This window comes from Gemmatimonadaceae bacterium (assembly GCA_020852815.1).
In the GTDB taxonomy this organism is placed as follows: domain Bacteria; phylum Gemmatimonadota; class Gemmatimonadetes; order Gemmatimonadales; family Gemmatimonadaceae; genus SCN-70-22.
Genome location: JADZAN010000019.1, coordinates 57,672 through 173,014 on the forward strand (window position 1 = coordinate 57,672; position 115,343 = coordinate 173,014).

The window sequence follows — 115,343 nt, forward strand, 5'->3', positions numbered from 1 at the left end:
CTCGCCAATCGTCGTCGCCGGTCCGTGCCCGGGATAGACGACGGTAGAGGGCGGGAGCGTGGAGACGCGCTCGAGCGTGCGCTGGAACGCCGCGCCGTCGGACATCGGGAGGTCGGTGCGCCCGACGGAGCCGGCGAACAGGACGTCGCCGCCGAAGGCGACGCCGTGCCCGTGCAGCACCACGTGCCCAGGCGCGTGCCCCGGCATGTGCCACACCGTGAAGGTGAGCGCACCGACGGAGACCGTGTCGCCCTCGGTGAAGGTGCGGTCGGGGAGCGGGCCGAGTTCGAACGGAACGCCGTACATCGCGGCCGCCTGGGGGGCGTAGCTGTACATCACCCGGTCGTCGGCGTGGAGATAGACGGGGACATCGATGCGTCGCTTGATGGCCGCGATCCCGCCGATGTGATCGAGGTGCGCGTGCGTGAGCCAGATGGCTTCCAGCGAGACGCCGGCGCGCTCCACGGCGTCGAGCAATCGGTCGCCGTCGTCGCCCGGATCGACGAGCACCCCCTTCCCCGCCGCCTCGTCGGCGACGAGGTAGCAGTTCTCCTGGAAGGGGCCGACGACGAACGACGCGATCTTCACGCGAGTGTTCCTGCCTGCGCTCCCGCCTACGCTCCCGCCTGCGCTCCCGCCTGCGCTCCCGCCTGCGCTCACGCCTTCTCTCCCGCCTTCCCGCGGTCGCGCAGCGCGGTGAGGTACTTCTCGGCGGCGACCGCCGCGGTGGTTGCATCGCCGACCGCGGTGGTGACCTGTCGCGTGAGCTGCACGCGCACGTCGCCAGCCGCAAAGAGCCCGGGGACGTTCGTCTCCATGTGCCATCCCGTGCGCAGGTATCCCGACTCGTCGTGGTCCACGTGATCGGCGATGATCGTCGTGTTGGGCTGGAAGCCAATGAAGACGAAGAAGCCGGTCACCGCGAGGTCACGCGTGGCGCCGCTGTTCACGTCACGCAGCGCGACGTGATCCACCAGGCCGTTGGCATCGGCGAAGACCTGGTCGACGACGGTGTTCCAGATGACCTCGATTTTCGGGTTCTCGAAGACGCGCTTCTGCACGATCTTCGACGCGCGGAAGGTGTCACGGCGATGGATCAGGTACACCTTGCTGGCAAAGCGCGTGAGGTAGTCGGCCTCCTCGCATGCCGCGTCGCCGCCGCCCACCACGGCGATCGTGTGCCCCTTGAAGAAGGCCCCATCGCAGACGGCGCAATACGAGACGCCTTTCCCCGCGTACTCCGCCTCGCCGGGGATGTTGAGCTTGATGGGAGTGCCCCCCGCCGTGACGATCACCGTGGGCGAGACATACACCTCGCCGTCGTCACACGTGGTGTGGAAGGACCCGTCGTCCTGGCGCTTCACGCTCGCGACGTTGCGCGTGTGGAACTCCGCGCCGAACTTCGCGGCGTGGCTGGCGAACTTCTGCGCCAGCTCCCACCCCTCTACATGTTCGAAGCCGGGATAGTCCTCGATCATCTCGGTATTGAGCAGCTCGCCGCCAGGTGCACCGCGCTCGAGCACGACCGTCTTCAGCATCGAGCGTCCGGCGTAGAGTCCCGCCGTCATCCCCGATGGCCCTCCCCCGATGATCACGACTTCGTAGTGCTGGATCCCCACGTGCTTGCTCCCGATAGGTGGTGCGCGGCCGGGCCGCGCGGTTGCAACGGTTCAGGAAGCGGTTCATCGCTCGCCGCGTATCCCGAACGCCAGCGGTAATCTCGCGCGTCTCCGCGCACGGTGGTACCGGCGATTGCCCGTCTCGTCGCGCGGAGGCGCGCGGAGGCGCGGGGAGGCGCGCGGAGGCGCGGGGAGGCGCGCGGTGCTCTTCCTCACCAGTCCGTTTCGGGGAACCGACGTTCCCGCCCGCCCTCGGGAATCGCCGCGGCGCGCCGCGGGCGCCGGGTGCTACCGCCGCACGTGCCGCCCGCCGTCGACCAGGAGGACCTCGCCGGTAACGAAGGTCGCGTCGAGGAGATAGTCGAAGGCGCGCACCACATCCTCGGGTGAGCCGTGGTGCTTGAGCGGAGTGGTCTCGGCGAGGTGCTCGACGGCGCCGGCGTCGAGCCATTCGGGGAGGAGGACCACTCCGGGGGCGATCGCGTTGACCCGGATCTTCGGCGCCAGGACGCGGGCCAGCGCGCGCGTCATCTGCACGATCGCCGCCTTGGACATGGCGTGCGGCACGTAGCCACCCCACGTCTCGAACGCCGCCAGGTCGGCCATGTTGACGATCGAACTCCCCTCGCCCAAATGACGCGCTGCCGCTTGCGCGAGGAAGAACGGGGCGCGCGTGTTGAGGGCGAAGATCTCGTCCCACTGCGCCGGCGTGGTGCGCCCCACCGGGGTGCGCAGCATGTTGGCCGCCGAATTGACGAGGAGGTCCAACCGCCCGCAGCGCGCGACGACGTCGGAGACCAGTTGTTCGGGGGCATCGGCGTCGAGGAGGTCGGCGACCACGGCGTGTGCCGATCCGCCGCTCGACTCGATCTCGCGCACGAGCGCCGCTGCCTCGTCTGGCGACTGCCGATGGTGAATGGCGACGTGGTAGCCGCGGCGCGCCGACGCGCGCGACAGGGCGGCGCCGATGCGCCGCGCCCCGCCGGTCACGAGCGCCACCGGGCGCACGGTCACCGCTCCCCCGTTAGGCAGCGACACCGGCGCGCCGCGACTCGACGCGCGCGTCCTGCCGCTCCAGCCATTCCACCGGGACGGCCAACGCGCCAATGACGCGCGACCCGCCGGTGGCGCCGTGCGAGTCGGAGCCGCCCGACGGGACGAGGTCGAGGTGCTCGGTGACAGCCAGGAGGCGCTTGCGGTCCTCGGCGCCATGCGACGGGTGCAACACCTCGACGCCGTCGAGCCCCATCGCCTTGAGCGCGGTGAGGCGCGTCAGCGTCCCCTCGCCGCCGGGGTGGGCCAGCACCGCGATCCCGCCGCAGTCGTGCACCATCGCGATCGCGTCGAGGAGCGAGAGGCGTCGCTTGTCGAGGTACGCGGGGCGCCCTGCCCCCAGGTAGCGATCGAAGGCGTCGCGGTTGTCGCGCGCCCACCCGTTCTCGACGAGTGCCTTGGCCACGTGCGGGCGCCCGATGGCGCCGCTCCCCGCGGCGTCCAGCACGTCCTGGAAGGTGATCTTCACCCCGATCGCGTTGAGGCGCGCCACCATCTGCGCCCCGCGATCGCGGCGCGCCTCGCGAAACGCCTCGAGGGCCCGTTCCATGCTCGCGAGATCCGCCAGGTGCAAGCCGAGGAGGTGTGTTTCCTCGTCGCCCTGGTATGCGGACAGCTCGACGCCGGCAATCACGCGCAACGCCGTTCCCGCCGCCGCCTCGCGCGCCAGCGGGACCCCCGCCACAGTATCGTGGTCGGTGAGCGCGATGGCGTGGACGCCGGCGGCCAGCGCCGCCGCCACAACCGCATCCGGGGTCTGCGAGCCGTCGGACGCGGTCGAGTGCATGTGCAAGTCGACGCGCGCCACCGTTCCCTCGCCCGGTGCCGTCATGGCGGCCGGATCACTCACGAGGCGTAGCCCGCCTCAGGCGACATCGCTCCCGGCTGCGACTCCGCGAACAGGCGGCGCAGGTCACTCTCGGGGAGCTCGGCCAGCGACTGCTCGCGCGAGCGCGACCCGTGCGGCGAGTAGCGCGTGACGCGGACCTCGCGTCCAGCCCCCGTGCCGTGCACGAAGACCAGGCCGAACTCGTCGTGCTCGTACTGCGTGACGTATCCGCTGGGATAGACGCGCCAGGACTTCTCGTCGATCGTCAGGCTGCGAGTGGGCATCAGAATCCGGTGTCGGGGATGGTCTCGAGCTGCTTCTTGAGGAACGCCATGAAGGCATCGGCGTCGGAACCGTCGACGATGCGATGGTCGAACGAGAGCGAGAAGTACGCGCAGGTGCGGATGGCAATCGTGTCTTCGCCATCGGCGCCGGCAATGACCTTGGGACGCTTCTCGATGGCGCCGAGGCAAAGGATCGCCACCGTGGGCTGGGGGATCACCGGTGTCCCCACCACCGAGCCAAAGACGCCCGGGTTGGTGATGGTGAACGATGCGTCCTGCACGTCCTCGGGCTTGAGCTTCTTGTTGCGCGCGCGTCCCGCCAGGTCGTTGATGTTGCGCGTGAGCCCAACGAGCGACAGCGAGTCGGCCTGCTTCACGACCGGGACGATGAGCCCCCAGTCCAGCGCCACGGCAATCCCGATGTTGTACTGCTTGCGGAAGACGATGTCGGTCCCGCGCACCGCGGCGTTGATGACCGGGAACTTGCGCAGCCCCTGCACCACCGCCTGCGTGATGAAGGGGAGGAAGGTGAGCTTCTCCCCGTACTGCGCCTCGAAGTCGGCGCGCATGCGCTGGCGGATGCGCGCCACGCGCGTGAGGTCCATCTCGAAGAACGTCGTGACGTGGGCCGACGTCTGCTTGGAGTAGACCATGTGGCCGGCGGTGAGGCGCCGGATCTTGGACATCGGCTCGACCACGTCGCCCGGCCACGGCTGCACGACCGGGGGCTCGAAACCGAAGCCGCCCGGGGCATACATCGACGCCATCGGCGCCGGCGCCGCCCCTGGTCGCAACCCCGGCGCGCTGGCCGCACTCGGCGTCGTCACTCCGGCCTCGATGGCCTGGAGGATGTCCTTCTTGGTGACGCGCCCGGCGATCCCGCTTCCCTGGAGGCCAGCGATCTGGATCCCATGCTCGGCGGCGATCTTCCGCACGAGCGGCGACGACTTGGTGCGGAGGCGATCCTCGAACGAGCCGGACGATGCGCCTGGCGCCGTCGAGGCGCCGAGTGGTGCCGTGGCGCCGGCTGCCGCTGGAAGGATGGGGTGCGCGGTGGAATGGTTGGGTACCGACGCGCGCTCGGCGACAGATTCGATAGCGGGGGGGGCCCCCCCGCCGGCTGCCGCCGCCGGCCCGCTCGCCGCCGGCTCGCTCGGCGCCTGCGCCGGCATCGCCGCCGCGGCACTCGCATCAGTCTCCAGGCGCGCCACCACCGCCTGCACCGGGACCGTCTGTCCGTCCGTCACCAGGATCTCGACGAGGATCCCTGCCGACGGCGCCGGGATCTCCGCGTCGACCTTGTCCGTGGAGATCTCGAACAGCGGTTCGTCGCGCTTGATGGTGTCGCCGACCTTCTTGAGCCAGCGGGACATCGTCCCCTCGGCGATCGATTCCCCCATCTGGGGCATGACCACGTCGATGCGAGCCAAAGGATCTCCCTCTCGTCTATCCGGTTCGCGGCGCGAGCGCCGACTGGTTCAGGGCGTGAACGCCGACTGGTACACGGCGCCCGGTGATGCGCGGCGCCCGAGCGTCGGCGCCGGACGCGCAAGCGGCGCCCCCTCTCCCGGGCAGGTCCCGTCGAGGCGCGCCGCTCTCAACTTATGCCGCCGCGCGCTGCCGCTGTAGCAGCGCGCGCCCCATCGATCCCGTCTACTTCCGCTCCTTCTGGGTCAACCGGCGAAGTACCAGCGTGGGCAACGAGACCGCGCCGAGCACGCCGCCCACGCCGACGTACAGGAGCCAGTTGCAGATCGGGAGCCCCTCACACGACGGCGCCTTGGTGAAGAACGCCACGATGCGCCCGATGAGGACCGCCACCATCCCGCCGCTGAAGAAGCCGACGATGAAGGTGAAGCACCCCAAGCCGAACTTGCGCCCGAAGGCGATCGCGTCCTCGTTCTCCGCCGCGGTCGGGGCCCGCTCCTTCCCGGACGACCACCCTCCATCATCGGCACCCCCGTTCCCCGTCCGCACCTAGAACGCCGCCTGCAGCGAGTAGCGCGGATCGTCCTGGCCCTTCAGCTGCACGAAGAACTTCTTCACGTTGCGATCCAGCCGACTCTCGCCCATCTGGTCAGTGTGGACCTCGACGAAGGTGTAGTGCCCTCCCTCGGGTTTGGCGCTCAGCTTGAGGCGGGCCGGCACCTCGGGGGTCCCGACCGCGCCCTGAAAGAGGCGGCTGCGCGCCGTCGACGACAGCGTCTTGAGCCCTAACGAGGAAAAGAAGACATCGGCCGAGTCCATCACCTCGGCCGGCGTGAGGTGCGTGCGAAAGAAGTGGCGCATGTGGCTATCGTTTGCAGTTCTGCCCGGGCGGGGCCTCCGCCATGATTTCCTGCATCCAGTCGTTGGCCCGCTGCAGACGCTGGGTGGAGTCGCGGCGGAACTGGAAGCCGATGGCCCAGGTTCCGGCGTTGACGAACATCAGCTTGCTGTAGTACGTCCCCAGTTCCTTCCCGGGGGTGAGGCCGTTGTCGGTGCTCTTGCGGTCCTCGTTGGTGGCGAAGAGGCGTCCCTCGCCCCCCTCGATCGGTTCGCCGGTCTTGGCGTCGCGCACCACGATCCTGAACTCCACCGGCTCCAGCGCGCACGGCGGCGCAGGGTCGAACGAGATGGCGATGGAGTAGTCGTCCGTGTACAACCGGACCTGCGGCTGCGGCCCGGTAGGGGCACACGCCGTCTCTCCCATGACCACCGCCGCCACTGCGAGCGCCGCCAGGGCGCGCCGGAGCCGTTGCGTCATGATGCGTAGTATTCGAGGCCAAGGTGCGTGATCTGCTCTTCACCCATGAGGTGACGCAGCGTGTTCTTGAGCTTTGTCTGCTGGATGAACAGGTCGTGCTCCGGCTGCAACCCGGGCGCCGCCATGGGACTCTTGTAGTAGAACGAGAGCCACTCCTGGATCCCCTTCATCCCCGCGCGATGCGCAAAGTCGGACAGGAGCGCCAGGTCGAGGACGAGCGGCGCCGCCAGGATCGAATCGCGGCACAGGAAGTTCACCTTGATCTGCATCGGGTAGCCCATCCACCCGACGATGTCGATGTTGTCCCACCCTTCCTTGTTGTCGCCGCGCGGCGGGTAGTAGTTGATGCGCACGACGTGCGAGAAGTCCTTGTACAGCGCCGGGTACTGCTCGGGCTGCAGGATGGTGTGCAGCACCGACAGCTTGGACTCCTCCTTGGTCTTGAACGACGCGGGATCGTCCAGCACCTCACCGTCGCGGTTGCCGAGGATGTTGGTCGAGTACCACCCGGCCAGGCCGAGCATGCGTGCCTTGAGCCCCGGCGCGATGACGGTCTTCATCCACGTCTGCCCGGTCTTGAAGTCCTTCCCCGAAATGGGGACCCCGCGCTGGTTGGCGAGCTCGATGAGCGCCGGTGTGTCGACGGCGAGGTTGGGGGCCCCGTTGCAGTAGGGGACATCCTCCATGATGCAGGCCCACGCATACAGCATCGACGGTGCGATGGCATCGTCGTTCGCTTCCATCGCGCGCTCGAACTGCTCGACAGTCGCGTGCTGCGGCCCCGGCTTGATGAACGTCTCGGTCGACGCACACCACACGGCGACGACGCGCTCGCAATCGTTCTTCGCCTTGAAGTCGCGAATGTCCTGGCGCAACTGCTCCGCCAGGTCGCGCTTGGTCTTCCCCGACTTCACGTTCGTCGTGTTCGTGAGGCGCGTGACGTAGCGCGACTCGAACACCGCCGGCATGGGGACGATCGACGAGAGGAAGTCCTTCAGCGGTTCGAGGTCGCGATCCTCGAGGACGCCGGCCTTGCGCGCGGCGGTGTAGGCGTCGTCGGCGATGGGATCCCAGGCGCCGAAGACGATGTCCTTCAAATCGGTGAGGGGGACAAAGTCCTTGATGAGCGGCGCGCGATGTTCCGTGCGCTTGCCAAGGCGAATGGTCGCCATCTGCGTGAGCGAGCCGATGGGCTGGCTCATGCCGCGGCGTACGCTCTCCACCCCAGCCATGAACGTGGTCGCAACGGCCCCGAGCCCCGGGGTCAGAATGCCGAGCTTGCCGGTGGCCGGACGAACGGCGACACGGGGCGTGGTAGCGGACGAACCCTGCACGGACAGTTCTCCTGGAAAGTCGAATTAGCGCGCGGCGTGCCCCGCCGAGGCGGGGTGCTGCGCGTGGGCGCCGGTGGCCGGCGCGCTGGGGGCGCTCGAAGCCTGGTCGGCGTCGATAGCCGGCTTCGTCACGCGGTAAACGTAGAGGATGCGCTGCACCGCGGTGATCCACGCCGTCACCGACAGCAGCACGCAGATGGTGATGAGCACCCACCCGTTGAGGGCGAGTCCGAAGAATGCCTGCGGCGCCGAGAGCAGGGTGATACGCTCCGGACGCTGCAGCATCCCGACCTTCGCGTCGATCCCGAGGCTTTCCGCACGCGCCCGCGTGTACGACGTGAGGAACGTCCCGATGCCGCCGAGAATGAGCACCGCCACCATCGGCGTCCCCATCAACGGCGGAATGCTCTGGTGAACGTTGTTGCGCGCGAAGAAGATCGTGAGGCCGCCCAGCAGCGCGCCGTCAGCTACACGATCGAGCGTGGAGTCGTAGAACGCCCCGAACACGGTGGAGCGCCCCGTGCGCCGAGCCACAGTCCCATCCAGCACGTCGAACAGTGCCGTGAGCCCCAGGACCCACCCCGCGGTGCGGATGTGTCCGGCGGCAAAGATCGCCCCTGCCGCCATCGAGCAAAGGGTGCCGACCGTGGTGATTGTGTTGGGATTGATGCGATGCCGAACCATCCAGTCCGCCACGGGGGCGATCACCTTCAGGTACCCGCGTATGATCGCTTCCCAGAGACTCTTCATGCGTGGCGTGAGGAGATGGCGAGCGGTTCGGTCACTGTGGGAACGCGGCGGCGCAACAAGAAGGGCTCGGCAGTCTCCGAGCCCCTGAAAGTACCGCTGTCGGCTGGCACGTACAACCCTCTCAGGCTACGGCACTTGCCACTCGAAAACGCCCGTGAGGACGACGCCATCGCGGGTGTACGAACGCGAGCCATCGGCGAGTGCGGCACGCAACCGCACCGTGCTTCCCGCGCTCACGCCGCGTACCGGAATGAGCTCCGTCGAGTTGGCGGCGACGACCTTGAGCTGCTGTTCCGCCCCGCCGGCGGTCAGGAAGACGGTCACCGCCTGCGACGTCGTGTTGGTCACCTTGAGCGAGACCTCGGCCGCCGCACTTGGCGCGGACTGGACCACGACCTGGCGCGAGCAGGCGGCGAGCGGCGTCAATGAGAGCAGAGCCACGAAGATGAATCGGCGCATGATGAAGTGGGGTATGTGGAATGGGCGCGCCCTCTCGCGCCACGCCTGCCGATTGCACAGACTTGCGGGCGAAGCTGGACAGGCACGCCACGTCGCGCAACACCCCACATCACACTCCCCGCGCACCACGATGTTCCATTCGCCGTCGTCCCGGACACTCCGCGCCGACCACGTCTCCGGCCTCGCTCGCGCACGCGCGGGCGGGCTCACGCGTACGTTCGCGGGCACCGTCGCGCTCGCGCTTCGTGGGGCGCTGCTCGCCGTGCTCCTCACCGCGTGCCGCGTAGGTGGACAGGGGCCCTCCCCCGCCCCGCTCCCCCGCATCTCGGCCGAGGCAGCCAGCGCACGCGGCGTCGACCTCGCCACGCTGCAGTCGCGCCTGGATGGCGCGGTGCGGGACGCAGTGCGGGATGGCGCATTTCCCGGCGCGATTGCCGTGGTGGGGAGCAAGGACGGGATCCTGGCCATGTCGAGCGGCGGCCAGCTCGACGCCAACGATCCCAGCGTGCCTAACGAACGCACCATCTGGGACCTGGCCTCGCTCACCAAGGTGATCGGGATGACGTCGGCCATGGAGCGCCTGGTGCAAGGCGGCAAGGTCGACCTCGAGGCACCGGTGCAACGCTACCTCCCGGACTGGACCGGTCCGGGCAAGGACCAGGTGCGCGTGCGCCACCTCCTCACGCACTCGGCGGGACTCCCGTCGTGGCGTCCGCTGTACAAGGAGGCCACGACGCCGGCGCAGGCCATGGCGCTCGTCCTCGCCACGCAGCTCGACACCATCCCCGGTGCGCGCATGGTCTACAGCGACCTGGGGGCGATCCTGCTGGGCGAGATCGTTCGCCGTGTGTCCGGCGCGCCGCTGGATGTCTTCGTCACGCGCGAGGTCTTTGCGCCGTTAGGCATGCGCGAGACGGGGTGGCGCCCAGCGCCCTCGCTCAAGCCGCGCATTGCCCCCACCGAGATCGACCCATGGCGCCAGCGTCACCTGCGCGGCGAGGTCCACGACGAGAATGCCTATGCACTGGGCGGGATGACCGGGCACGCCGGGCTCTTCTCCACCGCCGCTGACCTCACACGCCTGGCGCGCATGTACCTGGGCTACGGACAGTTGGACGGCGTGCGCGTGCTCGACTCCACGACGATCGCGCGCTTCACGTCACGCCCCGAGTCGTCGCTCTCCAACCGGGCGCTGGGGTGGGAGAAGCCCAACGGGTCGAACTCGGCCGGTCACCGCATGTCGCCGGCCGCGTTTGGTCACACCGGCTTCACCGGGACGTCGGTCTGGATCGATCCCGGGAACGATATCTTCGTCATCCTGCTAACCAATCGTGTGAATCCGACGCGCGAGAACCGGAAGATCGGGCAGGTCCGGATCGCCGTTGCCGACGCCGTGATGGGGGCGCTTCAAGGGTGCGCCGCGGGCGCGTCATTGCTTGAATGCCCCGCTGGCGGGCGATAGATTATCGACTATTCAAGTCGCATTTGCGACCATACGTAACCGGAGGCAATCGTGAGCACCAACGTCTCGCCCGAAATCGTCGTCACCGTGACCCCGGTCGCCGCTGTCGAGGTCAAGCGTTTCATGGACGCGGAGGGCGTGTCGCCAGACGTCGGCGGTCTTCGCGTGAGCGTCCAGCCCGGTGGCTGCAGCGGCTTCAAGTACGGCCTGCTGATCGAGGACCAGGCGGCGGAGGACGACTACATCCTGTCGCAGGAAGGGTTCCGCATGTTCGTCGACCCGTTCTCGGCGCAGTACATCAACCAGGTCACCATCGACTACGTCTCGTCGATGCAGGGTTCCGGGTTTACCTTCAAGAACCCCAACGCCACCGGTGGCTGTGGCTGTGGTAGTTCCTTCACTGCCTAACGAACCATGACCCCACCGGCCCCCGACGTGATGCACACGCCGGGTGCCGCCGCGAAGTCCGAGGCCCGCGAGTCGTTGTCGACGAATCGCGGGCCTTCGTATTCCCCGGCTCTCCCCATGAGCGACGCCCACTCCAAAGAGCGCATCCCCACCATCGTCGTCGACGAACACGAGGACATCGCCCGTGTCGTCGCGGCCCGCATGGCCACCCTCATCCGCGAACGCGCGGCCGCCGGACGCCCCCTGGTGCTCGGCCTCGCCACCGGCTCCACCCCCATCGGCGTCTATCGGGAACTCATCCGCATGCACCGCGACGAGGGGCTCTCGTTTCGTCACGTGGTGACGTTCAACCTGGACGAGTACTATCCGATGGCGCCGGACAGCGTGCACTCCTACCACCGCTTCATGTGGGAGAACCTGTTCTCGCAGATCGACATCGTGCGCGAGAACGTGCACATCCCGCGCGGCGACGTTCCCCGCGACGAGGTCGACGCGCACGTGCGCGCCTACGAGGCGGCGATCCGTGCCGCCGGCGGGATCGACTTTCAGATCCTCGGCATCGGCAAGACGGGGCACATCGGCTTCAACGAGCCGGGGTCGGGCGCCGAGAGTCGCACGCGGCTCGTGACGTTGGACATGATCACGCGCCGCGATGCGGCGGCGGACTTCTTTGGCGAGGACAACGTCCCGCGCGAAGCGCTCACGATGGGCGTGGCGTCGATCCTCGACGCGCGCGAAATCGCCATCCTCGCCACGGGCGAGCACAAGTCGGCGATCGTGCGCCGCGCAGTGGAAGGCGCCATCGCGACCGATGTCGCGGCGACGTTCCTGCAGCGCCACCCGGCCACCACGTTCTACATCGATCGTGCCGCCGCCGCCGACCTTACGCGCATTTCCACCCCGTGGCTGCTGGACGAGGTCACGTGGAGCGAGGAGCTGACGATTCGCGCCGTGGTCTGGCTCTCGCTCACGGAGCGGAAGGCGATCCTCAAGCTCACGCAGCGCGACTACGCCGAGCATCACCTGTCGTCGCTGGTGGCGCGGTTCGGGAGCGCGGGGGAGGTGAACGGTCACGTCTTCAACGCGTTAGGCGCGAAGATCCGCGGGCGGTCCAAGCTTCCGGTGAAAAAGCGGATCCTCTGCTTCTCGCCGCACCCCGACGACGACGTGATCTCGATGGGCGGGATCCTGCGCAAGCTGGTGCTCAACGAGAACGACATCACCGTGGCGTACATGACGAGCGGGAACATCGCCGTCTTCGACCATGACGTGCGCCGCTACGTCGATTTCCTGGCGCGCCTGGCCAACGATCGACAGCTGGACGTGGAGGCCATCGAGGCGATGCGCGACCGCGTGTACGGCTTCCTTGCCGCCAAGCATCCGGGCGACGTGGACACGGCCGAGGTGCAGGACATCAAGCGCATCATTCGCGAATCGGAAGCGATCTCGGGGATCGAGACGATGGGGCTCGACGCCACGGCGGCGCGCTTCCTCAACCTCCCCTTCTACCAGACGGGGAAGGTGCGCAAGGACCCGATTGGCCCGGCCGACGTGGCGATCGTGAAGGCGATCCTCCTCGAGAAGCAGCCGGACATCATCTACGTGGCGGGCGACCTGTCGGACCCGCACGGGACGCACCGGATGTGCAAGGAGGCCATCGAGGGAGCGCTCGCGCAGTTGGCAGAAGACGAGAGGACGAGAAGACGAGAAGACGAGGGGGCTCCACCTTCCTCGTTGCTGCCTGAGGTTTGGCTGTATCGGGGGGCGTGGCAGGAGTGGCCGATCACGGAGGCGACGTACCTCGTGCCCATCTCGCAGGACGAGCTCAAGCTCAAGATCCAGGCGATCTTCAAGCACCAGTCGCAGAAGGACTCGGCGCCCTTTCCCGGGCAGGACGATCGCGAGTTCTGGCAGCGCGTCGAGGCGCGCAACAAGGACACGGCCGCGCTCCTGGACCAGCTCGGCCTGGCCGAGTACTTCGCGATGGAGGCCTATGTCGTCATGTAAGGAGGAGTGCGCATGAGTGCACGGTTCACGGCGCTCGACGCCATCGTCCTCCTTGCCTACCTGGCCGGGACCACCGCGTTAGGCATGTGGGTGGGACGGCGGCAGAACGACGCGCGCGACTACTTCGTCGCCGATCGCGCGATTCCGTGGTGGGCGGTGATGTTCTCCATCGTTGCCACCGAGACCAGCGCCCTCACCTTCATCTCCATCCCGGGGCTGGCCTACACGGGGAACCTGGGCTTCTTGCAGGTGGCGGCCGGGTACATTCTTGGGCGCATCGTCGTGGCGTACGCCCTCCTCCCGCGCTACTACCAGGGGGAGCTGGTCACCGCCTACGCGCTGCTGGAGAAGCGCTTTGGAAGTGCCACGCGCCGCCTGACGTCCATCGTCTTCATGATCACGCGCGCCATGGCCGACGCCGTGCGCGTCTTCGCCACCGCGATCCCGGTCGCCCTCATCCTGGGCGACCGCGTCCCCAAGTCGGCGCTCATGCCGTCGGCCATCCTCATCCTCGGCGTCCTCACCATCATCTACACGTACCGCGGCGGGATGAAGGCGGTGGTGTGGACGGAGCTGGTGCAGGCCGGCGTCTACATCTTTGGCGGCGCGTCGGCCATCGTCCTCCTCGGACAGTCGGTCGAGGGGGGATGGTCGGCGATCCTGGCGCAGGCCGGGGCGCAGGGCAAGCTCACCGTCCTCGACTGGTACACCGGGATCGATCGCGCGCACACCGTGTTCGCGGGGCTCATTGGCGGGGCGTTCCTGGCCATGGCATCGCACGGCGCCGACCAACTCATCGTGCAGCGCCTCCTCTCGTCGCGGTCGCTCAAGGACGCACAACGGGCCATCATCGGGAGCGGGATCGCCGTCTTCTTCCAGTTCACGCTCTTCCTGTTCATCGGCGTCGGATTGTTTGTCTTCTACGGCGGCAAGCCGTTCGGCGCACCCGACGCCGTCTTCCCCACCTTCATCGTGGAGCGAATGCCGCCGGGGCTGGTGGGGCTCCTCATAGCCGCGATCGTGGCGGCCACGATGAGCACGCACTCCGGGGCCATCAACTCGCTCGCGGCCGCCACCACGCACGACATCTATCTCCCCCTCACGGGGCGCAAGCCTGACGAGGAGCGCACGCTCAAGGCCGGGAAGCTCTTTGCCCTGGGGTGGGGCATCGTCCTCACCGGCGGCGCACTCCTCTTCAAGGAGCAGGGGACGCCGGTCGTGGTCGTCGCACTCGGCATTGCGTCGTTCACGTATGGCGGGCTGCTGGGGACCTTCTTCCTGGGGAACTTCTGGGCGCGCGCCAACCAGCGCGACGCCATCACCGGGCTCGTGCTCGGGATCGCGGCGATGTCGTTCGTGGTCTTCGCGAAGCAGCTGTCGACCGCCTATCCTTCCCTGGCCGACACGCTCGGTCCGCTCTCGCGCGTCGCGTGGCCCTGGTACGTACTCATCGGAACTTCCATCACCTTCGTCATCGGCATGCTGTCGTCGCTCACTCATCCTGCCCCGCCTTCGCTCCCCGCCACCTCCACCGCCAAGGGCGCATGAGCGCGATCGTGGTCGGCGTCGACGCCGGCGGCTCGCGCACGCGCGTGATGGTCGCCGACGAAAGCGGCAAGGAGATCGTGACGGCCGAGGGGGGGCCGAGTGCGGCACGCCCCGGCGAGATCGAACGCGCCGCCGACACCATTGCGGCGACCATCAGGGACGCGCTGGCCGCCTGCGACATGAGCCACATCGTCCCCAAGGTCCTGTGCGTGGGCGCCGCGGGCGCTGGGCGCGAACCGGAGCGCGAAGGGCTGTGGCAGGCGCTGATGGGGCGCGACGTGGCAGAGGATATCGTCGTGCATCCCGACGCGATGATTGCCCTGGACGATGCGTTTGGCGAAGGGGCCGGCCTCATGGTCATCAGCGGAACGGGATCGGTCGGCTTCGGGCGCGGCCCCGCCGGCGCCTTCGCGCGCTGCGGCGGCTGGGGCCCGGTGTGTGGCGACGAGGGGAGCGGGGCGTGGATCGGTCGCAAGGCGCTGAGCATCGTCACCGCGTCGCACGACGGGCGCGAGCCCGAGACGCAGCTCGTGGGTGCCGTGCTCACCGCGGCGGAAGTGAACGAGGTTGCCGACCTCGTCGCCTGGGGAGCGCAGGCCACGCCGGCGACGCTGGCGACGCTGGCCCCGGTGGTCCTGAGCGTAGCCCAGGGGGGCGACCTGCGCGCCAACTCGCTGGTGACCATCGCGGTGGAGGAACTCGTCCTGCACGCCCGCACCCTCGCCCGGCAGCTCTTTGGCGACGAGCGCGCGGCCGTCCCGTTGGCGCTGGGTGGTGGGCTCCTGGCCAAGGGGTCGCTCCTGCGCAAGCGCATGGTGAGTCGGCTCAAGACGGCGGTTCCCGGAGCCCAGCTCCGTGAGGAAGACGTGGTCCCGGTGCGCGGTGCCGTTCGCGGTGCACTGCGCCTGCTGGGCGCCGAAACCCCGTAGGCTTTCCGTCGCCCCCGTCGATCGCCAGACGGCGGTCGTGGGCGCGGGTCGCCACGTTGGCGGCCCGCGCCTTGCACTTCCCCCTGCGACCCCCTCTCCCTCCGTCATGGACCTGATCCACACCTTCATCGACTACGTCCTGCACCTGGACCAGCACCTCACCGCACTCGTGGCGTGGGCGGGGGTGTGGACCTACGTAGTGCTGGCGCTGATCATCTTCGCCGAGACCGGGCTGGTTGTGACGCCGTTCCTGCCCGGCGATTCGCTCCTCTTTGCGGTGGGGGCGCTCGCCGCCGCGACCGGGACGCTCAGCGTCACGCTGATGTTCATCCTGCTCGCCGTCTGCGCGATTGTCGGCGACGCGGTGAACTACTGGCTGGGGAGCAAGTTCGGCGCGCAGGCCGCGGCGGGGAAACTCCCGCTCGTAAAGGCCGCGCACATCCAGCGCACGCACGAGTTCTACGAGCGGCACGGCGGGAAGACGATCATCCTGGCGCGCTTCATCCCCATCATCCGCACCTTTGCCCCGTTTGTCGCCGGCGCGGGCTCGATGTCGTACCAGCGCTTTGCGCTTTACAACGTCGCCGGAGGGACGGCGTGGGTGGGCATCATGCTGTTCGCGGGATACTTCTTCGGCAACATCCCGGTGGTGAAGAGCAACTTCTCGCTGGTGGTGCTGGGAATCATCATCGTCTCGATCATCCCCGGTGTGGTGGCGGTGTGGCAGGAGCGGCAGCGGATCGTGGCGGAGAGGAGCCGTCGTCCATAGAGTCGATGCAGACCGGAGAATCGACGAGCGCCACGCGTTGCCCCTCCCGAACGCACGTCGGGCGCCGATCCCATGGACCGGCGCCCGCTGTGCACCTGACGGCTGCGTCGCTCGCTACGCCGACGGCACGTGCAACGTATCGCCCTCGATCTTCTCCATCTCGGGGAGCGACTCCTTGCGGAACTCCCCTTCCCAGCGCGCCATCACCGCCGTCGCGAGGCAGTTCCCCACCAGGTTCACCGACGTGCGCGCCATGTCCATCAGCGCGTCGACGCCAAGGATGACGGCCACGCCCTGCAGCGGGAGGCCAAACGACGACAGCGCCCCCGACAGGATCACGAGCGATGCACGCGGCACGGCGGCGACTCCCTTGGACGTCAGCATCAGCGTCAGCATCATGATGAGCTGCTGGCTGAGCGGCATGTCGATCCCCGCCGCCTGCGCCACGAAGATGGAGGCGAGGGCGAGGTAGAGCGTGCTCCCGTCGAGGTTGAACGAATACCCGGTCGGCATCACGAAGGCGACGATGCGGCGCGGGACGCCGAACTTCTCCATCGCCTGCATCGCTTGCGGGAGTGCCGCCTCGGACGACGCGGTGGAGAAGGCGATCAGCGCCGGCTCGCGCACCGTCTGCAGGAACTGCTTGAGCGGGATGCGGAAGATGAGGATGATGGGGATGAGGACGATGAGGATGAAGACGATCAGCGCCCCATACAGCGTGAGCACGAGGATGCCAAGGTTCTTGAGCACGCCGAGCCCGCTGTTGGCGACCGTGACGGCGATGGCGGCCCCGATGCCGAAGGGCGCGAAGGCCATCACGATCCCCACGAACTTGAACATCACCTCGGACAACGACTCGAGGACGCTCAGCATGATCTTCTTCGGCTCGCCCTTGACCCGGGCCAGCGCCACGGCAAAGAGGATGGAGAAGAAGACCACCTGCAGCACCTCGTTGGTCGCCGCCGCCTCGAAGAAGCTCTGGGGGACGGTGTGCTCCAGCACGCCGCCTAACGTGACCTTCTTCGACGCGAACTGCTCGCCCATCTCCGCCGACGCCCCTTCGAGCGTGATCCCCTGCCCCGGCTTGACCCAGTTGACCGCGATGAGCCCCACGGCGAGTGCCAGCGTGGTCACGACCTCGAAGTAGATGATCGAACGCAGCGCCAGTCGCCCGACCTTCTTCATGTCGTCGCCGTGCCCGGCAATCCCGATCACCAGCGTGCTGAAAAGGAGCGGGACGATCAGCGACTTGATCATCCGCAGGAAGATGTTGGAGATCGGCTTGAGTTCCTTGCCGATATCCGGGAGGAATGTCCCCACGACGATCCCGATCACCATCGAGATCATGATCCAGTGCGTGAGGGTCAGCCCTTTCTTGGGGGCGGCGGCCGGCGTCGTTGCCATCGGGGAGAAGACGAGAAGACGAGAGGACGAGAAGACGAGGGATTGCGCCTGCAGCCTCGTCCCTGACTGGGGGGAGCTACTTCGTCTTACGTGCGAGGGGTGCGGGACTGCTGGAAACAGGGCGGCGTGTGCGCGACCATCAGTGACCGCCGCCTGACACCGGCTCGATGTGCGGGCGCTTGCCGGTCCGCAGGACCGAGTGCCGGTAGCCGTACAGGAAGTAGAACACCAGGCCGACCGCGAGCCAGATCCCGAAGCGGATCCACGTCACCAACGGCAGCTGCACCATGAGGTAGAAGCAGGCGCCGATGGAGATGAGCGGGGTGAACGGGACGCCGGGGACGCGGAAGGGGCGCGGGCGATCGGGGTCGGACTTGCGCAGGAAGATCACCCCCGCCGAGACGAGCACGAAGGCAAAGAGCGTCCCGATGTTCGTGAGGTCGACGACCTCGGCGATGTTCGCGAACGCGGCGAAGGTCGCCACGAACGTCCCCGTCAGGATCGTCCCCACGTAGGGGGTGCGGAACTTCGGGTGCACCTTGGCCATCACCGGCGGGAGCAGGCCGTCGCGCGCCATGGAGTAGAAGATGCGTGGCTGCCCCAACTGGAACACCAGCAGGACGCTCCCCATCGCGATCACCGCGCCTAACGCGATGATGAAGCGCGAGAAGGTGAGCAGCGCCGGCGGACCGTCGGCATACTGGAGTGCGGTGATCATCGGCTCTGGCGTCCCGAGTTGCTTCCACGGCGCCATCCCGGTCATCACGATCGACAGCAGGACGTACAGCACGGTGCAGATCACCAGCGACATGATGATGCCGAAGGGCATGTCCTTCGCCGGGTTCTTCGCCTCCTCGGCGGCCGTCGACACCGCATCGAAGCCGATATAGGAGAAGAAGATGATCGCCGCGGCGGCGCTGATCCCCTTGAAGCCGTTGGGGGCAAAGCCGCCCAGTGCGGGGTTGTTCCAGTTGTCCGGCTTGATGAGGAAGGCGCCGACGGCGAGGAAGAAGACGATGATCCCGATCTTGAGGACGACCATCGCGTTGTTCGTGTTGGCCGACTCCTTGATACCGATTACGAGGATGGTCGTGATGGTGAAGACGGCCAGCGCCGCCGGGAGGTTCATGATCACCGGGAGGCCGAACAGGTGCGGCGCCTCGCTCCACGCCGAGGCGAGGTACTGCAGCGACGGGTCGACCGCCCCGCCAGCTGCAGCGCCCAGCGCCGTGAAGGCGTCGTGTGCCGTGCGGTAGTCGGTGGCCAGCCACGCCGGGAGGTGCAACCCGAAGTGGGAGATCAGCTCGCGAAAGTGCCCCGACCAGCCAATCGCCACGCCGATGTTCCCCACCGCATACTCCACGATGAGGTCCCACCCGATGATCCAGGCCACGAACTCGCCAATGGCCGCATAGGCGTACGTATACGCCGACCCGGCAATAGGGACCATCGAGGCAAACTCGGCGTAGCATAACGCGGCGAAGCCGCAGGCCACCGCCGTGAGGAGGAACGAGAAGACGATGGCCGGCCCCGCGCCGGGACGCGCCGCGTCGCCGACGATCGCCGTCCCGGTGGTGGCGAAGATACCGGCGCCAATCGTGGCCCCGACGCCGAGCGCCGTCAGGTGCCACCGGGTGAGGTGGCGCTTGAGCCCACCGCCCAGCGAGGACTCGGCCTCGCAGTCGGCAACGGATTTCCTGGCGAAGATGGACGTGTTGGTCGACATCACCTGCGGTCGCGATAGGGACGGAAAGCCGACCGCGGGGCTTCGGAGGTGCAACGCCCCGAAACCCCGCGGTGGAGAACGAACTCAGGCCCGGGCGCGCGCGGCGTCGCCGGACTCGATGCGCATGCCGTAGAACGAGCGGTACACGAAGACCGCGCTGATCACGAAGAACACCGCGGCCAAGGCGTGCGTGAGCCCCGACCCGTTCTTGTTCGTCAGGCTCACCGCCAGCTCCACCGCCAGCAAGCCGAAGAGCGTGGTGAACTTGATGACCGGGTTGAGCGCCACCGACGAGGTGTCCTTGAACGGATCGCCGACCGTGTCGCCAACGACGGACGCGTCGTGCAGCGGCGTCCCCTTCGCCTTCAGCTCCGTCTCCACGATCTTCTTCGCGTTGTCCCAGGCGCCGCCGGCGTTGGCCATGAAGATCGCCTGATACAGGCCAAAGAGCGCGATGGAAACGAGGTAACCGATGAAGAAGTAGGGCTCGACGAAGGCAAAGGCGAGCGTGGAGAAGAAGACGGTCACGAAGATGTTGAACATCCCCTTCTGCGCGTACACGGTGCAGATCTCGACGACCTTCTTCGAGTCGCTGACCGACGCCTTGGTGGCCCCGCTGTCGAGCTTGATGTTGTCCTTGATGAACTCGACGGCGCGATAGGCACCGGTGGAAACCGCCTGCATCGAGGCGCCCGTGAACCAGTAGATCACCGCGCCCCCGGTGATGAGGCCGAGCAGGAACGGCGGGTGGAGCAGCGACAGGTTGGCCAGGTACTCGGGCTTGAGCCCCTCGGTGAGCGAGACGACGATCGAGAAGATCATCGTCGTGGCCCCGACGACGGCGGTGCCGATGAGCACCGGCTTGGCGGTCGCCTTGAAGGTGTTGCCGGCACCGTCGTTCTCCTCGAGGTACTCCTTCGCTTCCTCGAACTCGGGCTTGAAGCCGAAGTCCTTCTGGATCTCGTTGGAGATCCCCGGGAGCTGCTCGATGGTGGAGAGCTCGAAGACCGACTGCGCGTTGTCCGTCACCGGACCGTACGAGTCGACGGCGATGGTGACCGGTCCCATCCCCAAGAAGCCGAAGGCGACGAGACCGAAGGCAAAGACGGCGGGGGCGATCATGAGCTGCTCCAGCCCCATCGACGACACGTAGTACCCAATGGCCATCAGCGCCATGATGGCCACGCCTAACCAGTACGCCGAGAAGTTGCCGGCAATGAGCCCCGCCAGGATGTTGAGCGAGGGGCCGCCTTCACGCGACGCGGTCACGACCTCGCGCACATGGCGCGACTCGACCGACGTGAAGACCTTCACGAACTCCGGGATGATCGCGCCAGCCAGCGTCCCGCAGGTGATGATCGTCGCCAGCTTCCACCACATCGTGCCGTCGCCGATGTCGGGAATGAGCATCTTGGAGGCGACGTAGGTGATGACGACCGAGATGATCGACGTCATCCAGACGAGGCGCGTGAGCGGCGCCTCGAAGTTCATCTTCTTGGCATCGGCGTACTGCCCCTTGGCCAGCGCCTCGTTGATGAAGTACGACACGCCCGACGCGACAACCATCATCACGCGCATCATGAAGATCCAGATCAGAAGCTGGACCTGCAGGGCCGGCTCCCGGACCGCGAGCAGGATGAACGAGATGAGCGCGACACCGGTCACGCCGTAGGTCTCGAAGCCGTCGGCCGACGGACCCACCGAGTCACCGGCGTTGTCGCCCGTGCAGTCGGCGATCACGCCAGGGTTGCGCGCATCGTCTTCCTTGATCTTGAAGACGATCTTCATCAGGTCGGAACCGATGTCGGCGATCTTGGTGAAGATGCCGCCGGCGATACGAAGCGCCGCCGCGCCGAGCGACTCGCCGATGGCAAAGCCGATGAAGCAGGTCCCCGCGTAGTCCCCCGGGATGAAGAGGAGGATGAGGAGCATCAGGAGCAGTTCGACCGAAATGAGCATCATCCCGATCGACATGCCGGCCTTGAGCGGAATGGCATAGCACGGGAACGGCTTCCCCTTGAGCGCCGCGAAGGCGGTGCGCGAGTTGGCGAAGGTGTTCACGCGGATGCCGAACCAGGCCACCCCGTAGCTCCCCGCGATGCCGACCAGCGAGAAGAAGAGGATGATGATGACGCGGTCCCACGGGAACCCGATCAGCACCTTGAAGTACAGCAGGATCACGGCCCCGATGAAGAGCCAGAGCAGGAGGATGAACTTCCCCTGCGTGAAGAGGTAGGTCTTGCAGGTCTCGTAGATGAGCTCGGACACTTCGAGCATCGACTTGTGGACCGGCATTCCTTGCAGCTGCTTGTAGATCGCGAGCCCGAACAGGAGCCCGAGCACACAGACGACGATCCCGCTGAGCAGGAGCGTGGTCCCCGGGATGCCTCCGAGGAACGTGGCGGTCGAGAGGTCCGGCACGATGAGGTTGGCCTCACCACCGGGGCGGTGTTCCGGCTGCGCGCCATCGGCAGGTGCCGCTTCTTGCGCCGCCGCCGTCACCGACGCGAGGGGGGTGGCCATCACCGCCGACTCGCCCGCCTGCGCCATCGCGCGCGCGCTGGGGGTCGCCAGCAGGATGGCGCTCGCGGTCGCGACTGCGAACGCGCGCGTCAGGCGACCGGATGCGTGCCACATGCGTACCAACACATTCGTCATGCCGTGCTCTCCATGAAAGTTCGGGGTCTCCGCCAGGATCCCTTCCGGGTCACCCTCGGCGGCGCCCGGTGTTTCGTTGCTGCGAACCAGGTGCAACACTTCGCGTACTTCACCAGCAACCTGCAACTGCTCTCGTCAGGCAATCTCGCCAGGCGCTCGCTTCGGACGCTCACGTCAGACGCTCACGTCAGACGCTCACGTCAGGCGCTCACGCCGCGCTCGCGGAGCCGCGTCCCAGCGACCGCCAGAGGAAGTAGACCGGAATGCCGAGGACGACGATTGCCGCCCCGGCCATGGCCTGCGCCCGCGTCTTGTCGGCAATGAGGAGGATGATCGCCAGCCCGCCCGCCAGCAGCACGTAGAGCCCCGGGAGCACCGGGTAGCCCACCGCGCGATAGGGGCGTTCAGCATTCGGCAGCTTGGCCCGCAGGATGAACAGGCCAATCGTCGTCAGGCAGTAGAAGACCAGCGCGGCGAAGATCACGTAGTCCAGGAGCTGCCCGTACGTCCCGGTGAGGCAGAGGAGCGAGATCCAGACCGACTGCACGATGAGGGCATAGCCCGGGACGCCGCGCGACGTCAGCGCGCCAGCCTTCGCGAAGAAGAGACCGTCGCGCGCCATGGCCCAGTACACGCGCGCCCCGGCGAGGATGAGCCCGTTGTTGCAGCCGAAGGTCGAGATCAGGATCGCGATCGCCATCAGCGTCGTCCCGCTCGACCCGAACACCGTCTCCATGAAGGCGGTCCCCACGCGATCCTGCGTGGCGTACTGGATCCCGCGCGCCATCGTCGTCGCCCCGTTGGGGTCACCCGCCATGGGAAGCGTGTGGAGGTACGACACGTTGGCCAGGATGTAGAGGAGCGAGACCAGCCCCGTTCCCAGCAACAGCGCCAGCGGGAGGTTCTTCTGCGGGTTGTGCACCTCGGCCGCCGCGAACGTCACGTTGTTCCATGCGTCGCTGGAGAAGAGCGAGCCGACCATCGCCGCGCCAAACGCCAGGACGAGCGCCGAGCCGATCGGCGGGCTCCCCGCGAAGTTGGCGCCGAAGTTGGCGGCCAGCGCGTCGGCGTTGCGCCCGATGGTGAGTCCAACGACGATCAGCAGGGCGAGCGCGGCGGTCTTGATCACCGTCAGCGACGTCTGCAACGCCTTCCCTTCCTTCACCCCGCGCAAGTTCACCCAGGTGAGGATCCAGACGGAGACGAGCGCCACCAGCCGCTGCGGGCTGAGCCCGAGCTGGAACGCCTTGGCCGGCACGTCACACCCCAACGCGGAAATGCAGAGATCGGCCTGCGGGAACCAGGCAAAGCGATCGGCGCCCACCGCCGGGACGAGGACGCCGAGGAATCGACCGAAGGCGACGCCGACCGCGGCGATCGTCCCGGTCTGGATCACAAGGAAAAGGGTCCACCCATAGAGAAATCCCATGAGTGGACCCATCGATTCGCGGAGGAAGACGTATTGGCCCCCCGCCTTGGGGTACATCGCCGCGAGTTCACCGTAGGCCAGCGCGCCAAGCACGGTGATGACGCCGGTGGCGAGCCAGGTGATGAGGAGCCACAGCGGCGAGTTGAGCGTTCGGGCAATGTCGGACGAGACGATGAAGATCCCCGACCCGATCATGGAGCCCGCGACGAGCATGGTCGCGTCTGTCAGCGTCAGCGCGCGGACAAACCCCGAGCCGGAGCGTGTGTCGTGTGAGTCGGCCACGCGTATCCCTGTTTCGCGACTGTGGAAGGGCTGGGTATCGGCAGGAGGTCGTCATGCCGAACCCGGTTGGGTGAAAGCCGCGAAAAGATATTCCTGCGTGTCCGCTTCGGCCAGAGTATTCATTGCGCCAAAGGGTCATGCGCGGGAAGCACTTACGAGCGCGGGGCCTCGGCAGTCACGATGGCCGTATCCAGCACCGGGCGCCCGTCGGGGCGTGTCGCCGGGCGGAAGCGAATCTCGCTCAGCATCTCGCGGATCCGCTTGTTGTAGCCGCCGTCGTTGGACGGGTTGAAGGCGAGCAGTCGCGAATTCCCCAGCGTGTCGACTTCGAAGTAGGCGACGAGTTTGTACGGCCGCACCTTGCCGGGGACCGGGAGCGGGAGGATGGGGAGCGAGACGACCGACGGCGGATAGATGGCGTCGTTGCCGCCGCCTGTTCCCGGCCCCACCCCCGAGCCGCGCCCGGTTCCGACGCCCGATCCGACGCCGCCGCCGCTTCCGGGACCACTCCCCGCCGTCCCGTCCTTTCCGGAGCCGCCGCCGGTCCCGGCCACGACGCTCGCGTCCTTGACGTCCGTGGCCGTGGCGGCGGGGGCGGTAGCCTGCGGGGTGGGATTGGGTGGAGGCGGCGGCGGTGGCGGCTTGACCGGGTCGGGCTTGGGGGGCTCGACCGGCTTGGGCGGCGGCGGGACGACCGGCGGCTGCACCGCGGGCTGCGCCTGAGGCGTCACCACCTGCATGTAGCGCAGCCGCTCGCGCAGCATGCGCCCGCCGCTCCCCCCGGTACCGCCTCCGCCGCCCCCCGCCGGGCCGGGGCCGCCCGCTCCCTGCTTCCCCACGTAGTCGAGCTTCGTGGCGAGAAAGACCGGAGGCGAGAGCACGAGGAAGACGACGAGGGCGTGCAGGAGGACTGAGATGAGCGTCCCTTCGCGCCGCGAGCCGCTGCGGTCGGGAATCCCGACTGGCGGGCGCAGCGGCGGTCGCTTGGGATGCGTCGCCGGAGTCCCGTCCGGGTTCGCGTCGTTTGGGAAAGGATTGGGACGAGCCAGCGTCACGAGTGTCGAGCCCGCGTGGGATTCGGGGGGTGTCTCAAGGCTGGAAGTTATACGACCGCGTGGGCGGAAAGGGTTCATGCAGTGGGTGACCCGGGCGCTCCCTGCCGTGACGCCCTGGTCGAGACACACGAAAGCGGCGGGCTCCCTGAGGGTGCCCGCCGCCCGTGGTGCGCTGCCGCGTGAAACGGCTTACTGCGGCGCTGGTGCTGCTTCCTTCGGCGTGACGCCGATGACCTTGACGCCGGCGCCGCGCGCCTGGTCCATCGCGTAGATCACCGACTGGTATTTCACCTTCGGATCGCCCTTCACGAACATGATCTTGTCGGGGCGCGGGTCGTAGATCTGCTTGAGGCGGATCAGGAGCCCATCCTTGGTGACCGGTTCCTTGTTGATCGCGAACTGGTCGCCCGGGAGGACTTCCAGGACGATCTGGTTCGAGACCGCGTTGGCGGCCGCGACCTGCGGCGTCGGATCCGGCAGCTGCAAGTCGATAGCCTTGCGTGCCATCGGCTGCATGACCATGAAGATGATCAGGAGCACGAGGAGCACGTCGATCATGGGGACGACGTTCGGCTCGTTGTTGAGCCCACCGCCTTTACCCCCTACGGCCATTCCCATGTCGGATCTCCTTATTTCTTCGCGGCAGGGTCGGGGGTGTCACCGGCGACGGTCGATTCCGTGCCGGGGACCTGGTCGGAGACGGCGCCAACGACGCGCACGCCGTTCCGTGATGCGATATCCATGGCGTCGAGGACCTTGCTGTACTCGAGGTCCTTGTCGGCCTTGATGTAGAGGATCTTGTCCACGGTGCGCGCGTCGTAGATCGACTTGAGCGTTTCGGCCAGCTTGTCGTTCTGCAACGGACGCTTGTTCAGGTAGTACTGTCCCGCCTTGTCGATGCCGAGGACCTGGTCGGTGTCTTCCTCGGGGTGGGTCTTCAGGTTGATCCCGGCGGGCGGGACGGCCTGGAAACCCGCCGCCAATGCTGGCGTCACCACCATGAAGATGATGAGGAGCACCAGCATGACGTCGATCATTGGCACGACGTTCGGTTCGGACTTGACGGCTTCGGCGCCGGAGCCCACGGACATGCCCATTGCGAGTTCCTCGTCTGAGGGTAGAGAAGTGCGGCGATGACCCTATCAGGTCATCGGCCCGCCGCTCTGGGCCTGCGTGTTGAACTCACGGGTGAAGCGCGACCGGCCGAACTCGCCCGACACGCCCTTGATGAGGTAGTCGATCATCTCCTTCGAGGTGTAGGTCATCTCGGCGGAGAGATTGTCGATCTTGGTCGTGAAGTAGTTGTAGAACCACACGGCCGGGATGGCGACGATGAGGCCGAAGCCCGTCGCGATGAGCGCCTCGGCGATACCGGCGGCGATGGCGGTGATGCCGCCCGACCCCGACTTGGCCATCCCTTCGAACGCGTTGATGATGCCGAACACCGTGCCGAGGAGCCCGACGAACGGCGCCGTCGAACCCACCGTGGCGAGCACCGCGTTGCCGCGCTTGAGGGCGACCATCTCCATCAGCATTTCACGCTCGACCGCACGCTCGGCGGTGTTGATGTCCGCCACCGTGACCGACCCGTCCATGATGAGCGGCTTCACTTCGGCCAGCGCGCCACCGAGGACGCGGGCGACGTGCGAACGCTTGTAGCTCTCGGCGAGCTTGATCGCTTCGCCCAGGTTGTCTTCCTCGAGGAACTGCGAGAACTCCGGGGCGAACTTCACCGTCTCGCCCTGCGCCTTGCGCAGCTGCCAGACCTTCGAGATACCGGTCGAAAGCGACCACACCGACATGAAGGCCAGCACGGCCCACAGGAACTTTCCGAAGGGAGGCGTCGACGCCCAGATTTCCGCGAAATTCAGATTCATACCGTTGATCTCCCGAACGTGGGATGTGGAGGAGGACGACTACTTCGAGATCGCGAAGGAGAACGGCTGCTGGACGAGCTGACGCACCTTGCGGCCGCCAACTTCCGCCGGGATGAAGCGCATCCCCGGGAGGGCCTGCTTCACCGCGTTGCCGAACAGGTCGTGCGTGGTCTTCAGCACCTTGTACGAGTTCATTTCGGCGCGCCCCGTCGTGTCGACGACGAACTGCGCGAGGACCTCGCCTTCCACCCCGGCCTGGCGCAGGATGTCGGGGTAGCGCGGCGACGATCCGCCGGGCAGCGCCTGCACCGGCTTCTCGACCTGGAACTCGAAGAACGGCTGGTCGGCGCCCTTGTCGGAGACGAGCTGCGGCTTGCCGCCCTCGACACCCTTGGAGGTACCGCCGGCGACGCCCTTGCCCGTGAAGTCCGCTTCGTCGGTGACCTTCTTGGAAAGGTCGATGTCAGGGAGCACGTCCGGGATTTCCACCGGGGCCGTCAGGATCTGGAATCCCTTGGGCGGCGGCGGCGCTGCGACCACATCTGGAGGTGGCGGCGGAGGTGGCTCGTTCTTCGGCGGAGGCGGCTCATCCTTCTTGACCTCCACGAAGTCGACCTGCTCCTGCTTCGGCTTCTCGAACTTCTCCGCGGCCTGTCCGCCCGCCACGACCACCAGCGTGATCAGGACGGCGTGCGCCACGAAGGAAGCGAGAATGCCGGCAGGACTCCGCTGCTTCTTGCGCTTGGACTCGACCAGGTTGTTGAACATAACCCTCGACCGTCGGGACACGTTGGCAGAACAGCGTCTGTGGTGAACGGGGCGATTCTACGATCCGTGGATGTTCGCGGAATAGCAGTTTGATTAAGAATCGATGAAGCCAAGGTTAGATTTTCCCGTTCCCTCACAGAAGCTCAGCCGCGAGTCACGGTCACCTATCACGCGAGACCGCACGCGCCAAGCGTTAGCTCACCAACGTGTTGACTCGCGCATCGCACTCACGTTGGAGCGCCTCGCGGCGAGCAGATCGGGAAGTCCCCTACATGACGGCGCTCGTCGTTCGTAGCGTCGTATAGTCCCGATTGAGAGCCGCGGCCAGGCGACCGCCTAACGAACTCAGGGAGACGTCGCGGCGGGATGCGATGACGCGCTCTGCGATGACGCAGCATGCGTTGCCGCGGGGGGCGAGGTGGCAGCGCTGGGCGAAATCGACGCGCCGGCCACTGGCGACGGGACCGCCGAGTCGGCGGGTGCGGGCGGGCGCGAGGTGGCACTCCCCTCCTCCGCTCCATGCTCCAGCTCGGGCGGAGGCGCGCCGGCGATGGGAAGCATTACGGTGAAAGTGCTGCCACGGTTCAAGCGCGACTGCACCGTCAGTTGCCCGCCATGCGCCTGCGCGATCCACTGCGATATCGCCAACCCCAGCCCGAAGCCGCTCCGCTCCGACGAGCGCGAGCGTACACGATCGGCGCGCCAGAATCGCTCGAAGATGTACGGCAGGTCGGCGGCCGAGATCCCGATGCCGGTGTCCTTCACGCTGAAGTGCGCGTGGCCGTCCTCGTGGCGCAGGAGGTTGATCTCCACCTTCCCGCCGCGCGGCGTGTACTTGATGGCGTTCGTGATGAGGTTGAGAAAGAGCTGCCACAGGCGGGTGCGGTCGCCGTTGACGGTCAGCTCCTCCACGGTTGGCATGGTGACCTCCAGCCCCGCGTCCTCGCCAAGAATGAGCGCCGTCTCCAGCGCCTCGCGCGCCAACGGACCAAGGGCCACCGGCTCCCGGTGCAGGTCAAAGCGCCCCTCGTCGGCGCGCGCCAGCGTCAGGAGCGAATCGACCAGGTCGGCCATGCGCGTCGTCTGCTGCAACGCCTCCTCGAGCGCTACCAGCTGCTCGGTGGACTGCGGCGGCGACTGCATGGCGCGCTCGACGTCGGCACGCATCACCGCGAGCGGGGTCTTGAGCTCGTGCGAGGCGTCGGCGGTGAAGCGACGCAACGCGCCGAACGACGATTCCAGCCGCGCGATCATCGCATTGAGCGTCGTGACCAGTCGCGTCAGCTCGTCGCCGCTGGCCTCGATCGCCAGCCGGCGGTGCAGCGAGCGTCCGTCCGAGATGTCGCCGACTTCGGTGGTGATGCGGTCGATGGGGCGGATGGCACGACCGGCAATCAGGTACGCGCCGCCGGCGGAGAGGAGGAGGAGGAAGGGGAATATCATCAGCGCGCTCCCCAGGATCTCGCGCGCCGACGAGTCGTAGTCGCTCACCATGACGCCGGCAATCACGCGCCGCTGCCCGAAGGTAGGGTCGGTGCCGCGACGCTCGACGAGGACCACCTCGCCGATGCTCATCGCCACGCGCACGGCGCGGTCGGAGTTCTGCACCGAGGCAATGGCGTTCTCGAACGCCTCGGCGTCGCCCTGGGCAATCTCGCGCTGCGCCAGGCTTCCCGGCCGGAAGTAGAGGTCGTCGACAGAGCGCGAGGTGAAGACGCGTCGCTCGGTCGCGTCGTCGATGACGATAAGGTAGCCCGGGATCTCGACCAGGAGGCGCGCCACCTCCTGGTTGAGCACCGTCCCGATGAGCGAGTCGGAGACGATGATTTGCGGTGCACCGGCGCGCTGCGTGGCGCGCAGGACGGCCACCGCCAGGTCGCCATGCGTCACCGCCTGCTGCGCCGCCTCGCGCCGCACCCCCGCCTGACGCGCGAAGTACACCGCCCCGGCAAACGTCACCATCGACGCCAGCAGGACGAGCGTGTAGCGCAGGGTGAGCTTGGTGCGGATGGAACGCATGGACTACGGACGGGGGACGGGGGACGGGGGACGGGGGACGGGAGTGCGCGCCGCGGGGCGGCGCGGGGGGGGGTGGGGGGCGGGGGTCCCCCGTCTTCTTACCCGGTTTCCTCAGCCTTTGACTACGTAGCCTACGCCGCGAACGGTGGTGATGAGCTTCTTGTCCTGCTTCGCGTCGATCTTCTTCCGAAGGTGATTGATCACGACGTCCACGATGTTGGTGCCGGGGTCGAAGTGATACCCCCAGGCGTACTCCGTGATCAGCGTTCGGCTCATGACGCGCCCCGTGTGGCGCATCAGGTATTCGAGGACGGCGAACTCCTTGGGGGTGAGTTCGATCGCGTCGCCGGCGCGGTGGACCTCGCGCGTGTCGCGGTTGAGCTCGAGGTCGGCGACGCGAAGGATGGGCGACTGCATGGCGCGCGGACGGCGGGCGAGCGCCTCGACGCGGGCCAGGAGTTCCTCGAAGGCGAAGGGCTTGGTGACGTAGTCGTCGGCACCGGCGCGCAGCGTGCGCACCTTGGCATCGACGGCGTCCTGCGCCGTGAGGACCAGCACCGGCTTCTCGAAGCCGCGCGAGCGCAGTCCCTGCAGGACGTCCAACCCGGACTTGCCGGGGAGTCGCATGTCGAGGATGATCACGTCGAACGTCTCGGTCGCCGCGACCTGCTCCCCCTCTTCGCCATCGGTGACGAGCTGCACTCCCCACCGCTGCTCCTCGAGTCCGCGCTTGATGAACGCGCCTACGGTGGGATCGTCCTCGATGACCAGGACCTTCATGAGCTGTCTTGTAGTTCGGACTGGTACACGGCATGCGAGTCGCCCGGCGGCGCGCTGGCGCCGCGCTCGAAGCCGTACTCGCGGATCTTCCGGTACAACGTCTTGGAGGATATGCCGAGAATGGCTGCGGCGCGACCCTGGTGCCAGCTCACGCGCTCCAGGACGAAGCGAATGTGGTCGCGTTCCAGGTCGGCCAGCGGGCGCAGGACGCCGGTCCCGTTGGATTGGGCGCGCCGCTCGACGCGGAAGGTCGGAAGCGGGAGGTCCTTGGCGGTGATGGTATCGCCGCCGGTGAGCAGGACGGCGCGCTCGATCACGTTGCGAAGCTCGCGCACGTTGCCCGGCCACTCGTAGCCCGACAAGGTGTCGATGGCGTCGGCCGCGAACCCCATTGGACGGTTGATCGAGTAGCGCGCCAGGAAGTGCTCGGCCAGCACCGGGATGTCGCAGCGCCTATCGCGCAGCGGCGGGAGGACGAGGCGGACCGTGTTGATTCGGTAGAGGAGGTCGTTGCGGAAGTCTCCGCCGGCCACCAGCGATTCGAGGTCGCGGTTGGTGGCGGTGATGAGCCGGGCGTTGAAGGCGACCTTCTGGGTGCCGCCGGCGCGGAAGAAGTTCCCCTGCTCCAGGACGCGAAGGAGCGCCCCCTGGAGGCGCCGCTCGAGCGCCCCGATCTCGTCCATGAACAGCGTCCCCCCCGAGGCCAGCTCGAGGAGCCCGGCACGGCGGCCGTCGGCCCCTGGGAAGGCGCCGTTCTCGTAGCCGAACAGCTCCGTCTCCACCGACAGCCCGCCAATGGCGGCGCAGGCAATGTCGACCAGCGGCCCGCGCCCGCGTTCCGACAAACGATGGATTGCGCGCGCCACGATCTCCTTCCCCGTCCCCGACTCGCCGGTGATGAGGACCGGCGTCATGCTGCGCGCCACGCGCGGAATGGTCTCCAGCACCTCGCGCAGGGGCGGGTGCTGCGTGACGAGTTCGGGGAGCGGGTCCACCGATTGCAGCCGCTTGGCCAGGCGCGCATTCTCGAGCGCGAGTTCGCGCTTCTCCCATGCCCGCCTGACGAGCACGTCGATCTCGGCCATGCGGTACGGCTTGGTGAGGTAGTCGTACGCGCCCAGGCGCATCGCGCCAATGGCCGTCTCCACCGTCCCGTTGCCGGTGATGATGATCACCTCGGGGTACGTCGGTTCCTCGCGCACGAGGCGCAGGACCTGGAGCCCGTCGAGGCCGGGCATGACGATGTCGAGCAGCGCGACGTCGAACGACTCGGCGCGCATCGCGGCAAGGGCGGCGTCGCCATCGCGCACCACGGTGACGTCATGTCCGCGCGAGGTGAGGAACTGTTCGAGCAGCGCGCCGAGTGGTGCCTCGTCCTCGGCAATCAGCAGCTTGATTCGGGTGGAATCGCTCACGCGCCCTGCTCAGCGGGAAGGAGGATGCGGAAGGTGCTCCCCGCCCCCACCGCACTGTCCACCTCGATGCGTCCGCCGTGATCGGTGATGATGCCGTAGCAGATCGAGAGCCCGAGCCCCGTCCCCCGCCCCGGCGCCTTCGTGGTGAAGAAGGGGTCGAAGATCTTGGGGAGGTCGGCGCGGGCAATCCCCTGCCCCTCGTCGATGACTTCGGCGACCACCGCCTCGTGCCGCGAGATCCCGCGCCGCGTGCGGATGGTGATGGTGCCGTCCACGTCGTCCATGGCGTCGGCGGCGTTGATCATCAACGCCATGAACACCTGGATGAGCTGCTCCGAGTTTGCCCCGATGGCGGGAAGCTCGGGGTCGAGCAGCGTCTTCAGCTGCAACTTCTTGAAGCGGCGATGATGCTTGACGAGGAAGATGGACTGCTCCACCACGTCGTTGAGGCGCGTCGTGACCTTGGTGGCCGGGCGCGGGCGGGAGAAGTCGAGCAGGCCGTCGATGATCTTCTTGCAGCGCTGGATCTCGGTGTCGATGATGCGCAAAAACTCGCCGGACTGCGCGGGGACGTCGCACCCCTGCTCGCGCATGTCGTCCAGCCGCAACCCCAGGCTTTCCGAACAGGCGGAGATCGTCGCCAGCGGGTTGTTCACCTCGTGCATCACGCCGGCGGCCAGCTGGCCGATGGCGGCGAGCTTCTCCGACTGCGCAAAGCGCTCCTGCGCCACCGTCCAGTCGGTGATGTCCTCGCCGATGGTGATCACGTGCGTGGTGGCGGCGTCGCTCAGGCGCATCGGGATCTTGGTGATGCGATAGGCGCGCAGTTCGCCCGAGGCGCGCGACTCCATGTTGAACTGCTGGATGCGCCCGGTGCGGAAGACCTCGTCGAACTCGGCGCGCAGCGACTCGGCCGGCGCGCGATGCAGGATCTCGAAGATCGTCCGCCCCAGCGCCTGCTCGCGCGAGATCCCCTGCATCCCCGTCTCACGCTTGCGATTCCAGGCCTGCACGCGGTACTCGCGATCGATCACGTAGAGGCCAACCGGCAGCGAGTCGACGATCTGCTCGGTGAATCGCTTCTCCTCGTCCAACTGCCGAGTGCGGCGCTCGACCTCGCCCTCCAGATGGCGCATCTGCTCGGCGCGCGACAGTTCCGGGGCGAGCATGTTGGCCACGGTGCCAAAGGCCAGGAGCGCATCGGCCCCCAGCGGCGGCCCGGGGCGCATGGCGAGGGCGCCCAGACGGCGCGTCCCCGCCACCAGGCGGCGCACGCTCAACGTCTCCCGGCTCCCCCCTCCCGCCTCGAGGAGCGCACTCACATCGTCGGCGGTCATCTCCGACTCGCCCGCGCGCAGCGAGCACACCAGCCCCGTGGCGCCGTACAGCCAGAGCGCCACTTCGTGCGCCTGGAACGCGGCGTGGAGGTGATCCAGCACACTGGCCGTCTTGGTGACGACGTCTTCGCCAGATGCAAGGCGCACCGCGATGTCGGAGACGACCGCGAGGGGATGCACGGCGGTGCTGACGTCCGAGGGAGCCATGGGAGGTTCGGCGGGAAGGGAGCGAGGGACCGCGGTGGCGTTCATGGATGGGACCGCCTTCGGACACATTGACCGATCAGCCCCCCCTCAGGTAACGCACCCCTTTGGGCCAGTATCGGCCGGAACGACCGTCTTCCCGACTCCCTCCGAGCGCGACTAGCGGATGCCGGCGAGCTGGATCCCTCGCGTGAAGAAGCGTTGCGACGCGAGAAAGGCGATGAGGACAGGGACGAGCGCGCTCACCGCGGCCGCCATCTGATAAGGCCAGTTGGCGTAGTAGAGTCCGTGGAACGAGGCGATCCCCACCTCCACGGTGCGCATCTCCATTGACTGCGTGACCACCAGCGGCCAGAGGAACGACTTCCAGGCGTCGATGAAGGCGAAGAGCGCCAGCGTGGCGAGCGCGGGGCGCGCCAGCGGGAGGGCAATGCGCCAGAAGATCGTCCACTCCGACGCACCGTCGATGCGCGCGGCGTCCTCGGTCTCGCGCGGGAGGGAGAGGAAGAACTGCCGCATCATGAAGATTCCCCACACCGAGACGACCTCCGTCGAGACCAGCCCGGCGATGGTGTCGACGCCGCCGAGGGCATCGATGAGGAGGAAGCGCGGGATGAGGAGGACGATTCCCGGGATCATGAGCGCGCCGAGATAGGCGGCGAACACCCGTCCTCGCCCCGCGAAGCGGAAGCGCGCGAAGGCATAGCCACCTAACGCTCCGGTAAAGGTCTGCCCCACCACCATGGCGAGGGCGAGGATCCCGCTGTTGAGGAAGAAGCGCGCGAACGGGAGCTGCGTGAGGGCGTTGGGGAAGTTGCGCCACTGCGGCTCGGCGGGGAGGAGCGGCGGGGGATACTGGAAGACCTCGAACTCCTCCATGAGCGCGGTGGAGAGCATCCACGCGAATGGGAGGAGCATGACTGCCGCCAGGAGCAACGCGGCGCCATACCCGGCCACCTTCCGCCGCGCGGTCACCTCACGCGACATCGTCGCCCCGCCGGTTGAGGACGCGCCATTGCAGCAGCGTGAGGGCCAGGAGGATGGCGAAGACGATCCAGCTCATCGCCGACGCGTAGCCCATGCGCCGGAACTCCCAGGCATTCTGGTAGATGCGGTAGACGAGGACATCGGTGGCGTGCACCGGCCCTCCTTCGGTCATCACATACACGAGGGTGAAGACCTGGAACGACCAGATGATGCCGGTGACGAAGAGGTAGATGGTGACCGGACGCAGGAGCGGAATCGTGATGTGTCGAAAGCGCGCCCACGGTGCGGCGCCGTCGAGCGTGGCCGCTTCGTGCAGGTGCGCCGGGATTCCCTGCAACCCGGCGAGATAGATGACCATCTGGTAGCCGAGTTGCACCCACGCCGAGACGATCATCACGGCGATGAGCGCCGTGCGGGGATTGCCGAGCCAGTCCACAGCCGGCAGGTGCACGGCGCGCAGGAGGAAGTTGAGCAGCCCGAAGTCGAGGTTGAACATCCACTGCCAGACCACGGCGATGGCGACGTACGAGACGACGGTGGGGAGGAAGACGATGGCGCGCAGCACCTTCATCCCCCGCAGCGGCTGGTCGAGGACCAGCGCCGCGCCTAACGCCAGTGCCATGCTCACGGGGACGTAGAGCGCATAGAGCGCGGTGTTGAGCAGGGCGCGCCAGAAGAGCGGGTCGCGCAGGAGCTCGGCGTAGTTGCCAAGCCCCACCCAGGGGCGCACGGCGCTGAGCAGGTCCCACTCGTGCAGCGACACCCAGAGCGTGAAGGCCAGCGGTCCGGCGGTGAAGATGAGGAGGTGCAACGCACTCGGCGCGAGGAAGGCCCAGGCGGCGAGCGTCTCGCGACGGTCCACCGGCCGGCGGCGCGCCGAGGCGATCCAGGCCGCCGCGGCGATCGCCATGGCGGCGAAGCCCCAGAGCAGGACAACCGCCAGCTCCGCCATGGGGGCGGAGGGGAGCGGGAGGGTGAGGGCGTCGAAGCGGGCGAGCGCCGTGGCCGCCGGGAGCGAGGCGGCGGCGGCGGCGACGCGCCCACGCAGCTGCCACGCGACGGCGAGTGCGGCGGCGGCAAGGATCGCCAGCGCGGGGGCGATGCGCGCCAGTGGCGACAGGGTGCCATCCTCCGCCAGCCGCAACACGGCGCGGCGCGTCAGGGTCCCGGCCGCGAGCGCCGCGACCGCCAGCCCCAACGCCCACCACAGCATACCGTCCCACGGCGAGACGGCGACCGCGACCACACCCACGATGTCCCAGGCATCGACGTCCTTGATTGGGACGGTCACGGCCGCGCGCCAGGTGCCCGTGTGCACGAGGGCGCGATCGTCCGCGTCGAGTGCGCGCACGCGGCGATTCAGATAGCGCTCGAGCGCCGCTCGGGCGTCGGCCAGCGGTGCGCTGGCGATCACGGCGAATGTGGACAACGATGCCGGCGACTGGGGAGCCGCGGTGGATTCCGGCCTCGCGATCGCGTTGTCGCGCGAGGCGAGCGCGCGCGCTTGGTGGGCGGCGAGCGTACGCGCCGTGTGAGCGGCGAGCGCATAGGCCGTGTGGGCACGCGTTCGCTCGAGGACGCCGATCGTCGCCGCCGCCCACGCCACGAGTACGGCGACGATCCATCGCAAGGCGGCGCGTCCGACGCGAGCGCCTTCGCTTCCGCTCCCCTTCCCCCCGGCCGCAGTGGTCGCGGTCATCGGGCGAGGATCTCGTCGATGCGGCGCGCCACGTCGCGCGCGACGCTGGCCACCGCTTCGTTGCGGATCACCACGCGGTCGATGATGTCGGGCAGTTGCGCCTCTACCTCGCGAAAGCGCTCGATGCGCGAGCCCCACGGCGCGCGGCCGGTCGCCACCTGCCGCAGGAAGGCCTCCTCGAGGCCGAGCGTGTCGCGCGAGGCAAACTCGCGCTGGATGGCCGGCATCGTCGCCAGTTCGAGCCCGGCCGACAGCCGCTGTCGCTGCGCCTCGGGGCCCGACAGCGCCGCCGCCAGCTGCACCGCGAGCTTGCGGTGCGCGCTGTTGCGCGGCACCGCCCACCCGGAGGCAAAGAGCGGCGTCGACGCCCGGGCGTCCGGCGCGCGCGGGAACGAGACCACGCCGAGCGAGAGCTTCCCCTTCGTGAGCTGCGCCCGGATGTTGGGGATGAGCCAGTGTCCGCTGGGGAGGAGCGCCAGGCGCCCCGAGTAGAAGAGCCGCGTCTCGTTGCCGGACACGGCACGGAAGGCGTTGGGGCGCGGCGCGACACGGTGCGTCGTTGCCAGCGACGTGAGGAACTCGAGCGACCGGAGCGACGCCGGTGCGTCGAGCGCCCCGGTCGATCGCTTCCCGTCAGGCGCAAGAATGTCCCCCCCGCCGCTCCACACCATCGCCTGCCATGTGTGGAACCGCCGGTCCACGGCCGTCCCCCATTGGTCCGGTGTTCCGTCGCCGTCCCGATCGATCGTCAGCGCCTTCGCCGTCTGGAGGAACTCGTCGAAGGTCCACCCGTCGCGCGGATAGGCGACGCCGGCCGCATCGAACAGGGCGCGGTTGTAGTAGTAGACGACCGGCGAGAACCCCTTGGGGAAGGCGAGCACCGTGTCGCCGCGCGCGAACATCGCCAGCACGTTCGGGAAGAAGTCCTGCACCGCGATCCCTACGCGCTGGGCAAAGGGGGCGAGGTCGAGCAGCACCCCCGCCTCGGCAAACGAGGGGACGTCGATGCCATCGAGGAGGAGGACGTCCGGCGGCGCCCCAGATGCAATCGCGGTGATCACCTTCTCGCGATACTCCGCCTGGTTGCTCACCGGTTCGTTGACGACGCGCACGCCAGGGTGCGCGCGCTCGAACGCCTGGATCGCCGGGAGGTCGAGCAGGTTCTCCTGCGGCGACTGCCAGGAGGTCATGCGCAGGACGACCTCGTCGTCTCCCGCGGCGCGGCACGCCGTGGCGCTGGCGGCGAGCGACAGGCAGGCGAGCGTTTGTGCCCAGGCGCGCAGGCGCGCCAGTGGACGCATGCCCGCGGGCGCGCGCCCAGCGGTGCGCAGCGACGGTCCGGCGTTCACACGCCGCGCCCGGCGAGCATTCCGGCGCCGTCGTATATCAACGCCTCCGACGTGCGGATCACCACGCCGACCACCTCGCCGATCGCCGGTGCACGCTCACTCGCGGTGCGGAGCGTGGCGTCCTCGCCCGAGGCGAGCCTGACGTGCACGATGGTCTCGGGGCCGAGTGGCTCGACGAGGGACACCTCGCCGCGCGCGCCGTCGCCAGGCGCAACCAGGGCGAGGTGCTCGGGGCGCACGGCGAGCGTGGCGTCGGCCATTGGGGGGGCGGTGACGTGGACGGTCCACGCCCCCTCGAACGTCGCGCGCGCCGAGCCTGCGTCGGCGACGCGACCGCGAAAGCAGTTGATGGCCGGCGACCCGACAAACGACGCCACGACGAGCGTCGCCGGTGCGCGGTAGACCTCGAGCGGCGGGGCGAACTGTTCCACGCGCCCCCGGTGCATGACGGCGACGCGCTGCGCCATCGTCATGGCCTCGACCTGGTCGTGGGTGACGTGGATCATCGTCGTCCCCAGGCGCCGGTGCAGGCGCACCAGTTCGCCGCGCGTCTGGGCGCGGACCTGCGCGTCGAGATTGGAGAGCGGCTCATCGAAGAGGAAGACCGCGGGCTCTCGCACGATGGCGCGCGCGAGGGCGACACGCTGCCGCTGCCCACCCGACAGTTGCGCCGGCCGCCGATCGAGCAGTTCACCGATCCCTAACGATTCGGAGACGCGCGCGGTGCGTTGCGCGATCTCCCTCGCCTCGACACGCCGCATGCGCAGGCCGAAGCCGATGTTCTCCCGCACGGAGAGGTGCGGATAGAGCGCGTAGTTCTGGAAGACCATCGCGATGTCTCGGTCGCGCGGCGCCAGGTCGGTCACGTCGCGCGCGCCGATGTGGATGCGTCCGGCCGTTGGCGTCTCGAGCCCCGCGATCATCCGCAGCACCGTGGTCTTCCCGCACCCCGAGGGGCCCACGAGGACGGCGAACTCGCCATCGGCCACGTCGAGCGAGACGCCGTCGACGGCCGCCGCGCCTCCGCCGTCGAATCGCTTGGCGACGTCGGTGAGCCTAACGCCGGCCATCGGGACCGCCAGCGTGGGAGACGGTGATGACGTGCGGTGCGTCGTTATCCAGCATGACGGTCGCCACGCCATCGGCGTGGGCCAAGGCCACGGCGATCGCGTCGCCACTCTCGCGCTGCAGCGTGTACTCCACCGTCTCCTCCCCTGGTGCGCGGCGCATGGCGATCGAGAAGCGCGACGCGCCCACGCGCACGCCGTCCACCCGTGCCGCGCGCCACTCGGGCGGCCACTGCGGGGCCAGCGTGCAGCCACGTGCGCTGGCCATCGGTTGGATTCCCAGCATACCGTGCATGAAGGGGGCGATTGCCATGGCGGCGGACCACGCCTGGTCGGGACAAATCCCGGCGGCGGCGCCAGTGTCGCCGTCGAGCACCTCGTCAAAGGCGCCACGCTCTCGCAAGAACGCGCACGCCGCCACCGAGGCAAGATGTTGCCACCCCGCGCGCGCGTCGCCGCGGCGATACGACGCGAGCGACGCCCACCCGGTGTAGAGTGGCCAGACGGCGCCGCAATGGTAGCCCCGCGGACGGTATCGCGCATCGCTGGCGGGGATCATGCGCACGCCCCACGGTGTGGCGAAGTCGCTCGACGCGAGGGCGCGCACGACCGCGTCTCCCCCTGCGGTATCGTCGACGCCGAGCAGGACAGGGACGGCCGAGAGCGCCGTGAGGTCGGCGGCGGCGCTCCCGTCATCCGACAGCTGCAACACGACGCGCCCGGTCGCCGCGTCGCGCAGGCGCGACTCGAAGGCGCCGGTCGCGCGCGCCTGCGCATCCGCGATGCGATCGAAGAACTGGTGGTCGCCTACCAAACTGGCGAGCGGCGCCAGACGCCGCAGTGCATCGATCCAGATCGCCGCCACGTAGGACGTCACCGCGCCGCCTCCCAGCGGACCGGATTCGACCCACCCGTGCCCCACCCCGACGTTCTCCGGCAGGCCATCTCCATCGCGATCGGTGGCGACGACACGGTCGAAGGCGGCGCGCACGTGGTCCCAGAGCGCTCGCACCGTCGCCAGGTCGCCTGTCCACTCGGCGTACGCTGAGACAAAACGCAGCCAGAGCGGTGTCGAATCGGCAGCGTCGTAGTGCACCACGCCGCTCGTCGTGACCTCGTGCACGATCTTCCCCGTCACGTCGGCGGTGGCGGCGAGAAACTCGAGCGCGATGCGCGCTTCGCCGAACATCCCTGCGGCCAGCAGCGCGTCGCCGCACCAGCAGGCGTCGCGCCCGAAGAACCAGGCGTAACCGGGGCGCGAGTCGCCCCACCCCGGGCGCGAGGCGGCGTACCCCGCGACGAAGCCGCTCCCGATGCCGGGCACATCCACCACGCACGCCGCCAGGCGTGCCTTGGCCCACTCCCAGGCGGCGTCGAAGGCGACGGACGGCGTGGTGAGGCGCACCGTGGCCTGGCGCCGCTCGGCGTCGCGGCGCGATCGATCTTCGAGGACGACGTCCAGCGGCCGCTGCGCCAGCGCTGCCCACTCCGCCTGCAGCCGGGCGTCGCTGCCGGCCGAGGCAACAGCCGCCAGGCGCAACCCCCGCCCGGCGTGCCCAACCACCCGCAGCGCTGGTGCGGCCTCGTCCTCACTGGCGGTAACTTCAGCGGCGCCCGCCACCGCCAGCCGCAATCCGGCGCGGCGCTCGACCGCGGCGACGGACACGCAGTAACGGCCTTCCTCCGCACGCTGCACCGACATCGCGAGCGGTTGGAGCGCCTGGCCGGGAAAGGGCCACTGCAGCCGCAGCCGCAACGCGCCCTCGAGCACCAGCACTCCTCCCGCCGTCGCATCGAGCGGCGCGATGTCCAGGTGAATGATCGCGCGCGCCGCATCCGTGGCCACCACCTCGCGCCAGGCACGCGCGTTCGCGTCGCGCAACGTGCGCTCGACCCCGCCTGGCGTCACGCGCACCCTGGTCGCCGTCAAGGGGGCGCCGTCCACCGTCAGCCGCAACCCCTCCGAGAGGACGCACAACGGGTGCATCCACCACTCGCGCGACCCGTTCGCCTCATCGCCGACCACCAGCGTTCGTCGTCCGGCGACGGTGAACGGGGCGCCCTCCCGCGCGTCGCCTTCCATCTCCAGCACCGACGACAGCCGCGTCGCCGCGGGAGGCAGCGCCGGCACGCCCCCACCATCGCACATCGCCACCGCCGGCGCGCCGCGGCGTGGCCACGAGGACCGCCACCCTCCTGCACCACGCCCGCTGCGCCCCTGCGCGCAACCCTCAGCGCGCCCCTCCGCGCGGCGCCGAGCGCGATCGAGCGAGGCTATGGCGTTGTGGAGGTAGCGGTCCCGTTGCGCTGCGAACTGTTGGTCACGCGCGGCGAGGGCAACGTTGGCCCCCAGGCAGAGGATGCGCCCATTGCCCACGTCATACTCCCACGCCACCGCGGTGTCGGCATCCAGCCGCACGTACGCGCGGTCGACCGCGATCACGCGCCCGCGCGGCCAGTGCGGGGCGCGGAACACGGTGCGCGCGACTCCCTCCCCTTCCCTCGCCCGCCAGGTGAACGTGCCGCGTGGCAGCCCATCGAACAGCGGGTGCCGGCCCCACCCCTGCGCACCGCGGATGTGCGGATAGTCGGGCCAGTCACGGAACCCCTCATCCCACAGCGGGTCGTCGGCGTGGCGCCAGGCGGCGATGCGTTGCAGCTGTGGCGACTCGTCAGGCGCGCCCAGCGCCCCGGCCAGCGGCGTGGCCAGGGCGGTGAGAAGGAGCCCCCCGCCACCTGCAATCCACGACGACAGGGCATCGCGCCACGCGCTCGGGAGCGTCGGTACCGCCTGGCCGGCGTGGCACCACGCCACGTCATCGTCACCCAACGCGCCTGGCCGCGACTCGTCGAGCCGCTGCACCGCCCACGGCCACCCGCTCGCCGCCACCCACGCAGCCACCGAGTGCACCTCGGGATCGTCCCCCGCATCCGAGGCCGACGGCACGATCAGGACGAGGCGCATCAGCGCGGGATGACGATCGCTTCGCCCAGTCGCGTCATGCGCAATTGATCGTTGGCCGTCACCGTCACATACCCTCCGTCGAGGCGCACCGCGAGGTCCATGCCGGCCACGCGCACGCCGCGCAGCTCGAACGATTCGAGCTCCATCGGGATCGGATCGATCACGATCGCGTCGTCTCGCACGCGCACGCCGCAGGCATACTGGATGATGAGGTCGGCCACCCACGAATGCTGATAGTCGTCGATGCCGCGATAGACCGACGCCGCCCCGGTCAGCGGGTTGTAATGCTCGAAACAGTTAGGGCGATCGAGGTCCCCGTCGTGGAACATCATGCGGACGAAGCGCGGGAGAAACGCACCGGCCGCCGCGCGCAGTCGCGGGTGCGCGGCGTCGCCCCATCGTCCCAGTGCTTCCATGATGTGCGAGTTGGTCATGGGCCACACGCGCCCGTTCCATGGGCACACGTGCCGCTTGCCCTTCCACTCGGCGATCGCGTTGAACAACGGATCGTCCAGCGCCGACGACGGGACCGGGTACGCCGTCCAGAAGCGCGACGGATCCAGGAGGTTGCGCTCCAGCCCCGCCACGTGCTCCACTGTCGCGAGATCGGTGAAGTACGGATAGAAGCAGACCGCGGCCGCCACGCGCGTGCGCTGCATCGTGCGCGGGTCGACGTCGGAGAACATCGCCTGGCCCGGGTCCCACATCACCTCGCGCACGGCGCGCATGGTGCGCGCGGCGAGCGCCCGCCAACGCGACGACTCCTCCGCGACGCCGGCGCGCGCCGCCAGGCGCTCCAGGGCGCGAAAGAGCGCGTAGGCGTACACCGTGACGTCGATCCCCTTGAGGCGAATGCGGTTCTCCCATCCGTACGCATCCGCCCGGTCGTCCACCGCCTGGTAGCGCGACATGTACTCCTGCCCCGTCTCGTACTGATCGACCACGTCGATCATCCCCGTGGCATCGGCATCGCGCGTCGAGACGAGCCACTCCGCATGCTGCGCCAGCTTAGGGTACAGCTCGGCGACGAAGGGATCGTCGGGGTGTACCGCGTCGAGCGCCAGGAGCGCGTCGCCCCAGTTGGCGTGGTAGAAGTCGGTCCCTTGCAGGTGGTTGACGTAGATGCGCCCGTGAAGCGCCCCGTCGGGCTTGATGTGGTCGAAGATCGTGCGCAGTACCCCGCGGGCATGCGACGCGTCGCGCATCCAGCGCAGCTCGCGGGCGTGGCACTGCGCGCTGTACGTGATGGGCTCGTGGAAGAAACCGATCCCTTCGCAGACCGTCGGCCACCGGTAGTTGCCGATCCCGGGCTGGATGCTGTTGAGCCAGAGCCCGTACCAGCGGTACCAGTAGTAGCGCTCGAGATACGGGTCGGAGCAGGAAAAGGACGGGACGCTGGCGAAGAAGTCGCGCCACCGCCGGCGCGAGGCGCGGGCGAGCGGCATCGAGGCCGCGGCGCGCGGGGCCGGCGCGTGGTGGACGGCCCCCACGGTCGCGCCAACGGCGTCGCTCGCCAGCGGCGTGGGGGCGCCGCGAGCCGCAACGATGCGCGACGCGAGCGGTGTGGCCCCGCGCCCGCCGCGCAACGCATCGTCGGCCGCCGTCAGCCGCAACGCGAAGGCAAACGTCGCCTCGGTGGCCCGGCGGGGGAGCGCCGTGTGCACCGCCCCGTACAGCAGGCCCTTCGTATCGATCCCTTGCAGCCGCACCGCGCGCGAGAGCGACTCGGCCTCCCACTGCTCCGCAAACGGCGTCAGCCGCCAGTGCGGCTGCACCGCGCTCCGCTCGCTCAGCGTGGCCGACCAGCTCGACGCCTCGCCGATCGCCGCGAGCTCCATGCGCGCGCGAAGCTGGACATCGCGTCGATCGGTGGCGTGGCGGATCCAGGCGAGCGAACCGGCCCAGCCAACGGTGCGCAGCTCGAGCGACGACGTCTCCTGTATCGTCCACGCCACCGCATGCCACGACACCGGGTTCGGCGATCGCACGAACCATTCGCTGGCAAAGACGCCTCCCGGCTGCACCGAGCGAATCTCCGTCGCCGTTGCACCTCCCGGGAGGTCGTACGAGACGGTCAGGTCGGCCGGCGTCCATCGTCGCGAGCGCGCCACCAGCGGCAACTCGCGCCCGTCGTGGTCGAGGATGGTCACCGTGAACAGCGGCCCCACGGCATACTGGTAGATCTGGGCCTCGTCCCAGAATCCCGGCGCGTCGAGCCAGGTGGGAAACGGCGGGGCGAAGATGATGCCGTCGCCGCAGCCGAGGTACCACTTGTCAGCGCGGGCGAGCGCCTCGATGGGATCCATTGCGCGATCGCCTCGTCAGGCGAGCCTGGCGATCTCGGCGAGGATCTCGGCGTTGTCGCGTCGCTGCCCCGGCTGCGCCTCGACGTGCACCCATCGCAGCATCCCCGCCTTGTCGACCAGGAAGTACGCGCGATTGGCGACGAAGGATGGGAGCAGGACGCCGTACGCCGTCGACACCTCGCGCCGCAGGTCGCTCAACAGCGTCACCGGCATTTCGTACTTTGCCTTGTACTCGCGCAATGAGGGGACGTTGTCCACGCTGATCGGCAGGACGACGACGTCGCGGCCGCCGAATGCGCCGTAGTCGTCGCGAAACGAGCACATCTCGGTGGTGCACACCGAGGTGAAGGCGGCGGGAAAGAAGGCGAGGAGGACGTTCTGCTTTCCCCGGAACGACGAGAGCGTCACCGGCTCGCCCGCCGTGGACGGGAGCGTGAAATCGGGAGCGACCTCGCCAACGGCGGGGACGCGAGGCGTGGTGCTCGACGACATGTGCGGGGCGGATTTCAGGGTGAACGGCCGGGGGCAAGCTACGGAGCGCCCGGAGGGCGGGCAAGCAACGCGACCGCGGCGCGCAACGCCGCCAGCCGCGCCCCCTACCCCGTACGTCGCCCCACAGCGGCGGCGGGAGTCGCCAACCTCTGCGCATCCAACCCTACGATTCCCACCACACGCTCGAAGCGGGGATCGCTGCGCACCAGGTCGAAGACGGGCGAGGCCATCGATTCGTGCGCGAAGAAATCGTCGCGCGCTGCGGTGGCCCAGGTGAGGGCATCGATGGCCCAGTCCCTGTCGCCGAGCCCGAGGTAGACCTTGGCCAGCGCCGGATAGACGCCCGAGCGGCGCGTGTCGCGTTCCAGCCCCGCCACGATCGACTTTGCCTCGGACGTGCGCCCGGCGCGCGCCAGCGCATAGCCTAACGATCCGAGCACCGCGGGCGACTCTGCGTCGTCGCCACGAATCGCCTCCAGCATGCCAACGGCCTCGGTGGCGCGCCCCGCCTGCAGCAGGACGGTTGCCATGGCGAGCCGCGCCGCCGGCGACGTCGAGTCGCGCGCCAGGGCCACGCGCATCGTCTCCAGCGCCGCGGCGTGGTCACCGGCAATCCCTTGCGCGATGGCCAGCAGCCGCGCCGACTGTCCGCCGCCGGCGCGCCGCGACGCCTGCTGCAACCAGCGCACGGCGACCGGCACGTCGCCGTTAGCCAGGCGGTTCATCGCCAGCCACTGCATCGCCGTGACATTCGACGAGTCGAGCGCGATGGCACGCTCCAGCGCGCTGCGCCCCTCGGCCCAGCGCCATTCGAGCATGTGGATGTTGCCCAGCGCCGCGTACGCCGCCGAACTCGTCGAGTCCAGCGCCAAGGCACGCTGGGCGGCGAAGGTCGCCTTGTCGAGCGCATCGGCGCGTGCGCTGGCCGAGGTCGTGGGAAGGATGGAGTAGGCCTGCGCCAACTCCGCGTAGGCGCGCGCGAAGGCGGGGTCTCGGTTCACCGCCGACTCGAATGATGTGACCGCCCGTGCCAGCGACTCCGGCGTGCGCTTGGTGAGGAGATAGTGCCCGCGCAGGTAGTCGTTGTAGGCATCCGGGTCGCGCGCGCCATTCATGTCCAGCGACGCTCCCGCCCCCGCGTTCACGTCGCTGGAGACCGCCGACGCAATCTGCGAGGCGATGTCGGCCTGCACCGCCAGCAGGTCGCCGGTTGGGCGTTCATACACCTGCGACCAGGCGCTGAAACCGTCGCGCGCCGTCACGAGACGTACGGCAACGCGGATGCGATCGCCATTGCGCTGCACCGTCCCTTCCAGGAGGTAGGGGACGCCCAATCGGCGCGCGACCTCGGCCGTGGAACCGCCCGCCGCCTGCGCCGCCGCCGACGCACTCCGCGAGGCGACGCGCAACCCGGGAACGCGCGACAGTGCGCTCGTGATCTCGTCCGACATCCCGAGCGCGAGATAGGCGTCGCTGGAGTCGGGCGAGACGCTCACCATTGGCAGGACCGCCACCCCGGGAGGAAGCGCGGCGTCGGCGAATGACGGAGCTGTCGCCGACCCCGCCGCCACCCCTCCCTTCCCTTGCAACGCGATCACTGTGGCGACGATGGCCACGACGACCGCGGCGCCACCCATCCACCACCCCAGCGATGCGTGCCGCGCCGGTCGCGCCAGCGCACGCGCCGACGACGACGAGACCGCCCCGCTCACCACCGCCGGATCGTCGAGCACGGCGAGGATCGCCGCCGCATCCTGCGGACGGTGCGCCGGGTCCTTCTCCAGGCAGCGCATCACCAGGTCGGCCAGCACCGCCGGCGTCGTCGGGCGCAACCGCGTCAGCGCCTCCGGAGGCTCCACCAGGTGCGCCTGCATCGTCTCGCGCACCCCGCGCCCGGCAAACGGGACCTGCCCCGCCAGCATCTCGTACGCCATCACCCCCAGCGCGTACAGGTCGGCGCGGTGATCGGTCGTCGGGTCGCTCGCCACCTGTTCGGGCGCCATGTAGGCCGGCGTACCCAGCGACAGTCCCGCGCTGGTGAGCGTCCCGTGCGGATGGTCCTTCCGCGCGCGCGCGCTCGCCACCGCCTTGGCCACGCCGAAGTCGGCGACGATCGCCGCGCCGCCAGCCAGCAATACGTTGTCCGGCTTGATGTCGCGGTGCACGATCCCGCGTTCGTGCGCGAAGGCGAGCGCGCGCGCCACGTCGCGCAGGATGCTGACCGTGAGCGGGACGGAGAGCGCGCGCCCACTTGTGAGGCGCGCACGCAGCGACTCTCCCTCGACGAACGGCATCACGAAGTACGGCAAGCCGTCCGCATCGCCAGCTGCAATCACCCCCACGATGTTGGGATGTTGCAGCGTGGCCGACGTCAGGACCTCGCGGCGGAACCGCTCCCGCGACAGCCCCTCGGCAATGTCCTCGCGCAGCACCTTCACCACCACGTCGCGCGACAACGACCCCTCGTGCGCCACGAAGACGCGCGACATCCCGCCGCCGCCAATCTCCCGGTCGATGCGGTACGCGCCGCCGAGCGCGCGCTGCACGCGCTCGGCGACGCTGTCGGTGCCGGGTGGTGGGGAGGGGGGATTCGTCATGATGTGCTTCTTCGACACCCGTACGGCGCCAAGGGATTGCCGGATTCCAACCACCCCCGATTGCGCACACGTAGGGCGTTGGCCGCTGGAACTGTCGCGGTGAGCGGCGACAGATTCCCTACACGCACCCGCGCCCCCCGATCCCGTGGATCGAAGGGCGCGTGGAGTTCATCCAATGGCGAGCGCGACGGCAGAACAAGACGCGACACACGGCGATGGAGCGGAGGGGAATCGAACCCCTGACCTCATGCTTGCAAAGCACGCGCTCTCCCAACTGAGCTACCGCCCCGGTGCACGGGGCAATATATCCGACCGACCGCAGCCGAGGAAACCGCAATGATCCCCGCTGGCCAAAGCCTCACGCTCCGCTGCCAATTCTGCCAGACCTGGAACCGCGTCGACGGAACGCGCGCCGCCGAGCGCCCCAAGTGCGGGAAATGCGCACGCTTCATCCTGCTCGATCGCCCGTTCACGCTGTTCGAGGACACCTTCGAGCGGACGATTCGCGAGTCCGAACTCCCGGTGTTGGTCGACTTCTACGCCGATTGGTGCGGCCCCTGCAAGATGATGGCGCCGGCGGTAGACGAACTGGCGGCGCGACACGCGGGGAATGCGCTCGTCGCCAAGCTCAACACCGATCACGCGCCCAACACGTCGGGGGCGTTCAATATCCGCGGGATCCCGACCAGCATCGTCTTCAAGGGCGGTCAGGAAGTGGCGCGCCAGAGTGGGGCGCTCCCGCTGTCCGGGCTCGAACAGCTCCTCCAACAAGCGCGAGGCAACGCCGCCTAACGCGTTGCGACGCAAGCACTCACGAGACGCAGGCTGCACTGGTTTCGCAGCCACTCCCACTCCACGCCGACTCACGACCGCCATGCCGCAGCGCCCTTCTTCCCCGCCCCGCACCAGCAACACCGCCACCAACATCGCCACCAACATCGCCACCAACACCGCCGTGCAGCGCCGCTCCTTCCTCGCCCGCGTTGGAGCAGGGCTCGCCGCCTTCTCCGCCGCCGCGGCCGCCCCTTCGGTGGCCCCGTCTGTCGCGCTGGCCCAACCCGTCACTCCCGGCGGCGCCAACGCGCAAGGGAGCGGCTTCCAACCGGCGCGACACGCGCAGGACGACTGGTTCGATCAGATCCCCGGGGTGCATCGCTTCTTCTTTGACGCGACTTCGCCCACCGGCGTGGGTGACGCGATCACCTTCGCCAGCAACTACTACGTCGCCAACAAGTCGGGGTACGGGCTCGAGGCCAAGGACCTGGCGGTGGTCATCTGCCTGCGTCACTGGGCCACGCCGTTCGCCTTCTCGGACGAGATGTGGGCCAAGTACGGCGCAGCGCTCGCCGAGCGCATCAAGTTCGCCGATCCCCGGACCAAGGCGGTCCCCACCGCCAACGTGTACCAGGCCGACGACTACGGACCGCTCCTCACCAACCGCGGCACGACGCTCGACGCGATGATCAAGCGCGGAACGCACTTCGCCGTCTGCGACATGGCCACGCGCGCCTTTGCCGGCATCGCCGCAACGAAGACGGGGGGGAAGGCGGAGGACATCTACCAGGAACTCAAGGGGACCGCGATCCGCAACGCGCACTTCATGGCCGCGGGAATCGTCGCCGTCAATCGGGCACAGGAGCGCGGATACTCGCTGCAGTACATCGGGTAAGGGCAAACGGAAGACGGGGACGGGCGACAGCGTTCAGTCGTCGCCCCCCCCACACGCAAGCGGGCCCGGAGATCATCTCCGGGCCCGCTCGTCCCCAGCCTTCGCTGGGGCAGGCTTCTCGTCCTCTCGTCCCCAGCCTTCGCTGGGGCAGGCTTCTCGTCTTCTCGTCTTCTCGCAGCGAAGCGAAGCAACCTACTCGTGCGCCGGGAGCGGCTCCATCGTCTTCGCGTCCACCGGGACCTGCATCTCGTCGCGGTGCTTGGACGTCATCCACACCACGCGCATGCGCGGGAAGGCGTCCATGAAGCTGAGGTAGCAGAAGCCCCACAGCCCCAGGTAGCCGAGCGTCGTCCCGATCTCCCAGATGCCAAACGGCGCCGTGGTGACGGTCTGGACATAGATGGGCGGATAGATCTCGAGGTAGCGGTGCAGCCAGATCCCGATCATCGAGCAGGCCGCGAAGAAGCTCATGGTCGGGAAGAAGAGCTTCGGTGCCTTGCCCAGCAGGCCGAAGAACGGCGCGAGGAAGGCGAGGAAGACGACCGCCACGCTCAGGTTGGTCCACGGCTGAATGAGGGAGAGGCGCAGGCGATGCGTTTCCTCACCCCAGTTGCCGTACCAGATGACCAGGTACTGCGAGAAGGTCAGGTAGCCCCAGAACGCGGTGAAGGCAAAGCACAGCTTGCCGATGTCGTGGAAGTGCGTCTCGGTGATGACGGCGTCGGCGCCCATGTAGTCGCGCCACCAGCGCACGATGAGCGCGAAGCACATCAGCATGACGAGCCAGCCACCCATGAACACCTGCCACCCCCACATCGTCGACTGGAAGTGGTAGTCCATCGACATCGACAGGTCCCAGGCCAGGACCGTCCAGCCGAAGCCGAACGTGAGGGCGAGGAAGACCGCGAGCTTTCCCTGCAGCGAGTGTGTGGAGTGCAGCTCGCGGCGTTCCTCGCCGAAGCCGCGACGCATCCCGTCGCGCAGTCCCTTGGCCCACCCCGCGCCCCACTCGGGGAGGAGGCCGACGTCCACGCGCACCGACGTGTAGATGTACCACACGCTCAGCACGGTGAGGAGGCCGAAGACGACGAGGTCCCGGACCACGAAGAAGGTCGGTTCCAGCCACTTGGCCTTCTCGGGAACGGCGATCGTCTCGTGCATCCACGGGAAGATGTGCCCCTTTCCTGCCAGCAGCGTGACGAGCAGGAGAACGAACGCCACGGGGAGGAAGGCGACGAACCCTTCCACGAGGCGGATCACCGCGCGCGACCAGCGCGCCGTGGTGATGCGCTGCACCGCGGCCAGCATCACCCCCGCCGACGACGGGATCGTGAAGAAGAGCCAGTTGACGTGGAAGGCCTGCCACGCGCGGTCTTCACCCATGACCGCGCCGGCGATGAAGATGCCGAACCCGATGACCGCGAGGACGAGCGAGATCGTCTTGAGATTCTTCGGGACCGGCTTGCCCTGGATCATGGTGACCAGGTCCTGCCGGGACGGCGTATGTGCTCCGTGATGTGCGCTCACTCGTGTTCTCCCGTCTTCGCGGGGTGCGCCGCCCCTTCAGTCGTCGTCGATTCCGCCGGCCTCGCTTCGGCCGGGCGCGCCGTCACACCCGACGTCCCGTACAGCGACGCCGGCACGTGCGGCACCCAATGGTTAGGACCCAGCACCGTGGCGCCCGGGACCTTGTTGCCATTCACCCCGGGCAGGGCAATCGGGCCCGTCGCGAACTTCACGTCGGTCACCTTCCCCTGCAGCGCGCGGAGGTAGTTGACCACGTCCCACCGATCGGACTCCTCGATGCGGTTGTACGACGGCATGAGGCCACGCCCGTTGCGCATCATCCCGAAGATGTAGCCATCGGTGCGGTTCTTGGTCATGTCCATCACGATGTTGATGGGGGGGACGCCGTAGCGCATCGTCTTCCCCATCCCGTCGCCCTTGTCGCCGTGACAAACGGCGCAATTGATCTGGTAGTACAGGTGCCCGTTGGCCAGCGACGCCTCGGTCACCGGCGTCGGGTTCTGCGCCAGCATCCCGATCGTGTCGATCTGGAACGGGAGGTTCTGGTAGGAGACCTGCATCGCGCTCACCGCGGTCCCCGAGCGCGGCACCGACCCCTGCGGCGCCCCTCGCACCGACTTGAGGATGGAGTCCTGTTCCCAGGTGGTCACCATCGGCATGCGCTTGAAGTCGGTGAACCACTCGCACGCCGTGAGCGACAGGATCGCCGGGGCGATGAGGATCGTCCGACGGAGTCCGCGAATGACTGGCATCGAGCTCTCGTCCTCTCGTCTTCTCGTCTTCTCGTCTTCTCGAATCATCACGATTCCCCCCGCACGTCGACCGCGCCAAACTTGCGCAGCGTCGCTTCGGCTTCCTTGAGGCGATCGGGCGCTGCCTCGACGTAGATGCCGTAATCGCCATGCGTGAAGCGCGGGTCGAACCCCGTGGTCGCCGTGATCTTGGGGATCCGCGAGTGAATGAACATCGCCGCCACCGTCGTGAGCGCCCCGACCAGCACCATCACCTCGAAGCCGATGATGGTGTACGGGATCCAGCTCCCGATCGCCTTGCCCCCCACGACCATCGGCCAGTACTCGGACGTCCAGATCGGGATCCAGTACCCGAAGGTCACGCCCAGGAGGCCGGCAATGAGTGTGTAGCGCCGCACCGGCGACATCGGCGGCTCGAGCGCGTGCTCGATCTCGTGCCGCGGCGTCGGCGTGTACACGGTGAAATCGTACTTGGCCTTCTTCAGCGCCACGATCGCGTCGCACGTGGCGTCGAGTTCCCGAAACGCTGCTACCAGTCCGCGCCGCATCAGTCGTGTTCTCCCGGCGTTTCCGTGCCATAGGGGAGGTGGTGCCCTTCCGTGTCGATCCCGTGCCCGCGCGCATGGCTGCGCAGCCTGGGCGGCACGACTTCCTTCACCTCGGCAATCGCCACCACGGGCAACTGCTTGATGAAGAGGAGGAACCACATGAAGAACCAGCCGAACGACCCCACGAGGATCGCCATGTCGACCCAGCTCGGCGCGTACGTCCCCCACTGCCACGGCTCGAACTCATGCGAGAGCGAGGGGACGATGATGACGAAGCGCTCGAACCACATCCCGATGTTGATGAAGATCGAGAGGATCCACAGCCAACTGGGGTTGCGGCGCAGCTTCTGCGAGAAGAGCGACAGCGGGAAGATCATGTTGCACGTCAGCATGATCCACGCGGCCCACCACCACTCGCCGAAGACGCGGTTCCAGAAGTAGTCCTGCTCGACCTTCACGCCCGAGTACCAGGCGATGAAGAACTCGATCAGGTACGCGCACCCGACCACCATCGACGTGAAGAGGCAGAGCTTGGCCGCCGCGTCGAGATGGTTGATGGTGACGTAGTGCTGCAGCTTGAAGAACTTCCGGATGGGGATGATGATCGTGAACACCATCCCGATCCCCGAGAAGATCGCGCCGGCCACGAAGTAGGGCGGGAAGATCGTCGCGTGCCACCCCGGCGTGAGCGCCATGGCGAAGTCGAACGACACGACCGAGTGCACCGAGAGCACCAGCGGCGTCGAGAAGGCCGCCAGGAACAGGTACATCTTCATGAAGTGACGCCACTCCGGCTCGGAGTTCCGCCACCCCAGCGACATGACCGCCAGGATCCGCTTGCGCACCGGGTTGGTCTCCCGGTCACGGAGCACCGCGATGTCGGGAATGAGTCCCACGTAAAGGAACGTCGCCGACACGGTGAGGTACGTCGAGATGGCGAACACGTCCCACACCAGCGGCGACTTGAAGTTCGGCCACAGCAGGCGCCAGTTGGGGTACGGCACCAGCCAGAAGAACTTCCACGGGCGCCCGATGTGGATGATCGGGAAGAGCCCCGCCGTCATGACCGCGAACACGGTCATCGCTTCGGCGCATCGATAGATCGTCGTGCGGAAGCCGGCGCGGAACAGGAAGAGGATCGCCGAGATCAGCGTCCCGGCGTGGCCGATACCGACCCAGAAGACGAAGGTGATGATGTACACGCCCCACATCACCGGCGGCGCATACCCCGCGTTCCCGAGCCCCCAGTAGATCTGGTAGATCCACGTCGCGGCTCCCATCAGGAAGAGCGCCACCGCCACCCCAAAGGCGGCGAACCACCCCTTGGTCGGCTTGAGCGTCCCGATGATCTCGTTGTCGACCTGCTCGTAGTCCCGGACCCCCGGGAGCTGCACGTCGGCCGACGCGATGTTCGGCCGCAGCGGTTCAGCGAAGGAGGCCATTATGCCGCACCTCCCGCCGGATGATTGACGCGCTTCAAGTAGACCACCGCGGTGTAGGTACTCAGTTCCTCGAACACGTGGTAGGCGCGCGCATCGAGCGCCGCCTTGGCCACCGACCAGCTCTCGTCGGCCGCGTCACCGAAGACGATGGCCTTGGACGGGCACGCCTGCGCGCACGCCGTCGTGAACTCGTCGGCCTTCAATTCGCGCCCCTCGACCTTGGCCAGGTTCTCCGCCTCGCGGATGCGCTGCACGCAGAACGAACACTTCTCCATCACGCCCTTGCCGCGGACGGTCACGTCCGGGTTGAGCTGCAGGTGCAACGGCTCGGGGAAGGCGTACTGGCGACGCTCCTTCTCGCCGTACCCGTGCCAGTTGTAGTAGCGCACCTTGTAGGGGCAGCCGTTGGAGCAGTAGCGCGTGCCGACACAACGGTTGTAGACCTGCACGTTGAGACCGTCAGGTGCATGATACGTCGCATACACCGGGCACACCGGCTCGCACGGCGCGTTGCCGCAGTGCTGGCACATCATCGGGACGAAGCGCGCCTCGAAGTCGCTCGAGCCGTCCTCCCCACCCTCGAAGTACCGCTCGATGCGCAACCAGCTCATCTCGCGCCCCTTGAGGATGTTCGCGCCGGGACGCGTATCCCATGCACTGTCGTCCGAGGCCGAACCGGGGCGCAGCGACCGACCCTGCCAGCGCGCCCCCACGGTCGGGATGTTGTTCTCGGCGTAACACGCCGTGACGCAGGCCGAGCACCCCGTGCACCGCGCGAGGTCGATGGTCATCGCCCAACGGCGCTTGGCCATCCCGCTCCAGTGCTTGGGGTCGTACATCCCAAGGTCCTTCGCCGTCGAGTCCGTGAGATCACCCTGCGCATCCGCCGCCAGCGGCGAGCGGAGCCCGGGAAGGAACTCGTGCGACGCGTCGCCCGGGAACTTGTGCTCCTCTTCCTTGAAGCGCCCCGCCACGACGTCGGCCACGGTGAGCGCCTGCGCGATGCCGCGCCCGTGCTGGCGCGCCGAGCCCTCGGTCGTGATCAAGTCGGACCGCTCGCCCGCCTTGCTGACCTTGGCCCTCGACTGCGTGAGCGCGAGGGCGCCGGCACCATTGTACGTCCCGCCTAACGCGCCGAGCGCGTTGATGCCGATGTCCTTCGCATACCGCCCGTAGGCGGTGTGCCCCTGCCCCAGCGCCACGGCAACGGTGTCCTGCCGGATGCCCAGGTAGATGAAGGCCGGCGCCGTGATGCTCCCGGCCGCCGTCTGCACCGTCACGTGATCGCCCGCCACGACGCCGAGCTTCTTCGCCGTCGCCGGGTGCAATTCGATCCACGACTGCCACACGACCTTGGCCACGGGATCGGGGAGTTCCTGCAGCCACGGCTTGTTGGCCCCGGCACCGGTACCGAGCACCGCGTGCGGATACGTGACCAGGAAGTACTCGCCGTCACCGCCGATCGCCGCCGGCGCATCGGCCGAGAGCGACACGCTGGCCGTCCCCGAGGCGCGCGGGGCGATGCTGCCGTTGGACATCCCGTTGCTGAGCGCCTGCGTGAAGGCCGACGTCCCACCGGCGAAGTTGGCAATGAGGTAGTCGCGGTAGCTCTTCCACGGGAAGCGCGCCGACACCGTGGGGTCGCCCTGCGCAACCGCCAGCAGCACATCGGACGTGGCCTTGGTGTCGAAGATGCGCTCCATCACCGGCTGCTGGAGCGAGACGATCCCCGGCTTGGCCGGCGCGTCGCCCCACGACTCCAGCGCGTGATCGCTCGGGAGGACGAGGTCGCACAGCTCGCTCGTCTCGTCCGGATAGCAGGAGAACGACACCTTGAACGGGATCTTCGCCATCGCCTCGGCGAACTTCACCGACTTGGGTGTGTCGTAGGCCGGGTTGACGCCGCGGACGAAGAGAAGCGGAACGCTCCCTGCCTCGGCCTGGCGCGCGACCTCGGCGATGCGCGCCGCCCCAACCACGCCGTCGAAGCCACTCAGCGGCTCGCCCGGCTTCACCGTCACGCCGACGTTGCCGGCCGCCTTGTTGATCTCGGCGGCGAGCGTCGCCACCACGCCAGCGTTAGGCGTGGAGACACCGGAGAGGACCAGGCTCGGGCGCGCCGAGCGCAGTTCATCGGCCAGGCGCTGCAGCGTCGCCTCGGTGACGCCGGAGGCGTCGGAGGCCTCCTTCACCGTGGCGCCGCCCGCACCACCAACGGCGGCAAGGAGCGCCCTGGCAATGGCGTCCTCGCTCCCCGGCTTGCAGGCAATCCACTCGTCGGCGTTGAGCCCGGTGAGCGAACGGCGCGGGCCGACATAGATGAAGCGCGGCGCGTGCTGCAGCCTGGCGCGGGCATCGGCAAAGGCCAGTTGCATCGGGACCGAGGCCTCGCGCCCATCCAGGAAGTCGGCGCCTAACGAAATCACCAGCGAGGCCGCCGACATGTCGACGCCGGGCATCGCCGTTCCGTAGGCCGCGACATTGGCCGCACGCAGCGCCAGGTCGGCGCCCGAGTCGTATTGCAGCTGCGGGCCCAGGCCGAGCGCGCCGAGCCACGTGTCCACGAAGGCACCAAACGAACCGCCGTCCTGTTCGGTAAGGAAGACGGCGTTCTGCCCACGCCCCGTAGCCTTGGCCTCGCCGATCTTCTGGCGCAGGAGGGCAAGCCCCTTGTCCCACGTGGTGGGGACGAGCTTGCCCCCCTCGCGAACGAGCGGCTGCCGGTAGCGATCGGGATTGTAGAGCCCCTGCAGCGCCGACTGCCCGCGCGCGCACAATGCGCCGCGGTTCACCGGATGATCCGGATTCCCCTCGAGCTTGATGGCGCGCCCGTCGCGCACCTCGGCCACCACGCCGCACGCCGTCGCGCACTCGCGGCAGGTGGTGCTGTAATAGGTCGAGACCCCCGGGACCGTCTGGTCTGGCGAGACCAGGTACGGAATCAGCTTCTCGACCTTCTCCTGGCTACACCCGATAGTGGTCGTCACGGCGCTGGCGGCGCCCAGGACCTTGAGGAACTCGCGGCGCTTGACGCCCGCGGACCCCGTCGACTGGCTCATGCAGTGCTTCCTCGATCGTCGAGACGAACCGCGGCGCTTGGGTCCTGAACCGTCAGGGCCGGCACTCGCGGCGGCGGCGATGCTACGTGACTAGTAGTGGCAGATGGCGCAGTCGTACCGCGCCTTCTTCGGGGGCTCGTTGGCGACCGCCTTCGCGCCCACCGTGTCACCGGCAGCCAACAGCCCATCACTGAGCTTGTAGCCGTCCACGTGACACCGCACGCACCACCCCATGTTGAGCGACGCAACCTGCGACACCTGCGCCATGTTCTGCACGGCACCGTGGCACGTCTGGCACGTCACCCCCGCACTCACGTGCCGCATGTGCGGGAAGTGCACGTACTCGGGGACCTTGTGGATGCGCTCCCAGGGAATGCCCTGCCACTTATCCGGCTGCCCGGGAGGGGCGAGCTTGAGCAGCTTCGTGAGTTCCGCGCTCACGCGTGCCGGCTTGCCATCCATGGCCGGGCGATTCGGGCCGACCACCGTATGGCAGCCCATGCACGTGCCCACCGCCGGTAGCCCGGGATCGGGCGACTTGTTGGCGCTGTAGTGGCAATAGAGGCAGTTCATCCCCAGCGTCTGGACGTGCACCGGATGAGGGAACTGGATCGGCTGCACGGGGGAGAACCCCTGCGACGACGACGCGCCGCTATACGCCGAGAGGAGGGTCGCCGCCGCCGCGATGGCGAAGAACGCCGGAACGAGCGTCCACTTGCGCCTGCTCGTCATCGAGTCCTGAGGTGGAGGGAAGCCGACTGATTGACTCGGCCTTGTGAATCATTTCACAAGAATCCGAAACAGCGGCGAAAAATGACCACGCCGATGCCTACGTGCAAGAGTGGGGAACGCTGAGCGTTGCCCCGTTTCGCGCTCGTCAGGCACCAGCCGCGCCCCCGCATCTTGGCGACGCGACGCGAATCCGACAACTCCTCTGCATTCACTTTTTCAACCGCATCATTCTCGCGCGCTCCCCACCCGTCCAATCGAGGCGCGCGCCTCGCCGAGGGGCGCGTCACGAACATCCGCGGGGAGGAGCGCGAGATTGGCGCGCGCCCCCTGCGTCAGGCGAAGCGGCCACATGGTGCCGTACACGAAGCGCGCGCTGCCAATCGTCCTGAACAGCGTTGCCAGTTCATCGCTGGGGGGGCCCCAGATCCAGCTGAAGTCGAAGAGCACTGCCTCGCGCTCCACGGGGGTGAGCCCCCAGTACACCTCCTCCACGAAGTCGCGTCCGCCGGCGGTGACGACGATTTGCGCCGCGTGCGGTCCCGAAGGCGGTCCCGCGTATCGCCCAGCGTGCGACGCCACGGTCGCGCGCACGAGCTCGCGTACGAGCTCGCGCACGTGCGCCGCGCTCAGGTCGCCGGCCACGTCGAGCGCATGCCGCTGCCGAACGTCCTCGAATCGAACGGTGAGGAGGAGCGGGAGCCCTGCGTGGCCGCACGCGGTGGCGAGCTGCGTCAACCGTTCATCCCCCGGTGCGAATCCCCACAGCTGCGGGTATGCGCGTATGGCGCCGGCGCCGGCGTCGGCAAGCTGCTGCAGCGCATCGCGCCACCCCGGCCAATCCGGGCGGACGATTGGCGCCGGGATGAGGACGTCATGATGCGGCGCCAGGCGCTGGAGCAGCTCGGCGTTCCCCGCCGCGGGATCGCGGTGGAAGGCGGAAGGGAGGTGGCCAACCCAGGCGTGCGCGATCCCCTCGCGCGCGAGCACCCGCACCAGGACCTCGGGATCGGGGTGCGGGAGGTGGCGAAACGGATAGCCGCCAATGAAGGTACTGACGTCGAGGGCGACGGGGCTCGGCGCGGATTGGCCCGCGCCGGCGGCGTCGGCGCGGGGCGATGGGAGGGGGGCGGCGTTAGGCATGGACCAGCTCCGAAAGCCCGGGGAACGCCCCCGGGGGAAAGAGGCGTGCCGCGTTGCGCCATCGCACGTCGTGCAGCGCCTCGTCGGAGGCGATCACCAGGTCGAGCGCCCAGAGCTTGGCCAGGCCGGTGCACAGCGTCAGGTCGCCCCCCCACAGCAGCCGGCGTGCCCCGACGGCGTCGAACGCACCATCGAGCATCCCGCGGTCAATGCCGCTCCCCGACAGGTCGAGGTGGATGTTGGGGACGTCGCGGACGGCGTCGAAGGTGTGCGCGTAGTCCCCTCCCCCGCCAATGTGCGCAAGGATGAACTGGACGGTGGGAAAGCGCGACGCCAGTTGCGCCAGGTCGGCGCCGTCGGAGATGTCCTGCCCGGGCCAGTGACGGCGCCGGTGCTGCCAGATGTGATGGAGGACGGGAAGGCCGTACGCGCGCGCTCTCTCGATCACGGCGTCGAGCACGGCATCATCGCAGCGGCGCGCGGCGGCGAGCTTGAGCCCCACCGCGCCGTGCGCCACGCAGCGCTCGATCTCGCGCACCGCGAACTCACCATCGTTGGGGTTCACCGCAACGTAGGCTCGCACGTGCGCCGGGTGATCGGCGTGCATGCGCAGGGCGAAGTCGTTCCCCTGCACCGTATCGTTTGGGGACTGGAAGTACGTGGGCGACGTGGCCCCCCACGTTCCCAGGACCGACGTCACGTGGTAGCGAATCCCGATCGCTGCGCCCGCCTCGAGGCGGCGCGCATTGAGCGTGGCCCAGTCGCCCTTGCCGGCGTCGGGCTGGAAGAAGTGCGCATGGACATCGATGAGCGGCGCGCTCCCGCCGTGCGGTGCCGGGACGCTCACCGCGCTTCCGCCTCCAGGACGTCAACCAGCGCGGTGCTGGCCACACGCTCCACCTCGAGCAGGATCGCATCGTCGTCGTGGGCAACCGCTGCGTAGTTGTAGGGGCCGCGCTTGAACAGCACGCCGTGCGCCGCGGCGCGCTCCAGGAATGCGCGCTGACGCCCCTCGTCCTCGAAGTCGATGGTCCACATCGGGTCGATCCCGGAGACCGAGACTCCCGGAAGCCCGCTGGCCGCGGCGGCGGTCGCCACGCTCTCGCGCATCTGCTTTCCCACCCGCCACAACGTCGCGCAGACGTCCATCTCGGCGTGGATGTCGAGCACCGCGAGCGCCGCCGACAGCGCGACCGACTCGCCCGCCAGCGTCACCGAGATCCAGGTCTGCTCGGCGGCCTCCATTACCGCGGCGCGTCCAACCACGGCGGCGAGAGGATAACCATTCGCCATCGCCTTGCCGAACGCCGCCAGGTCGGGATCGATCCCGGCAAACTGCTGGTAGCCGCCCGTGGCGAGGCGAAACCCGGTCTTCATCTCATCGAAGATGAGGACGGCGCCGGTGGCGTCGCAGATGCGCCGCGCGGCGCCAATCCACTCGGCCGTCGCCAGCTCGTTGACGACCGGCTCGATCGCGATCGCGGCGAGGTTGCGCCCGGCGGTGCGCCCGGCGAGTTCCAGGGCGCCGATGTCGTTGAAGGGAACACGGACAAAGTCGCCGCTCGCGCCAGCGGGAATGCCCGCCCCCTGGCTGCACCAGTCCTGCCAGCCAAAGTAGCCGCTCCCGATCACCGTGGACCGCCCCGTCGCGGTGCGCGCGATGCGCACCGCCGCGGCCATCGCCTCGCCCCCCGACTTGAGGAAGCGCACCTGCTCCGCGCAGGGGATCACCTCACACAGGCGCTCCGCCAGCTCCACCTCGGCCGTGCTGGAGAGGCCGCACACGTTGCCGCTGGCGACCGCCGTCAGCACGGCGCGGTTGATGGCCTCGTCGCCGTAGCCGATCGCCACCGAGCCTAACGCCATCGTGCAGTCGACCATCGTCCGGTTGGACGGCGTGACGATGCGGCATCCCTGGGCGGAGGTGAAGTGGGCGGCGCCATCGACCGAATCGGGACCATAGATCGATTCGGGGCGCTTGCTCCCGGTCGACGCCCCGCCTGGAATCGCGATCGCCGCGCGATCGCGCCAGTCGCGGTCGATCTCGTCGGCGCCGAGTGCCGCCTCGGGGTGGAGTCCCTCGTCGTCGCCGTCATCGTCCGCTGGCGAGTCGTCGTCGACGTCCTCGTCGCTCGGGGGTGGAGGTGGCTGGTCGTTGCCGCGGCCGAAGAATCGCTTGAAGGGCATGGAACGAATCCGTGGGAAGGCGTGACGGGGGATGTGCCCCGGGATTATGGAGACGTGTCGCGGTGCTCGTCAGCGTCGCGAGGTAATTCGGCCGGCGAACTGTCCGCGGCGGTGAGCGCGTTGTCCGCGGCGGTGAACGCGTCGACCGGTCGGGCGCCGACCTCCACCGGGTTGGGGCGCGCCGCCGTTCCGAACTTGAGGAAGAGGCGGTCCATGTTCCGCACGACCTCGATGTGCACGGCCCGCAGGAGCTGGATCTCGCGTCCGTCGGGGGCCGCGCGGTAGTAGATCGAGCGCAGGCTGCGCATGATGTGATCGCGGTAGCGGGTCTTGAAGAAGTCGATCGCGACCAGCGCACGCTCGATGTCCTGGTACAGCCGTTCGAACTGCTCCGCGGTGGCGGGCGGGGCGTCGTGGCGCGGCGGGGCCACGTCGCGCGTGGCGTCGCCAGCCGCGAGGTGCAACTCGTACAGCGCCACGAGCACCGCCTGCGCCAGGTTGAGCGAAGCGTGATTGGTGGTGGGAATCGTGACGGCGGTGTGCGCGCGATCGAGCGCCTCGTTGGGGAGGCCATGGTCCTCGCGACCGAAGAGGAGCGCGACACTCCCATCGACGGAGCGCTCCACGAGACGCGCGGCCATCTCGCGCGGCGTCGCCAGCTCCCACTTGTGGCGACGCCGGCGCGCCGTGAAGGCGGCGACATGCACGCAGTCGTCGAGCGCCTCGCCCAGGGTCTGCACGACACGAATGCGCTCGATCACGTCGAACGTATCGTGCGCGATCCCCTCCAATCGATAGGCGGTGAACTCCACCGGTCGCACGAGGAAGAGGTCGCGCACGCCCATGTTCTTCATCGCCCGGACGGTCGCGGCGATGTTCACGGGATCCTGCGGTTCGAACAGCACCACGCGCACGCGGTGCAGGGTGGTATCAGTCATCGGTGATGCGAAACGGGAGGGCACGCGCGGACTCCTGCCGGTCGCCGCGCAGGTAGACCCATTCGCCGCGGCCGCCGCTGAGGACGAGTTGTCCCCGCCGGCGCTCGCGATCGGGCGTAATCTCGTTGACGACGACGTCCAGGGTGAAGTCTCCCGCCCCGTCGAGCGCGAGCGCCGAGCGCGGAACGGCGACACGCAACGCCCACCCGTCGCTCGTTAGGGCGGCACCCGCGTGCGGGGTGATGGGGGGGCCGAACGCCGCCCGCGTGGACACGCGCACCGTGCCGCGCTCGGGCTCCGGGACCATGATCCAGGCATAGTAACGCGGATCGCCGAGCCCCGACCCCAGATAGAGCTGCACACCGTCGGAGTTGGTGTCGGGATGCTCGTTGTCGAGCGGGTTCTGCTCTCGCGCTGGGGCAAAGACCACCGGGCGCTTGCTCACGGCAATGTCGACGACGATTTCGCCCTCGGTGGCGACAACGGCCACGCGCGCCGTCGGGCGCCCGGCCGCTTCCCAGTCCAGTTCGGAGCGGCGATAGTGCGACGCATCGAGCACGAAGCGTGCGGCAGTCCCCGATTGCGCTGCACCGTCATCGTTGGCCAACGCTCCGGGAGCGGACGGGAGGTCGTGTCGCGCGCGGAGCGTCGTCGTCGCTCGCGGAGTCGGCGCCGGCGCAGGGCGGCCGGCCCATGTCGCGCGCCCAGGCTCGCGCCCCTCATCCACCGTCTCGTTGGCCAGGTCATCCGCCAACGGCTCGGCCGACTCGTCAGGCGACCGCACACCGAACGCGACGTACTCGTCAGGCGGCGCGTCGAAGTCGATCGACGAGTCGGCATCGCCCATGTCGAGCTCGATGCTCCAGCGATAGGCCTCACGACGGTGGACGTGCCGCGCCCAACTGCCGAAGTGCACGATCGCGCGCTCAGCTTCGAAGGTGGACGACATCACCTCGCCGGTCCAATTCCACACGCTCCTGATGACGCCCGAACGGCCGCGCGTACGCAGCAGGAGGAATCGACGGCGCGCGCCGCCCGGCGGGCCCGGGGCCACGCACCTCCACCATTCGTGCGGCGTGTCGCAGTGCATCCAGGTGCGCGCTTCGACGTCGTCTACGCGGGTGGAGAACCAGGTGCCCGGCACGCCGGGGATGTATTCGCTGGCGGAGACGAAGTCGAAGCCGTCCTCGAGCCCCTTCCCTCCCGCCAGCGTCGTGTGGCGCCATCGCGAACCGGTGCCGAGTTCGGGGTCGATGTGAAACGGGAGGTCGAAGGTCACGATGCGATCGGCGCGCCAGCGCACATCGTCGACGAGGTAGTTGGACATCGCGACGACCGTGCGTTCGACGACGACGCCCGGCGCGATCTCGGCGCGCGCCGACACGAGCCCCGATTCGCCGCGGTCGTCGAAGGCGAGCACTGTCCCAGCGGCCCGCCACTGCGAGCGCCCGTCCACCAACGGTGCGTTGTGCGCGAGAGTGCTGCGGTACCAGTGGAGCGTCGGGTCGACATACGACCCGGTTCCCACGTCCTCCAGCAAGCGGGCAGCGCCGACGACGAGCCAGAGGTTGAGCCGGTCCGGGTGCCCGTGGCCGCCGCCCGACTCGCCATAGTCGAGGGCGACGTACGTGCGCCCCTGGTCGCGCCGCAGGACGGCCAGCCCCTGCCCCGCCAGCTGCACCGACGCCTGCCGTCGTCGCTCCAGCGCGGGGAGTAGTGTGCGGGCAAAGAGCAGCGACTTCCACCCTAACGACGATCGCGAGAGCGGCACCGGCGGGAGATTGCGCTCGGCCTCCGCGGTGGAGCGTGCACGTCCCGTGTCGCCCTCGTCTGCTGCGGGGCGGTAGAGTTCCGCCAGCGCCGCCGCCAGCCGCGGGTCGTCGCCCCGCGCCAGCCCCAGTTCGCAGCTCTCGGCCATGCGCCACTGTCGGAGCGAAACGCGATACTGCGAGTCGCGCCGCGACGGGAAGGTGAAGTCGGGGAGCGCGGTGGCGAAGGGGGTGGCGAACCCCTCCCGGAAGCGGCGCACGCCCTCGCGCGGCAGCGCCACGCCCAGCGCCTCGGCGGTGGTCACGCCGTACCACAGTCCGCGATGGGCGAACAGGTGGTAGTTCTCCCCCTCGTACCACGTCCCGTCGGCGAGGAGCGCGCCGGTGAGGTGCGCGGCGATCCCCGATGCGCCCTCGATGGCCTCCCCCACCATGGCGTCGTCGCCGAGGAGCGCCCCGGCCGCGGCCAGCGCTGCGTTGTTGTAGACCTGTCGGTTCGAGCTCCCCTCGTCATACGACGCGATGAGCGACGCGCTGGGACGCACCAGGCGCTCGCGCACCTCGACGCCGAGTGCGGTGCGCCCGCCGCACGACTCGAGGAGGTCGAGCGCGGCCGTCAGTTGCAACAGCCAGATGGATTCGAGGTAGGTGGAGAAGAAGGGGCGCGTGGGGCCGAGGACGTTGTCGCGATTGGGATACGTGTCGTAACGTGCGGCGTACCCCTGAAGGATGGCCGTTGCCAGCGCGCCGCACGCCGCGTCGCCGGTGAGGACGTGGAGCGACGCCGCATGGACCGCGCGCTCGGCCAGCCAGAGCTGGTAGTTCATGATCCACCAGCGGTAGTGCGCCTCGTCCTCGTACACTGTCCCGCACACTGGGCAGCGATGGCGGCGCGGCTGCCAGGGATCGAAGTCGAGGAGCGCGCCATGCGTGGGACAGCGCCCCCCCACGCGCGTGAGGCGCGCCTTCTCGGGCGGGAACCACGGCTCGCCCGCCGCCAGAAGCGGCTCGAGGTCGGCGCGCAGCGACTGCGCCAGCGGGGCAAGCGCGCCGCGCGCGGCCGCGCCGCGCGCGCGAACGGCGTCGCTCGAGAGGAGGATCGTCATCGTGAGCAACCGGGAACATCGGTCACAGAGTACACCGGGAACATGGGGTGACACGGCGGAGGGGTGAGGACGTGTGCCGGGTCAGTCGTGGAGGACGAGATCTCATTCGTCGAACTTCGCGAGCGGGCCCGTGTTGGTGAAGAGCAATCCAATGCCGCCTCCCTCCTCACCACGGGGGAGGTGATGCCATTGATCGAATGTCACCCATGTTCTGCCCGATCGGGGCTGTTACCTATCTACCCCGTTTCTATCCGCACGCCAGTCAACTCCGGTTGCGGCAGGCAAAGGCATTTCGGACCGCGGCCTTCGGCCGCATTCCGTTTGGTGCCCTGGCTGCTGATCGGAAGTCGCTCGACAGGCCTGTAGCGGGCCATGGACTCTCGACGCGGCGAGGAGCGACGCGCAGAATCGCTGCCAGCCCAGACCCGAGTCGCGGCCCCAGGTTCCGAGTCCACACGGCGAGTGCCGCGGGACCTATCCTGCAGCTTCGTTAGGCAGGGCGCTCACCCCTTGCGAATTCGACGTGCCCCGTGGGAAAGACCTGTCCGCATCGCGCTCAGGTATCCCCAGCAAGACCGCGTGAAGGTTGTCACAGCGTTTTGCGCTACCGTGCAGGTATCTCTACCGGAAACAGGGCGAAGACGAGTGTATCTCAACCGGAAATTCGTGTGTGGCTGAACATTGGTCGCCTGGGGTTGGGGAGTATCCTTGTGACAACGGCGTTGTCGTGCTCGCCCGCAAAGGAGCGCCCGGACATCGAGTCGACCGTGGTCTGGCTGGGCCGAGTCCAGCTGGAAGAACCGCCGGGAGTGCTCAATGTAGGCCCGATACTGTCGCCGGATCCGAACCGTGGAGTGCTCGTTGTCGATGCGCGAGAGTCGCAGGTTCGGTCATACGCTGACGATGGCAAGCTCCTGCTTCGGCTCGGCCGGAGTGGAGGAGGTCCGGGAGAGTTCAGCGGACCGCCACTCGCAGGTGCGCGACTGCACGACGGCAGGCTCGTAGTCTCCGATGCGACGGGATCACTTCACGTGTTCGATTCGACCGGCGCCTTCGTCTCCAAGCACCGCATCGCAACGGCGCCAGTAATGCGTCTTCTGCCATTTGGCGACGTCGTCATTCTTGCCACTCAGCGCCGGATAGGAGGCGGCGTCATGCTGCTTCACTCGTGGAGGGTTGGTTCAGATAGCCTCTCTTCGAGCTTCTTCCCAGCGCCTTCCGTCGTTCGGGGCTCGCCCGCGCTAGTAGCCAGCTCCGGTTGGGCCAACGCTGACGTGCGGGGTGACACCATCTTCGCCACGTTCAGCATGTGCGATACACTCTACCTCTTCTCGAAAGATGGACGCCACCTCGGGAAGCGACCACTGAACCTTCCGTATTTCAAGTACCATCGTACGGATCCACCGACGAGTGCCTCGTCGCCGGCAGAGCTCAACGCCTGGATGGGCGATGCGAGCAGGGTTGAGCGACCGTACGTAGCGCAACACGGCACCTTGCTCGTGCAGTACTTCCGCCTGGGTAAACCAGGGCCGACGTGGATGCTTGGTATCCGCAGCGCGGCCAACTCGGTCATCCTGGACGCGGAGGGAACTCCTCAGTTGTTAGGGGTGCGAGGTGACGGCGCGCTACTTTTTGCGGACACCACAGGGTCGCCGAGTAGCTGGCGGATCGCCAACCTCGAGCGCCGATGACCTCTCGTCTCCGCCGCTCCAGCACCACCGTCATGCTGTTTCTGATGGCCGCGCAACAGGCATGTTCAGAATCCCCCGGCTCGTTGCCACTTCCGGCACGAAAGCCGGGTCATCGAAAGCACGGTACGCCGCGAGAAACTGGATTCCGTCCCCGCATGCATCATGAGGCCGGCCATACAAGTACTCACGTCTCGTAGCAGACGGCTCCGAGCCCTATACGCTATCGGGGCTGCCGTCGCTCTCGCGAGTCCAATCCGCTCGTACGCGCAGCCGTCAGCTCCCCGTGCACAACCATCGGGGAGCTTCGGAATGTCCATTGCTGTGTGTATGCAGCCGGCGTGCGCTCACCATCGAGGCGGGTGGGTAGTCAAGGTGGACAGTGGCTCAGTCGCATGGGATGCTGGCCTACGTGAAGGAGACACTGTTCTGACAGTGAACCGCGTTCCATTGTCGAAAGCGACCGCGGCCAGGGTGCTGAGATTCGAGGCGGACCAAGCGGTCGCGCTCGAGGTACGCCGTGGAACGAAAGCGATACTGATTTCCGGCCGCGCCCGCAAACGGACCTGAACCGTTTGCGGTTGGCAATGAAGCGCAGTGTGGCAGGCGCGATCGATTGCGTTCGCACGCACCCCTACCACATGAGTCGCCTAACCAACTGTTGCAACCGTCATTCGCCTTGGTGAGTACTCGTCACGTTCGCTCTATCGGAGCACCCGCAACTGAACGGTTCAAGGCAGTTCACGAATGGTCGACGGCCCCTGGCCGGCGCAGGACGCCGGCGCGCCGGCGCGCCGGCGACCATTCATGAGATGGCTTCTAGCGTCAAGGATGTAGGATAACCCCGGTGGGCACCGCCCGATCGGGGAGGTTACCTATCTACCCGGTTTGTACCGCGCCCCACCCCAACGGCCGTTGCAGCTGCCGACCGGAGGACCGACGGGAGGGCGGCACTGGTCGTCGTCGCCTCGCCCGGCGGCGCCGACGCGTCGAGCGACAAACCGTCGAGCGACCAACCGGCGAGCGTCGCCAGCTCTCCGCGCAGGTCCATGCGCACGCCATGCAGCCGGCGGCGCATCCCCTGCACCCCGCGCGCGTGATAGAGCCACGCCACCGGCGCCTGTGCCTCGAGCTCGCGTTGCACCTGGTGCCATGCCTCGCGCGCCGCCGCGACCGTTGGCGCCGCGCGCGCGCGTGCAAACGCAGAGTCGAGCGTGGCCTCGTGAAAGCCGGCGTAGTCGAGTGCACCTCCGCGCAGCGCGCCGTCGAACATTCCGGCCAGGTGGGCCAGCGAGAGGTCGCCGGGAACTCCGGTCACCAGCGCATCGAACCGCTTGACCTTCGCGCGCGCCTCGATGAGGAAGGCGCCGAGCTCCATCTGGCGAATCTCCATCGCGATTCCCTGCCGGCGAAGGTCCGCCTGCACCAGCTGTTCGAGGGCATTGTCGCCGCTCCCGACGGAGAGGAGCGTGAAGCGAAGCGCCTCGCCGCGGCGACGCCGAAGCCCGTCGTCGCCGCGCGTCCAGCCGGCCTCGTCGAGCAGGCGGGAGGCGGTCGCGTCGTCGCGACGTCCGTCAGCCGCAAGCGCCGACGGGAGGGCGAACGGGTGCGTCGGCGACACGGCGCCGCCAGCCGGCGTCCCGTAGCCGGCGAGCGCCACGCGCACGATGCGTCCCCGATCGATCGCCGCGCGCACCGCCCGCCGCACCCGCACATCGTCGAACGGCGCACGCGACGCGTTGAAGACCATCGCGTAGGCAAAGGTGATCGGATACGTGACGACCGCGAGCGTTGGATCGCGCGACACGAGGGCGGCCATGCTGGGCGAGATCCCCGCCAGGTCCAACTCCCCGCTCACCAAGCCGGCAAACTTGGTCGTGGCCTCGTCGACCACCGCGACGATGACGCGCCCCACGCGCGGCGCTCCGCCCATCGACGCCGGAAAGGCATCGTTGCGATCGAAGATCCAGCGCTCCCCTGGGCGCCGCTCGACGAACCGGAACGGGCCGTTGCCTAACGGCGCGGTGGCGAAACGGTCGCGACGGAAGTCGGCGCGCGAGACATGCGCCAGGCGATGCGCAGGAACGATCGGCAACTCGCAGAGGATGGCGGGGAGGTCGGGGAGTGGCTGGCGCGCGACCAGCGTCACCGTGCTGTCGTCGCTCACGTCGACGCGCTCGAGCCACGACAGGTCGGCGGCGCGCGGCGACGCGGTGGCGGGATCGCGCGCCGCCTCCAGCGTGAAGGCCACGTCGCGGGCCGTTGTCAGCGTCCCGTCGTGCCAGCGAAGCGTTGGCTCGAGATCGAGCGTCAGGGCGCGCCGATCGTCGCTCCACCGCCAGCGCCGCGCGTAGTACGGCACGGGGTGCAGCGCCGAATCGTAGCGCGCCAGCGTGACGAAGAGGGCGAAGCGTTGCACCTGGCGCGCCATGGGGTGCACCGTCACCAGCGGGTTCGCCGACTCCAGGTCGGCCCCCGACGCCACCACCACCGTTCCGCCGCGGGGCGCCTTGGCGACGGCGTCACCGCCGCACGCCGCGACACCGGCGAGCACGGCGACGGCGCCCGCGCGCGCCAGCGCACGCGCAAACGCGCGAGAGGCCAGGCGCGCGCCATCCTCCGCGGTCCTCACAAGGGCGCGGCTCGATTCGGGCGTTGACGGCGCGTGTTTGCGGGGCATTATGTCGTCGTGCGCGCGCTCATCCGCCGTGGCGCCGAGTCGCTCGTCCTGTTCTGGCTCGTCGTCTCGCTCACCTTTCTCCTCGCCCACTTCGCCCCTGGCGATGCGGCCGACCTGCTGGTGTCACCGTCGGCCTCGCCCGACGACGTGGCACGCCTGCGGCGCACGCTCGGGCTCGACGCCTCATTCGCCGAGCAATATGCACGCTGGATCGGCGGGGCGCTCTCTGGCAATCTCGGCGACTCGTTTGCCCTGCGCGAGCCGGTGGCAACGGTCCTCTGGCGCGCGCTCCCGGTCTCGCTCGCGCTCGGCGCCGCGTCGCTCACGCTGACCTTTCTCGTCGGCGTGCTCGCGGGGCTGTACCAGGCGTCGCAGCGCGGGCGCTGGCCCGACCGAGTACTCACCGCGCTTGGCATCACCGTCTATGCGGCGCCGTCGTTCTGGCTCGCCCTGTCGCTGGTGGCGCTCTTCACTGCGGGCGCCGCGTGGTGGGACTTTCCCCAGTGGCTGCGGCTCCCGGCCTTTGGCGTGCGCTCACCGGCATCGACGGCCACCGGGTGGCGCGCGATGGTGGAGGTCGCACGCCATGCCATCCTCCCGGTGACGGTGCTCGCCGCGGTGGGTGCCGCGGGAATCGCGCGTTACGCTCGTGCCGCCGCGCTCGACCTGACCGACAGCGACTGGGTGCGCACCGCGCGCGCCAAGGGAGTGCGCGAAGGGGTGGTGATGCGTCGCCACGTCCTGGCCAATGCGCTGGCGCCGCTGGTGGTGCTGCTGGCGCTGTCGCTGCCGGGCATCGTCGCCGGATCGGTCTTCGTGGAAGGGGTCTTTGCCTGGCCCGGGATGGGGCGCGCGCTGCTGTCGGCGATCGCCGCCCGCGACTTCCCGGTCGTGATGGGGGCCACCGTCGTGTATGCCGGGCTCGTGATCATCTCCAACGCACTGGCCGACGTTGCGTTGCACCTGCTGGACCCGCGACGCCGGACGGCCGACGCGCGCGGCGCGCGAGGACGCTCGCCATGACGGGCATCGCTCGCCGCATGTCGCCGCCTGCGCGCGCGGCGATGGGGGCGCTGGTCACGCTCGCCCTCCTCGCGCTCGTGGTGCCGGCGCTGGCCTCGGTGGATCCACTGGCGATCGACGACGTGGTGGGGGCACGCCTCGTGGCCCCCATGGCGCGCGACGCCGCCGGGGCGCTGCACCCGTTAGGCACCGACCGCTTCGGGCGCGACATCCTGGTGCGGATGCTGCTGGCGGCGCGCATCTCGCTCACCGTGGGCGTGGTCGGCTCGCTTCTCGCCACCGTGGTGGGCGTGGCCGTCGGCGCGATGAGCGGCTGGTGGCGCGGCGCCACAGATCGCGCGGCCATGGCCGTGGCCGACACGCTGCTCGCCGTCCCGCGCCTCATCCTCCTGCTGCTGTGCGCCACGCTGTGGGGCCCCGGGACAATGACGGTCATCGTCGTCCTCGCCCTCACCGGGTGGATGAGCGTGGCTCGCCTGGTGCGCGCCGAGGTGCAACTGGTCGCCACCCGCCCGTTCATCGAGGGGGCGCGGGCAACGGGAGTACCCGAGTGGCGCACGCTCTGGCGACACGTGCTCCCCAATGCCGTGGGCCCCGCCATCGTCGCACTCACGCTCGGAGTCGGTAACGCCATGCTGCTGGAGAGCGGGCTCGCCTTCCTGGGGCTTGGCGTGCAGCCGCCCACGCCCAGTTGGGGGAACATGATTGCCGGTGGCCGCGACCTGATCGTGACGGCCCCGTGGGTGGCACTGGCCCCGGGCCTCGCACTCATTGCCACGGTCCTGGCGTGCACGGTGCTGGGCGACGCCTGGCGCGAGACGCTGGCGGGCGACACGGCGCGCGCGCTGGGCGAGCGGGCCTAACGACGTTCAGCGACATCGAGCGATGGCGAACGTCGTCGAGCGCCGGTGCGGGGCGGCGCGCGCGATCAGACGAAGTCGGGGGTCCCGTTTCCAGAATCGGGGTCACGCCTTGCGCCTCGTGTCCGGGAGACCGTACTTGGGGCGTTGGCGACGGATGCCCGATTTCGCGTCCCGCCGGCACATCGTCACCGGCAGCTGCAACCGGCACCGGCGCTGGACGCTGCCGCTCACCTGCGAGGAAACGTCTTCATGGCCTCCCTGCTCGATGGCCTCATGCAACAAATGGGTGGCGACACCCTGCGCCAGCTCAGCCAGCAGCTCGGCACCGACGACACCACGACGCAAGCGGCGGTCGGCGCCGCCCTTCCCGCCCTCGTCGGCGCTCTGGCCCGCAACTCACAGTCGGCCGATGGCGCCGCCGCGCTGGCCGGCGCGCTCGACCGCGACCACGATGGCAGCGTGCTCAACGACCTCCCCGCGCTGCTGGGGAGCGGCGGCGGCGCGGGCGCCAGCATCCTGAAGCACATCCTGGGTGGCAAGCAGGGAGCGGTCGCTGGCGGCATCGGGAGCGCGGTCGGACTCGACGCGGCCAAGAGCGGTCAACTGCTCAGCATGTTGGCGCCAATCGTGATGGGCGCGCTTGGCTCGGCCAAGAAGAGCGGCGGGCTCGACGCTGGTGGACTCGCCGCGATGCTGGGTCAGGAACGCGCGTCGCTCGGCGCACAGGGCGGCGGTTCGCTGGGCGGGTTGATGCAGCTCATCGACCGCGATGGCGACGGCTCGGTCGTCGACGACATCGGGGGAATGCTTGGGAAGATGATGGGGCGGTAAACCGCAACCGTCGCGATCGCGTCAGCACCGTTGCACGCGAATCGTGACGACGGCGCGCGGAGGGGCGATGAAGTCGATGCGCCCCTCCCGCACCGGAAGCGCCGCCAGCGCGCTTTCATCGAGGCGCGCCAGGCAGGCGCTCGATGCACCGCGTACCGTCCACGCCCCCTCCACGGTCACATCGAGGAGATTGACGCAGCGCAGCACCAGCGCCCGTCCATCCTCGGACCGCTTGCACGCCGAGAACGCCAACCCTTCCCCCTCGAGCAACGGCCCCGCGAAGGCGTCAGGCGGATCGACGGCGGAACGCCAGCTTTCCCCAACGAGGGGAAGCAGGAACGACTCGGCGGCTTCCTCGACCTGGGCAAGCACGGCCGGCGTGCGCGGGCCGTGCGCCAGCAACGCGAAGTGCCCTTCGAAGCCTCCCGCGCACTGCGCGCCCGGCGTCGATTCCGGCCACCCCGCGTGACCGGGGCGTTCGGGGAGATCGGGACGTGACAGCTCGCCCACCGCGCGCACCAGGGTGACGACGATCGCGCCGTCGGTGCGCGCCTCGTATTCGGCCAAACCGTCGCTGAGGAGCGTCGCGCCGCGCCACGCATCGAATCTCGAGACCGAGCGATGCAACGGAGCGGTAGGGAGCACCGACTCGCGCGCCTGGCCCTGCTCGGCGACGAGCCCCTCACTCGGGATCTCCCGCTCAACGGCGCCGAACGCCGCGTCGCCCCACGCGGTCGCCCCGGGCACGTCGGTGCGAAAGACGCAGCGAATGCTGGCGTCGCGCGCCGTGTTCGTCCCGCGCACCACGAACTGCACCATCTCGCCGGCCGCGTCCAGCCGCACGTCGACGGTGACCGTGACCGGCGAGGCCCTGTGGCGCACCGGCTCTCCCGCCGCCGTCAGCAGCGTGCGCGCCGGCACGCTGGCCGTCATCGTCAGCCGCAACGCCCCGCGCAGCGGGCCGCGCTCCACGATGCGATGCGCGCTGATGCGCCCCACGCGCCGAGTGCCGGGAATCGGGGACGGGGTGTAGAGGTCACCGCGCTCACCCTCCACCTCGAGCGAGACCACGTCGACCAGCGCGCGACCGTTCGGCCAGGCCACGCACAATCGGCCCGCCTCGTCCACCCACACGCGACACCGCCCGTTGTCGAGTTCGTCTCGCGTGGCGCGCACTGCGTGCGCGAGCGCGGGGAGATGTGCGGCCGTGCGCGCGCCACCACGCGCGAGCGGCAGCAGCTGCAAGCCGAGCGCTGGCACCGGCGGGAGCCAGGCCAGGACGCGACGACGCAGCACCAGGCGGTTGCGCGGATAGTCGCGCGGCGACTCCTCGCGCACGTGCACGAGCGCCCGCGAGAGTTCCTGCACCGGGATGGTCCCGTCGCCCAGCCGAAGGGTGCGCACCGACGCGGTAGGGCGTGGGGCGCCGGCCGAATCGGGGCCGACAGGGACCGTCCCCAGCACCTGGTCCACCTCCAACTCCGCAATGCCGGCACGTGGAACAGGGCACCGGTTCCGCACCACGACGACCGTGCGCCACGCCGACTCACGCGCGCGGGCAACCGTCGCGTCGTGCCCCAACAGCGCCAGGCGCGAGCGCACGGCTGCCAGCGCGCCCACGCGCTCCACCTGGTCCAGCCGTTGGTCCAGCGCACACGCCACGGCGTCGATCGAGCAGCCGCACAGCGTGTCGTGCGGATGGCAGGCGAGCAACGTGCGCCAGAGCGCGCGCACTGCATCGTATCGTGCCTCGCCCCCTCGCGCCGTTGCACCGTGCCACCACGCGAGGCTCGACCAGGGCTCCACATCGCGCAGCATCAGCCGCTCCGCGAGGGCGTTGCGCCGCTTCTGGTGCGCGCGCGTCGCCAAGGTCCCCTGCAGCGACCAGGCGTAGTGCGGCGAGTGCCGCAACTCCCCTTTCACGTGTGGGAGGCGCTGCGACGCACTGCGTTCGATGAGTGCCCTGGCGAAGGTTGCCAGGCTGGCCGGTTGCACCTTGACGGCGCCGGCATCGTCGCCGGCCGCGACGCGCGTCAGCGCGCGCAGCGCGTCTCGCCAGTGCGACTGCCGCGCGTGGTGATCGGCGCCGTTCGGGATAAGCGCGACGCCTAACGTCGTGCGCCCTTCCAGCACTTCGCGCATGCGCGCCCAGCGGCGCGATGCGTCCTCGGCGCCCACTGGCAGGTTGGAGCCGAACTCGTAGCCGCTGGGAGGGAGGTGATAGAGGAGCACGTGCGAGCCGTCGCTCCCCTCCCAGCGCGCCACGTCCCCAGGCGGCCACGGCGCCCCGCCGTAACCGCGCCAGACGATCGCGACGCCGAAGCCGAAGCCGTGCGCCAGCGTGGGGAGCGCTGCCGGATGCCCGAACGCATCCGGGCAGTACAGCACCGGTGGCGACGCGGCGCCAAGGCGCGCCAGCACTTCGCGCCCCGCCAGCAGGTTGCGGACGAGCGCTTCGCCCGAGGGAATGAGGTTGTCGCCGAGGACGAACCACGGTCCAGCTTCCAACCTCCCGCTCGCCACGGCGCGTGCCACGTCGCCGATGCGCTCGCCCCGAGCCTCGAGGTAGTCGATGAGGGCGATGCCCTGCCCGTCGAGCAGGAACGGCGCGCCTGACGCCTCGTCCGACGCGTCATCGAGCAGTTCATCGACGAGGTCGACCAGCCCGAGCCGGAACTCGCCGGCCGTCCGATACCACTCGCGATCCCAGTGCGTGTGCGTGACCAGGAGGAGGGTGTCGAGCGATTGGTGCGGCGGCGTCATGCGAACGGAGTCTGGGCCGATCGTCTGCGTGCGGCAAGGGGGCGCGCGATCGGGGGCGCGTTTGCGCGTCGATGCACGCGCGCAGGCGCTTCACACTCCCGTGCCCCTCGATTTACTTCCGTTTGTGACACTTCCCCTCTGACCATACGGGAGACCGTACGTTATGGCACACACCCTGCCCGCGCTGCCGTACGCCTTCGATGCGCTCGAGCCGCACATCGACACGCTGACCATGCAGATCCACCATGGCAAGCACCATCAGGCATACGTGACCAACCTCAACGCCGCGCTCGACAAGCATGCGGCGCTCCACGACAAGTCGCTGGAGGAGTTGTTAGGCAACCTGTCCGGCGTCCCCGACGACATCCGGACGGCGGTGCGCAACAACGGCGGCGGCCACTGGAACCACTCCCTCTTCTGGAATCTCATGGGCCCCAACGCCGGCGGCGCGCCGACGGGCGCCCTCGGCGACGCCATCAATGCCTCGTTCGGCGACTTCGCGACGTTCAAGACGCAATTCCAGGCCGCCGGCACCGGCCGCTTTGGCTCCGGATGGGCGTGGCTGGTGAAGGATGGCGGCAAGGTCGCCATCACCTCGTCGCCTAACCAGGACAACCCGATCATGGACGGAAAGAAGCCGGGCGACATCCTGCTCGGGCTCGACGTCTGGGAGCACGCCTACTACCTGAAGTACCAGAACCGCCGTCCCGACTACATCGGCGCCTGGTGGAACGTGGTGAACTGGGGTGCGGTGGCGGCGCGATTCAGCGCGTAGGAAGGCGGACGGGGGACGGGGGACGGGAGTGCGCGCGGGAGAATGCGCGATGAAACCGCGAAGCGAACGAAAAAGCGGCGCCAAACGGCGCCGCTTTTTCACTCCCGTCTCCCGTCTCCCGTCTCCCGTCCGCCTTACCTCGCCGCCTCCCCCTCCAGGTACGTATACCCCTCCAACCCCGCGACATACTCGGCGATGAACGTGTTCGCCTCCTGCCGCGTGATCCCCTCCGCCCCCCCCACCTTGCGGCGGAACGTCGTGAGGAGCTGGGGCGCCGAGAACTGGACGTAGTTGAGCACCTCGGTCACCGTGTCGCCGTGCACGAGGTCGGTCATCTCGTACCCGTTAGGCGTGAGCCGGATGTGCACCGCGTTGGTGTCGCCAAACAGATTGTGCAAGTCGCCCAGGATCTCCTGGTACGCCCCGGTCAGGAAGATCCCGAGGATGTAATCCTCGCCTTCGCGATACGGATGCAACTCGAGACTCGGGCGCCCATCCCTCCCGCCGACGAAGCGATCGATCTTTCCATCCGAATCGCAGGTCACGTCCTGCAGTGTACCGCGGCGCCCGGGCCGCTCGTTGAGGCGGTGGATGGGGATGATGGGAAAGAGTTGATCGATGGCCCAGCTGTCGGGGAGCGACTGGAAGAGCGAGAAGTTGCAGAAGTAGCGATCGACGAGCGTGGCGTCGACCTCCTTCAGGATCTCGTCGTAGGCTTCGCGATTCTCGGCGATCACCGCGGCGATGCGGTTGATCGTCGCGAAGTAGATCGTCTCGGCAAGCGCGCGTTCGCGCAACGAGAGCACACCCGAGTTGAACAGCTGCTGCGCGCGTTCCTTGTCGAACGAGGCGTCATGGAAGATCTCCACGATCTTCCGCTTGGGGAGCTTCTTCTTCCCCAGCGTGCGGTGATCCTCGACCATCTCGTGCAGCAGGACGTGATGATCGTCGGTGAGGTCGGGGAGCGTCGGCTCCGCCTGTGACTCGACGTCAATTACCCGCAGCAGGAGGAGCGCATGGTGTGCCGTGAGCGCCCTCCCCGACTCGCTGATGATGTGCGGCATCGGGAGCGCCGCCTCGCGGCACGTCTCCGCCAGCCCGTAGATCACGTCGCTCGCGTACTCCTGCAACGTGTAGTTGACCGACGCGTTGTTGACCGAGTTGGTCCCGTCGTAGTCGACCCCCAACCCGCCGCCCACGTCCACGTGCGTGATGTTCACCCCCAGCTTGTGCAGCTCGGCGTAGTAGCGCGACACCTCCTGCAGCCCCGCCTTGATGAAGCGGATGTCGGTGATCTGGCTCCCCAGGTGGAAGTGCACCAATCGCAGGATGTCCAGGTCCCCCTGTTCGCGCAGGCGATCGATGAGCTTCATCAGCTCGGCGGTGTTCAGCCCGAACTTGGACTTCTCGCCACCGCTCTGCGCCCAGCGCCCTGCCCCCTCCGACGCCAGCTTGATGCGCACGCCGGCCTTGGGCGTCACGCCCAGGTCCTTCGCCGCGTCGAGAAGCACATCGAGTTCGCTCAGTTGCTCCAAAACGATGAAGACGTTGTGCCCCAGCTTCTGTCCCATGAGGGCGAGGCGCATGAACTCCTCGTCCTTGTAGCCGTTGCACACGATGATGTGCTCGGTGCTTTCCGACAGGCCAAGCACCGCCTGCAGCTCGGGCTTGGAGCCGCACTCGAGGCCGACCCCATGCTTGCGGCCGAACTCGACGATCTCCTCCACCACGTGTCGCTGCTGGTTCACCTTGATCGGATAGACCGTGGTGTAACCGCCCGTGTACTCGAACTCGCGGATCGCGCCGGCGAACGACTCGCTCAGGTTCTCGATGCGCCGCTTGAGAATGTCGGAGAAGCGCAGCAGCACCGGGAGCTGGACACCCTGCGCCTCGAGGTCGACGGCGATCTCGAACAGGTCGAGCGTCTTGTCCGGAATCGACGGGTCGGGGCGGACAATGACGTGCCCCGACGCATTGACGTCGAAGAAGCCAGCTCCCCACCCCTCGATGTTGTACAGCTCCTTCGCGTCCTCCACCCCCCATGTCGCGGCATTCGCCGCCGGCGTCGTGGAAACGGTCGGGACTTCAGCGGAAATTCGGGTGCTCGTCATGGGGAAAAAACGTAGGGCATTTGGACGGCAAGTGGTACCGGCATTGCCAGTCGCTCCCCCACACCTCGGCGTCCACCACGCCGCACGCGCGCCCCGGCGGGGGGTGTCACCCCCTTGCCACATGCGCCAGCTTTCTCCCGTCACCTGACCCGGTCGTACTCACTCGGTGGAGGAGTCGTGCTGCTGAAGCGTTTCTATCACGAAGGGCTGGCACAGGCGAGCTACCTCGTCGGATGCCAGAAGACGGGGGAGGCACTCGTCATCGACGCCAATCGCGACGCAGATCAGTACATCGCCGCCGCGACCGCCGAGGGCGTGCGCATCACCCACGTGACCGAGACGCACATCCACGCCGACTATCTCTCGGGGAGTCGCGAGCTGGCGGCGCGCACGGGGGCCACGCTCCTTCTCTCCGCGGAGGGCGGGCGCGACTGGCAGTACGCCTTCGCCACGCGCGACGGCGCGCAGTTGCTGCGCGATGGCGACGCGTTCTCGGTGGGCAACCTGCGTTTGGACGTGATGCACACGCCTGGGCACACGCCCGAGCACCTGATCTTCATTCTCACCGACACGCCGGCGGCGGCGCAGCCGGTGGGCGCGTTCACGGGCGACTTCATCTTTGCTGGCGACGTGGGACGCCCCGACTTGCTCGAGCGTGCCGCCAAGGTGGAAGGAACGATGCGCGCCGGCGCGGCCCAGCTCTTCCAGTCGCTGCAACGCTTCGTCACGCGATATCCCGACTACCTGCAACTCTGGCCCGGGCACGGGTCCGGCTCGGCGTGCGGCAAGGCACTCGGCGCCGTACCGCAGACCACGTTAGGCTACGAGAAGTTGGCCAACTGGGCGCTGCAGATCGACGACGAGCCGACGTTCATCGAGGCAGTGCTCGAGGGGCAACCCGATCCGCCGCGCTACTTCGCGACGATGAAGCACCTCAACCGCGAAGGGCCGGCCATCCTCGGTCATCGCCCTGCGCCGGCGCACGCATCGGCGGCGCACCTCGACGACGCCCTGGCTGGCAGCGCGCTCGTGGTGGATATCCGCCGCGCCGACGTCGCCGCCAATCGCTTCATTCCGGGAACGCTCAACATTCCGCTCAACAAGTCGTTCACGGGATGGGCCGGCTGGCTCGTGGGCCATGATCGTGACGTCTTCCTGCTGGACGATGCCTCCGACGATCGCGCGGCACGCGACGCGGCCGCCGAGCTGGCGATGATCGGCCTCGATCGCGTGGCCGGCTGGTTCGGAAGCGAGGCCTTCACGGCGTGGAGCGCGTCGGGACGCCGCTTCGACAGCGTCGAGCAGGTCGATCCCTCGACGCTCGCCGAGTGGGCGGGCGAGGCGACGGTGACGGTAGTCGACGTGCGCGCCACGTCCGAATGGGAGGACGGACACCTGCCGGGTGCGTTGCACGCGCCGCTCGGGCGCCTGTCGGACGCTCTGCCACGCCTGGCGGGCGCCGATCGGCTCGTGATGCAGTGCCAGGGGGGCGGGCGCTCGGCGATTGCGGCCTCGCTTGCCCGGCTGCATGGCGTCTCGGCGGTGGCCAACCTGCGCGGCGGCTTTGCCGCCTGGCGATCGGCCGGGCTCCCCGTGGAGCGCGGGTCGTCAGGCGCAATCGCGGGTACGCGTTAGGTGCGGCCGCGCACCGCCGCGCAGGGCGTGGCCCGGCGCCTCCTCACGTACTTCCTTCGCGGGCTGGTCTTCCTCGCGCCGGTGGGGATCACGGCGTACATCTGCGTCGTGGTCTTCCAGGCGGTGGACGGCTGGCTCGGCCTCCCCGTCCCCGGCGCCGGCTTTGCCGTCTCGCTCATCCTCATCACGCTGTTCGGCTTCCTCGCGTCGAGCTTCATCACGCGCAGCCTCATCGGGGCGCTCGACGACCTGCTGGAGCGGCTCCCCTTCGTGCGGCTCCTCTACTCGTCCACGCGCGACCTCGTGAGTGCCTTCGTGGGTGAGAAGCGTCGCTTCGACAAGCCAGTGGTGGTCGAGCTCTTCCCGGGGGGCAATGCCCGCGCGTTAGGCTTCGTGACGCAGGACGCGCTCACGCAGCTCCAAATGCCCGGCTACGTCTCCGTCTACATGCCCCACTCGTACAACTTCTCGGGACAGATGTACCTCTTTCCCACGAGCGCCGTGACGCGACTCGACGCCAACAGCTCGGACATGATGGCGTTCATCGTCTCGGGAGGGGTGACGGAGATCCCCACGCTCGCTGCAACGGTGCGCGCCGGCCAGGGCGGCGCCGACGCCACCACCGTGGTCGCGCACACTCCCCCCTGATGTCCCGGCCATGCGACCGTTCCGCCGCGAGGCCCGCCGCCCTGCCCTTTCATCATCAGCTCCCGGATCCATGTCGCGATTCTCGTTGTCGTTAGGCAGTCGCCCTGCTCCGGCGCGCCGCCACCAGGGCCGGGCCGCCGCGCTCGCCCGGTTCGGGGCGGTCGCTTCGTTGCTGCTCGCGGCGCCGGCGGCGCTCGATGCCCAGGCGGCGCCACTCGGCCCGCGTGAGGCGCCCCACAGCGGCAAGGCAACGCTCCTGCGCCCCGCCGCGGTGTGGGACGGAGCCAGCGACGCGCCGCGCGCGGGCGCGGTCGTCCTGGTGGTTGGCGACCGCATCGAAGCCGTCGGCGATGGGGCCAGCATCAAGGCGCCCGCGGGAGCACAAATCGTCGACCTCCCGGGGCTCACGCTCACCCCCGGGTTGATCGAGGCTCACTCGCACGTGCTCCTGCACCCCTACAACGAGGCAACGTGGGACGACCAGGTGCTGCGCGACCCCACGTCGCTGCGTGTCGCACGCGCCACGATCCACCTGAAGAACACCCTGATGGCGGGCTTCACCCTCATTCGCGACCTGGGCACCGAGGGCGCGGGCTACGCCGATGTCGGGCTCAAGCAGGCCATCGACCAGGGAATCATCGTTGGCCCGCACATGCTCGTGACGACCAAGGCGATCGTGGGGCGCGGGAGCTACGGCCCGCGCTCGTTCGCCAACGACGTGGAGATCCCGCAGGGTGCCGAGGAAGCGGGAAACGCGGAGGAGCTGGTGCGCATGGTGCGCGACCAGATCAAGCACGGCGCCGACTGGATCAAGATCTACGCCGACTACCGCTGGGGCCCCAACGGCGAGACGCGCCCAGCCTTCACCGAAGCCGAGATGCGTGCCGCGGTTGAAGTCGCCGAGTCGAGTGGCCGCCACGTCGTGGCACACTCGTCGTCGGCCGAGGGGATGCGACGCGCTACGCTGGCGGGCGTGACGAACATCGAGCATGGCGACTTCGGCACGAGCGAGGTCTTCTCGCTCATGAAGGAGCGCGGCGTTGCCTTCTGCCCCACCCTCGCCGCGGGCGACGCCACGGCGCAGTACGCCGGGTGGAAGAAGGGGACCGACCCCGAGCCGGCGCGCATCCGCAACAAGCGCGAGTCGTTTGCGCGCGCGCTCGCCTCCGGCGTGACCATCTGCAACGGAAGCGACGTGGGCGTCTTCACGCATGGCGACAACGCCCGTGAGCTGCAACTGCTGGTCGACTACGGCATGTCGCCGCTCGACGCGATGCGCACGGCGACCGCGACCACGGCGCGCGTCCTTCGCATGGACGACACGCTGGGGAGCGTCAAGCCCGGTCTCCGGGCCGACCTGGTGGCGATGGATGGCGACCCCACGCGCGACATCGCGGCCACGCGCCGTGTCCGCTTCGTGATGAAGGGGGGAGTTGTCTATCGAAACGACGGCGCCACGAAACGGTGAGCGCTGAAGCCTTTCGGCGGTGCGCCGCACCCTGCGGCGCCAGCGCACCCTGCGGCGCCGATATGGGGGCGCGCTGACGCCGTAGTTGGCGCCTGGCGCGACCCGCGGTCAGATTCCCAGTATGCTCCGTCCCCCCCTTCCGCTCCCCCTCCCTCGCCCCCTCGCGCGAGCCGTGCGGCGCCCCCGTTGCCTCGCCGCGCCGCTCGCCGTGCTCGCTCTCGCGCTCGCGGCGACCGGCTGCGCTCCGGCGTCCGATCGCGACGGCGCCGCCGCGCTCCAGGCACTCGACTCGCCGGCCGGCCCTAACAGCGGAGAGCCGTTTCTCTCCACCGACGATGCCGGCACCGTTCACCTCTCGTGGCTCCAGCGCACAGGCGACTCCACGTGGGCGCTACGCTACTCGCGCCTCGAGGGCGAGACGTTCACGCCTGCGACCACGATCGCCGAGCACGGCGGCTTCATGGTCAACTGGGCCGACTTCCCCTCGGTGCAGGCCGGCCGCGACGGCGTCCTCTACGCCCACTGGCTCCAGCGCCGGAAAGGGGGGAAGTACAGCTACGACGTGATGATCACCCTCTCCGCCGATTCCGGCCGCTCGTGGCGCGACGCGACGCTCCTCCATCGGGACGGCGTGGCGGCGGAACACGGCTTCGTCGCGATGTGGCCGGGCGACGGTGGCGACATGGAGGCCGCGTGGCTCGATGGGCGAGCCTCGGCGTCGCGGGACACCACCGCGCGTGCCATGCAAGTGGCCACGACGCGCATCGGAGCCGACGGATCGTTAGGCGAGGAAACGTTCCTCGACCACCGCACCTGCGACTGCTGCCAGGTGGCGGCCACGCTCACCGCGCGCGGACCGGTCGTGGCCTATCGCGATCGCACCGACGACGAGGTCCGCGACATTGCCGTCGTCCGACGCGTCGACGGCCGCTGGACCGCTCCCGCCGCGGTCCATGACGACCACTGGCAGATTGCCGCGTGTCCCGTGAACGGTCCGGCGCTCGCCTCGCGCGGCGACACCGTCGTCATCGCCTGGTTCACCGGCGCGCAGGACACGGCGCGCGTGCGTGTGGCCTACAGCACCGATGCCGGTGCCACGTTCGCCCCCCCGCAGCGCATCGATGGCGGCAACCCCGCCGGCCGCGTCGACGTCGAACTCCTCGATGGCGGGAGCGCCGCTGTCACCTGGCTCGAACGCACCGACAGTACCTCGGCCGAGGTGCGGTTGCGCCGCGTGAAGCGCAACGGTGGCGTCGGTGCGCCGGTGGTCCTCGCACGCTCGTCAGGCGCTCGCGCCAGCGGCTTTCCCAGGATCACCCGCCGCGGTCCCGAACTCATCGCCGCGTGGACCATTCCCGGCGACACCGCGCGCATCCACCTCGCCCGCTACCGCCTCGACGCGCTCCCATGATTCCTGCACCAACCCGTACCACCGTGGCCCAGTTCGGCGCGCCGTTCAAGCGCCGCGCACTCGTGATGCTCGCCGCGTTCGCCGCGATCCCGATGTCCGCGTGCGGGAGGCCCGACGCCACCCCGGCCGAGGTGGCCATCGGAAAACCGATCCCCCCCTACTCCGCCGCCACCCTCGACGGCGCCACCCGGTCGATCGCCGACCAGAAGGGGAAAGTCGTCCTGCTCAACGTGTGGGCGACGTGGTGCGCCCCCTGCCGCGACGAGATTCCCTATCTCCAGTCGCTGTACGACCGGCATGCAGCGAACGGCCTCGAAGTCATCGGCGTGAGCGTAGACGCGCGCGGCTCGGAGGAGACCATCCGCGAGTTCTCCAAGGACTTCCGGATGACCTATCCCATCTGGCTCGACCCCGACGAGAAGGTGCAGACGCTCTACATGGCGCTGGGTGTTCCCGCCTCCTACCTGATCGACCGTGGCGGCGTCCTGCGGTGGAAGCACCTCGGCACCGTGCGCGCGACCGACACCTCGTTCACCAACGCCCTCGACGCCGCGTTAGGCAGCGGGACGCCCTGAGCGAAGACGCCCGCCGCGGGCCGCCAGATGCAAACGGGGCGCCCCAAGTTGGGCGCCCCGTTTGTCCGTCGCGCGAGATAGGCGCGCCGTGCGCGACACGCGCGCCGTGCGCGAGATGCGCTCCCTTCATTCCGCGTAGAGACCCGGGGCAATCGGCGACAGCCGTGCGGTGAAATGCCGGAGCGCCGGCGGCTGCTCCACGATGCGCATGCCGCGCAGCGCGTGCGCGCGCTGCCGCACGTACGCGATCACCTCCGCCAGGTAGTCCACGTGCGACTGCGTGTACACGCGCCGCGGGAAGGCGAGACGCAGCAGCTCCATGCGCGACGGCTTCTCGCTCCCGTCGGGCTGGAGCCCGAACATCACCGTCCCGATCTCCACTGCCCGCACACCACCCTCGAGATAGAGCGCGCACGAGAGCGCCCACGCCGGATACTCCAACTGCGGAATGTGCGGCAGGAGCCGGCGCGCATCCAGGTACAGCGCGTGACCGCCAGGCGGCACCAGCATCGGCACGTCGGCGGCGTGCAACTTCTCGGCAAGGTACTCCACCGAGCGAATGCGATAGCGCAGGTAGTCCTCCTCGAGCACCTCCTTCAACCCAACGGCGATCGCCTCCAGGTCGTAGCCGGCGAGCCCGCCATAGGTCGGGAAGCCTTCCGTGAGGATGAGGTTGTTGCGACACCGGTTGGCCACACCCTCGTCGTTGAGCGCGAGGAAGCCACCGATGTTGGCCAGCCCGTCCTTCTTCGCGCTCATCGTGCAGCCGTCGACGTACGAAAACATTTCCCGCGCAATCTCGGTCGGCGTCTTGTCGCTGTAGCCAGGCTCGCGAAGCTTGATGAACCAAGCGTTCTCCGCAAAGCGACAGGCATCGAGGAAGAACGGGATGCCGTGACGCCGGCAGAGTTCGTGCACTGCCCGGATGTTGGCCATGCTCACCGGCTGGCCGCCGCCGGAGTTGTTCGTCACCGTCACCATCACGAGCGGAATGCGCCCCTCGTGCTCTCGCATCGTCTGCTCGAGCGCTTGGAGGTCCATGTTCCCCTTGAAGGGGTGCATGAGCTGTGGATCGCGCCCCTCGGCGCACGGGAGGTCGAGCGCCACGGCGCCGCGATCCTCGACGTTGGCCCGCGTGGTGTCGAAGTGCGTATTGTTGGGAACCACGTCGCCGGGCTTCACCATCGCCGAGAAGAGGATCCGCTCGGCGGCGCGCCCCTGGTGCGTGGGAAGGACGTGCGCCAGGTGGGTGATGTCGGACACCGCGTCGCGAAAGCGGTGGAACGAGCGTGCACCGGCATAGGACTCGTCGCTCTGCATCATCGCCGCCCACTGGTTGGCCGACATCGCGCCGGTCCCCGAGTCGGTCAGCAGGTCGATGAGGACGTCGCGTGCGTCGAGTCGAAAAACGTTGTACGAGGCGTGATGGAGCGCCGACTCACGCTCGGCGCGGGTCGTTTGCCTGATCGGTTCGACGGTGCGAACGCGGAACGGCTCGATGATCGTGTGGGAGAACATGGGCGAGAAGGTGCGGAAGGTGTACGACTCGCGCGTGAGGGACTCTCCCGCCTATCGTGTAGGGGATGACCGTCATTCAACAACTCCGGTACGGGGAGCTCGGGGAGCCCATCATGCGCCGAACCGTCGCCATCGTCCTCTTCGACGACGTCGAGGTCCTCGACTTCGCCGGCCCTTTCGAGGTTTTCTCGGTCTGCGGACGCAGGTCGCAACTCGATCCCTTCGACGTCTACACGGTGTCGGAGCGCGGCCAGACGATCCGCGCGCGGAACGGGCTCGTCGTCACGCCGCTGCACTCCTTCGAGAGCGCGCCGCACCCCGACCTCCTGCTCGTCCCAGGCGGCTTTGGCACGCGGCGGGAGATGAAGAACCCGGTGATGCTGGAGTGGATTGCCCGAACCGGAGCGTCGAGCGAGTACCTCCTCTCGGTGTGCACGGGGGCGCTGGTGCTGGCGTGCGCGGGGCTGCTCGACGGACTCGCCGCCACCACGCATCACCTCGCGTTCGATGAGCTGCGCGCGGTCGCACCAGTGACGACCATCCGCGACGGCGCGCGCATCGTCGACAATGGGCGGGTGATTCTCTCGGCGGGGGTGAGCGCCGGCATCGACATGTCGCTCCACGTGGTCGCGCGCCTGCTTGGCGAGGACCTCGCGCTGGAGACGGCGCGCTACATGGAGTACGAAGGCGACTGGCATCAGCACGCGCGCCAATGACGCGATCAAGCGCACGGGGGCGCCGCGGCAATCGCCGGACGCCCCCGCGCGCTCGATCGCGGCGAGTGGTGCTACTGCCTGACCGCTTCGATGGTGATGTTGATCTCGACTTCATCGCCCAGCATCACGCCGCCCCCCTCGATGGCGCGGTTCCAGGCAACCTTGTAGTCGGTGCGATTGATCCTGGTCGTGGCCTCGAAGCCCATGCGGTCCTTGCCCTGCGCATCCTTCGTGACGCCGTTGTAGCTCCCCTCGAGCACCACCGGCCGGGTAATGCCGCGAATGGTCAGGTCGCCAAAGACCTTCAGCGACTCTCCCTTGAGCTCGACGCGCGAACTCCTGAAGGTGAGCGCCGGAAAGGAGTCGGTGGCGAAGAAGTCATTCGACCGGAGGTGATTGTCGCGCATCTCGTTGTTCGTATCGATGCTCTTGGCGTCGATCGAGACCGAGACGCTCCCATTGGCGAGCGACGCCGGATCGGCGGTGATGCTCCCATCCCACTTGGCGAAGGTGCCGCGCACGCGCGTCACGTAGTGGCGGATGCGGAAGGTGAGTTCGGAGTGTACCGGGTCGATCTTCCAGGTCGGGGTCTGGGCGTACAGGCGGGTGGGTGCGGCGAGGAGGGCAGCGGAGAACGCGAGCAGGAGCAAACGACGCATGGCGACGGCCTCGGGTGAGATGTCTCGTTTGTGAGATATATACCCGTCAATCTTCGGCAGTTCCACTCGCCGTGCCGGTCGACAGCGGATGGTGTAGGCGATAGCCTATCGGCGTCTCTCAACGTCGAGCGCAATGCATCGTCCAACCCGACTCCTACGCGCCGTGGCCGCCTCCGTTGCAGCTGCGCTTGCCTCCAACCCGGCGATCACCGCCACACTCGAGGCGCAGGGGACGCTCGACCTCTCGGCGCTCCGGGCGCGCTCCATCGGTCCGGCGAACATGAGCGGGCGAATCGTCGACATCGCGGTCAACGAGGCGAACGCGTACGAGTTCTACGCGGCCAGCGCGACGGGCGGGATCTGGAAGACGACCGACAATGGCGTGACCTGGGCCCCCGTCTTTCATCGCGAGCGTGTGCATTCGATCGGGGCGATTACCGTCGACCAGCGCGACCCGCGCATCGTCTGGGTGGGAACCGGGGAGGCGACCAACCGGCAGAGTTCCGGGTGGGGCGACGGCGTCTACAAGTCGACAGATGCGGGCAGGACGTGGACGAATGTCGGCCTGCGCGAGAGCAAGCATATCGCGCGCATCGCCGTCGACCCCGGCAACTCCGACGTCGTCTACGTCGCCGTCCCGGGGCACCTGTGGGGAGCGAATCCGGAGCGCGGTCTCTACAGGTCGATCGATGGTGGCGCCACGTGGACGCGCATCCTGGCCCGGGATGAGGACACTGGTGTCGTCGACGTCGCGCTCGACCCGTCCGATCCCTCCATCGTGTATGCCGCGCTCTATCAACGCCGCCGTGCACCGTTCGGCTTCGTGGGCGGTGGACCAGGGAGCGGTCTGTACAAGAGTACCGATGCCGGGCGCACCTGGCGCCAGCTCACCAACGGACTTCCCACGGGAACGGTGGGGCGTATCGGGATCTCGATCTACCGCAAGGACCCGCGCGTCGTCTACATCTCCCTCGAGCAGGGAGCGCGCTACACGTCGTCCATTTCATACGGACAGCGGCTGGGAGGCGTGTTCCGCTCCGAGGACAAGGGTGAGACGTGGCGCCACATGAGCGACTGGAACCCGCGCCCCGCCTACTCGTCGCAGATCCGTGTGGACCCCAGCGACCAGGGGCGCATCTACATGGTGCAGTACTCGGTGAGCGACGACAGCGGCAAGACGTTTGTGGAGCCGCGCCAGACGCTGCACGGCGACGACCGCGTGGTGTGGGTGGACCCGCGCGATTCTCGTCACCTCATCAAGGGCGATGACGGTGGTGTTGGCATCAGCTACGATCGCGGAAGGAAGTGGCTGTACGTGGCCTCGCTCCCGGTCTCGCAGTTCTACCACGTCTCGGCGAGCACGTCGTCTCCCTACTTCGTGTGCGGGGGCCTGCAGGACAACGGGAGCTGGTGCGGCCCGAGCCAGACGTACTCCACGCAGGGCATTCTCAACGACGACTGGTACCGCGTGGGCGGCGGCGACGGCTTTCACAACGTGATCGACACGACGGACAATCGCACCGTCTATTCCTCGTCGCAGTACCTCGGCATCACGCGCGTGGACGTGCAGACGCGCGAGGCGAAGAACCTGCGCCCGACGGTGAAGGAGGGTGAAGGTCCAAAGCTCGGCAACTGGGGTGCGCCCGATCCCAGGGTCGGAAAGAAGATCCCCCCCGCCGGGTGGAACTCGCCCTTCGTGATCTCGGCCCACGACGCGCGGACCGTCTATGCCGGGATGGCGGTGCTGTGGACGAGCAACGATCGCGGTGACACCTGGCGCGCGTTAGGCAACCCGACCACCGGCGTGGACCGGCGATCGCTCACCATCATGGGACAGCCGCCGGAAGCGCACACGCTCTCGCTCGACGACGGCGTCTCGTACTACCCGACGGTGTCGGCGTTCAGCGAGTCGCCGCGCGTCGCAGGACTCCTGTACGTGGGGACCGACGACGGCAACGTGAAGCGCTCGCGCGATGGCGGGCGCACATGGAGCGATCTCACGTCGCGCTTTCCTGGCGTGCCGAAGCAGACGTGGGTCGCCTCGCTCTTCGCGTCGAGGCACGCCGCCGGGACGGTCTACGCCGCCTTCGACGGCCACCAGGCAGACGACTACACCAACTACCTCTTCAAGTCGACCGACTACGGCGACACGTGGAGCCCCATCGTCAACGACCTCCCCGCCGAGCGAACGATCAAGGTGATCGTCGAGGATCCGCGCAACGCGCAGCTCCTGTACCTCGGCACCGAGTTCGGCCTGTACTTCTCGATCGATGGCGGCGCGCACTGGTCGCCCTTCGACGGCGGGCTCCCGACGGTTCCGATCAACGACCTCGTGATCCAGCCACGCGAGAACGACCTGGTGCTGGGCACGCACGGGCGCGGGATCTGGATCGTGGACCAGGTGCACGCGCTGCAGGAGATGACACCGGCGGTGCGCGCGAGTTCGGCGCACCTGTTCTCCATCGCACCGGCCTCGATGACGCGTATGTCGAGCACCAAGGCGCACGCGGGCGACCTTGTCTTTCGCGGGGAGAACCCGCCCGTGGGAGCGATCATCGACCTGTGGGCGCGCGACGGCGTGCCGGAGGGGACCGTCGTCACGATCCACGGCGCGTCGGGGCGCGAGGTTGCGCGCGTACCGGTAGCCGCCAGGAGCAACGGCGGCGTGGTCCGCGTGGTGTGGAACCTGCGGCATCCCGAGCTGCGCGCCGGGCGCGGCGGCGGTGACGACGACGATCCGTTCGGCGGCGGCCTGCCCGGGCGCTGGGCAACGCCTGGGACCTACGAGGCGCGCGTGACGTTAGGCGGCCAGTCGCTCGCCCGCCGCTTCGAGGTTCGCGAAGATGCGCGCGTGCGCCTTGCCCCGCTGGCGCGCCAGCAGTGGACCGAGTCGCTGGACCGCATCGCCGCGCTCTACCGTGATGCCGCGGCACTCACCGACTCGGCGCGCGGCGAGGTCAAGCGGCTGGAGGGAGCGTCGCCGCGCGACGAGCGCCGGGTGAGCGAGGCGCGCGACGTGGCGGAGACGGCCGCCGAACTCGTGCAGCGCATCGCGGCGCTGTACGGCAACACGGTTCGCGTCTCCGAGCCACCAACGACCGACCAGCGCGCGCAGATGGGATACTTCCCGACGGTGCTCAAGAGCCTGCAACTGCGTTGGGCTGCGCTGGGAACGCGCTCCTGACGGGCGCACGCACCGCGTCCCTGCACCGCCCCCGGGCCGCAGGGCTCGGGGCGGTGGCGCGCCTCGCCGCCGCGATCTCGCGCGCCGGTGTGAACTCGAGCGCCGTGGTCATCGCGCTCGCCATGGCTGCGACGGCCTGTGCGCCTGCCACGTCGCCTGGGGGCGCGCGGCAGGGCGCGCGTGACCTGCGCTGGGGCGGCGACGCGGAGGGCGGTGCCCCCTTCGTGGAGTCGGACCCGACGCATCCCGACAGCATGCGCGGCTTCGACGTCGAGATTGCCGAGATGCTGGCCCGCGGGTTGGGGCGCACGCCGCGGTTTGTGCAGGTGGCCTATCAGTCGATTGCACCGTCGGTGGAGCGCGGCGACTTTGACGTGGGGCTCTCGGGCATCGAGGATCGCGCCGACCTTCACGACCTCTACGCGCTGTCGCTCCCCTACTTCCAGTTTCGCGAAGTCCTGGCGGTTCGCCCCGCCGACACGTCGCGCTATCGCGCGCTTGCCGACCTCCGGGGGCGGCGCGTAGCGACCCTCGGCGCCACACTCGCCTATCAGATGCTGCTCGAGGCGCAGGCGTCGCACGGCGTGCTGCCGGTATCGTACGACGACGACGTGCATCCCTACAGCGACCTGGTGGCCGGGCGCGTGGACGCGGTCCTGCTCGACCATGTGATCGCCGAGCGATCGCTGCGTCGCATGGGTGGCTTCACGGTCCAGCCTAACGCCTTGGCGCGCGGGCACTACGTGGCGGTCTTCGCGCGCGCCGACACTGCGCTGCGCGACTCGGCCAACGCCATCCTTCGGGAACGCATGCGCGACGGAAGCCTCGAGCGGACGTTTCGGCGATGGCAGGTGTGGGATGCGGACCAGGCGTCGCACTTCACCACGGTACTCTCGGATTCGGTGGCGCGTGCCGTGGCAGCGCGGGTGCCGGCCACGACGACCGTCGCCCGTTACCTCCCCGCCCTGCTGCGCGGTGCGGGGCTCACGCTCGTCCTCTCCTGCCTGGCGATGCTGTTCGCCGTGGTCCTCGGGGTGGCGATTGCAGCTGGGCGCGTGTACGGCACGACACTCGTACGCGCCTTGCTCACGGTCTACGTGGAGGTGATGCGCGGCACGCCGGTGCTGCTGCAGCTCTTCGTGCTGTACTACGGGCTCTCGAGTGTCGTGCGCCTGCCCGCCTTCCTGGCCGCGATGATCGGGCTGGGCCTGAATTACGCCGCGTACGAATCGGAAATCTATCGCTCGGCGCTGGTGGCGATCTCGCCGTTGCAGCTGGAGGCAGCGAGGACGCTGGGGCTGTCGGAGTGGCAGGTGCTGCGCCTGGTCCGCGCGCCGCAGGCCTTCCGGCTCGCGCTGGCCCCGATGACCAATGACTTCGTGGCGCTCCTCAAGGACTCGTCGCTCGTCTCGGTCATCACGGTGGTGGAGCTGACGAAGGCGACGTCGATCTACGCCACCAACATCGGCAGCTGGCTCGTGCCCGGCGTGCTGTGCGGGGCGATGTACCTCGCCATGTCGCTCCCGCTGTCGCGCGCGGCGCGCCGCCTCGAGCAGCGGTGGAGCCCCCGATGAGCGCCTCGCTCGAGATTCGCGGGTTGTGCACCACGCGTGGGGAGCGCGAGATCCTGCGCGGCGTCAACCTCGACGTTGCGCCCGGGGAGATCTGCGCCCTGATGGGTGTGTCGGGTGCCGGCAAGTCGACGGTGCTGCGCTCCATTGCCGCACTCCAACCATTCACGGCAGGCGTGATTCGCGTGGGTGACGTGACGCTGCGCGCGGGGGCGCTGCCCGGTGAGGGCGCGCTGCACCCCCTGCGGCGCACGGTCGGAATGGTCTTCCAGGCCCATGCCCTGTTCGAGCATCTCACGGTGCTGGACAACATCTCCCTTGCGCCCGTGCACGCGCTGGGCTGGACGCGCGCGCGCGCCGACGAGGTCGCACGTGCGCTGCTCGAGTCGCTGGGCGTGCTGCACCGCGTCGCGGCGCTCCCCCGCGAGCTGTCGGGAGGCGAGGCGCAGCGCGTGGCGATTGCCCGCGCGCTGGCCCCCGATCCCCTGCTCCTCCTGATGGACGAGCCCACGTCGGCCCTCGATCCCGCGCGCCGCGGTTCGTTAGGCGAGACGCTGCGTGCGCTGGCCGCCACCGGTCGCTCGCTCCTGATCTCGACGCACGATGTGGCCTTCGCGCGCAGTCATGCCGACCGCGTCGCCGTCCTGTCGAAGGGGACGATGGTCGAGTGCGGCGCCGCCGACGCGGTCCTCACGCGCCCGCAGCACGTGGCCACGCGCGAACTCCTCAGCGCCGGACGCGACGACTGACGCCTTGCGTCACGGCGCGGGACGCACCCGGCTGCCGTCGACGATGCGCTCGTCGGGACGCACGATCACCAACGCGCCGGCGGCGAGACCGCCGGTCACCTCCACCTCGCGCCCGCCGCGACGCCCGATGCGCACCTCGTGGCGGCGCGCGCGCCCATCCACTAGCGCGAGCACGGCCCACCCGGAATCGAGCGGAACGAGCGCCGACGACGGGATGCGCAGCACGCGATCTCCCTGCCACAGGATGATGCTGACGTCGACCTCGAAGGCGTCGCCCAGTCCCGACACCGGCTGCTCGAACTGCCCGATCACGTTGACGCGCTGCTCGTCGACGCCGAGCGCCGAGCGCTTGGTGAAGGCCGCGGGCTCGATTCGCGAGACACGCGCCAGCATCGGCGGGCGTCCCGAGCTCCGTACCTCCATCGTCATGCCGACGGCGACCTGCGACGCATCGCGCGAGAGAATGTCGCTCACCACTTCGAGGCTCGCCGGGTCGCCCACCTCGACAAGTGGCGTGCCAGCCATCACGACCCGGTCGTGCGCCTCGAAGACGCGGAGCACGCGTCCGCGAATGGGCGATGGCACGCGCACAGCGCTCGCGCTCCCTGACGCGGGACTGGCGCCGAGCAGCGCGGCGCGGGCGGCCCGCTCTCCTTCGCGCGCCGCGTTCACACGGGCGTTGGCCACGTCCAGTTCGCGCTCGCGGTCCAGCACCAGCCGCTCCGCTTCTTCGCGCTGGCGGTCGGATAGGGCGCCTTCGGCCGCCAGGCGCACGGCGCGCGAGCGGTCGCGTCGCGCCTCGTCGAGCGCGAGTTGCACCTGCGCGACCTGCGAGCGTGCCTCGCGCGTGCGGCTCGCGGCCTGCGCAATGAGGGCGCTCCCCTCGGCGCGCGCGCGCGCATCCAGCGGCGCCGGATGCATCGTCGCCACGACCCCGTTGGCGGCGACCGAATCGCCGGGGACGAGGCGATTCTCATCGACACGACCGGTGATCGGCGCCGCGATCTCCACGTGGTCGCGCACGCGCGTGCGCCCATCCTCCTCCAGCGTCACCCGCAGCGACCCGAACGTGGCGGGGACGATCTCGACGGCGAGCGGCGCCGGGCGCATGCGCCACGACACCGCCCCCACCACGACGACGGCCCCAACGATCCACAGCGCTCTCGCGCGCGTCATGAGCATGGTGCTACTCCCTGGTCTTGAGTACCGCCACGAGGTCGAGGCGATCCACGCGCCGCCGCACCGCCACCGCCGAGAGCGCGGCGGCCATGGCAATGACGCCGGCACCGAAAAGGTACGTCGCGGGGCGCGCCACGACAGGAATGCGGAACAGCGCCGACTCGAAGCGCACCGCGATCAACCATGTGAGAAGGTACGCGACCGCAAAGGCCACCGGGAACGACGCCACCGTGAGCGCCCCTTGCTCGCCCGTGAGCATCCCGCTCACCTCGCCGCGCGTGAAGCCAAGGATGCGCAGCGACGCCATCTCGCGGCCACGTTCGGAGAGTGCGACGCGCGCGCCGTTGTACACGATCCCGGCCGCGATGACACAGGCAAAGCCCAGGGTGAAGGCGAGCGAGATCGAGAAGCTCTCGGCGATGGTGCGCTCGAAGCTCCCCAGCATCGCGCTCCGGACCGACACGCCGCTCACCACCGGCATTGCCTTGAGATGACGATACAGCGAATCGATGCGCCGCGGATCCGCGCGGAGCACAACGCCCGTGAAGACCGGCGTGCCGCCCTCGAGCCGCTGCAGCGCAGCGGGCGCCATGTAGGCGGCGGTGCCCAGCATGTCGTCGTTTGTTCCCGAGACCTCCACGCGCGCCACGCGCCGCTCCCCTTCCAGGAACTCCAGTTGCAACGCATCGCCGCGGCGGGCGCCGAGCTTCTCGGCGAGTGCCGAGGACAGGAGGATCCCCTCGCTCGGCACCTGGCGGATGGTCCCGTCGATATCGACCACGCGGCGGAGCGCGGCGTGCGGCGGAAAGGCGACGATCGCCGTCCGGTAGCTGCGCTCGTGGTGCCGCAGGCGCGCCGGCACCATGCGAAAGCCCTCGGCCTCCTGCACGCCGACCGCGCGCGCCACCTCGCGCACCCCCTCCTCGCGCAGTGGTTCGCGAAACGTGACCGTCACGTCGCCGCGGTCGACCACGTGAAACTGCTGCAGCTTGATGTAGTCCACCGAATCGAAGAGTCCTTGCGTGGCAATCACCAGTCCGCCGGCCAGCGCCAACCCGAGGATGGAAAGCATCGTCCTGCCGGGGCGCCGCTCGAGGTTGCGTGCGACCACGAGGTGTCGCGGAGACTTCGTGACCCACGACAGCGCACGCTCCAGGCTCCCGCGCCGGAAGCGCGCCGGAGCCTCGGGGCGCATGGCCTCCGCCGGCGGGAGCGCGACGCCGCGCATCACGGCGCCTAACGCGCCCAACAGGCCGGAGACGACGCCGATCGCCGCGGCGGCCAGGACGATGCTCCAGTCCGGCGTGAAGGCGGCGGCTGGGAACTGGTAGAACCGCGCGTAGACGAGTGCCAGTTGCCCAGCCGACCACAGCCCGAACACCGTCCCGGCCACCACGCCCGCGAGCACGGGGACCATGGCCAGGAGGAGGTAGTGCTGCGCCACCGTCACGTTGGAGAACCCAAAGGCTTTGAGCGTCGCGATCTGCTCGCGCTGCATGTTGACGAGTCGCGACAGGACCACGTGCAGCAGGAAGGCGGTGACCGCGAGGAAGATCGCCGGGAGGAGGATGCTGGTGACTTGCGTCTCGTCGATCTCGCCGTCGAGGAACTGCGACGAGACCTGGTCGGCTCGCGCGTACGCACCGCCGGTGCCGAACGGCGCCAGGAGGGTGTCGACGCGTTCCAGCACCGGCGCCACCGCCGCACCAGGCGCAAGGGCGAGCGCGAGGTCGTTGAAGGCCCCCACGAGGTCGAAGGGAGCGGCCAGCGCCCCCCGCGCCATCCAGAGGATGCCAAAGCGCCGGTTGTCGGGAAAGAGCCCGCCGCTGGCGATCTCGTAGACGTACTCCGGCGAGACACCGACACCAACGAGCCGCAGCCAGCGCCGTCGTCCGTTCAGGACCACCCCCACCGAGTCGCCGAGTGAGAGCGCGTTGGCCGTCGCGAAGGCGCGCGAGGCAATGACCTCGTCGTCGCGCGATGGTTCAGGCCAGCGTCCGGCCGTCAGGTGCACCTCGTTGAGCGCGGTGGTACGCGGCACCGGAATCGAGACGAGCCGCACCACGGCCGGCTCGGCGAGTCGCGGGACGTCGGCGACGACCTCCATGACGACACGGGCGTCGACGGCGGCCACGCCTCGTATCGCGCGCAAGCGCTCGAGCGACTGCAGGGGCGCGCGACGCAGCGACACGAAGACGTCGGCGAAGCGCGACGACGCATAGTACGCATCGCGCGAGTGCCGCAGGTGGCCATGCATGGAGCGGAGCGCAACAAAGGTCGCGATCCCGCAGGCCACCACCGCGGCAATGGCGCCCATCTGCCCGCGATAGTGCCAGGCGTCGCGCAGGAGCTTGCGCTTCAGCGTGCGCATGGTCACCAGTCCAGCTCGCGCGGCGCCACCTGCCGCTCGTTGGTGACTTCCTCCACGATGCGTCCGCTCCGCATGCGCAGCACGCGATGCGCCATTTGCGCGATGGTCGCGTTGTGCGTGATGACGACGGTGGTGGTTCCCATCTCGCGGTTGATGTCGGCCAGCGCCTCGAGGACCACCACGCCGGTCTCCGCGTCGAGGGCGCCGGTGGGCTCGTCGCACAGCAGGACGTCGGGGCGCTTGGCGAGGGCGCGGGCGATGGCGACACGCTGCTGCTCTCCGCCCGACAGCTGCGACGGAAAGTGGTCCAGCCGCGACGCAAGCCCAACACGCGCCAGCGCCTCCTCGGCGGTCATGGGGTGCGCCGCGATCTCGGTAACCAGCGCCACGTTCTCGCGCGCCGTGAGACTCGGGATGAGGTTGTAGAACTGGAACACGAAGCCGACGTGCTCGCGCCGATAGCGCGTCAGCTCTCCTTCGTTGGCCGCCACCAGGTCGTGGTCGCGAAAGCGCACGTCGCCGCTGGTGGGCGCGTCGAGCCCGCCGAGGATATTGAGGAGGGTCGACTTGCCGCTGCCGGATGGGCCGAGGATGACGACAAACTCGCCGGCGAAGAGGTCGAGGTCGACGCCTTGCAGCGCCTTGACGTCGACGTCGCCCATGCGGTAGGTCCTGGCAAGGGCGCGCGCACGGAAGATCGCTTCGCGGGGCATGGGCGCGTCACGGAAGCCGTGTCGCCTGGAACGCCACGAGTTGCCACCGCCCCCCGCGCTCGACCCACACATCGGTGAATCGAATGCGATAGGGCGAGGGCTGCGCCTTGAGCTTGACGCGCAGGAGTCCCGTCACCACGCCGGTGGACCCATAGGCGCGAGCGCGCAGCGAATCCGGGGTTAGGTAGTCGAGCGCATAGGGTCCACCGGGCCCCACCTCGGCAAGGACAGTGCGCTTGTCATCGAAGGCGCCGCTGGAGCGGGCGTAGGTCAGGTCGGGGGCCAGCAGCGAGTCGAGGGCGGCGCGATTGGCGGTGAAGTCGGCGCTCACGCGTGCCTCCGTCAGGCGCAACAATCGCTGCTCGGCCGCGGTCTGCGCACGCCCCGCGACCGGCATCACGAGGGCGGCCACGGCCGCCGAGGCCGCGAGCACGACACGCAGCGCGTTGTTTCGAACGATCGCCGAGTTGGAAGACATGGGACGCAGGTGCGGGAAGGGTGAAGGAATGACCCACGACGCAGCGAGGGCGACCGAAGCCGGTCGCCCTCGTCGCGGCGTTCGTGGGAGACGTCGCTCCGCGCTCAGGCCCAGCGGAAGCCGCTCTTCGACAGCGGGAGCGAGCGCACACGCTTGCCCGTCGCGGCGAAGATCGCGTTGCACAGCGCCGGAACCACCGGCGGCAGCGCCGGCTCGCCGATCCCCGTCGGCGAAAAGTCGGTGAGCTTGAAGTGCACCTCCACCGGCGGCGCCTGGCGCATGCGCAGCAGCGGGTACTGGTTGAAGTTCGATTGCTCGGCGCGTCCGGCCTTGATCGTGATTTCCTGCGTCATGGCCTCGGAGAGCCCGTCCAGGACGGAGCCTTGCACCTGCTGCTCCGCACCGCTGGGGTTGATGATCTGGTTGCCGACGTCGCCGGCAACCCAGACCTTGTTCACCTTCACGGCCCCATTGGCGGCCACGCTCGCCTCCACCACCTCGGCAAAGTAGCCGCGATGGCTGAAGTGGAAGGCCACGCCGCGCCCCGTCCCCTTGGGCAGCGTCACCTTTCCCCAGTTGGACTTCTGCGCCACGAGTTCGAGGACGCCGCGCATGCGCCCCGCGTCGTACGCCGCCGACCCGTCCGGGTTGGCCACCAGGCGCGGATCGCCGAGGAGCGCCAGGCGGAAGTCGACCGGATCCTTGCCGGCCGCCTCGGCCAGTTCGTCGATGAACGAGTGGAAGACGTAGGCGAGCGCGTTGCTCCCCGGGGCGCGCAACGGCCCGGTGGGGACGCCGGACGGGATGTTCGTGACGTCGTACTGGAAGTTGGCAATGAAGCGCGACGGGAACTCGGTGGGCGCCATCCCCGCGCTGGGGCCGAAGCGCTCCCCTTCACCAAACGAGACGAAGTGGTTCTTCCAGGCGACGATCTTGCCGGCGGCGTCCACGCCCGCCGTGAGGTTGTGCCACCCCGCGGGACGATAGAAGTCGTGGCGCATGTCGTCCTCGCGCGACCACAGGAGCTTGACCGGGGTCCCTGCTTCCTTCGCGATCCACGCGGCTTCGACCATGTAGTCGTTGCTCAGGCGGCGCCCGAAGCCACCGCCGGCGCGGATCATGTGAATCGTGACCGCCTTCTCGTCCACGCCTAACGTCCTGGCCACGAGCTGGCGCCCCGGCTGCGGGTTCTGCGTGGGGGCCCAGATCTCCACCTTGCCGTCCACGACGGAGGCGGTGCAGTTCTGCGGCTCGAGCGTGGCGTGCGAGATGAACGGGTAGAAGTATGTCGCCGAGACAGTCTTCGCGGCCGTGGCGAGCGCCGCGTCGGGATCGCCGTCCTTGCGCAGCGTCTTGAACGGTGCCGCCTTGGCAAGGCGCGCCGCCTCCGCCGCGTATGTGTCGCTCCCCTGCGAAGCGGTCGCCCCTTCGTCCCACACGACTTGCAGGGCGCCGCGCGCCTTCTGCGCATACCACCACGAGTCGGCGACGATGGCGACCCCGCCGAGCAGTCCGTTCAGCGCCGTCCCGCCCTCGACCACGAAGGCGTCCTTGATCCCGGGCATGGCCCGGATCGCGTCGAGGTTGGCCGACTTCACCTTGCCGCCGAAGACGGGGCACTTCTCGAAGATGGCGTACTTCATTCCCGGGACCGTCACGTCGATCCCAAACAGCGGCTTGCCGGTGACCAGCAGCGGGTTGTCGACCCCCTTGCGGAACTTCCCGATGATCCGGAAATCCCGGGGATTCTTGACCGGCACGCTCTTGAGGTCGGGCGCGGTGAGCGTCGCCGCCCTCGCGACCAGGTGGCCATAGGGCGCCGTGCGTCCCGACGCCTTGTGCTCGACGACTCCGGGCGAGGTGGTGAGTTCCGACGCCGGCACTCCCCAGTTTGAGGCGGCGGCCGCGAGCAGCATCTGGCGCCCGGCCGCACCGATGCGTCGATGCTCGTCCCAGTTCATTGGGGTGGCGGTGCTCCCGCCGGCAAACTGCTGCCCGTACTTGTCGGGCTCACTGTCGCCCTGCACCACCGTCACCTGGTTCCAGTCGACGTCCAGTTCCTCGGCGATGAGCATGGGGAGCATGGTCTTGATCCCCTGCCCGATCTCCGGGTTCTTGTTGACGATCGTGACCTTGCCGTCCGGCGTGAGGCGGATGAAGACGTTGGGACGGAACTCGTCGGCCGCCGCCGGCTGCAACGCGGCCGCGGTGCCGGCGAGCGCCTCCGCGGGGCGCAGGTAGGCGCCCAACAGGAGGCCGCCGCCGGCAATGGCCGACACGCGCAGGAAATCACGGCGATCCACACGCGGGGACATCTCGGTCTTCACGGGCTCGGTGACCCGGGGAGTCGTGAGCGAATCCATGGGGCCTCCTTATGCGTTGTCGTCCCCCGGCCGCCCGGCCGGGGTCGTGGCCGGCTGCTCCGTGCCGGCTGCCTTGCGGATCGCCGCCTTGATGCGCAGGTACGTCGCGCATCGGCAGAGGTTCCCGTTCATCGCCGTATCGATCTGCTCGTCCGTCGGCTTGGGCGTCCGGGCAAGGAGCGCGGCCGCCGTCATGAGCTGGCCGGCCTGGCAGTAGCCGCACTGCGGGACGTCGAGCTCGTCCCACGCCTGCTGCAGCGCGGTGAGCGTCCCGGCATTGGGCGCCAGCCCCTCGATCGTGACGATCGACGCCCCCTCCGACGCCGCCACCGTCGTGCGGCAGGCGCGCGTTGGCGTACCATCCTTGTGCACGGTGCACGAGCCGCACTGCCCGATACCGCACCCGTACTTGGTCCCCTTCAAGTCGAGGACGTCACGCAGGACCCACAGGAGCGGCATGTCCGCCGGGACATCGACCGTGTGAGTCTTCCCGTTGACCTTGAGTGTGTACGCCATGGTGGGACGCTCTGAGAGGAGGACGATCCTGAAAGGGAGCCAGACCCCGATCGTAATCTTACGCGTTCTTCACGCTACGCGCTGCCTGGCATACGGCCGCGTCCGGCCGCCTGACGCCACGGGGCGAACGGGCGCTACCGCCCCGCCTCGCGCACCACCTCGACCAGGGCATCGCCATAGCGCGCCGCCTTCGCCGCCCCAATCCCGTAGATCCCCTCCAGCGCCGAGACGGTGCGCGGCCGCAGCTCGGCGATCTCGTGCAGGGTGCGGTCGCTGGCCACGACGTATGGCGGAACCCTGCCGGCGCGCGCGAGTTCCAGGCGACGCGCGCGCAGTGCCTGGAAGAGCGCCGCGTCCTCGGCCGAGAGCTCGGAAACCTCGTTGCGCGGACGGCTCCCGCGCGGCGCCACCGCTGAGCGGGGGCGCTCGTGCCGTGGCTGGTCGCTGGGGAGGAGTAGTCGGACCGTTCCTGTCGCGAAGAGCACACGCTTGCCGGCGGGGGTGAGGGCCACCATGGGGCGATCGCCCCCGGTGAAGTCGACCCAACCGGCGGTGACGCAGCGGCGCAGGAGCGCGGTGATCCACGCTTCGCTGCGCCCGCGCAGCGCACCAAAGGTGCGCGTCTCCTGCAGCCCCGATCGCTCGAGGCGCGGATCGGGGGTTCCGGCGAGCAACTTGACCGCGGCCAGCATCCCGAAGCGGCAATGCGTGCGCGCCACCGCGCTCAGCGCCTTGCGCACGGCGATTGCCGTCTCCTCGGCGTCGCTCGCGTTAGGCTCGTCGAGGGCGGTGCAGCTGTCGCAGCGCCCGCACCCCGACAGCGTCTCGGCCTCGTCGCCAAAGTAGCGCAGGATGGCGTCGTGCCGGCAGCTACCGCCCTCGGCCCACCGCATGAGTTCGAGGAAGAGCGACCAGCGGTGTTGCACGCGTGCCTGGTCCACCTCGCCGAAGTCGTTGGGCATCTCCAGCAGCCGGCGGCGCAGGGGGAGGTCGCCTGGGGAATGACACATCACGCCGATGGCATCATCACCATCGCGTCCGGCGCGCCCAACCTCCTGGTAGTACGCCTCGATGGACCCTGGCGGGGCGAGATGAATGACGGCGCGCACATCGGCGCGGTCGATCCCCATCCCGAAGGCGTTGGTCGCCACGATGACGTCGATGGCGCCGTCGCGAAAGCGTTGCTGCGCGCGCTCGCGCACCTCGCCCGACATCCCGGCGTGGTAGCCGTCCACGCGCCACCCCGCGCGCTTGAGGCGTGCGAACTCCTCCTCCGTCTTCTTGCGCGTGGGGGCATAGACGATGGCCGCCCCGCGTGCTCCCCGTGCCCCGCCAATCGCCTCCTGCAGTGCCGCATCGACCACGCGCGACAGGTCGGCGGCGCTTCGCACCTCGTGAACCCGCAATCCAAGGTTAGGGCGAGCGAAGCCGCGCACCAACTGCGGCGTGTCGGCGCCAAGCCCGAGGCGCTCGAGGATCTCGTCGCGCACGATCGGCGTCGCCGTCGCCGTGCAGGCCATCACGCGTGCGTCGGCGAGGTCGGCGACCAACTCGCCGAGCTGGAGGTATTCCGGGCGGAAGTCGTGTCCCCACTCCGAGATGCAGTGCGCCTCGTCGATCGCGACCAGCGGGCAGTCGAGTTCCTTCACCAGGCTGCGGAACCCCGGAAAGGCCAGCCGCTCCGGGGCGACGTAGGCGATCTGGAACTCGCCGCGCGCCAGCGCCGACATCCGGCGGCGCACCTCATCGGCGTCGAGCGTGGCGGCGAGGAAGGTTGCCCGCACGCCGCGTTCGGTGAGCGCGGCCACCTGGTCGTGCATGAGCGACACGAGCGGCGACACCACCAGCGTGGTCCCCGGGAGTACCGTGGCGGGGAGCTGGTAGATGAGTGACTTCCCGCCCCCGGTGGGCGCGACGAGGAGGAGGCGACGAGCGCGGAGGATGGTCTCGATTGCCTCACGTTGCCCGGGGCGAAAGGCGTCGTAGCCCAGTTGCTTGAGGGCGGCGTCGAGGTCGGGGAGCGGGAGGGGGGCGGCGTGCGTCATCGCTCGCAAGTTCACGGGTGACGTGCGCGCGTCGCAACCATTTCATCGCACGATGTGGCAGATTCACGGCGGGGACGGCGCCGCGCGCGCGCGATATCGTCACCCCGCGGCGTTGTGCGCACAGCGCACGAGGAGAACGTCGCGTACTGGAAGGAGCGATTCCCGTCGCCCCCACGCCCAACCTCCCGCGATCCCATCGATGGCCACTCCGAGATCATTTCACGCGCTGTTCCTCGTCACGGCGCTCGCGTTCGCGAACAGTGCGCAGGCCCAACGCCGCGGTGCGGTGAACGAGTACGGCAATCCGCCCAGGCTCGCGCCGGCGCCGACCACGGCGGCCATCACGCCGCGCGACCTCCAGATTCGCCTGTACCAGTTCGCCGACGATTCCATGCAGGGGCGGCAGGTGGGGCGCGCGGGGAACATGAAGGGGACGGCGTACATCGCCGCGGAGCTCAAGCGCCTGGGGCTCGTCGCCGCGGGCGACAACGGCGGCTACTTCCAGACGCTCCCCTATCACCTGCGTTCGTTCACGTCGCACTCGCGCCTCTCCGTCAGCGGCAACCCGCTCACCTGGGAGAAGGACTGGGTCGCCGTGCCCGGGGTGCGGGCGCCACGCCCGGTCGTTGGCGCGGAGGTGATCTTCGGCGGCGTGGCCGGCGACACGTCGCGACAGATCAGTGCGGCCGACGCCGCGGGGAAGTTCGTCGTGGTGCTCGCGGCACCGCCCTCGGCGAACGCGCCCCGTGGCCCTGTGGCGCGCTTCGCGCCTCCACCGCCATCCAGGCTGGGGAGCGCGGCGGCCGTTGCCACGGTCGACCTCGACGCGCTCACGCCGGCGCAGCGTCGCGCGATCAACGAGCCCGTGGTGGCGACGCAGGCGCAGGTGGGGCGCGGTCGTCCCGGGGGGCCGGCGAGCGCCACCGACTCGCTCACGCTCCTCAAGCAGCAGCTCGACCAGCTCGCGCCCCAGGCCATACTCCGCCTGACGAGAGACGGCGCGGCGCGGCTGTTCGGCGTGCAGTCCGTGGAAGGGCTCGCACTCGGCACACGCGGCGGGACGGTGAACGCGTCGCTCGACTACGTGGAGCTGCCCAGCGACTATGCGCGTAACGTCGTCGCGATCCTTCCGGGGAGCGACCGCGCGCTGGCCGGGCAATACGTCGCGCTGGGCGCGCATAACGACCACGTCGGCTTCAACACGCCGGTCGACAAGGATTCGCTCAAGGCATTCAACAACGAGCGCAACCGTCGCCTGCTGGCCAACAACATGATTGCGCTCACCACCGAGCAGCTCTCGGCGATTCGCGTGAACATGGACAGCATCCGCAAGGTGCACCCGGCGGCGCGGCTCGACTCGATCAACAACGGCGCGGACGACGACGGCTCCGGGTCGATGGCGCTGCTCGAGATCGCCGAGTTCCTGTCGTCGCAGTCGGTCAAGCCACGGCGCTCGACCTTGTTCGTGTGGCACACGGGCGAGGAGGCGGGGCTGGTGGGCTCGGCCTTCTTCACGCGCAACCCGACCGTCCCGCTCGACTCCATCGTGGCGCAGCTCAACATCGACATGATCGGGCGCGGACGCGAGGGCGACCTTCCCGGCGGCTCGTCCGACTACCTCGGCGTGGTCGGGTCGTTCTTCGACTCGAAGGACCTGGGCGAAACGGTGGCTCGCGTGAACGGCAAGCAGGCCAGGTCGCTGTCGCTCGACTACAAGTACGATTCCACGCTCAGCTGGACGGGGTACAACAACATCTACGGGCGCTCCGATCACTACAACTACGCGCTGCAGGGGATCCCGATCGCCTTCTTCTTCACCGGGCTGCACGGCGACTACCACCAGCGCACCGACGAGCCCGAGTTCATCGACTATCCGCACTACGCGCGCATCACCAACTACATCCGCGACATCGCGGTCGATGTGTCCAATGGCCCGCGCCCGCGCATCAACGGGACGCGTCCGGCCAAGCCGCCGCGTCCGTCGGTCCCGTAGGCGGGACACGCACGACTCGCGCGATTGCGCTCGGCGCGGGGACGATCCCTCGCCGAGCGCGGCGCTCGCTACCAGCGCATCTCCGCCGTCACGAAGATCGCGCGTGCGGGCAGCACGAAGTAGCGCACCGTGCCTGACGAGGAGACCGACCCGCTGCCATAGCGCTGCGAGTTGCCCAGGTTGGCGCCGCGCACCATGAGGGCGTAGCGATCGCGCGACCAGCGTGCCGTGGCATCGAGCACGTGGTACGACGGGAGCACCCGGTCGGCACTCGACGTGTTGTCAAGGAAGGCGCGCGACTGGAAGCGCCCTTCCACACCCACGGTGAACGACCGGGCGACGGCAACGTCGGCGCGCTGCACGCTCATGAAGCGCGGGGTGAGCAGCGGTTCCACGTTGCGCCGCAGCACCGGCGTGCCACGCGAGGAGTCGGTGAACTGGCGAATGCGGTTGGTGCTCCAGGCCACGTTGCCGCCCAGCGACAGTCGCGACGTCGCGCGCCACGCCGCATCCACCTCGAGGCCGCGACGGTAGCTTTCCCCAACGTTGCGACGAAGCACCGCCCCCGAGGCAGTGGGCGCGCCGATGCGCGCGATGTCGTTACGGAAGTCCATCGAGTAGACGTTGGCCGACAGGTCGTAACGTGCGCGCGCCACGGTGAACCCCGCCTCGAAGTCGCGCACCGTCTCCGGGCGCACGCGGGTGAAGTCGCCGTAGTCGCCCACGTTCGTCGCGTTCAAGTCGTCGTCGCCGGCCAAGAGGTCGCTGCGCGCGGGTTCGCGCGTGGTGGCGCCGTAGGACGCGAAGAGGTTTACGCCATTGGCGAGCGACAGCGTGACGCCGCCTTTGGGGTTGAGGAAGCTCCAGTCGATCGATCTTTCGCTGATTCCCGCGTTGGCGTCCGGCTCGTAGCGGAACTCGGCATGGCGCCCCTGCACGTCGGCGAACCAGCGCAGGCGTCCGACGTCGTACGACGCCTTGAGGAAGGCACTGATGTCCGACTTGTGCCCGGTGTTGTCGTAAAGTGTGGTGGCGGGCTGCAGGTAGCCGCGATGCGCTCTCGCGTAGTCGTTGGCGTTGACGCCCGCAAACACTCGCAGCGCGCCGCGCTGGTGGTTCACCGCGCTGGTGACGCCGTACCAGGTGTGCGCCAGGTTGAAGCGATAGCGATCGGGGAGGTAGAAGTAGTCGTAGCTCCCCGAGGCGGAATTGCGATAGACCGTCGTGTTGAGCGACGTGGCGTCGCTCACGAGGCGGGTATAGGCGAGCGCCACCATCTGCTGCCCAAAGCGATCACGCTCGTCAGGCGCCAGCGGGTTGTATCTGCGGTTGGTGCGCAGCTCGTCCCGCGTCGCCCCCACGTAGGCCAGCGTATCCGAGAGCACGCCAGCCAGCGCCGTGAGCTTGACGATGTCGCGGTCGCCGAAATAGCCGGCGCCGAGCAGCGCCGAGCCACCGGCGACGCCCGCATGTTCGCGATAGCCGTTGGTCTGCAGGACGCCCAGGCGAGCCTGCACGGCGAAGCGGCGCCCCGGCCCGGCGAGCCCGCTGGCGGCGGAGGCGCTGACCCGGCGCGCCCCGAACGACCCCACTTGCAGCTGGACGTCACCGCTCGCCTGGCGCTGCGCCACCGGCATGGTCTCGAAGTTGACCGACCCGGCAAACGACGCCGTGCCGGCGCTCGACGTCCCCACCCCGCGTTGCACCTGCACCGACTGCACGCTCGACATCAGGTCCGCGAAGTTGGCGAAATAGAGGACCTGGTCTTCCATGTCGTTGAGCGGGATCCCGTCGATCGTGATGTTGATGCGCGTCTGGTCCATCCCGCGCAGCCGGAGATAGCTGTATCCCCAGTTGGTCCCGGTCTCGGTGTGCGCCGTCATCGCCGGTGCCGCCCCCACGAGGAGGAGCGGGACGTCCTGCCCGAACTGGCGCTGCCGAATGGCCGCCGCCGGAATCGTCTTTTGCGCGATGGGGGCCGCGTCGGAAGCGCGGATCGCCGTGACCAGCACGCGCTCGATGCGCCGCACGCTGTCGCCCGGCACCGAGTCGCGGCGCGCGGGGAGCGTATCGCGCGCCTGCGCGGCCAGCGATGACGACCAGGCGGTCGCGGCAATGGCGACAACGCGCGCGAGCGGAGTGAAGCGCGCGAACGAAGTTAAGCGCGCGAGCGGTCCAAGGCGTGCGAGCGTTACAGGGCGGGCGCCGATCGATCGGCGCGCACGGCGCGCGGTGCGCGCCTGGGGCAGGCAAGACATCGTTGGACTCCCTACGCCGGTACGAACCGGATCAGGTTCTACGGGACTCTCTCAGCCGGCGATCACTCGCGTCGTCGGCACCCCGGTCATGTGCGCGAAGGTTAATCGGGCAACACCGCGCGGCGAAAGCCCTCAGGCGCGCCGCGCGCCTCGACGGGAGCGCACGCCGAGTGCGCCCCCGCTGCCTGCGGCATCACTTCACGATCCGGCGCTCCACCGAGGTCTTGAGATCCTCCTCGATGACCGGTGAGCGCAACAGATCGCGCACGCGCTCCAGGCGCGACATGGCCACGTCGTTCCGCTTGGCCTTCTGCCACAGGATCGCTGCCTCGAACGTTGCCCTGAGTTCCATCGTCGGGTCGCCGAAGCGCGCCGCCTCCTGCGCCGTCTCGTCGAGCGTGGTTGCCGCGTCGACCACCTTCCCCTGGAAGAGCTGCGCACCGGCCATGCGCCACAGGGCCGTCCCCGAATAGATGCGCGCCTCGCGCTGTTCGGCGGCAATTGCCTTGTAGAGCTTGATGGCCTCGGCGTCGCGTCCGTTCACCGAGGCGGCGTCTGCCTGGGCCAGGAGGCGTTGCAGCCTCTCGGGATCGGGGGCCGGTTCCACCCTGGTGGTCGCCGGGACATAGGACCTCGAGGCGAGCGATTGCAGCGCGAGCGCGGGGGCTGCTGCCAGGGGGAGGGCAAGCGCGCTGAGCAGGATGCGAGTGGCAGGGCGCATGACGAGTACCTCCGTATGGGGAATCGCGAGCGCATCGCACCATGGGTGCACTCGCGTGGTAGCCAGTCAGACGCCTGCGGCGCGTGCAGAGATTCGCCGCGGGGACGGAGGGCGACATACGGGTGACCAACGGCAGGGGGCCGCCACGTGCAGTGCACGGGCGGCCCCATTGCTCGATGCAACGGCGGGCGGCGAGACCTCGCGTGACCCGCGCCGGGTGTCGCGTCGGCTACGCTGCCGCTACGCCGCCGCTACGCCGCCGCTACGCCGCGGCTACGACGCGATCTTCTCCTTCTTCTGACGGCTCTTGAGGTGTTCTTCCATCTTGAGGCGCGGCACGCCGTTCACCATCCAGTCGGGCGCGGGTGCTCCCTTGAGGTAGTGGTCGAAGTACTCACGCATGCGGATGGTGTAGTCCTTCTGGTTCTTTGGCAGCTGCAAACCGTGGTTCTCCCCCACGTACTGCAGCATGATGACGTCCTTGTCCAGTTCGCGCAGGTGGTTGAACCAGGTGATCCCCTGGTTGAAGTCGACGGCGCCATCCTTCTCGTTATGCAGGATCATCAGCTTGGTCTGCACCTGGTCGGCGTGGAAGGCCGGCGAGTTGCGCAGGTAGGCCTCCATGTTCTCCTGCACGCTCCCCTTGAAGCGCCCCTGCGAGTTCTCGAAGATCGCCATGTCGGCGGTGCCGGTGTTCCAGTAGACGCTGGCGTACATGCTCACCATGTCGGTGAGCGGGGCGCCGGTGACGATGCTCTTGAACAGCGTCCCCGTCTGCGTGGCGAGGAACGACGACTGGTACCCTCCCCAGCTGTGCCCATGCAATCCGACGTTGGCCGGGTCGACGATCCCGGTCGCGATCGCCGCCTTCACCGCCGGCACCACGCACCACACCGACGACATTCCCGGGTCGTTGATCTTGTACACGATGTCCGGCTGCAGCACGGCGTAGCCGCGCGACGTGTAGATGCTGGGGTTGAAGGCGCGCGTTTCGTTTGGCACCGCGTACTGGTGCAGCCCCTGCGACAGCTTCTCGTAGATGTAGACGACGGTGGGATACTTCTTGCCCGGCTCGTAGTTGGCCGGGAGGTAAAGCGCCCCCTGCAGCGTATCGCCCTTGTCGCTCACATAGTCGACCAGGCGCGCCCCGGACGACCAGGCGTAGTCCTTCTGCTGCGGATTGGCGTCGGTGAGTCGGCGCGGCGAGGCCAGTGTCTTGTCGCTCACCCAGTAGTCGGGGAACTGCTGCACCGTCTGCCGCGTGAAGATCCACGTCTCCGCATCGCGCGCACGCGAGACGAAGTACTTGGCGTCGTCCCACAACAGCGACTGCGCGCCAGCCTTGAGCGGCTGCACCACGGCCAGCCCTTCCTTCTTTGTCCACTCGCCATACGTCTGGAGGTACACCGGCCGAGTGAGGTCGATGCCGCGCTCCTTCGGGTTGAAGACCAGGCGCCGCGTGTAGCGGATCCGGTCCTTCTTCCCGTTCCCCGTCAGGTTCACCAGTGCCCCGCCCTTCACCGGGACCTTCCACACGTCCCAGTTGTCGAACAGGAGGACGTGCTGGTTGTCGCTCGCCCAGCCTAACGGCTGGACGGGCGGGCGATCGACGTTGTGATCGTCCTCGCTGTCGATGAACGAGGTGGGCGCACCCTGCGTGACGTTGCGCACCATCTTCGACGCGAAGTCGTAGACGTGGTAGTTGCCGTCGTCGTAGAAAAGCGCCTTGGTCCCGTCGGGCGACGGCTGCCATGCGTAGCGCACCGACTTCACGGCCAGCGTCCGCGCGCCGGTCGCCAGGTCGATCACGTAAAGGTCGCGCCGCTGCCCGCCATCGATGTTGTCGCGGCGCTCATACGCGCGACGATCGTTGCCGACGGCATAGCGCTCACGCGGCGCAAGCGCCACGTCGCGCAGCTCGTCGTCGGCGAGTCGGATGAACTTCTTCTCCGCCAGGCGATACTCGGCCAGGTACGAGTACGTCTTGTCGCGCTGCTCCTCCACCTGCTGTTGCGACTGCAGGCGCGGATCGCCCTTGCCATGCCAGATCACGAGCGTCGGCAGGTCATCGTCGGTCCCGCCCACGCCGGCCGGCGACTGCATTGCCCCGGGCGTCCCGGCCACTGGGCGCACGTCGGGGCGCGGCGTCTTGGAATCGGGGCCGGCGCGGCGTGCCGCAATGCCGAAGAAGATGGCGCTCCGGTCGCTGGCCCACCGCGGCGCGCGATCCGGCGAGATGCGCATCCCCAGCGGAAAGCCTGACGAGTCGGCCGCGGCGCTGTAGGTCGTCCTGGCGGGCGCCGGCAAAGAAGCGTTGGACCATCCCAGCACGCTGTACACCGTGTCGCTGGCCGCGCTGTCCGGCCGTCCGCGCAGGACCGACAACGCGAACCCGCTGTCGCTCCACGCCAGCCGCCGGTAGAGCTGCTTCTCGCTATCGAGCGTATGCACCACGTCGGTGGACAGGTTGCGGAGTTGCACGCCATTCCCCACCAGGTCCCTGGTCTCGACCGTCCACGCGAGCCACGCCCCGGCGTCGTCGACGGCGAACTCGCCCACCGCGCCCACGGTGCTCAGAGCACCGCTCCTCAGGTCGACCAGAATCATCTCGGCGGCATTGGTCCCCTCGGCGTTGTAGCGGTGCAGCACCGCGTAGTTGGGGCGCTCGCCGGCAAAGACGGCGCGTCGCACCTTCTCCACGTCGCGCTTCTCGCCCGTGGACAGGTTCACGAGCACCGCCCCGTTCTGCAGCGGCTTGCGCTCCTTGCGCAGCTTCCGGGCGTCGGCGGCCTTGGGGTATGTCATGAACAGCGCCCACTTCGCGTCGCCGGAGAGGAGGAGCGGCGCGTCGCCACCGCCGCCAAAGCCCTGTTGCAGTGGCGGTTCACCGATCGGGAATCGCCACTCCTTTCCCCCGTCGGCCGTGGGGCGGATCACGACCTCGGCGTCACCCTCGTTGGGAGCGAGCACGTAGGCGAACCACTTTCCGTCGTTGGAGGTGACGGCGTTGCGGATCGTCTTCCAGAAGGCGAGATCGGCAGGGTCGAGTTCCTTGAGCGCGAGGCGCGGTGCAGCGGCGGCGCCTTGCGCCTGCAGCGGCGCCGACGCGATGAGCCACGTGGCCAGGGTGGCGACGAGCAGGAACAACGCCGGCCGCACCCGCGGCGGCACCGTACCGACGGAACCGGAGCGAACTGACAGCATGGGACCTTCCCGGTTGAGCATTCGAACGCGGCCAGCGCGCCCCCGCGCGCTGGCTGTCGGGGAAGTTGGGCCGTTGCACGATGGCCGGCCAGAGCGCCCATGTCCCCCCACCCCTCCGGTCCCGGGCGCCCGATCCCCTACGGTCGCCCCGCCTGACGGATGGTGCGCCCAATTCCCTCCGACTCGAGCGCCACGCTCCAGAAGCTCGAGTTGTTGTTGTCCCAGTTCACGAGCCAGTTGTAGGTCGCATCGGCCTCGCGCAGCGCGGCGCGACGGCGAATGTCCGTGCGCGGTGCGCGAGCCAGGAAGTCGGCGTAGGCTCGCACCGCGTGGTACATCTCGAACCCATCGCGAAAGTGACGCCCAATCGCCGCCCGCTCGGCGCCCGCGCTCCACGGAAGGAGCGGATTGAAGCTGGCGCGCGTCGTGTCGTCGAGCGCCTGCAGCCGCCAGTTGAGCGAGCGATACCACGTCTTGTCGTTCCCCCACAGCAGCTGTCCGTTCCGGGCCCGCATGGCGCGCGCGAAGGCCAGGCGCCCCGAAAGCGACGAGTCCGCGGCCAGCGACTGGATGCGCCGCCAGCGCGCCGCCCTTCCCCCCGCCTCCCCCCCGAGCATCCCCGCCGCGGCGCTCCACCGCCCCGCCGACGCGGCACGAATCGCCAGCGTCTTCCGCGCCTCGAGCGCGAGCGGCCGCGCGCCGTTCGCCACCAGCGCCGCCAGGACGGAATCGGGCGCCAGGACGCGCACGAGGTACTGCCGCGCCTCGGGCGACACGCCGGGGGCGGCCAGGGCGTCGCGCCACCGCCGGCCGGCAAGGAGGAGTTGGACCTTCATCGGTGCGACGGCCGGGTCGTCGCCGAGGGAGTCGGCCTGCGCGATGGCCTCGGCGGTGCGCCCGCGACGAATGAGCGCAACCAGCCGCAACGATCGCCCAATCGGCGAGAGCGACGGGGCCGGGACGGCCAGCGCCTGCAAGGGGATGCGCAGTGCATCGGTCGAGTCGCGTGCGGCGTGCCACATCAAGCGGTCGCGCATCGCCACCGCCCACGCCGCATTGGGGCGCGCGGCGCGCTCCCACTCCATACGCCAGCGATCGCCGTCGATCGTCACCTCACCCATCAACGCCGTGCGCAGGACGTCGTCGATGCGCCGGTCATCGAGCGATGGCGGATCGAATCCCTGGCGCAGGAGATAGCGCATCTCCTCCAGGGCGCGCGCCCGGTGCGCCGCGTACAGGGCGAGGGCGGCGTTCCACGCCGCCGTTGTGTCGCCGGCGAAGTACGCCAGGCGAATGCGCGACGCGGCGACCCACGGGCCTAACGGGTGGTGCGAAAAGCGACGGTCCCAGTCGTCGTGCATCGCGGCGAACGCCCGCCACCGCTCGCTCGGAACGGAGTCGCGCACCTCCTGTGCCCACCCGTCGGGGATACCGCGCTTCATCGACAGCTGCAACGCGACGAAGGCCACCGAGCCCTCACGCAGCGAATGCGCGTTGGCATCGCCCCAGGCCGGCACCGAATCGCGCGGGAGCGCGCGCAACACCAGCAGCGATTGCGCCCACGCCGGGAGCGGCGGGGATGACGTCGGCACCTCGCCTCCCCTTGCGGCGCCGTACAGGCGCTGCACGAGCGCCGGCGATAGGTCGCTCGCCAGTTGCGGCGCCGCGGTCACCTCGAGCGCCTCCACGGCACGCCTAACGGAGGGTTGCCACTCGTCGGCGACGATCGCCGGCACGGCGAACGCGGCGTCGACCAGGGCGCGCGCCGTGCGCTCCACTCTCCGCACATCCCCTGACACACCGGCGGCGGCGAACGCCGCTTCTTCCGCCGCCAGCGAGAAGTGCCTGGAGGTGTCCACCTGCGCCGGCACGTCGGCGCCCCACATGCCGTAGGCATGGTCCCACAGCGCGCTAGCCTGCGGTGCGCGCGTCAGCACGAACGGGTACAGGAATCGCAGTTCGGCGCGCAGGCGGTAGTCGAAGTCGTCGACGATCTCCACCGCCTGCAGGAACTGATCGGCGGTGGCCAGCGGCGCGTCTATGTCATAGTGGTCGGGGCCACCGCACGGATACACGGGAATGGCCAGCGCCACGAGCAGCAGCGCGGTACGGGCGATGAGTGGACGAAGGCTCGGCATGCGTCAGCGAGGGAGATACGTCTGGTAGTCCACGCCACCAGGGAAGATCCACATCCCGCGATACCACGGCGAGCGCGCCGCCGTCGGGATGATGTCGAACCAGGCACGGTGCGTCGTGGGGCCGCTGGCGAGCCGACGCTCGAACGCCCCGAGTCCTAAGCGAAATGGGATCGCGGCGCGGTTCAGGCGCGCCATCACCTCGCGCGCCCGTTCCGGCGTGTAGCCGTCGCCGGTGTCGAACAGCTGCACGATGTGGCCGTCGACGAGCGGGCCAAAGCGCTTCCCGTAATCGGGATCGGCAAGGTGCGCCACCAGCGAGGTAATCCAGAGCGAACGCCCCGCCAGCGAGCGCCCCGGCCTTCGCAGGCGTTCGAGGAGCGCCGCGTAGTCGGCAAGGCGCGACACCGGCGCGTCGTAGTCGAGCTGCACCGTGTGCCTTGGGCCGCCGCGCTCCACGACGCGCAGCACGCGCCCCAGGCGCTCGTCCAGTCGTGCGGCGACCGAGTCGGCGGGGAGCGCGCGCCAGCTCTCGTTGATCGAGTGCTCGAGCCGAATGACGAGCTCCGCATCGTGCCCGACGGTTGCATCGAGCGGCCGGCCGAGTGAGGTCGCCAGCGCCGCGGCTGCCGCGCTCCCCCGCCAGTCGATGGTGGCCACCCAGACGCCGGCGCGCAGGTCGGGAACGGTCGAGCGTCCGCGCGCGAGCACCGCCGAGTCGCTCGCGCTCCAGATCCACTGGCCGGTGACTGGCGCCGGCGGCCGCTGCGCATCGTTGGCCACACCGCGATCGCACGCGCCCGTCACCGTCAGCAACAACGTCGCCGCCAGCCGCACGCAGCCGAGCATCTCACGCATGGCCGCCATCGCGCCAGCGCCCTGCACCCGTCACTCGCCGAACGACGGGCGCGGCCCTGCGCCTAGTACTGCTCGGGATGTCGTGCCGCGATCCCGTCATACAGCGCGCGAATGCGCCCCTTGTCGGTCTCCCAGTCGCCCGCAGGCGTGAACGGCTCGCCGACGATGATGCGTCGGCGCTCGAAGTCGAGCGCCACCGGGATGATCGGAACCATCGCCCGGTGCGCGATGCGATAGAAACCGCTCTTCCACTCCGCCACCTTCTTGCGAGTACCCTCGGGCGCGATGGCCAGGTACATGCGTTCGCGCCGGGCAAACTCCTCCGCGTACTCATCCACCACCTGCCCCGCGGACCGGCTCTCCCGATGGATCGGGATTCCGCCAAAGTGACGAAGGATCGAGCCGATGGGGCCAAGAAAGATCGTGTGCTTCCCGAACCAGTTGGTATGCAGGTCGAGCGCGAGATAGGCGCAGAAGCCGACGACAAAATCCCAGTTGGAAGTGTGCGGTGCCACGATGATCACGCCGCGCGGCAGGTGAGGAAAGTTGCCGATCACCTTCCATCCGGAGAGTCGGAGCGCGGTACGACCCATCCATCGTCCCACCCCTCCACCACGACGCGGAATCGCCGGCGGAAGTTCGGGGAGCCATGGATCATCAGGGCGCTCGCGCCGTGCGATGGCCAGGAGTGCGCCCGCGACAGCCGGGTAATCGGGTGCTGCGGGGACATGGTCCATGCGTCGCTCGAGAGGGAGCAGGAGGAACTCCGGACAGCGGCACCATGCAACGGTTGAAAGTTACGCCGTCCGGGCCACACTTTCACGCATGCCGAATGTCACCTCCCGCCTGCGGCGCGGGAACCACCAATGAGCGACGCGCGCGATCCGATGCGTCGACGCCTCGCCCGGCGCGGTTTGGCCTACCTGCTGCTGGCGGTTGCTGCCAGCGGGATCGTCTTTCTGCGACAGCAGGCGCGCCGCGCCGACGCCGGTCGCGACTCCCGCACGGTGAGCGGCGCCACGCTCGGCGCGGACGCCCTCCTCCCACTCGAAGGGGGACAGCGCTACCTGATCGAGGCGTCTGGCGATCGCCAGCGGCTGGGCGCCCTCGCGCTCAACGCCGTCATCGTCGTCGACCAGGCGACGCGCATGCGGGAGAGATTCACCCCATCATTCATCGACGCCAGGCGCAACGCGGGGCGAGGACGCATTCGGCAGCTGCTGGGCTCCTTCGTGTCACCTCGCGACGGTGAGTACCTGGTGCGACTGGAGACGACGCCCGCCGCGACCAGGCATTCGGCCGATTCGTTCTACGTGGTGCGCGCCGCGAGTGGGCGCGACCTCTCCCGATCGTTCGGCATGATGGCGCTGGGCGTGCTGCTCTTTCTCGTGATCCTCGCGCTGGGCGGGATCGTGGGGCGCTCGTTCCTCGATGGCGATGCGACCTGAGGCCTGGCGCGCGGCGATGGCAGCGATCGCTGTAAACGCGTGATGGCCGTGATGGCAGCGGCGTCAGCCGCCGCTTGGCTGCACCCGGCTCGTGTTGTAGCGAAAGGTGATGCGACCGCGCGAAAGATCGTACGGCGACACCTCGAGGCGCACGGCGTCGCCCGCGAGAATGCGGATGCGGTGCTGGCGCAGCTTCCCGCCTAACGTGGCGAGCACGTCGTGCCCCCCCTGGATCGTCACGCGAAACGTCGCGTTGGGGAGCACTTCCGTCACGGTCCCTTCGAGCTCGATCGCTTCCTGCTTGGCCATCCAGACCTCGCGCGCAGTCCGCCAGCCCGCGACCCGGGGCGAACTCCCCGGACGCTCCGTGGCCGGCACAACCGAAATCGGGCACGACCGGTACGCGACACCCGCTCACTCCGACGCCGCGCCCGATATCGGATCGCTTGAAACTGAAGCGCTCCCCCAGTGCGTGCAAGGGATTGGCGCGCCCCCCCGCACGAGGGCGCGCCAGCCGCTCGAACCACGCTACCAGCCCTACTTCCCCGCGGGACGCAGGCGTTCGGGCATGTCGGCGACCACGAACGCCATCACCGCGAGCGACGCCACCACCTGCGACACCTCGCGCGGATCGAGCTTGTCCGGCGTGTCGGCATCGGTGTGATGGAACCAGAAGTAGCGCGAGTCCTCGACGTTGAGCCCCATCCCCGGCACGCCGAGCGCCATGATCGGGCCGATGTCGGCCCCACCGCCCCCCTTGGTGATCTTCCCCGCGGCGATCGGGTCGAGGAGCTTCCCGATCTCGGCGAGCTTGGCCAGTGCCGCATCGGGGCCGGTGAAGCCGTAGCCCAGCGGCTTGAAGACGCCGCCATCCGACTCGATGGCCAGGATGTGGTTGTCCAGCTCGCCCTTGTGTGCGTCGCGATAGCCGGCGCCGCCGCGCCCACCATTCTCCTCGTTGGTCCACCCCACCACGCGAATGGTCCGCTTGGGGGTGAGGCCGAGCCGCTTGAGCACGCGCAGCGCCTCCCACGCCGCCACCACGCCCCCGGCATCGTCCATCGCCCCGCGCCCCACGTCCCACGAGTCGATGTGCCCCCCCATCACGATCACCTCGTCGGGGAACTGCGACCCGCGGATCTCGCCCATCACGTTGCGCGACGGCGCATCGGGGAGTGTCTGCGCCGACATCATGAGCTTCACCACGACTTTCTGGCCGCGCTGCACCATGCGCGCGATCATGTCGGCGTCCTCGGGGGTGATCGCCGCGTGCGGGATCTTTCGCACCGTGGAGTCGTAGCTCATGGAGCCGGTGTGCGGGGTGCGCATCGAGTACGGCGTCACCGACCGGATCAACGAGGCGAGCGCCCCCGCCTTGGCCGCGGCGATCGCCCCCTGGCGACGGTACGCGCCCGTCTCTCCGTAGTTAGTCCATGGGAAGGTAAAGAGGACGATCTTCCCCTTCGCCTCCGCGGCGCGCCGCTCCAGGTCGGCGAACGACTGCGCCACCATCACTTCAGCCGTGATCCCCGAGGCCGGCGTCCCGATGCTCCCGCCCAGGCCAAGCATTGGCAGCGGGGCGCGGCGCGGCAGCACCATCTCGGCCGACTCCTGGCCGCGCACCCAGTGCGGGACCATCACCGGCTCTCCCCGAACATTCTCCAGCCCGTCTTCCTTCATGCGCTCGATGATCCAGTCGATGGCGCGCTCCAGCTGCGGCGAGCCACTCAGGCGGTGGCCGTGCGTTTCGGTGAGGAGGGCGATGCGGTTCCACGCCGCGCTGTCCTTCATCGACTCGGCGATGATGCGATCGGCCGTGGCCTTGTAGCGGGAGGCAATCGACTGCGCCGGCGCCACGCGTGCCGCCAATGCGAGGAGGGCGAGCGCAGCGACCACGTGGCGCCCCAGCGGGCGCATTCCGGAACGAACGAGGGACATGGGGAACGGGGGTGGGGGAGTCGCGCGATGGATGGTCACCAGAGGAACGGGTGACCGCCCCCGTTCGCTGGCCCCCTAGAATACCACGCCGATCGTCCCCACGGAGCGGTCCAGTGGATCGTGGCGCTGCACCTGCCCGAACACCCCCAGGCCGCCAAGGTGCAGCCGCACCCCCGCGCCGTAGGAGAGCCCGCGCCGTTCACCCGCCTTGCCCCAGTCGTAGATGCCGTAACCCGCCATGGCATACGGCGTGACCACCGGCAGCCGCAACGGGACGACCGCGCTGGCCACCGCGTTGCGACGCCCGTTGCGCCAGTCGCCGCCGGCGATAGTGACGTCGCCGCGCAGGGCGAACGGAACCAGCGGCACGTCCAGCTGCACCGCGCCGTACGCGTCCAGGTTGCGCGGCGAGAACGAGACCGAGTCCTGCTTCACCGCGCGCCCGGCGCCTAACCAGAGCGAGATGGGGCGCGCCTGCGCGCGTGCGGCGGTGGATGACACGAGGTACATCGCCGCGACCAGCACGTGGATGCGTCCAAGGGGCGGCATGGGAGGCTCCGGTCGGGGGAACAGGTGAGGGAATGCATCTGCTACCCCTTCGAAGATCGGAGGGTCGGCCGAAAAACGTGAGGGGCAGCACAGCGCGACGCGCGCGCTTGCTGCCCCTCACCAGCCTCGAGCCTTCGCCGGCCGCGCCGGCGACACCCGGTGCTGCGATGCTTGCTAGAAGCGGATCCCGAAGCCGACGCTGAGGAGGAGCGGATCGACCTTCA

Annotated in this window: 91 protein-coding genes, 1 tRNA gene and 1 riboswitch (2 of these 93 cut by a window edge); of the genes, 25 read left to right on the forward strand and 67 right to left on the reverse strand. The window is 68.9% G+C overall.

The genetic code is table 11. The features are described from left to right. From IT359_11205 to IT359_11260, 12 genes are all read right to left on the reverse strand, one after another. Window positions 1-660: the 5' portion of an MBL fold metallo-hydrolase gene (locus IT359_11205; protein ID MCC6929547.1), read on the reverse strand. The gene continues 54 nt to the left of window position 1, outside the view; only the first 660 of its 714 coding nucleotides appear in the window; the start codon lies at window positions 658-660; its stop codon lies beyond the left edge, outside the window. Next, window positions 657-1,619 (reverse strand): thioredoxin-disulfide reductase, encoded by a 963-nt coding sequence (gene trxB / locus IT359_11210; GenBank protein MCC6929548.1) that lies wholly within the window; start codon window positions 1,617-1,619, stop codon window positions 657-659. Before trxB ends, IT359_11205 begins: the two co-directional genes overlap by 4 nt. A 288-nt stretch (window positions 1,620-1,907) precedes the next feature. After that, window positions 1,908-2,657 carry an SDR family oxidoreductase gene (locus IT359_11215; GenBank protein MCC6929549.1) on the reverse strand — a complete coding sequence of 250 codons (750 nt, stop codon included), beginning with the start codon at window positions 2,655-2,657 and terminating at the stop codon, window positions 1,908-1,910. Next, a complete protein-coding gene (locus tag IT359_11220) occupies window positions 2,644-3,522 on the reverse strand; it encodes a PHP domain-containing protein (protein MCC6929550.1) in 879 nt (292 codons plus the stop codon). Before IT359_11220 ends, IT359_11215 begins: the two co-directional genes overlap by 14 nt. Then, window positions 3,519-3,785: a hypothetical protein gene (locus IT359_11225; GenBank protein MCC6929551.1), complete on the reverse strand. Its 267-nt coding sequence runs from the start codon at window positions 3,783-3,785 to the stop codon at window positions 3,519-3,521. Before IT359_11225 ends, IT359_11220 begins: the two co-directional genes overlap by 4 nt. Beyond that, window positions 3,785-5,215, reverse strand: coding sequence for a 2-oxo acid dehydrogenase subunit E2 (locus tag IT359_11230; GenBank protein ID MCC6929552.1), 1,431 nt, complete (start codon window positions 5,213-5,215; stop codon window positions 3,785-3,787). The genes IT359_11225 and IT359_11230 overlap by 1 nt, the downstream gene beginning before the upstream one ends. 223 nt (window positions 5,216-5,438) lie before the next feature. After that, window positions 5,439-5,762, reverse strand: a complete 324-nt coding sequence (locus IT359_11235) for a hypothetical protein (protein MCC6929553.1) — start codon at window positions 5,760-5,762, stop codon at window positions 5,439-5,441. Continuing rightward, complete coding sequence (locus tag IT359_11240; GenBank protein MCC6929554.1) at window positions 5,763-6,074, reverse strand: hypothetical protein; 312 nt, start codon at window positions 6,072-6,074, stop codon at window positions 5,763-5,765. Between the two features lie 4 nt (window positions 6,075-6,078). Further along, window positions 6,079-6,531 carry a hypothetical protein gene (locus tag IT359_11245; GenBank protein MCC6929555.1) on the reverse strand — a complete coding sequence of 151 codons (453 nt, stop codon included), beginning with the start codon at window positions 6,529-6,531 and terminating at the stop codon, window positions 6,079-6,081. After that, window positions 6,528-7,763, reverse strand: a complete 1,236-nt coding sequence (locus tag IT359_11250; GenBank protein MCC6929556.1) for an inositol-3-phosphate synthase — start codon at window positions 7,761-7,763, stop codon at window positions 6,528-6,530. The genes IT359_11245 and IT359_11250 overlap by 4 nt, the downstream gene beginning before the upstream one ends. Before the next feature lie 126 nt (window positions 7,764-7,889). Further along, window positions 7,890-8,615 carry a CDP-alcohol phosphatidyltransferase family protein gene (locus tag IT359_11255; GenBank protein MCC6929557.1) on the reverse strand — a complete coding sequence of 242 codons (726 nt, stop codon included), beginning with the start codon at window positions 8,613-8,615 and terminating at the stop codon, window positions 7,890-7,892. 126 nt (window positions 8,616-8,741) lie between these two features. After that, entirely contained in the window at window positions 8,742-9,074 is a 333-nt protein-coding gene (locus IT359_11260) for a hypothetical protein (GenBank protein MCC6929558.1), read from the reverse strand. Between the two features lie 130 nt (window positions 9,075-9,204). Between IT359_11260 and IT359_11265 the strand changes: the two genes are divergently transcribed. The 6 genes from IT359_11265 to IT359_11290 all read left to right on the forward strand — a co-directional run bounded on the left by IT359_11265 (window position 9,205) and on the right by IT359_11290 (window position 16,197). Next, on the forward strand, window positions 9,205-10,536 hold the full coding sequence (locus IT359_11265) for a serine hydrolase (GenBank protein MCC6929559.1): 1,332 nt from the start codon (window positions 9,205-9,207) through the stop codon (window positions 10,534-10,536). 123 nt (window positions 10,537-10,659) lie between these two features. Next, window positions 10,660-10,944 carry an iron-sulfur cluster assembly accessory protein gene (locus IT359_11270; GenBank protein ID MCC6929560.1) on the forward strand — a complete coding sequence of 95 codons (285 nt, stop codon included), beginning with the start codon at window positions 10,660-10,662 and terminating at the stop codon, window positions 10,942-10,944. Between the two features lie 30 nt (window positions 10,945-10,974). Then, entirely contained in the window at window positions 10,975-12,951 is a 1,977-nt protein-coding gene (nagB, locus tag IT359_11275) for a glucosamine-6-phosphate deaminase (GenBank protein ID MCC6929561.1), read from the forward strand. A gap of 12 nt (window positions 12,952-12,963) precedes the next feature. Then, on the forward strand, window positions 12,964-14,499 hold the full coding sequence (locus IT359_11280) for a sodium:solute symporter (protein ID MCC6929562.1): 1,536 nt from the start codon (window positions 12,964-12,966) through the stop codon (window positions 14,497-14,499). Next, window positions 14,496-15,428 carry a hypothetical protein gene (locus IT359_11285; protein ID MCC6929563.1) on the forward strand — a complete coding sequence of 311 codons (933 nt, stop codon included), beginning with the start codon at window positions 14,496-14,498 and terminating at the stop codon, window positions 15,426-15,428. The genes IT359_11280 and IT359_11285 overlap by 4 nt, the downstream gene beginning before the upstream one ends. A 106-nt stretch (window positions 15,429-15,534) precedes the next feature. Then, window positions 15,535-16,197, forward strand: coding sequence for a DedA family protein (locus tag IT359_11290; GenBank protein MCC6929564.1), 663 nt, complete (start codon window positions 15,535-15,537; stop codon window positions 16,195-16,197). Window positions 16,198-16,311: 114 nt separating this feature from the next. Here the strand turns inward: IT359_11290 and IT359_11295 are convergent, their stop codons facing one another. From IT359_11295 to IT359_11400, 22 genes are all read right to left on the reverse strand, one after another. Next, a complete protein-coding gene (locus IT359_11295; protein MCC6929565.1) occupies window positions 16,312-17,601 on the reverse strand; it encodes a cation:dicarboxylase symporter family transporter in 1,290 nt (429 codons plus the stop codon). A gap of 139 nt (window positions 17,602-17,740) precedes the next feature. Beyond that, window positions 17,741-19,327 carry an amino acid permease gene (locus IT359_11300; protein ID MCC6929566.1) on the reverse strand — a complete coding sequence of 529 codons (1,587 nt, stop codon included), beginning with the start codon at window positions 19,325-19,327 and terminating at the stop codon, window positions 17,741-17,743. Between the two features lie 84 nt (window positions 19,328-19,411). Continuing rightward, complete coding sequence (locus IT359_11305; GenBank protein MCC6929567.1) at window positions 19,412-21,985, reverse strand: sodium-translocating pyrophosphatase; 2,574 nt, start codon at window positions 21,983-21,985, stop codon at window positions 19,412-19,414. A gap of 208 nt (window positions 21,986-22,193) precedes the next feature. Next, complete coding sequence (locus IT359_11310) at window positions 22,194-23,696, reverse strand: amino acid permease (GenBank protein ID MCC6929568.1); 1,503 nt, start codon at window positions 23,694-23,696, stop codon at window positions 22,194-22,196. 152 nt (window positions 23,697-23,848) lie between these two features. Next, window positions 23,849-24,751 carry a hypothetical protein gene (locus IT359_11315; GenBank protein ID MCC6929569.1) on the reverse strand — a complete coding sequence of 301 codons (903 nt, stop codon included), beginning with the start codon at window positions 24,749-24,751 and terminating at the stop codon, window positions 23,849-23,851. 189 nt (window positions 24,752-24,940) lie between these two features. Then, window positions 24,941-25,369 carry a biopolymer transporter ExbD gene (locus IT359_11320; protein ID MCC6929570.1) on the reverse strand — a complete coding sequence of 143 codons (429 nt, stop codon included), beginning with the start codon at window positions 25,367-25,369 and terminating at the stop codon, window positions 24,941-24,943. Window positions 25,370-25,380: 11 nt separating this feature from the next. Further along, a complete protein-coding gene (locus tag IT359_11325) occupies window positions 25,381-25,848 on the reverse strand; it encodes a biopolymer transporter ExbD (protein ID MCC6929571.1) in 468 nt (155 codons plus the stop codon). 45 nt (window positions 25,849-25,893) lie between these two features. Next, a complete protein-coding gene (locus IT359_11330) occupies window positions 25,894-26,628 on the reverse strand; it encodes a MotA/TolQ/ExbB proton channel family protein (GenBank protein ID MCC6929572.1) in 735 nt (244 codons plus the stop codon). Between the two features lie 39 nt (window positions 26,629-26,667). Continuing rightward, on the reverse strand, window positions 26,668-27,396 hold the full coding sequence (locus tag IT359_11335; protein ID MCC6929573.1) for a TonB family protein: 729 nt from the start codon (window positions 27,394-27,396) through the stop codon (window positions 26,668-26,670). A 345-nt stretch (window positions 27,397-27,741) separates the two neighbouring features. Next, window positions 27,742-29,415: a HAMP domain-containing histidine kinase gene (locus tag IT359_11340; protein MCC6929574.1), complete on the reverse strand. Its 1,674-nt coding sequence runs from the start codon at window positions 29,413-29,415 to the stop codon at window positions 27,742-27,744. A gap of 111 nt (window positions 29,416-29,526) precedes the next feature. Then, window positions 29,527-30,195 (reverse strand): response regulator transcription factor, encoded by a 669-nt coding sequence (locus IT359_11345; protein ID MCC6929575.1) that lies wholly within the window; start codon window positions 30,193-30,195, stop codon window positions 29,527-29,529. Then, window positions 30,192-31,610, reverse strand: coding sequence for a sigma-54-dependent Fis family transcriptional regulator (locus tag IT359_11350; GenBank protein ID MCC6929576.1), 1,419 nt, complete (start codon window positions 31,608-31,610; stop codon window positions 30,192-30,194). The genes IT359_11345 and IT359_11350 overlap by 4 nt, the downstream gene beginning before the upstream one ends. Next, on the reverse strand, window positions 31,607-33,154 hold the full coding sequence (locus IT359_11355; GenBank protein ID MCC6929577.1) for a PAS domain-containing protein: 1,548 nt from the start codon (window positions 33,152-33,154) through the stop codon (window positions 31,607-31,609). The genes IT359_11350 and IT359_11355 overlap by 4 nt, the downstream gene beginning before the upstream one ends. Window positions 33,155-33,310: 156 nt before the next feature. Then, window positions 33,311-34,138: a carbohydrate ABC transporter permease gene (locus IT359_11360; protein MCC6929578.1), complete on the reverse strand. Its 828-nt coding sequence runs from the start codon at window positions 34,136-34,138 to the stop codon at window positions 33,311-33,313. Then, window positions 34,128-35,837, reverse strand: a complete 1,710-nt coding sequence (locus IT359_11365) for a sugar ABC transporter permease (GenBank protein MCC6929579.1) — start codon at window positions 35,835-35,837, stop codon at window positions 34,128-34,130. Before IT359_11365 ends, IT359_11360 begins: the two co-directional genes overlap by 11 nt. Further along, window positions 35,834-37,138, reverse strand: coding sequence for a sugar ABC transporter substrate-binding protein (locus IT359_11370; protein MCC6929580.1), 1,305 nt, complete (start codon window positions 37,136-37,138; stop codon window positions 35,834-35,836). The genes IT359_11365 and IT359_11370 overlap by 4 nt, the downstream gene beginning before the upstream one ends. A 44-nt stretch (window positions 37,139-37,182) precedes the next feature. After that, window positions 37,183-38,256: a sn-glycerol-3-phosphate ABC transporter ATP-binding protein UgpC gene (ugpC, locus tag IT359_11375; GenBank protein MCC6929581.1), complete on the reverse strand. Its 1,074-nt coding sequence runs from the start codon at window positions 38,254-38,256 to the stop codon at window positions 37,183-37,185. Then, complete coding sequence (locus IT359_11380) at window positions 38,243-41,218, reverse strand: hypothetical protein (protein ID MCC6929582.1); 2,976 nt, start codon at window positions 41,216-41,218, stop codon at window positions 38,243-38,245. The genes ugpC and IT359_11380 overlap by 14 nt, the downstream gene beginning before the upstream one ends. Further along, the gene (locus IT359_11385; GenBank protein ID MCC6929583.1) at window positions 41,218-43,524 is read right to left on the reverse strand and encodes a hypothetical protein; all 2,307 of its coding nucleotides are present in this window, start codon (window positions 43,522-43,524) and stop codon (window positions 41,218-41,220) included. The genes IT359_11380 and IT359_11385 overlap by 1 nt, the downstream gene beginning before the upstream one ends. Window positions 43,525-43,539: 15 nt before the next feature. Further along, entirely contained in the window at window positions 43,540-44,016 is a 477-nt protein-coding gene (locus IT359_11390) for a redoxin domain-containing protein (GenBank protein MCC6929584.1), read from the reverse strand. 104 nt (window positions 44,017-44,120) lie between these two features. Continuing rightward, a complete protein-coding gene (locus tag IT359_11395; protein ID MCC6929585.1) occupies window positions 44,121-46,613 on the reverse strand; it encodes a protein kinase in 2,493 nt (830 codons plus the stop codon). Between the two features lie 216 nt (window positions 46,614-46,829). Next, window positions 46,830-46,902, reverse strand: a tRNA-Ala gene (locus tag IT359_11400). A gap of 47 nt (window positions 46,903-46,949) precedes the next feature. Here IT359_11400 and trxA point away from each other — a divergent pair. Together trxA and IT359_11410 are read left to right on the forward strand one after the other, a co-directional pair. Beyond that, entirely contained in the window at window positions 46,950-47,405 is a 456-nt protein-coding gene (gene trxA, locus IT359_11405; protein MCC6929586.1) for a thioredoxin, read from the forward strand. 82 nt (window positions 47,406-47,487) lie between these two features. Beyond that, a complete protein-coding gene (locus IT359_11410; protein ID MCC6929587.1) occupies window positions 47,488-48,282 on the forward strand; it encodes a hypothetical protein in 795 nt (264 codons plus the stop codon). 192 nt (window positions 48,283-48,474) lie between these two features. Here IT359_11410 and IT359_11415 read toward each other — a convergent pair whose 3' ends face one another. The 11 genes from IT359_11415 to IT359_11465 all read right to left on the reverse strand — a co-directional run bounded on the left by IT359_11415 (window position 48,475) and on the right by IT359_11465 (window position 63,482). Continuing rightward, complete coding sequence (locus IT359_11415; protein MCC6929588.1) at window positions 48,475-49,809, reverse strand: hypothetical protein; 1,335 nt, start codon at window positions 49,807-49,809, stop codon at window positions 48,475-48,477. After that, window positions 49,806-50,561 (reverse strand): cytochrome c, encoded by a 756-nt coding sequence (locus IT359_11420; protein MCC6929589.1) that lies wholly within the window; start codon window positions 50,559-50,561, stop codon window positions 49,806-49,808. The genes IT359_11415 and IT359_11420 overlap by 4 nt, the downstream gene beginning before the upstream one ends. Window positions 50,562-50,608: 47 nt before the next feature. Further along, on the reverse strand, window positions 50,609-51,109 hold the full coding sequence (locus IT359_11425) for a DUF3341 domain-containing protein (protein MCC6929590.1): 501 nt from the start codon (window positions 51,107-51,109) through the stop codon (window positions 50,609-50,611). Continuing rightward, on the reverse strand, window positions 51,109-52,551 hold the full coding sequence (gene nrfD / locus IT359_11430; GenBank protein ID MCC6929591.1) for a polysulfide reductase NrfD: 1,443 nt from the start codon (window positions 52,549-52,551) through the stop codon (window positions 51,109-51,111). Before nrfD ends, IT359_11425 begins: the two co-directional genes overlap by 1 nt. After that, window positions 52,551-55,610: a 4Fe-4S dicluster domain-containing protein gene (locus IT359_11435; protein ID MCC6929592.1), complete on the reverse strand. Its 3,060-nt coding sequence runs from the start codon at window positions 55,608-55,610 to the stop codon at window positions 52,551-52,553. Before IT359_11435 ends, nrfD begins: the two co-directional genes overlap by 1 nt. Window positions 55,611-55,700: 90 nt before the next feature. After that, window positions 55,701-56,342, reverse strand: coding sequence for a cytochrome c3 family protein (locus tag IT359_11440; GenBank protein MCC6929593.1), 642 nt, complete (start codon window positions 56,340-56,342; stop codon window positions 55,701-55,703). A gap of 225 nt (window positions 56,343-56,567) precedes the next feature. Beyond that, complete coding sequence (locus tag IT359_11445) at window positions 56,568-57,482, reverse strand: hypothetical protein (protein ID MCC6929594.1); 915 nt, start codon at window positions 57,480-57,482, stop codon at window positions 56,568-56,570. Continuing rightward, window positions 57,475-58,329, reverse strand: coding sequence for an amidohydrolase (locus IT359_11450; GenBank protein ID MCC6929595.1), 855 nt, complete (start codon window positions 58,327-58,329; stop codon window positions 57,475-57,477). Before IT359_11450 ends, IT359_11445 begins: the two co-directional genes overlap by 8 nt. Further along, window positions 58,326-59,669: an aminotransferase class III-fold pyridoxal phosphate-dependent enzyme gene (locus IT359_11455; protein ID MCC6929596.1), complete on the reverse strand. Its 1,344-nt coding sequence runs from the start codon at window positions 59,667-59,669 to the stop codon at window positions 58,326-58,328. The genes IT359_11450 and IT359_11455 overlap by 4 nt, the downstream gene beginning before the upstream one ends. 44 nt (window positions 59,670-59,713) lie before the next feature. After that, a complete protein-coding gene (locus IT359_11460) occupies window positions 59,714-60,607 on the reverse strand; it encodes an RNA methyltransferase (protein MCC6929597.1) in 894 nt (297 codons plus the stop codon). Continuing rightward, on the reverse strand, window positions 60,600-63,482 hold the full coding sequence (locus IT359_11465; GenBank protein MCC6929598.1) for a heparinase II/III-family protein: 2,883 nt from the start codon (window positions 63,480-63,482) through the stop codon (window positions 60,600-60,602). Before IT359_11465 ends, IT359_11460 begins: the two co-directional genes overlap by 8 nt. 710 nt (window positions 63,483-64,192) lie before the next feature. Here IT359_11465 and IT359_11470 point away from each other — a divergent pair. Then, window positions 64,193-65,173, forward strand: a complete 981-nt coding sequence (locus IT359_11470; protein MCC6929599.1) for a hypothetical protein — start codon at window positions 64,193-64,195, stop codon at window positions 65,171-65,173. 309 nt (window positions 65,174-65,482) lie between these two features. Beyond that, window positions 65,483-65,740 carry a hypothetical protein gene (locus tag IT359_11475; GenBank protein MCC6929600.1) on the forward strand — a complete coding sequence of 86 codons (258 nt, stop codon included), beginning with the start codon at window positions 65,483-65,485 and terminating at the stop codon, window positions 65,738-65,740. 301 nt (window positions 65,741-66,041) lie between these two features. Here IT359_11475 and IT359_11480 read toward each other — a convergent pair whose 3' ends face one another. Then, window positions 66,042-67,802: a hypothetical protein gene (locus tag IT359_11480; GenBank protein ID MCC6929601.1), complete on the reverse strand. Its 1,761-nt coding sequence runs from the start codon at window positions 67,800-67,802 to the stop codon at window positions 66,042-66,044. 33 nt (window positions 67,803-67,835) lie between these two features. Between IT359_11480 and IT359_11485 the strand changes: the two genes are divergently transcribed. The 3 genes from IT359_11485 (at window position 67,836) to IT359_11495 (ending at window position 70,567) form a co-directional block, all read left to right on the forward strand. Then, complete coding sequence (locus IT359_11485) at window positions 67,836-68,873, forward strand: ABC transporter permease (GenBank protein MCC6929602.1); 1,038 nt, start codon at window positions 67,836-67,838, stop codon at window positions 68,871-68,873. Further along, window positions 68,870-69,736, forward strand: a complete 867-nt coding sequence (locus tag IT359_11490) for an ABC transporter permease (protein ID MCC6929603.1) — start codon at window positions 68,870-68,872, stop codon at window positions 69,734-69,736. Before IT359_11485 ends, IT359_11490 begins: the two co-directional genes overlap by 4 nt. Before the next feature lie 249 nt (window positions 69,737-69,985). Beyond that, a complete protein-coding gene (locus IT359_11495) occupies window positions 69,986-70,567 on the forward strand; it encodes a DUF937 domain-containing protein (GenBank protein ID MCC6929604.1) in 582 nt (193 codons plus the stop codon). A gap of 21 nt (window positions 70,568-70,588) precedes the next feature. Here the strand turns inward: IT359_11495 and IT359_11500 are convergent, their stop codons facing one another. Continuing rightward, window positions 70,589-73,330: a hypothetical protein gene (locus IT359_11500; GenBank protein ID MCC6929605.1), complete on the reverse strand. Its 2,742-nt coding sequence runs from the start codon at window positions 73,328-73,330 to the stop codon at window positions 70,589-70,591. Window positions 73,331-73,493: 163 nt separating this feature from the next. On the opposite strand from IT359_11500, the gene IT359_11505 reads away from it, so the two are divergent. Continuing rightward, window positions 73,494-74,105, forward strand: coding sequence for a superoxide dismutase (locus tag IT359_11505; GenBank protein MCC6929606.1), 612 nt, complete (start codon window positions 73,494-73,496; stop codon window positions 74,103-74,105). A gap of 134 nt (window positions 74,106-74,239) precedes the next feature. Here the strand turns inward: IT359_11505 and speA are convergent, their stop codons facing one another. Further along, complete coding sequence (gene speA, locus IT359_11510) at window positions 74,240-76,216, reverse strand: biosynthetic arginine decarboxylase (protein MCC6929607.1); 1,977 nt, start codon at window positions 76,214-76,216, stop codon at window positions 74,240-74,242. 177 nt (window positions 76,217-76,393) lie between these two features. Between speA and IT359_11515 the strand changes: the two genes are divergently transcribed. The 5 genes from IT359_11515 to IT359_11535 all read left to right on the forward strand — a co-directional run bounded on the left by IT359_11515 (window position 76,394) and on the right by IT359_11535 (window position 81,953). Then, complete coding sequence (locus IT359_11515; protein ID MCC6929608.1) at window positions 76,394-77,851, forward strand: MBL fold metallo-hydrolase; 1,458 nt, start codon at window positions 76,394-76,396, stop codon at window positions 77,849-77,851. After that, window positions 77,852-78,499, forward strand: coding sequence for a DUF502 domain-containing protein (locus IT359_11520; protein MCC6929609.1), 648 nt, complete (start codon window positions 77,852-77,854; stop codon window positions 78,497-78,499). It abuts the gene before it with no gap. A gap of 70 nt (window positions 78,500-78,569) precedes the next feature. Next, complete coding sequence (locus tag IT359_11525; protein ID MCC6929610.1) at window positions 78,570-79,967, forward strand: amidohydrolase family protein; 1,398 nt, start codon at window positions 78,570-78,572, stop codon at window positions 79,965-79,967. A gap of 208 nt (window positions 79,968-80,175) precedes the next feature. Next, entirely contained in the window at window positions 80,176-81,378 is a 1,203-nt protein-coding gene (locus IT359_11530; GenBank protein MCC6929611.1) for an exo-alpha-sialidase, read from the forward strand. Continuing rightward, the gene (locus tag IT359_11535) at window positions 81,375-81,953 is read left to right on the forward strand and encodes a TlpA family protein disulfide reductase (protein MCC6929612.1); all 579 of its coding nucleotides are present in this window, start codon (window positions 81,375-81,377) and stop codon (window positions 81,951-81,953) included. Before IT359_11530 ends, IT359_11535 begins: the two co-directional genes overlap by 4 nt. A gap of 126 nt (window positions 81,954-82,079) precedes the next feature. Here IT359_11535 and IT359_11540 read toward each other — a convergent pair whose 3' ends face one another. Next, the gene (locus IT359_11540; GenBank protein MCC6929613.1) at window positions 82,080-83,471 is read right to left on the reverse strand and encodes a tryptophanase; all 1,392 of its coding nucleotides are present in this window, start codon (window positions 83,469-83,471) and stop codon (window positions 82,080-82,082) included. 113 nt (window positions 83,472-83,584) lie between these two features. Here IT359_11540 and IT359_11545 point away from each other — a divergent pair, with 113 nt between their 5' ends. Further along, window positions 83,585-84,187, forward strand: coding sequence for a DJ-1/PfpI family protein (locus IT359_11545; GenBank protein ID MCC6929614.1), 603 nt, complete (start codon window positions 83,585-83,587; stop codon window positions 84,185-84,187). A gap of 71 nt (window positions 84,188-84,258) precedes the next feature. On the opposite strand, the gene IT359_11550 is transcribed toward IT359_11545, so the two are convergent. Further along, window positions 84,259-84,846 (reverse strand): YceI family protein, encoded by a 588-nt coding sequence (locus IT359_11550; protein ID MCC6929615.1) that lies wholly within the window; start codon window positions 84,844-84,846, stop codon window positions 84,259-84,261. A 133-nt stretch (window positions 84,847-84,979) separates the two neighbouring features. On the opposite strand from IT359_11550, the gene IT359_11555 reads away from it, so the two are divergent. Genes IT359_11555 through IT359_11565 form a run of 3 tightly spaced genes read left to right on the forward strand, consistent with a single transcriptional unit; the run spans window position 84,980 to window position 90,350 of the window. After that, on the forward strand, window positions 84,980-88,030 hold the full coding sequence (locus tag IT359_11555) for a hypothetical protein (protein ID MCC6929616.1): 3,051 nt from the start codon (window positions 84,980-84,982) through the stop codon (window positions 88,028-88,030). Between the two features lie 53 nt (window positions 88,031-88,083). Beyond that, window positions 88,084-89,604: an ABC transporter permease subunit gene (locus IT359_11560; protein ID MCC6929617.1), complete on the forward strand. Its 1,521-nt coding sequence runs from the start codon at window positions 88,084-88,086 to the stop codon at window positions 89,602-89,604. After that, window positions 89,601-90,350 carry an amino acid ABC transporter ATP-binding protein gene (locus IT359_11565; GenBank protein MCC6929618.1) on the forward strand — a complete coding sequence of 250 codons (750 nt, stop codon included), beginning with the start codon at window positions 89,601-89,603 and terminating at the stop codon, window positions 90,348-90,350. The genes IT359_11560 and IT359_11565 overlap by 4 nt, the downstream gene beginning before the upstream one ends. Window positions 90,351-90,359: 9 nt before the next feature. Here IT359_11565 and IT359_11570 read toward each other — a convergent pair whose 3' ends face one another. From IT359_11570 to IT359_11600, 7 genes are all read right to left on the reverse strand, one after another. Further along, complete coding sequence (locus IT359_11570; GenBank protein ID MCC6929619.1) at window positions 90,360-91,532, reverse strand: HlyD family efflux transporter periplasmic adaptor subunit; 1,173 nt, start codon at window positions 91,530-91,532, stop codon at window positions 90,360-90,362. A gap of 4 nt (window positions 91,533-91,536) precedes the next feature. Next, window positions 91,537-93,900, reverse strand: a complete 2,364-nt coding sequence (locus IT359_11575; protein MCC6929620.1) for an ABC transporter permease — start codon at window positions 93,898-93,900, stop codon at window positions 91,537-91,539. A 2-nt stretch (window positions 93,901-93,902) separates the two neighbouring features. Beyond that, a complete protein-coding gene (locus IT359_11580; GenBank protein ID MCC6929621.1) occupies window positions 93,903-94,613 on the reverse strand; it encodes an ABC transporter ATP-binding protein in 711 nt (236 codons plus the stop codon). A gap of 7 nt (window positions 94,614-94,620) precedes the next feature. Then, window positions 94,621-95,091, reverse strand: coding sequence for a nuclear transport factor 2 family protein (locus IT359_11585; protein ID MCC6929622.1), 471 nt, complete (start codon window positions 95,089-95,091; stop codon window positions 94,621-94,623). Between the two features lie 104 nt (window positions 95,092-95,195). Further along, complete coding sequence (locus tag IT359_11590; protein ID MCC6929623.1) at window positions 95,196-97,454, reverse strand: xanthine dehydrogenase family protein molybdopterin-binding subunit; 2,259 nt, start codon at window positions 97,452-97,454, stop codon at window positions 95,196-95,198. A 9-nt stretch (window positions 97,455-97,463) separates the two neighbouring features. Next, entirely contained in the window at window positions 97,464-97,970 is a 507-nt protein-coding gene (locus IT359_11595) for a (2Fe-2S)-binding protein (GenBank protein MCC6929624.1), read from the reverse strand. 134 nt (window positions 97,971-98,104) lie between these two features. Further along, the gene (locus IT359_11600) at window positions 98,105-100,015 is read right to left on the reverse strand and encodes a RecQ family ATP-dependent DNA helicase (protein ID MCC6929625.1); all 1,911 of its coding nucleotides are present in this window, start codon (window positions 100,013-100,015) and stop codon (window positions 98,105-98,107) included. A 199-nt stretch (window positions 100,016-100,214) separates the two neighbouring features. Here IT359_11600 and IT359_11605 point away from each other — a divergent pair, with 199 nt between their 5' ends. Next, window positions 100,215-102,008, forward strand: a complete 1,794-nt coding sequence (locus IT359_11605) for a M28 family peptidase (protein ID MCC6929626.1) — start codon at window positions 100,215-100,217, stop codon at window positions 102,006-102,008. 68 nt (window positions 102,009-102,076) lie between these two features. Here the strand turns inward: IT359_11605 and IT359_11610 are convergent, their stop codons facing one another. From IT359_11610 to IT359_11635, 6 genes are all read right to left on the reverse strand, one after another. Then, on the reverse strand, window positions 102,077-104,266 hold the full coding sequence (locus tag IT359_11610) for a TonB-dependent receptor (GenBank protein MCC6929627.1): 2,190 nt from the start codon (window positions 104,264-104,266) through the stop codon (window positions 102,077-102,079). Then, window positions 104,258-104,361, reverse strand: a riboswitch (TPP riboswitch). Its footprint overlaps the gene before it by 9 nt. A 98-nt stretch (window positions 104,362-104,459) precedes the next feature. After that, complete coding sequence (locus IT359_11615; GenBank protein ID MCC6929628.1) at window positions 104,460-104,987, reverse strand: hypothetical protein; 528 nt, start codon at window positions 104,985-104,987, stop codon at window positions 104,460-104,462. A 273-nt stretch (window positions 104,988-105,260) separates the two neighbouring features. Next, window positions 105,261-108,191, reverse strand: a complete 2,931-nt coding sequence (locus IT359_11620) for a S9 family peptidase (GenBank protein ID MCC6929629.1) — start codon at window positions 108,189-108,191, stop codon at window positions 105,261-105,263. Between the two features lie 137 nt (window positions 108,192-108,328). After that, window positions 108,329-110,329 (reverse strand): hypothetical protein, encoded by a 2,001-nt coding sequence (locus tag IT359_11625; protein ID MCC6929630.1) that lies wholly within the window; start codon window positions 110,327-110,329, stop codon window positions 108,329-108,331. A 3-nt stretch (window positions 110,330-110,332) separates the two neighbouring features. Next, window positions 110,333-111,184, reverse strand: coding sequence for a hypothetical protein (locus IT359_11630; protein MCC6929631.1), 852 nt, complete (start codon window positions 111,182-111,184; stop codon window positions 110,333-110,335). 62 nt (window positions 111,185-111,246) lie between these two features. Then, window positions 111,247-111,921: a 1-acyl-sn-glycerol-3-phosphate acyltransferase gene (locus tag IT359_11635; protein MCC6929632.1), complete on the reverse strand. Its 675-nt coding sequence runs from the start codon at window positions 111,919-111,921 to the stop codon at window positions 111,247-111,249. A gap of 150 nt (window positions 111,922-112,071) precedes the next feature. Here IT359_11635 and IT359_11640 point away from each other — a divergent pair, with 150 nt between their 5' ends. Continuing rightward, complete coding sequence (locus IT359_11640) at window positions 112,072-112,632, forward strand: hypothetical protein (GenBank protein ID MCC6929633.1); 561 nt, start codon at window positions 112,072-112,074, stop codon at window positions 112,630-112,632. A gap of 63 nt (window positions 112,633-112,695) precedes the next feature. Here IT359_11640 and infA read toward each other — a convergent pair whose 3' ends face one another. The 4 genes from infA to IT359_11660 form a co-directional block, all read right to left on the reverse strand. Beyond that, complete coding sequence (infA, locus tag IT359_11645) at window positions 112,696-112,941, reverse strand: translation initiation factor IF-1 (GenBank protein ID MCC6929634.1); 246 nt, start codon at window positions 112,939-112,941, stop codon at window positions 112,696-112,698. Between the two features lie 228 nt (window positions 112,942-113,169). Next, complete coding sequence (locus IT359_11650) at window positions 113,170-114,549, reverse strand: M20/M25/M40 family metallo-hydrolase (protein ID MCC6929635.1); 1,380 nt, start codon at window positions 114,547-114,549, stop codon at window positions 113,170-113,172. Window positions 114,550-114,645: 96 nt separating this feature from the next. Next, window positions 114,646-115,119, reverse strand: a complete 474-nt coding sequence (locus tag IT359_11655) for a hypothetical protein (protein MCC6929636.1) — start codon at window positions 115,117-115,119, stop codon at window positions 114,646-114,648. 174 nt (window positions 115,120-115,293) lie between these two features. Continuing rightward, window positions 115,294-115,343, reverse strand: partial view of an OmpW family protein gene (locus IT359_11660; GenBank protein MCC6929637.1) — the 3' portion only. The gene runs 583 nt beyond the window's last position; only the last 50 of its 633 coding nucleotides appear in the window; its start codon lies off the right edge, out of view — the gene reads right to left on this strand; the stop codon is at window positions 115,294-115,296.

Coding starts and splice junctions, on each gene's coding strand:
- IT359_11285 (MCC6929563.1), top strand. CDS start 14,496: ATGAGCGCGATCGTGGTCGGCGTCGACGCCGGCGGCTCGCGCACGCGC.
- IT359_11600 (MCC6929625.1), bottom strand. CDS start 100,015: ATGACGCACGCCGCCCCCCTCCCGCTCCCCGACCTCGACGCCGCCCTC.
- IT359_11500 (MCC6929605.1), bottom strand. CDS start 73,330: ATGACGCCGCCGCACCAATCGCTCGACACCCTCCTCCTGGTCACGCAC.
- IT359_11320 (MCC6929570.1), bottom strand. CDS start 25,369: ATGGGAATGGCCGTAGGGGGTAAAGGCGGTGGGCTCAACAACGAGCCG.
- IT359_11540 (MCC6929613.1), bottom strand. CDS start 83,471: ATGTTCTCCCACACGATCATCGAGCCGTTCCGCGTTCGCACCGTCGAA.
- IT359_11495 (MCC6929604.1), top strand. CDS start 69,986: ATGGCCTCCCTGCTCGATGGCCTCATGCAACAAATGGGTGGCGACACC.
- IT359_11260 (MCC6929558.1), bottom strand. CDS start 9,074: ATGCGCCGATTCATCTTCGTGGCTCTGCTCTCATTGACGCCGCTCGCC.
- IT359_11225 (MCC6929551.1), bottom strand. CDS start 3,785: ATGCCCACTCGCAGCCTGACGATCGACGAGAAGTCCTGGCGCGTCTAT.
- IT359_11325 (MCC6929571.1), bottom strand. CDS start 25,848: ATGGGCATGTCCGTGGGCTCCGGCGCCGAAGCCGTCAAGTCCGAACCG.
- IT359_11615 (MCC6929628.1), bottom strand. CDS start 104,987: ATGCGCCCTGCCACTCGCATCCTGCTCAGCGCGCTTGCCCTCCCCCTG.
- IT359_11535 (MCC6929612.1), top strand. CDS start 81,375: ATGATTCCTGCACCAACCCGTACCACCGTGGCCCAGTTCGGCGCGCCG.
- IT359_11385 (MCC6929583.1), bottom strand. CDS start 43,524: ATGGATCCCATCGAGGCGCTCGCCCGCGCTGACAAGTGGTACCTCGGC.
- IT359_11265 (MCC6929559.1), top strand. CDS start 9,205: ATGTTCCATTCGCCGTCGTCCCGGACACTCCGCGCCGACCACGTCTCC.
- IT359_11650 (MCC6929635.1), bottom strand. CDS start 114,549: ATGCGCCCGCTGGGGCGCCACGTGGTCGCTGCGCTCGCCCTCCTCGCA.
- IT359_11300 (MCC6929566.1), bottom strand. CDS start 19,327: ATGTCGACCAACACGTCCATCTTCGCCAGGAAATCCGTTGCCGACTGC.
- IT359_11345 (MCC6929575.1), bottom strand. CDS start 30,195: ATGAAGGTCCTGGTCATCGAGGACGATCCCACCGTAGGCGCGTTCATC.
- IT359_11410 (MCC6929587.1), top strand. CDS start 47,488: ATGCCGCAGCGCCCTTCTTCCCCGCCCCGCACCAGCAACACCGCCACC.
- IT359_11445 (MCC6929594.1), bottom strand. CDS start 57,482: ATGCCTAACGCCGCCCCCCTCCCATCGCCCCGCGCCGACGCCGCCGGC.
- IT359_11240 (MCC6929554.1), bottom strand. CDS start 6,074: ATGCGCCACTTCTTTCGCACGCACCTCACGCCGGCCGAGGTGATGGAC.
- IT359_11390 (MCC6929584.1), bottom strand. CDS start 44,016: ATGTCGTCGAGCACCACGCCTCGCGTCCCCGCCGTTGGCGAGGTCGCT.
- IT359_11575 (MCC6929620.1), bottom strand. CDS start 93,900: ATGCGCACGCTGAAGCGCAAGCTCCTGCGCGACGCCTGGCACTATCGC.
- IT359_11565 (MCC6929618.1), top strand. CDS start 89,601: ATGAGCGCCTCGCTCGAGATTCGCGGGTTGTGCACCACGCGTGGGGAG.
- IT359_11250 (MCC6929556.1), bottom strand. CDS start 7,763: ATGGCTGGGGTGGAGAGCGTACGCCGCGGCATGAGCCAGCCCATCGGC.
- IT359_11545 (MCC6929614.1), top strand. CDS start 83,585: ATGCGCCGAACCGTCGCCATCGTCCTCTTCGACGACGTCGAGGTCCTC.
- IT359_11595 (MCC6929624.1), bottom strand. CDS start 97,970: ATGGCGTACACACTCAAGGTCAACGGGAAGACTCACACGGTCGATGTC.
- IT359_11585 (MCC6929622.1), bottom strand. CDS start 95,091: ATGTCTTCCAACTCGGCGATCGTTCGAAACAACGCGCTGCGTGTCGTG.
- IT359_11455 (MCC6929596.1), bottom strand. CDS start 59,669: ATGCCCTTCAAGCGATTCTTCGGCCGCGGCAACGACCAGCCACCTCCA.
- IT359_11590 (MCC6929623.1), bottom strand. CDS start 97,454: ATGGATTCGCTCACGACTCCCCGGGTCACCGAGCCCGTGAAGACCGAG.
- IT359_11630 (MCC6929631.1), bottom strand. CDS start 111,184: ATGCGTGAGATGCTCGGCTGCGTGCGGCTGGCGGCGACGTTGTTGCTG.
- IT359_11555 (MCC6929616.1), top strand. CDS start 84,980: ATGCATCGTCCAACCCGACTCCTACGCGCCGTGGCCGCCTCCGTTGCA.
- IT359_11635 (MCC6929632.1), bottom strand. CDS start 111,921: ATGGACCATGTCCCCGCAGCACCCGATTACCCGGCTGTCGCGGGCGCA.
- IT359_11490 (MCC6929603.1), top strand. CDS start 68,870: ATGACGGGCATCGCTCGCCGCATGTCGCCGCCTGCGCGCGCGGCGATG.
- IT359_11360 (MCC6929578.1), bottom strand. CDS start 34,138: ATGTCGCGTGAGGTGACCGCGCGGCGGAAGGTGGCCGGGTATGGCGCC.
- IT359_11655 (MCC6929636.1), bottom strand. CDS start 115,119: ATGCCGCCCCTTGGACGCATCCACGTGCTGGTCGCGGCGATGTACCTC.
- IT359_11245 (MCC6929555.1), bottom strand. CDS start 6,531: ATGACGCAACGGCTCCGGCGCGCCCTGGCGGCGCTCGCAGTGGCGGCG.
- IT359_11370 (MCC6929580.1), bottom strand. CDS start 37,138: ATGCGTCCACTGGCGCGCCTGCGCGCCTGGGCACAAACGCTCGCCTGC.
- IT359_11625 (MCC6929630.1), bottom strand. CDS start 110,329: ATGCCGAGCCTTCGTCCACTCATCGCCCGTACCGCGCTGCTGCTCGTG.
- IT359_11305 (MCC6929567.1), bottom strand. CDS start 21,985: ATGACGAATGTGTTGGTACGCATGTGGCACGCATCCGGTCGCCTGACG.
- IT359_11425 (MCC6929590.1), bottom strand. CDS start 51,109: ATGCGGCGCGGACTGGTAGCAGCGTTTCGGGAACTCGACGCCACGTGC.
- nagB (MCC6929561.1), top strand. CDS start 10,975: ATGCACACGCCGGGTGCCGCCGCGAAGTCCGAGGCCCGCGAGTCGTTG.
- IT359_11395 (MCC6929585.1), bottom strand. CDS start 46,613: ATGACGAATCCCCCCTCCCCACCACCCGGCACCGACAGCGTCGCCGAG.
- IT359_11280 (MCC6929562.1), top strand. CDS start 12,964: ATGAGTGCACGGTTCACGGCGCTCGACGCCATCGTCCTCCTTGCCTAC.
- IT359_11505 (MCC6929606.1), top strand. CDS start 73,494: ATGGCACACACCCTGCCCGCGCTGCCGTACGCCTTCGATGCGCTCGAG.
- IT359_11580 (MCC6929621.1), bottom strand. CDS start 94,613: ATGCCCCGCGAAGCGATCTTCCGTGCGCGCGCCCTTGCCAGGACCTAC.
- ugpC (MCC6929581.1), bottom strand. CDS start 38,256: ATGGCCGGCGTTAGGCTCACCGACGTCGCCAAGCGATTCGACGGCGGA.
- IT359_11605 (MCC6929626.1), top strand. CDS start 100,215: ATGGCCACTCCGAGATCATTTCACGCGCTGTTCCTCGTCACGGCGCTC.
- trxA (MCC6929586.1), top strand. CDS start 46,950: ATGATCCCCGCTGGCCAAAGCCTCACGCTCCGCTGCCAATTCTGCCAG.
- IT359_11335 (MCC6929573.1), bottom strand. CDS start 27,396: ATGTTCAACAACCTGGTCGAGTCCAAGCGCAAGAAGCAGCGGAGTCCT.
- IT359_11640 (MCC6929633.1), top strand. CDS start 112,072: ATGCGTCGACGCCTCGCCCGGCGCGGTTTGGCCTACCTGCTGCTGGCG.
- IT359_11620 (MCC6929629.1), bottom strand. CDS start 108,191: ATGCTGTCAGTTCGCTCCGGTTCCGTCGGTACGGTGCCGCCGCGGGTG.
- IT359_11550 (MCC6929615.1), bottom strand. CDS start 84,846: ATGCGTCGTTTGCTCCTGCTCGCGTTCTCCGCTGCCCTCCTCGCCGCA.
- IT359_11610 (MCC6929627.1), bottom strand. CDS start 104,266: ATGTCTTGCCTGCCCCAGGCGCGCACCGCGCGCCGTGCGCGCCGATCG.
- IT359_11465 (MCC6929598.1), bottom strand. CDS start 63,482: ATGACGATCCTCCTCTCGAGCGACGCCGTTCGCGCGCGCGGCGCGGCC.
- IT359_11475 (MCC6929600.1), top strand. CDS start 65,483: ATGTCCATTGCTGTGTGTATGCAGCCGGCGTGCGCTCACCATCGAGGC.
- IT359_11570 (MCC6929619.1), bottom strand. CDS start 91,532: ATGCTCATGACGCGCGCGAGAGCGCTGTGGATCGTTGGGGCCGTCGTC.
- IT359_11435 (MCC6929592.1), bottom strand. CDS start 55,610: ATGAGCCAGTCGACGGGGTCCGCGGGCGTCAAGCGCCGCGAGTTCCTC.
- IT359_11525 (MCC6929610.1), top strand. CDS start 78,570: ATGTCGCGATTCTCGTTGTCGTTAGGCAGTCGCCCTGCTCCGGCGCGC.
- speA (MCC6929607.1), bottom strand. CDS start 76,216: ATGACGAGCACCCGAATTTCCGCTGAAGTCCCGACCGTTTCCACGACG.
- IT359_11290 (MCC6929564.1), top strand. CDS start 15,535: ATGGACCTGATCCACACCTTCATCGACTACGTCCTGCACCTGGACCAG.
- IT359_11460 (MCC6929597.1), bottom strand. CDS start 60,607: ATGACTGATACCACCCTGCACCGCGTGCGCGTGGTGCTGTTCGAACCG.
- IT359_11365 (MCC6929579.1), bottom strand. CDS start 35,837: ATGACCGCGACCACTGCGGCCGGGGGGAAGGGGAGCGGAAGCGAAGGC.
- IT359_11440 (MCC6929593.1), bottom strand. CDS start 56,342: ATGACGAGCAGGCGCAAGTGGACGCTCGTTCCGGCGTTCTTCGCCATC.
- IT359_11420 (MCC6929589.1), bottom strand. CDS start 50,561: ATGCCAGTCATTCGCGGACTCCGTCGGACGATCCTCATCGCCCCGGCG.
- IT359_11330 (MCC6929572.1), bottom strand. CDS start 26,628: ATGAATCTGAATTTCGCGGAAATCTGGGCGTCGACGCCTCCCTTCGGA.
- IT359_11255 (MCC6929557.1), bottom strand. CDS start 8,615: ATGAAGAGTCTCTGGGAAGCGATCATACGCGGGTACCTGAAGGTGATC.
- IT359_11295 (MCC6929565.1), bottom strand. CDS start 17,601: ATGGCAACGACGCCGGCCGCCGCCCCCAAGAAAGGGCTGACCCTCACG.
- IT359_11270 (MCC6929560.1), top strand. CDS start 10,660: ATGGACGCGGAGGGCGTGTCGCCAGACGTCGGCGGTCTTCGCGTGAGC.
- IT359_11355 (MCC6929577.1), bottom strand. CDS start 33,154: ATGGCTCCCTCGGACGTCAGCACCGCCGTGCATCCCCTCGCGGTCGTC.
- IT359_11380 (MCC6929582.1), bottom strand. CDS start 41,218: ATGCGCCTCGTCCTGATCGTGCCGTCGGCCTCGGATGCGGGGGACGAT.
- IT359_11340 (MCC6929574.1), bottom strand. CDS start 29,415: ATGCGTTCCATCCGCACCAAGCTCACCCTGCGCTACACGCTCGTCCTG.
- infA (MCC6929634.1), bottom strand. CDS start 112,941: ATGGCCAAGCAGGAAGCGATCGAGCTCGAAGGGACCGTGACGGAAGTG.
- nrfD (MCC6929591.1), bottom strand. CDS start 52,551: ATGGCCTCCTTCGCTGAACCGCTGCGGCCGAACATCGCGTCGGCCGAC.